Annotated in this window: 108 protein-coding genes and 2 pseudogenes (1 of these 110 running past the window's edge); 44 read left to right on the top strand and 66 right to left on the bottom strand. The window is 67.5% G+C overall.

Annotated elements, in window-relative coordinates; all coding sequences use genetic code 11:
• Positions 1-93: 93 nt before the first annotated feature.
• Both A9Z05_RS03580 and A9Z05_RS03585 read right to left on the bottom strand, forming a co-directional pair.
• Positions 94-1113 carry an ABC transporter substrate-binding protein gene (locus A9Z05_RS03580; RefSeq protein WP_069616897.1) on the bottom strand — a complete coding sequence of 340 codons (1020 nt, stop codon included), beginning with the start codon at positions 1111-1113 and terminating at the stop codon, positions 94-96.
• A gap of 51 nt (positions 1114-1164) precedes the next feature.
• Positions 1165-1509: a DUF3088 domain-containing protein gene (locus tag A9Z05_RS03585; RefSeq protein WP_069616898.1), complete on the bottom strand. Its 345-nt coding sequence runs from the start codon at positions 1507-1509 to the stop codon at positions 1165-1167.
• A gap of 491 nt (positions 1510-2000) precedes the next feature.
• Here A9Z05_RS03585 and A9Z05_RS03590 point away from each other — a divergent pair, with 491 nt between their 5' ends.
• The 4 genes from A9Z05_RS03590 (at position 2001) to A9Z05_RS03605 (ending at position 6346) form a co-directional block, all read left to right on the top strand.
• Positions 2001-3185, top strand: a complete 1185-nt coding sequence (locus A9Z05_RS03590; protein WP_069616899.1) for a porin — start codon at positions 2001-2003, stop codon at positions 3183-3185.
• 120 nt (positions 3186-3305) lie between these two features.
• A complete protein-coding gene (soxC, locus tag A9Z05_RS03595) occupies positions 3306-4562 on the top strand; it encodes a sulfite dehydrogenase (RefSeq protein WP_069617008.1) in 1257 nt (418 codons plus the stop codon).
• A complete protein-coding gene (locus tag A9Z05_RS03600) occupies positions 4555-5079 on the top strand; it encodes a c-type cytochrome (protein WP_069616900.1) in 525 nt (174 codons plus the stop codon). The genes soxC and A9Z05_RS03600 overlap by 8 nt, the downstream gene beginning before the upstream one ends.
• Before the next feature lie 79 nt (positions 5080-5158).
• Complete coding sequence (locus tag A9Z05_RS03605; RefSeq protein ID WP_069616901.1) at positions 5159-6346, top strand: LLM class flavin-dependent oxidoreductase; 1188 nt, start codon at positions 5159-5161, stop codon at positions 6344-6346.
• Positions 6347-6403: 57 nt separating this feature from the next.
• Here the strand turns inward: A9Z05_RS03605 and A9Z05_RS03610 are convergent, their stop codons facing one another.
• The 7 genes from A9Z05_RS03610 to A9Z05_RS03640 all read right to left on the bottom strand — a co-directional run bounded on the left by A9Z05_RS03610 (position 6404) and on the right by A9Z05_RS03640 (position 13276).
• Positions 6404-7621, bottom strand: a complete 1218-nt coding sequence (locus A9Z05_RS03610) for an acyl-CoA dehydrogenase family protein (RefSeq protein ID WP_069616902.1) — start codon at positions 7619-7621, stop codon at positions 6404-6406.
• Positions 7622-7769: 148 nt separating this feature from the next.
• On the bottom strand, positions 7770-8657 hold the full coding sequence (locus tag A9Z05_RS03615) for an ABC transporter permease (RefSeq protein ID WP_069616903.1): 888 nt from the start codon (positions 8655-8657) through the stop codon (positions 7770-7772).
• Positions 8654-9643, bottom strand: coding sequence for an ABC transporter ATP-binding protein (locus A9Z05_RS03620; protein ID WP_069616904.1), 990 nt, complete (start codon positions 9641-9643; stop codon positions 8654-8656). The genes A9Z05_RS03615 and A9Z05_RS03620 overlap by 4 nt, the downstream gene beginning before the upstream one ends.
• 67 nt (positions 9644-9710) lie before the next feature.
• Positions 9711-10742, bottom strand: a complete 1032-nt coding sequence (locus A9Z05_RS03625) for an ABC transporter substrate-binding protein (RefSeq protein ID WP_069616905.1) — start codon at positions 10740-10742, stop codon at positions 9711-9713.
• 48 nt (positions 10743-10790) lie between these two features.
• Positions 10791-11717: a TauD/TfdA family dioxygenase gene (locus A9Z05_RS03630; protein ID WP_069616906.1), complete on the bottom strand. Its 927-nt coding sequence runs from the start codon at positions 11715-11717 to the stop codon at positions 10791-10793.
• Between the two features lie 206 nt (positions 11718-11923).
• Positions 11924-12931 (bottom strand): SDR family oxidoreductase, encoded by a 1008-nt coding sequence (locus tag A9Z05_RS03635; RefSeq protein WP_069616907.1) that lies wholly within the window; start codon positions 12929-12931, stop codon positions 11924-11926.
• Between the two features lie 63 nt (positions 12932-12994).
• Positions 12995-13276 (bottom strand): hypothetical protein, encoded by a 282-nt coding sequence (locus A9Z05_RS03640; protein WP_069616908.1) that lies wholly within the window; start codon positions 13274-13276, stop codon positions 12995-12997.
• Between the two features lie 285 nt (positions 13277-13561).
• Between A9Z05_RS03640 and A9Z05_RS36770 the strand changes: the two genes are divergently transcribed.
• Positions 13562-13717: a hypothetical protein gene (locus tag A9Z05_RS36770; protein ID WP_176730141.1), complete on the top strand. Its 156-nt coding sequence runs from the start codon at positions 13562-13564 to the stop codon at positions 13715-13717.
• Positions 13718-13801: 84 nt separating this feature from the next.
• Here A9Z05_RS36770 and A9Z05_RS03645 read toward each other — a convergent pair whose 3' ends face one another.
• The 4 genes from A9Z05_RS03645 to A9Z05_RS03660 form a co-directional block, all read right to left on the bottom strand.
• Positions 13802-13963: an alpha helical protein gene (locus tag A9Z05_RS03645; protein WP_069616909.1), complete on the bottom strand. Its 162-nt coding sequence runs from the start codon at positions 13961-13963 to the stop codon at positions 13802-13804.
• A gap of 35 nt (positions 13964-13998) precedes the next feature.
• Positions 13999-14268, bottom strand: a complete 270-nt coding sequence (locus tag A9Z05_RS03650; protein ID WP_069616910.1) for a DUF2934 domain-containing protein — start codon at positions 14266-14268, stop codon at positions 13999-14001.
• A 26-nt stretch (positions 14269-14294) separates the two neighbouring features.
• A complete protein-coding gene (locus A9Z05_RS03655; protein ID WP_069616911.1) occupies positions 14295-14720 on the bottom strand; it encodes a CBS domain-containing protein in 426 nt (141 codons plus the stop codon).
• Between the two features lie 72 nt (positions 14721-14792).
• Positions 14793-15503, bottom strand: coding sequence for an MgtC/SapB family protein (locus tag A9Z05_RS03660; RefSeq protein WP_069616912.1), 711 nt, complete (start codon positions 15501-15503; stop codon positions 14793-14795).
• Positions 15504-15997: 494 nt separating this feature from the next.
• Here A9Z05_RS03660 and A9Z05_RS03665 point away from each other — a divergent pair, with 494 nt between their 5' ends.
• Both A9Z05_RS03665 and A9Z05_RS03670 read left to right on the top strand, forming a co-directional pair.
• Complete coding sequence (locus A9Z05_RS03665) at positions 15998-16282, top strand: helix-turn-helix transcriptional regulator (RefSeq protein ID WP_069616913.1); 285 nt, start codon at positions 15998-16000, stop codon at positions 16280-16282.
• Positions 16272-17576 (top strand): HipA domain-containing protein, encoded by a 1305-nt coding sequence (locus A9Z05_RS03670; RefSeq protein WP_069616914.1) that lies wholly within the window; start codon positions 16272-16274, stop codon positions 17574-17576. Before A9Z05_RS03665 ends, A9Z05_RS03670 begins: the two co-directional genes overlap by 11 nt.
• 69 nt (positions 17577-17645) lie before the next feature.
• Here A9Z05_RS03670 and A9Z05_RS03675 read toward each other — a convergent pair whose 3' ends face one another.
• Positions 17646-18611: an SDR family NAD(P)-dependent oxidoreductase gene (locus tag A9Z05_RS03675; RefSeq protein ID WP_069616915.1), complete on the bottom strand. Its 966-nt coding sequence runs from the start codon at positions 18609-18611 to the stop codon at positions 17646-17648.
• Between the two features lie 139 nt (positions 18612-18750).
• Here A9Z05_RS03675 and A9Z05_RS03680 point away from each other — a divergent pair, with 139 nt between their 5' ends.
• Positions 18751-19671 carry an AraC family transcriptional regulator gene (locus tag A9Z05_RS03680; protein WP_069617009.1) on the top strand — a complete coding sequence of 307 codons (921 nt, stop codon included), beginning with the start codon at positions 18751-18753 and terminating at the stop codon, positions 19669-19671.
• Between the two features lie 143 nt (positions 19672-19814).
• On the opposite strand, the gene A9Z05_RS03685 is transcribed toward A9Z05_RS03680, so the two are convergent.
• The 9 genes from A9Z05_RS03685 to A9Z05_RS03725 form a co-directional block, all read right to left on the bottom strand.
• Positions 19815-20345, bottom strand: a complete 531-nt coding sequence (locus A9Z05_RS03685; protein ID WP_069616916.1) for an OsmC family protein — start codon at positions 20343-20345, stop codon at positions 19815-19817.
• 59 nt (positions 20346-20404) lie between these two features.
• A complete protein-coding gene (locus tag A9Z05_RS03690; protein ID WP_069616917.1) occupies positions 20405-21475 on the bottom strand; it encodes a substrate-binding domain-containing protein in 1071 nt (356 codons plus the stop codon).
• 167 nt (positions 21476-21642) lie between these two features.
• On the bottom strand, positions 21643-22701 hold the full coding sequence (locus A9Z05_RS03695; protein ID WP_069616918.1) for an ABC transporter permease: 1059 nt from the start codon (positions 22699-22701) through the stop codon (positions 21643-21645).
• Positions 22698-24266: a sugar ABC transporter ATP-binding protein gene (locus A9Z05_RS03700; RefSeq protein ID WP_084044101.1), complete on the bottom strand. Its 1569-nt coding sequence runs from the start codon at positions 24264-24266 to the stop codon at positions 22698-22700. The genes A9Z05_RS03695 and A9Z05_RS03700 overlap by 4 nt, the downstream gene beginning before the upstream one ends.
• Before the next feature lie 102 nt (positions 24267-24368).
• Positions 24369-25751 carry an LLM class flavin-dependent oxidoreductase gene (locus A9Z05_RS03705; RefSeq protein ID WP_069616919.1) on the bottom strand — a complete coding sequence of 461 codons (1383 nt, stop codon included), beginning with the start codon at positions 25749-25751 and terminating at the stop codon, positions 24369-24371.
• Positions 25752-25776: 25 nt separating this feature from the next.
• Positions 25777-26544, bottom strand: coding sequence for an ABC transporter permease (locus tag A9Z05_RS03710; RefSeq protein WP_069616920.1), 768 nt, complete (start codon positions 26542-26544; stop codon positions 25777-25779).
• On the bottom strand, positions 26541-27275 hold the full coding sequence (locus tag A9Z05_RS03715; RefSeq protein WP_069616921.1) for an ABC transporter permease: 735 nt from the start codon (positions 27273-27275) through the stop codon (positions 26541-26543). The genes A9Z05_RS03710 and A9Z05_RS03715 overlap by 4 nt, the downstream gene beginning before the upstream one ends.
• Positions 27276-27279: 4 nt before the next feature.
• Positions 27280-28083: a transporter substrate-binding domain-containing protein gene (locus A9Z05_RS03720; protein ID WP_069616922.1), complete on the bottom strand. Its 804-nt coding sequence runs from the start codon at positions 28081-28083 to the stop codon at positions 27280-27282.
• Positions 28084-28271: 188 nt separating this feature from the next.
• Entirely contained in the window at positions 28272-29579 is a 1308-nt protein-coding gene (locus tag A9Z05_RS03725) for an NtaA/DmoA family FMN-dependent monooxygenase (protein WP_069616923.1), read from the bottom strand.
• 347 nt (positions 29580-29926) lie between these two features.
• On the opposite strand from A9Z05_RS03725, the gene A9Z05_RS03730 reads away from it, so the two are divergent.
• The 6 genes from A9Z05_RS03730 to A9Z05_RS03755 all read left to right on the top strand — a co-directional run bounded on the left by A9Z05_RS03730 (position 29927) and on the right by A9Z05_RS03755 (position 37007).
• Positions 29927-31090 carry an MsnO8 family LLM class oxidoreductase gene (locus A9Z05_RS03730; RefSeq protein ID WP_069616924.1) on the top strand — a complete coding sequence of 388 codons (1164 nt, stop codon included), beginning with the start codon at positions 29927-29929 and terminating at the stop codon, positions 31088-31090.
• Complete coding sequence (locus tag A9Z05_RS03735; RefSeq protein WP_069616925.1) at positions 31087-31662, top strand: GNAT family N-acetyltransferase; 576 nt, start codon at positions 31087-31089, stop codon at positions 31660-31662. Before A9Z05_RS03730 ends, A9Z05_RS03735 begins: the two co-directional genes overlap by 4 nt.
• A gap of 76 nt (positions 31663-31738) precedes the next feature.
• On the top strand, positions 31739-33379 hold the full coding sequence (locus tag A9Z05_RS03740) for an ABC transporter substrate-binding protein (RefSeq protein ID WP_069616926.1): 1641 nt from the start codon (positions 31739-31741) through the stop codon (positions 33377-33379).
• A 61-nt stretch (positions 33380-33440) separates the two neighbouring features.
• On the top strand, positions 33441-34451 hold the full coding sequence (locus A9Z05_RS03745; protein ID WP_069616927.1) for an ABC transporter permease: 1011 nt from the start codon (positions 33441-33443) through the stop codon (positions 34449-34451).
• A 13-nt stretch (positions 34452-34464) separates the two neighbouring features.
• A complete protein-coding gene (locus A9Z05_RS03750) occupies positions 34465-35334 on the top strand; it encodes an ABC transporter permease (RefSeq protein ID WP_084044102.1) in 870 nt (289 codons plus the stop codon).
• Positions 35331-37007, top strand: coding sequence for an ABC transporter ATP-binding protein (locus A9Z05_RS03755; protein WP_069616928.1), 1677 nt, complete (start codon positions 35331-35333; stop codon positions 37005-37007). The genes A9Z05_RS03750 and A9Z05_RS03755 overlap by 4 nt, the downstream gene beginning before the upstream one ends.
• A 137-nt stretch (positions 37008-37144) precedes the next feature.
• Here the strand turns inward: A9Z05_RS03755 and A9Z05_RS03760 are convergent, their stop codons facing one another.
• On the bottom strand, positions 37145-37357 hold the full coding sequence (locus A9Z05_RS03760; protein ID WP_006489184.1) for a twin transmembrane helix small protein: 213 nt from the start codon (positions 37355-37357) through the stop codon (positions 37145-37147).
• A complete protein-coding gene (locus A9Z05_RS03765; RefSeq protein ID WP_050017815.1) occupies positions 37354-37704 on the bottom strand; it encodes a hypothetical protein in 351 nt (116 codons plus the stop codon). Before A9Z05_RS03765 ends, A9Z05_RS03760 begins: the two co-directional genes overlap by 4 nt.
• 242 nt (positions 37705-37946) lie before the next feature.
• On the opposite strand from A9Z05_RS03765, the gene A9Z05_RS03770 reads away from it, so the two are divergent.
• A complete protein-coding gene (locus A9Z05_RS03770) occupies positions 37947-38705 on the top strand; it encodes a YoaK family protein (RefSeq protein ID WP_069616929.1) in 759 nt (252 codons plus the stop codon).
• A 96-nt stretch (positions 38706-38801) separates the two neighbouring features.
• Positions 38802-38987 (top strand): ribbon-helix-helix protein, CopG family, encoded by a 186-nt coding sequence (locus A9Z05_RS03775; protein WP_006489181.1) that lies wholly within the window; start codon positions 38802-38804, stop codon positions 38985-38987.
• Between the two features lie 63 nt (positions 38988-39050).
• Here A9Z05_RS03775 and A9Z05_RS03780 read toward each other — a convergent pair whose 3' ends face one another.
• Positions 39051-39887, bottom strand: a complete 837-nt coding sequence (locus tag A9Z05_RS03780; RefSeq protein WP_069616930.1) for a spermidine synthase — start codon at positions 39885-39887, stop codon at positions 39051-39053.
• A gap of 81 nt (positions 39888-39968) precedes the next feature.
• The gene (locus tag A9Z05_RS03785) at positions 39969-40322 is read right to left on the bottom strand and encodes a zinc ribbon domain-containing protein YjdM (protein ID WP_006498247.1); all 354 of its coding nucleotides are present in this window, start codon (positions 40320-40322) and stop codon (positions 39969-39971) included.
• Positions 40323-40450: 128 nt separating this feature from the next.
• Between A9Z05_RS03785 and A9Z05_RS37500 the strand changes: the two genes are divergently transcribed.
• From A9Z05_RS37500 to A9Z05_RS03800, 3 genes are all read left to right on the top strand, one after another.
• Complete coding sequence (locus tag A9Z05_RS37500; RefSeq protein WP_249190451.1) at positions 40451-40954, top strand: HPr family phosphocarrier protein; 504 nt, start codon at positions 40451-40453, stop codon at positions 40952-40954.
• 65 nt (positions 40955-41019) lie between these two features.
• A complete protein-coding gene (locus A9Z05_RS03795; RefSeq protein WP_050017811.1) occupies positions 41020-41241 on the top strand; it encodes a hypothetical protein in 222 nt (73 codons plus the stop codon).
• Positions 41242-41568: 327 nt separating this feature from the next.
• Positions 41569-42135, top strand: a complete 567-nt coding sequence (locus A9Z05_RS03800; protein ID WP_069616932.1) for a GNAT family N-acetyltransferase — start codon at positions 41569-41571, stop codon at positions 42133-42135.
• Between the two features lie 22 nt (positions 42136-42157).
• Here the strand turns inward: A9Z05_RS03800 and A9Z05_RS03805 are convergent, their stop codons facing one another.
• Positions 42158-42379, bottom strand: a complete 222-nt coding sequence (locus tag A9Z05_RS03805) for a hypothetical protein (RefSeq protein ID WP_069616933.1) — start codon at positions 42377-42379, stop codon at positions 42158-42160.
• A gap of 23 nt (positions 42380-42402) precedes the next feature.
• Positions 42403-42735 carry a hypothetical protein gene (locus A9Z05_RS03810; protein WP_069616934.1) on the bottom strand — a complete coding sequence of 111 codons (333 nt, stop codon included), beginning with the start codon at positions 42733-42735 and terminating at the stop codon, positions 42403-42405.
• Between the two features lie 590 nt (positions 42736-43325).
• On the opposite strand from A9Z05_RS03810, the gene A9Z05_RS03815 reads away from it, so the two are divergent.
• On the top strand, positions 43326-44036 hold the full coding sequence (locus A9Z05_RS03815) for a response regulator (protein WP_069616935.1): 711 nt from the start codon (positions 43326-43328) through the stop codon (positions 44034-44036).
• Positions 44037-44079: 43 nt separating this feature from the next.
• Here the strand turns inward: A9Z05_RS03815 and A9Z05_RS03820 are convergent, their stop codons facing one another.
• The 3 genes from A9Z05_RS03820 to A9Z05_RS03830 form a co-directional block, all read right to left on the bottom strand.
• The gene (locus tag A9Z05_RS03820; RefSeq protein WP_141723344.1) at positions 44080-45735 is read right to left on the bottom strand and encodes an efflux transporter outer membrane subunit; all 1656 of its coding nucleotides are present in this window, start codon (positions 45733-45735) and stop codon (positions 44080-44082) included.
• Position 45736: 1 nt separating this feature from the next.
• Positions 45737-47329 carry a DHA2 family efflux MFS transporter permease subunit gene (locus A9Z05_RS03825; protein WP_069616936.1) on the bottom strand — a complete coding sequence of 531 codons (1593 nt, stop codon included), beginning with the start codon at positions 47327-47329 and terminating at the stop codon, positions 45737-45739.
• Positions 47330-47414: 85 nt separating this feature from the next.
• On the bottom strand, positions 47415-48815 hold the full coding sequence (locus A9Z05_RS03830) for an HlyD family secretion protein (protein WP_069616937.1): 1401 nt from the start codon (positions 48813-48815) through the stop codon (positions 47415-47417).
• A 159-nt stretch (positions 48816-48974) separates the two neighbouring features.
• Between A9Z05_RS03830 and A9Z05_RS03835 the strand changes: the two genes are divergently transcribed.
• Entirely contained in the window at positions 48975-49175 is a 201-nt protein-coding gene (locus tag A9Z05_RS03835) for a hypothetical protein (RefSeq protein WP_069616938.1), read from the top strand.
• Positions 49176-49378: 203 nt separating this feature from the next.
• Positions 49379-49849, top strand: a complete 471-nt coding sequence (locus A9Z05_RS03840; RefSeq protein WP_069617013.1) for an NUDIX hydrolase — start codon at positions 49379-49381, stop codon at positions 49847-49849.
• On the opposite strand, the gene A9Z05_RS03845 is transcribed toward A9Z05_RS03840, so the two are convergent.
• The 9 genes from A9Z05_RS03845 to A9Z05_RS03885 form a co-directional block, all read right to left on the bottom strand.
• Positions 49827-50306, bottom strand: a complete 480-nt coding sequence (locus tag A9Z05_RS03845) for a hypothetical protein (RefSeq protein ID WP_069616939.1) — start codon at positions 50304-50306, stop codon at positions 49827-49829. The two genes, A9Z05_RS03840 and A9Z05_RS03845, sit on opposite strands and share 23 nt — an antisense overlap.
• Positions 50307-50424: 118 nt before the next feature.
• A complete protein-coding gene (locus tag A9Z05_RS03850; RefSeq protein ID WP_069616940.1) occupies positions 50425-50904 on the bottom strand; it encodes a BON domain-containing protein in 480 nt (159 codons plus the stop codon).
• Positions 50905-51076: 172 nt separating this feature from the next.
• Positions 51077-51583: a low affinity iron permease family protein gene (locus A9Z05_RS03855; protein WP_069616941.1), complete on the bottom strand. Its 507-nt coding sequence runs from the start codon at positions 51581-51583 to the stop codon at positions 51077-51079.
• Between the two features lie 155 nt (positions 51584-51738).
• On the bottom strand, positions 51739-52479 hold the full coding sequence (locus tag A9Z05_RS03860; protein WP_069616942.1) for an FRG domain-containing protein: 741 nt from the start codon (positions 52477-52479) through the stop codon (positions 51739-51741).
• 127 nt (positions 52480-52606) lie between these two features.
• Positions 52607-52990 carry a DUF305 domain-containing protein gene (locus A9Z05_RS03865; RefSeq protein WP_069617014.1) on the bottom strand — a complete coding sequence of 128 codons (384 nt, stop codon included), beginning with the start codon at positions 52988-52990 and terminating at the stop codon, positions 52607-52609.
• A 98-nt stretch (positions 52991-53088) separates the two neighbouring features.
• On the bottom strand, positions 53089-54759 hold the full coding sequence (locus tag A9Z05_RS03870) for a GMC family oxidoreductase (protein WP_069616943.1): 1671 nt from the start codon (positions 54757-54759) through the stop codon (positions 53089-53091).
• Positions 54746-55411 (bottom strand): gluconate 2-dehydrogenase subunit 3 family protein, encoded by a 666-nt coding sequence (locus A9Z05_RS03875; protein ID WP_069616944.1) that lies wholly within the window; start codon positions 55409-55411, stop codon positions 54746-54748. Before A9Z05_RS03875 ends, A9Z05_RS03870 begins: the two co-directional genes overlap by 14 nt.
• Positions 55408-56259 carry a hypothetical protein gene (locus tag A9Z05_RS03880; RefSeq protein WP_069616945.1) on the bottom strand — a complete coding sequence of 284 codons (852 nt, stop codon included), beginning with the start codon at positions 56257-56259 and terminating at the stop codon, positions 55408-55410. Before A9Z05_RS03880 ends, A9Z05_RS03875 begins: the two co-directional genes overlap by 4 nt.
• Before the next feature lie 19 nt (positions 56260-56278).
• Positions 56279-57379 (bottom strand): enolase C-terminal domain-like protein, encoded by a 1101-nt coding sequence (locus A9Z05_RS03885; RefSeq protein WP_069616946.1) that lies wholly within the window; start codon positions 57377-57379, stop codon positions 56279-56281.
• A gap of 131 nt (positions 57380-57510) precedes the next feature.
• On the opposite strand from A9Z05_RS03885, the gene A9Z05_RS03890 reads away from it, so the two are divergent.
• A complete protein-coding gene (locus A9Z05_RS03890; RefSeq protein WP_069616947.1) occupies positions 57511-59346 on the top strand; it encodes a thiamine pyrophosphate-requiring protein in 1836 nt (611 codons plus the stop codon).
• Positions 59347-59377: 31 nt separating this feature from the next.
• On the opposite strand, the gene A9Z05_RS03895 is transcribed toward A9Z05_RS03890, so the two are convergent.
• Together A9Z05_RS03895 and A9Z05_RS03900 are read right to left on the bottom strand one after the other, a co-directional pair.
• On the bottom strand, positions 59378-61156 hold the full coding sequence (locus tag A9Z05_RS03895) for a glycoside hydrolase family 15 protein (RefSeq protein WP_069617015.1): 1779 nt from the start codon (positions 61154-61156) through the stop codon (positions 59378-59380).
• A gap of 5 nt (positions 61157-61161) precedes the next feature.
• Positions 61162-62145 carry an SDR family oxidoreductase gene (locus A9Z05_RS03900; protein ID WP_069617016.1) on the bottom strand — a complete coding sequence of 328 codons (984 nt, stop codon included), beginning with the start codon at positions 62143-62145 and terminating at the stop codon, positions 61162-61164.
• A 272-nt stretch (positions 62146-62417) separates the two neighbouring features.
• On the opposite strand from A9Z05_RS03900, the gene coxB reads away from it, so the two are divergent.
• Genes coxB through A9Z05_RS03920 form a run of 4 tightly spaced genes read left to right on the top strand, consistent with a single transcriptional unit; the run spans position 62418 to position 68104 of the window.
• Entirely contained in the window at positions 62418-63479 is a 1062-nt protein-coding gene (coxB, locus tag A9Z05_RS03905; RefSeq protein ID WP_069616948.1) for a cytochrome c oxidase subunit II, read from the top strand.
• A gap of 13 nt (positions 63480-63492) precedes the next feature.
• On the top strand, positions 63493-66132 hold the full coding sequence (gene ctaD, locus A9Z05_RS03910) for a cytochrome c oxidase subunit I (RefSeq protein ID WP_069616949.1): 2640 nt from the start codon (positions 63493-63495) through the stop codon (positions 66130-66132).
• A complete protein-coding gene (locus A9Z05_RS03915) occupies positions 66129-66530 on the top strand; it encodes a cytochrome C oxidase subunit I (protein WP_069616950.1) in 402 nt (133 codons plus the stop codon). Before ctaD ends, A9Z05_RS03915 begins: the two co-directional genes overlap by 4 nt.
• Positions 66521-68104, top strand: a complete 1584-nt coding sequence (locus A9Z05_RS03920; protein ID WP_069616951.1) for a cytochrome c — start codon at positions 66521-66523, stop codon at positions 68102-68104. Before A9Z05_RS03915 ends, A9Z05_RS03920 begins: the two co-directional genes overlap by 10 nt.
• Positions 68105-68345: 241 nt before the next feature.
• On the opposite strand, the gene A9Z05_RS03925 is transcribed toward A9Z05_RS03920, so the two are convergent.
• Positions 68346-69806 (bottom strand): efflux transporter outer membrane subunit, encoded by a 1461-nt coding sequence (locus tag A9Z05_RS03925; protein WP_069616952.1) that lies wholly within the window; start codon positions 69804-69806, stop codon positions 68346-68348.
• 77 nt (positions 69807-69883) lie between these two features.
• On the opposite strand from A9Z05_RS03925, the gene A9Z05_RS03930 reads away from it, so the two are divergent.
• The 3 genes from A9Z05_RS03930 (at position 69884) to A9Z05_RS03940 (ending at position 74842) form a co-directional block, all read left to right on the top strand.
• Positions 69884-70501: a TetR/AcrR family transcriptional regulator gene (locus A9Z05_RS03930; RefSeq protein WP_069616953.1), complete on the top strand. Its 618-nt coding sequence runs from the start codon at positions 69884-69886 to the stop codon at positions 70499-70501.
• An 82-nt stretch (positions 70502-70583) separates the two neighbouring features.
• On the top strand, positions 70584-71708 hold the full coding sequence (locus A9Z05_RS03935) for an efflux RND transporter periplasmic adaptor subunit (protein ID WP_069616954.1): 1125 nt from the start codon (positions 70584-70586) through the stop codon (positions 71706-71708).
• Positions 71705-74842 carry an efflux RND transporter permease subunit gene (locus A9Z05_RS03940; RefSeq protein ID WP_069616955.1) on the top strand — a complete coding sequence of 1046 codons (3138 nt, stop codon included), beginning with the start codon at positions 71705-71707 and terminating at the stop codon, positions 74840-74842. Before A9Z05_RS03935 ends, A9Z05_RS03940 begins: the two co-directional genes overlap by 4 nt.
• 138 nt (positions 74843-74980) lie before the next feature.
• On the opposite strand, the gene A9Z05_RS03945 is transcribed toward A9Z05_RS03940, so the two are convergent.
• The 9 genes from A9Z05_RS03945 to A9Z05_RS03985 all read right to left on the bottom strand — a co-directional run bounded on the left by A9Z05_RS03945 (position 74981) and on the right by A9Z05_RS03985 (position 83331).
• Positions 74981-75379 carry a RidA family protein gene (locus A9Z05_RS03945; RefSeq protein WP_069616956.1) on the bottom strand — a complete coding sequence of 133 codons (399 nt, stop codon included), beginning with the start codon at positions 75377-75379 and terminating at the stop codon, positions 74981-74983.
• Between the two features lie 85 nt (positions 75380-75464).
• Positions 75465-76241, bottom strand: coding sequence for a benzoate diol dehydrogenase BenD (gene benD / locus A9Z05_RS03950; RefSeq protein WP_069616957.1), 777 nt, complete (start codon positions 76239-76241; stop codon positions 75465-75467).
• Positions 76238-77260, bottom strand: coding sequence for a benzoate 1,2-dioxygenase electron transfer component BenC (gene benC, locus A9Z05_RS03955; protein ID WP_069616958.1), 1023 nt, complete (start codon positions 77258-77260; stop codon positions 76238-76240). The genes benD and benC overlap by 4 nt, the downstream gene beginning before the upstream one ends.
• Positions 77261-77299: 39 nt before the next feature.
• Entirely contained in the window at positions 77300-77788 is a 489-nt protein-coding gene (gene benB / locus A9Z05_RS03960; protein ID WP_069616959.1) for a benzoate 1,2-dioxygenase small subunit, read from the bottom strand.
• Complete coding sequence (locus A9Z05_RS03965; protein ID WP_069616960.1) at positions 77785-79143, bottom strand: Rieske 2Fe-2S domain-containing protein; 1359 nt, start codon at positions 79141-79143, stop codon at positions 77785-77787. Before A9Z05_RS03965 ends, benB begins: the two co-directional genes overlap by 4 nt.
• 116 nt (positions 79144-79259) lie before the next feature.
• A complete protein-coding gene (gene catA, locus A9Z05_RS03970) occupies positions 79260-80210 on the bottom strand; it encodes a catechol 1,2-dioxygenase (protein ID WP_069616961.1) in 951 nt (316 codons plus the stop codon).
• Positions 80211-80284: 74 nt separating this feature from the next.
• Entirely contained in the window at positions 80285-80575 is a 291-nt protein-coding gene (gene catC, locus A9Z05_RS03975; RefSeq protein ID WP_069617017.1) for a muconolactone Delta-isomerase, read from the bottom strand.
• 35 nt (positions 80576-80610) lie between these two features.
• Entirely contained in the window at positions 80611-81747 is a 1137-nt protein-coding gene (locus A9Z05_RS03980; RefSeq protein ID WP_069616962.1) for a muconate/chloromuconate family cycloisomerase, read from the bottom strand.
• A gap of 669 nt (positions 81748-82416) precedes the next feature.
• Positions 82417-83331: a helix-turn-helix domain-containing protein gene (locus tag A9Z05_RS03985; protein WP_069616963.1), complete on the bottom strand. Its 915-nt coding sequence runs from the start codon at positions 83329-83331 to the stop codon at positions 82417-82419.
• Between the two features lie 361 nt (positions 83332-83692).
• Here A9Z05_RS03985 and A9Z05_RS03990 point away from each other — a divergent pair, with 361 nt between their 5' ends.
• The 6 genes from A9Z05_RS03990 (at position 83693) to A9Z05_RS04015 (ending at position 89859) form a co-directional block, all read left to right on the top strand.
• Positions 83693-84748 (top strand): porin, encoded by a 1056-nt coding sequence (locus A9Z05_RS03990; protein WP_069617018.1) that lies wholly within the window; start codon positions 83693-83695, stop codon positions 84746-84748.
• An 85-nt stretch (positions 84749-84833) separates the two neighbouring features.
• Positions 84834-85157, top strand: a complete 324-nt coding sequence (locus A9Z05_RS03995; protein ID WP_069616964.1) for a hypothetical protein — start codon at positions 84834-84836, stop codon at positions 85155-85157.
• Between the two features lie 168 nt (positions 85158-85325).
• A complete protein-coding gene (locus tag A9Z05_RS04000) occupies positions 85326-86573 on the top strand; it encodes an MFS transporter (RefSeq protein ID WP_069616965.1) in 1248 nt (415 codons plus the stop codon).
• Between the two features lie 70 nt (positions 86574-86643).
• Positions 86644-87498: an oxidoreductase gene (locus tag A9Z05_RS04005; RefSeq protein WP_069617019.1), complete on the top strand. Its 855-nt coding sequence runs from the start codon at positions 86644-86646 to the stop codon at positions 87496-87498.
• The gene (locus A9Z05_RS04010) at positions 87491-88525 is read left to right on the top strand and encodes a dihydroorotate dehydrogenase (protein ID WP_084044103.1); all 1035 of its coding nucleotides are present in this window, start codon (positions 87491-87493) and stop codon (positions 88523-88525) included. Before A9Z05_RS04005 ends, A9Z05_RS04010 begins: the two co-directional genes overlap by 8 nt.
• Positions 88526-88635: 110 nt before the next feature.
• Complete coding sequence (locus A9Z05_RS04015; protein WP_249190651.1) at positions 88636-89859, top strand: hydantoinase/carbamoylase family amidase; 1224 nt, start codon at positions 88636-88638, stop codon at positions 89857-89859.
• A 7-nt stretch (positions 89860-89866) separates the two neighbouring features.
• Here A9Z05_RS04015 and A9Z05_RS04020 read toward each other — a convergent pair whose 3' ends face one another.
• Positions 89867-90397: a DNA-binding protein gene (locus A9Z05_RS04020; RefSeq protein ID WP_069616967.1), complete on the bottom strand. Its 531-nt coding sequence runs from the start codon at positions 90395-90397 to the stop codon at positions 89867-89869.
• Positions 90398-90659: 262 nt separating this feature from the next.
• On the opposite strand from A9Z05_RS04020, the gene A9Z05_RS04025 reads away from it, so the two are divergent.
• The 3 genes from A9Z05_RS04025 to A9Z05_RS04035 are packed head-to-tail and all read left to right on the top strand — an operon-like array spanning position 90660 to position 94304.
• Positions 90660-91886 carry an aromatic ring-hydroxylating dioxygenase subunit alpha gene (locus A9Z05_RS04025; RefSeq protein ID WP_069616968.1) on the top strand — a complete coding sequence of 409 codons (1227 nt, stop codon included), beginning with the start codon at positions 90660-90662 and terminating at the stop codon, positions 91884-91886.
• Positions 91887-91934: 48 nt separating this feature from the next.
• A complete protein-coding gene (locus A9Z05_RS04030) occupies positions 91935-93290 on the top strand; it encodes an SLC13 family permease (RefSeq protein WP_069616969.1) in 1356 nt (451 codons plus the stop codon).
• Positions 93291-93332: 42 nt separating this feature from the next.
• Positions 93333-94304, top strand: a complete 972-nt coding sequence (locus A9Z05_RS04035; protein ID WP_069616970.1) for a PDR/VanB family oxidoreductase — start codon at positions 93333-93335, stop codon at positions 94302-94304.
• A gap of 127 nt (positions 94305-94431) precedes the next feature.
• On the opposite strand, the pseudogene A9Z05_RS34020 reads toward A9Z05_RS04035, so the two are convergent.
• Positions 94432-94756, bottom strand: a pseudogene (locus A9Z05_RS34020) (integrase core domain-containing protein); the annotation flags it as partial.
• Between the two features lie 193 nt (positions 94757-94949).
• On the opposite strand from A9Z05_RS34020, the gene A9Z05_RS04040 reads away from it, so the two are divergent.
• The 3 genes from A9Z05_RS04040 to A9Z05_RS04050 all read left to right on the top strand — a co-directional run bounded on the left by A9Z05_RS04040 (position 94950) and on the right by A9Z05_RS04050 (position 98895).
• Positions 94950-96419 carry a benzaldehyde dehydrogenase gene (locus A9Z05_RS04040; RefSeq protein WP_069616971.1) on the top strand — a complete coding sequence of 490 codons (1470 nt, stop codon included), beginning with the start codon at positions 94950-94952 and terminating at the stop codon, positions 96417-96419.
• Positions 96420-96433: 14 nt separating this feature from the next.
• Positions 96434-97561, top strand: a complete 1128-nt coding sequence (locus A9Z05_RS04045) for an NAD(P)-dependent alcohol dehydrogenase (protein ID WP_069616972.1) — start codon at positions 96434-96436, stop codon at positions 97559-97561.
• 170 nt (positions 97562-97731) lie between these two features.
• On the top strand, positions 97732-98895 hold the full coding sequence (locus A9Z05_RS04050) for a helix-turn-helix domain-containing protein (RefSeq protein WP_256121837.1): 1164 nt from the start codon (positions 97732-97734) through the stop codon (positions 98893-98895).
• A 209-nt stretch (positions 98896-99104) separates the two neighbouring features.
• Here the strand turns inward: A9Z05_RS04050 and A9Z05_RS04055 are convergent.
• Positions 99105-100550 (bottom strand): annotated as a pseudogene (locus A9Z05_RS04055) (leucyl aminopeptidase); the annotation flags it as partial.
• Positions 100551-100697: 147 nt separating this feature from the next.
• On the opposite strand from A9Z05_RS04055, the gene A9Z05_RS35865 reads away from it, so the two are divergent.
• Both A9Z05_RS35865 and A9Z05_RS04060 read left to right on the top strand, forming a co-directional pair.
• Positions 100698-101057 (top strand): hypothetical protein, encoded by a 360-nt coding sequence (locus A9Z05_RS35865; RefSeq protein WP_141723345.1) that lies wholly within the window; start codon positions 100698-100700, stop codon positions 101055-101057.
• A 73-nt stretch (positions 101058-101130) separates the two neighbouring features.
• Complete coding sequence (locus A9Z05_RS04060) at positions 101131-101682, top strand: sigma-70 family RNA polymerase sigma factor (RefSeq protein WP_084044105.1); 552 nt, start codon at positions 101131-101133, stop codon at positions 101680-101682.
• A gap of 77 nt (positions 101683-101759) precedes the next feature.
• Here the strand turns inward: A9Z05_RS04060 and A9Z05_RS04065 are convergent, their stop codons facing one another.
• The 10 genes from A9Z05_RS04065 to A9Z05_RS37145 form a co-directional block, all read right to left on the bottom strand.
• Complete coding sequence (locus A9Z05_RS04065; RefSeq protein ID WP_084044110.1) at positions 101760-102188, bottom strand: Fis family transcriptional regulator; 429 nt, start codon at positions 102186-102188, stop codon at positions 101760-101762.
• A gap of 31 nt (positions 102189-102219) precedes the next feature.
• A complete protein-coding gene (gene tldD, locus A9Z05_RS04070) occupies positions 102220-103707 on the bottom strand; it encodes a metalloprotease TldD (protein ID WP_069616976.1) in 1488 nt (495 codons plus the stop codon).
• 51 nt (positions 103708-103758) lie between these two features.
• Positions 103759-105117 carry a metallopeptidase TldD-related protein gene (locus A9Z05_RS04075; protein WP_069616977.1) on the bottom strand — a complete coding sequence of 453 codons (1359 nt, stop codon included), beginning with the start codon at positions 105115-105117 and terminating at the stop codon, positions 103759-103761.
• A gap of 224 nt (positions 105118-105341) precedes the next feature.
• Positions 105342-106562, bottom strand: a complete 1221-nt coding sequence (gene trxA, locus A9Z05_RS04080) for a thioredoxin (protein WP_069616978.1) — start codon at positions 106560-106562, stop codon at positions 105342-105344.
• A gap of 78 nt (positions 106563-106640) precedes the next feature.
• On the bottom strand, positions 106641-108452 hold the full coding sequence (locus tag A9Z05_RS04085) for an ABC transporter ATP-binding protein/permease (RefSeq protein ID WP_069616979.1): 1812 nt from the start codon (positions 108450-108452) through the stop codon (positions 106641-106643).
• Positions 108449-108871, bottom strand: coding sequence for a biopolymer transporter ExbD (locus A9Z05_RS04090; protein ID WP_069616980.1), 423 nt, complete (start codon positions 108869-108871; stop codon positions 108449-108451). Before A9Z05_RS04090 ends, A9Z05_RS04085 begins: the two co-directional genes overlap by 4 nt.
• A gap of 11 nt (positions 108872-108882) precedes the next feature.
• A complete protein-coding gene (locus A9Z05_RS04095; protein WP_027810027.1) occupies positions 108883-109623 on the bottom strand; it encodes a MotA/TolQ/ExbB proton channel family protein in 741 nt (246 codons plus the stop codon).
• Between the two features lie 23 nt (positions 109624-109646).
• A complete protein-coding gene (locus A9Z05_RS04100) occupies positions 109647-110390 on the bottom strand; it encodes an energy transducer TonB (protein WP_256121835.1) in 744 nt (247 codons plus the stop codon).
• Positions 110391-110424: 34 nt separating this feature from the next.
• Positions 110425-112815, bottom strand: coding sequence for a TonB-dependent receptor (locus A9Z05_RS04105; protein WP_084044106.1), 2391 nt, complete (start codon positions 112813-112815; stop codon positions 110425-110427).
• A gap of 95 nt (positions 112816-112910) precedes the next feature.
• Positions 112911-113042 carry the 3' portion of a hypothetical protein gene (locus A9Z05_RS37145; RefSeq protein WP_124503071.1) on the bottom strand. It continues 72 nt past the right edge of the window, so only the last 132 of its 204 coding nucleotides appear in the window; its start codon lies beyond the right edge, outside the window; its stop codon occupies positions 112911-112913.

The raw sequence follows: 113042 nt of genomic DNA on the forward strand, positions 1-113042 counted from the left end.
CCCCCGGGACCGCGCATGTTCCAGGCTCCGGGAGATTCCTTCGTCGACGGTCCGCCGCCAGGCCTATGTCTTCCGACGCAACCTGCTTCGCCCCTAACCGGCAAGCGCTTTCCGCTTCAGCGCATCACTCGCCGCCACCGTCGGATTGAACGACGTATCCCACAACGGCGCGACATGCGCCGGCCCGTCCAGCACACCGATGCGCGCAAACACGTCCGCGACCTGCTGGTGCTGCGCGACCACGTCGGGCGTCACCGGCAGCAGCGCGTAGTCTTCGCTGCGCTGGTCGAACATCGCGACGAGATCGGCAACCGGCACACGCGTCTCATGATTCTGCGCGATAGCGTAGTCGCGAAAATGCCCGTTCGCCCACGCATACGCACGCCGGAACCGCAGCAGCAAATCACCGGTCGCCGCGCGGCGACGCGCATCGTCGAGCGTGCGCGGATTCGCATACACCGGGAAATTGCCCGACAGATAACCCTTTCCCGTCTTGAGCACGCGGGCGCCGTAGCGGTTGCGCGCGAGCTGGCCGTTGTAGCCGTAAATCGCCCATGCGTCGATGTCGCCGCGATCGTACGCGGACAACCCGTCGGTCGGCGACAGGTTGATCGGCTGGATGTCGTCGAAGCTGAGGCCGGCTTCCGCCAGTTGTCGATACAGGAAATAGTGCGACGTCGTCGCGCGCACGTAGCCGACGCGCTTGCCATTCAGATCCGCGATGCTGCGGATCGGCGTGTCCTTGCGCGCGAGCGTGACCTGGTTGTTCAGGTCTTCGCGCACGCGCGAGATGAATCTCACATTGGCTTTCTGGCGCGCGGCGAACACGGCGGGAATTTCGCTTCCCGAACCGATATCGAGTGCATCCGCATTGAGCGCCTCGATGTGCAGCACGCCGTTGTTCAACTCGCGCCAGTCGATCCGGTATGGCGTGTTGTCGAGCCCGGCCGCATGCAGCAGCGCGCGCCAGCCGCCCTTGTAGGTCGCGACGCGCAACGTCGTGCCGGCAAGATCGGCATCGGCGTCGGGCACGGCAAACGCAGCCAATGGATGCGCCGCGACTGCGGCGCCGGCTAGCAGCAGGCGGCGACGTACCGCCGACATTGACGACATCGGATGCTCCTGTCGATCGGATGGAACCGGATGGAAAGCGAAACCGCCGCGTCAATGCAGCGCCGGAAAGCCGTGGCGTTCGGCCAGCAATTCGAGAATGCGGCGCGCGTCGGCGACGAAGCGCACGTCGCCGAGCGTCTGCGCGTCGTCCGGCGCGGGCTGGTCGCGGCCCAGCACGAGCACCGGCAGACCCTGGTGCGCGTCGTCGAGCGCGTCGATCACAGCGGGCCGCGGCCGCTCGAAACCGACGCGCTTCACGTCGATACGCTTGGCGAGATCGGGCGCGCTCGCGAGCAGCCCTTCGATCGGCAGTCCATGCGGGCAGACGAAACGCTGGCCCGGATGCTTCGGATCGGCAAAGCCCGGTGCCAGCAGAAACAGTACATCTCGACTCATGTCAAACGGCTCCTTTCTCGTTGATTGCCACGGTCGGGAAGCGCGCGCACCCGTGCGCCCTGCTGTTCCCGACGCATGCCGGCCAGCGGCCGGATGTCAGACTCTACCGTCGCGCTTTGCCCGGCCCTACCAACGTTTTGCGGAATCGATATGCGAACGCGCATAGCGCATCGGCCCGTCGTCGCCTAGCGGGCCGTTGCGTAAACGCATCGTCATGCGAACGACGCGTACTACGCACATCGAACGATTTCATCGATCGATATGACCGCCTCAACGGGTTTCCGGCGAACGACGTTCGCTGTCCGCACGATGCGTTCGCCGCAGCAGGCGTGCCGGACGCAATCGCAGCACACCTGCCGGGCCGGCGGCAATGCACATTACAAATCGGCCGCTCAGCGATTTACAAACCACGGATCGGCCGTTCATCGGCGCGTCCGTCGTCAATAGCATCGTGATCCTCGCAAACGTACTGATAAAAACAGAGGTTGGTCATGATCAAAAAAACGGTGGTACTGGGTTTGGTTTCGATCGGTTCGGTCGGCGCGCATGCGCAGAGTTCGGTAACGTTGTACGGGGTGGTCGACGCCGGCATCGCGTATACGAACAACCAGGGCGGCGCGAGCAACATCCAGCAGACGAGCGGCAAGCTGAGCGGCAGCCGCTGGGGCCTCAAAGGCGCGGAGGATCTCGGCGGCGGCCTGCAGGCGGTCTTCACGCTGGAAAGCGGGTTCCGGCCGAGCGACGGCGGGCTCGGCCAGGGCGGCCGACTGTTCGGCCGGTCCGCGTACGTGGGCCTCGGCAAGAAAGGGCTCGGCACGTTGACGTTCGGCCGTCAGTACGAGCCGATCACCGATCTCGTCGCGCCGTACTCGGGGGCGGGGTTCTGGTCTCCGGCCACGCACGTGGGCGACAACGACAACCTGAACCAGAGCTTCCGGCTGAACAACGCGGTGAAGTTCCGCAGCGACACGATCGCCGGCTTCACGGCCGACCTGCTCTACGCATTCAGCAACCAGGCCAATGGCGGCGCGGGCACCGGATTCTCGAACAACAACGCGTGGGGCGCATCGGCGAACTACGTGAACGGCCCGCTGTCGATCGGCGGCGGCTATGTGCGGTTCAATCATCCGAATGCGGCGTCGAATACGGGCGGCGCGGTGGGCGGCGCGACCTCGACCACCGGCAACGACTACAGCGGCGCGTTCTTCTACGGGCTGAACGGCGGTGTACTGAAGCAGCAGATCGGCGCGGCAGGCGCGAACTACGTGCTCGGCCGCGCGACGCTCGGCTTCGCGTGGAGCCACACGCAGCTCGATTATCTCGACGGTTCGTCGCGCAAGTTCAACAACTACGACGTGAATGCGCGCTACCAGCTCACGCCGGCGGCGACGCTGATCGGGGTCTATACGTTCACCGACGGGCGCGCGAGCGGCCTGCCGGGCACGAGCGGCCAGACGCTGAAGCCGCGCTGGCATCAGTTCACGCTCGGGTTCGACTATGCGTTGTCGAAGCGCACCGATATCTACGTGTCGGGCATCTACCAGCTCGCGGCCGGCGATGCGAGCACCTCGACGCCGGGCGGCTATCGCAAGATCGCAGCGATCTCGAACATCGGCAGCGCGTCGTCGACGAACCGCCAGCTCGCGTTCGTCAGCGGGCTGCGCGTGAAGTTCTGACGGCACGCACACCGGGCGTCGCGCAACGGGCGCGATAAGCAAAGCGGGAATCGTTGTTTGCCGCGCCGCGCCCGGTTGCCGAGAATGATCGTTTCCCCCGCGCGCGACATGCGTTCGACCATGACCGATTCCCGTTTTCCTGCCCGATCGCCGCGCAGCGGCCGGCGCGCGGCGCTGCGCCAGCTCGCCGGCGGCTGGGCGGCCGCGATGCTGCCCGCCAGCGGCGCGCTCGCGAGCCAGCCGCTCGACGTACCGCCGTGGACGCGCACGCCCGGCGCACCGCTGCTGTCGCCACCGTACGGCCTGCCGGCGGAGCACGAACGCGACGTGATCCGTCGCAGCGCCCGTACCCCTGCGCTACCCGGTTCCGGCTCGTCGATGACGCCGCTCGCCGACCTGTTCGGCGACATCACGCCGAACGGGCTGGTCTACGAGCGTCATCATGCGGGCGTGCCCGACATCGATGCGCAGCGCCATCGCGTCGTCGTGCACGGCCTCGTGCGCGAGCCGCGCGTCTTCACGCTCGACGACCTGCTGCGCTTTCCGTCCGAATCGCGGATCCACTTCCTCGAGTGCTCGGGCAACACCGGCAGCGAATGGAACGGCCCGAGCGGGCTGCCGGTTCAGTTCACGCATGGGTTGCTGTCGTGCTGCGAATGGACGGGCGTCCGGCTGTCGACGCTGCTCGACGAAACCGGCATCGATCCCGATGCACGCTGGCTGCTCGCCGAAGGCGCCGATGGCGCGGCAATGACGCGCAGCCTGCCGCTCGACCGGCTCCTCGAGCGCGCGCTGGTCGTCTATGCACAGAACGGCGAGCGGCTGCGCCCGGAGAACGGTTACCCGGTGCGGCTGATCGTGCCGGGTTTCGAAGGCAACACGAACATCAAGTGGCTGCGGCGGCTGAAGCTGGTGCGTGCGCCGGAGATGACGCGCGAGGAAACGTCGAAATACACGAATCTGCTGCCCGACGGCTGCGCACGCCAGTTCGTGTTCGAGATGGATGCGAAGTCGGTGATCACACGGCCGTCGGCCGGCCACCGGCTCGCCGCGCACGGCTATTACCCGATCAGCGGCTACGCGTGGTCGGGCCGCGGCCGGATTCGCGCCGTCGACGTGTCGACCGACGGCGGCCGCACGTGGCGGCCCGCCCGGCTCGCCGGCGACGTACGCGACCGCGCGCTGACGCGTTTCGAGGCCGACTGGGTATGGCGCGGCGAGCCGGCCGACCTGCAAAGCCGCGCGACCGACGAGACAGGCTACGTGCAGCCGACCCGTGACGCGCTCGTCGCCGCACGCGGCCTGAACTCGCAGTACCACTACAACGGCATCCAGAACTGGCGCGTCGGCGCCGACGGCGAGGTGCGCAATGCGTAAGCCGCTTGCTTGCCTGCTGGCGGCCTGCGCGATGACGACGAGCGCGTTCGGCGCCGGTTTCGACCTGGGACGGCCAATCGATCGCGCGGCGCTCGCCGCGTGGGACATCGACATCGCGCCGGACGGCAGCGGCCTGCCGCCCGGCGCGGGCACGGTCGCACGCGGCGCTCACGTGTTCGCCGAAAAATGCGCGATGTGTCACGGCGCCGGCGGCGAAGGCGGCGTCGGCGATCCGCTCGTCGGCGGCATCGGCTCGCTCGCGAGCACGAAGCCCAGAAAGACCGTCGGCAGCTACTGGCCGTACGCGACGACGCTATTCGACTACATTCGCCGGGCGATGCCGTACAACGCGCCGCAATCGCTGAGCGCGGACGACGTCTATGCGGTCACCGCGTACGTCCTCCACCTGAACGGCATCGTGCCCGGCGACGCCCGGCTCGACGCGCGCACGCTGCCGCGCGTACAGATGCCGAACCGCGACGGCTTCGTGCCCGACCCGAGGCCGGGCAGGCTATGACGCACGCCGCGCCGCTTGCCGCCGCATCGGGCCGCACACCCATGCGCATCGCGTCGCCCCTTTCAGCAAGGACCCCGTAATGAGCGATCCCTCCGTCACCGCCCCGCTTGCGCCGTCGCCGTTCGTCGACGTTCGTTCGCCGGCGGATTTCCCCGACAGCCCCGTATCGCGCACGCTCGCGCAGCCGTTGATGCTCGGGCTGTTCCTGCCGATCCAGGCCGGCGGATGGAGCGCATCGACGCTGCCGCGCTCGACCGACTGGACGTTCGACTACAACGCCGATCTCGTGGCCCGAGCCGAAGCGCTCGGCTTCGATCTCGTGTTCGCGCTGTCGCAGTGGTTGCCGAAAGGCGGCTACGGCGGCGTGTTCGACGGCCACGCACTCGACTCGTTCATGACGCTGGCCGCGCTCACCGCGCGCACCGAGCGGATCATCCTCGTCGCGACGAGCCACGTGCTCTACGGGCCGTGGCATCCGCTGCATTTCGCGAAGTTCACCGCGACGCTCGACCACATCTCGCGCGGGCGCTGGGGCATCAACGTGGTGACCGGCCACCGCGCGATCGAGCACGAGATGTTCGGCTGGAACCGGATCGAACACGACCGGCGCTACGAGATGGCCGCCGAATTCCTCGATGCGGTCCAGCAGTTGTGGGCGCAACCGGATAATTTCAGCTACACGCCCGAACTGTCGAGCTGGCGGCTGGGCGGCGCATTCGTGACGCCGAAGCCGCGCTACGGCCGCCCGCTGCTCATCAACGCGACGGGTTCCGATGCGGGCATCGCATTCGCCGCGCGCTATTCGGACATCGTGTTCGTCACCAGTCCGGCCGGCCCCGACGCCGAACGCGCGATCGATGCGCTGCCCGCGCATACCGCACGCGTGAAGGCGGCCGCCGCCGCGCACGGCCGCACGATCCGTACGCTGCTCAATCCGCTCGTGATCTGCCGCGAGACGGCGACCGAAGCGCGCGCGTACCGCGACGCCATCGTCGCGCATGCGGACGAAGGCAGCTTCCATCGCTTCGACAGCGACGCGCACGCGTGGCGCGGCGGTTTCGAGCAGCGCGCGCAAGCCGCCGCGCGCGCGATCGGCGGCAACATCTCGATCACAGGCTCGCCCGAAGAAGTCGCCGATACCCTCGTGCGGCTGCATCGCGCGGGCATCGACGGCATCCAGTTGAGCTTCTACGACTTCAAGCCCGATCTCGACTTCTTCGGCGAGCGCGTGCTGCCGCTGCTGCGCGAAGCCGGCTTGCGGCGTTGACGTTCGCGGGGCTGCAACCCGGCGCGGCGGCGCAGCAGCCGCGCCCGGCGGCCGTCGTCAGAACACGCGCCCTTCGGCCAGGTGCGTCGTCACGCCGTTCAATGCGTAGTCGCCGATCACGCGCGCCTTGTGCAGCAACGGGTTGTGGCTGAAGATCGTGCGCAGGTTGCGCCAGTGGCGATCGAAGTTGTGCTCGCGCGCCGTCGCCGATGCCCCGCCCACTTCGAACAGCCGCTCGGCCGCATGCAGCGCAAGCTTGCTGACGATCAGCTGCGTGCGCGCGGTCGCGAGCGCGCTGTCGAGCACGAGCGCATCCGCGTCGGCGGCGCCTGCTTCGATCGCGTCGGCGGAGCGGTCGAGCGCGCGTGCGTTTTCTCGTACGAGCGCGTCGATCGCATGGCTATGCGCGGACAGCTCGCCGACGATCTGCTGGATGAAATGATCGTCGCGCGCGGTCGGTGCCGGGCTGTGCAGCGCGGGCCGGCCGTGCGCGAGCACGTAGCGGCGCGCATCGGCCACCACGTTGCGCACGATGCCCGCGCCCGTCGCGACGAGATGAAGCTGCCGCAGCGCGCCGCAATGACGGCCGACGAGCGTCGATCCGTCGCGCGGGACCACTTCGTCCGCGAACACCTGCACGTCGTTCAGCAACAGGCTGCCGCTCGCCGTCATGCGCTGGCCCATCCCGTCCCAGTCGTCGAGCACCTGCAGGCCGTCGCGCGCGACGGGAACGATCACCGCGAGCGCATCGCCCTGCTCGTTCTCCACGTTGATGCGCGCGAAATCGGCGAACGCGGTGCCCGTCGAATAGTATTTGCGGCCCGTCACGCGGTAGTGGTCGCCGTCGCGACGCAGCACGGTCGTGTTCTCGCCCGGGCGCGACGTGCCGCGCTCGGTCGACGCGCCGCCGAAGATCGCACCACTGAGCACGCGCGCGAGCTGCACGTCGTTGAACGCCGTGCGCGGCGACAGCCGCAGCGTCTCGGTCTGGTCGTAGTGGATGCGCAGCGCGTGCGCGAGATTCGAATCGGCGGCCGCCAGCGTCGCGATCGACTCGAACAGGTCGACCAGCGTGCCGCCGAGGCCGCCGCGCTCGACCGGAATCCGCAGCGCGCCCAGTGCCGAGCGCCGGAAGATCGCGAAGCCTTCGAACGGCAGTGCGCGACGCACCTCGCGTTGCGCGGCATCCTGCCCGATGGCAGTCGCGAGATCGGGCAGCGTGGCAAGCGCGTCGCGCAATGCGTCGCGCGGATCGACGGCATCACGGGCAGTCATTCGGCAGGTCCTTGTTCGGGAAGATCGGGGCGTGTCGCGGTAGCGCACGACACGGTGTCCGCAAGTATAGGGACACCCCCGCCACGCGTAAAAAGCCGATTTCAGCTTACGTTATGCCCGCGCCGGGATTGATCGCGCACGGACGCCGTCAGTGCTGAATGCCCCAGCGCCGCACGGTCGCGCGCTCGAGTGTATCGAACACGAGGTTCTCGACCAGCAGCCCGATCACGATGACGGCCGCGAGACCGGCGAACACGCGGTCCGTATACAGCTCGTTGCGGTTCTGGAAGATGTACCAGCCGAGGCCGCCCTGCCCCGCGCTCGCGCCGAACACGAGCTCGGCCGCGATCAGCGTGCGCCACGCGAATGCCCAGCCCACGCGCAGTCCCGACAGGATCGACGGCAGCGCGGCCGGCACGAGAATCAGCGCGATCTGGCGCAGGCCCGTGAGCCCGTAGTTGCGCCCGGCCATCTTCAGCGTGGCGGGCACGCCGACGAAGCCGGTATAGATATTGAGCGCGAGCGGCCACAGCACCGCATGCACGAGCACGAACAGCAGGCTCCCGGTGCCGAGTCCGAACCACAGCAGCGCGATCGGCAGCAACGCGATGGACGGCAGCGGATTGAACATCGACGTGAGCATCGTCAACAGGTCGCGGCCGATGCGCGTGGATACCGCGAGCGACGTCAGCGCGAACGCCAGCAGCACGCCCAGCGCATAGCCGCGCAGCAGCACCGACATCGAGATGCCCGTCTTCACGAGCAGTTCGCCCGACTCGATGCCCTGCACGAACGCGGCCAGCGTCGCGCCGAAGGTCGGGACGAGCAGATCGTTCGCGACGATGCGCGCGACGATCTCCCATGCGGCGATCAGCAGGAGCGCGATGACGCTGCGGCGAAACCATGCGGCACCGGCGATGCGGCGCAGCAGCGGCGCGGGCGCCGCGCGCTCGGCGTAAGGCAGCGTGTCGGGCGTGCGCGTGTATTCGGCCCGCACGGGCGGCAGCGGCGGCACGGCTGGATCGATCGTACTCATGATGCGGCGTCCTCCGTCGTCGGTACGTGCGGTGCGTCGGTGTCGAACAGCAGGCGATGGATCCGTGCGACGTTGTCGCGGAAGTCGCCCGTATCGACGTTGTCGAGCGAATGCTCGTGACTGTTGAGCTCCGCGCGCACGCGGCCCGGGTGCGGCGACAGCAGCAGAATCCGGTTGCCGACCACGAGCGCCTCCTCGATCGAGTGCGTGACGAACAGCAGCGTGAAGCGGAATTCGTCCCACAGCCGCAGCAGTTCCTCCTGCATCTTGCGGCGCGTGAGCGCATCCAGCGCGGCGAACGGCTCGTCCATCAGCAGCACGCGCGGCTGCATCGCCAGCGCCCGTGCAATCGCGACGCGCTGTTTCATGCCGCCCGACAGCGTATGCGGATAGGCGTCGGCGAACGTGCCAAGGCCGACCTTGTCGAGATAGTGCAGCGCGCGCTCGCGTGCTTCGGCGCGCGACAGCTTCGCGGCGACGCGCAACGGAAACGCGACGTTCTCGACGACCGTTTTCCACGGCGGCAACTGATCGAATTCCTGGAACACGACGATGCGGTCGGGCCCCGGCCCGCGCACCGGCCGGCCGTCGAGCGCGATCGAACCCGAGACGGGCTCGATGAAGCCGGCGATCGCCTTCAGCAGCGTCGACTTCCCGCACCCGGACGGGCCGAGCAGCACGAAGCGGTCGCTGCCGTACACGTCGAAGCTCACCTGATGCGTCGCACGAACGATCCGCGCGCCGCTGCGGTATTCGAGGCTGACCTGGTCGATCGCCAGCAGGCGTTCGCTGTGCGTGCCGGCCTGCGCGGCGGTCGCGGCCGGGCGATCGTCGGCACGCGTATCGGCCACGGCCGGCGCGGCTGGCGACGCGCCGCCACGTGCCGCATACGGCGGCAACCAGGTTCGGGGAGAAGTGGCGTTCACGATCGAATCTCTTGCGGGAAAAACATCAACATACGGCCGGGCGCCGCGCGGACCAACCATCGATTGCGCATATCGAAACCGCGCCGACGCATAAGCGTCGATCGCGGCGTCGGAACATCGGCGCCGCTCAGCTGCCGCCCGCCGTCGCCGGATCGTCGAAGAAGTAGTCGCGCCACGACTTCGGTTCGTTGCGGATCGCGCCGGTGCGATGCATGAACTGCGCGAGCGGCAGCGTGTTCTGCGGCGCGGTCTTGAACTGCACCTGCGGATTGCGCAGGATCTTCAGCAGCAGCGCGCGATCGATCTTCGATCCGTTCACGCGAATATAGGTATCGGCCGCGCGCTCCGGATCGGCCGCGATCTGTCGTGCGGCGTCGGCCAGCGCGGCGACGAACGCGCGATAGGTCTTCGGGTTGTCGTCGCGGAATTTCTCGGTCGCGTACAGCACCGTCGCCGAGCTCGGGCCGCCGAGCACGTCATACGAATTCAGCACGATGTGCGCGTTCGGGTTGCCGGCGAGCTCCTGCTCCTGGAACGGCGGATTGCCGAAATGGCCGGTGATCACGTTGCTGTTCGCGAGAATCGCGGCCGTCGCGTCCGGATGCGGAATCGCCTGCGTGAGCGCGTCGAGCTTGTCGAACTGCTTGTCGCCCCACTGCTTCGCGGCCGCGTACTGCAGCACGCGCGACTGCACCGACACGCCGACCGCCGGCACCGCGATACGGTCCTTCGCGCTCAGATCGGCGATCGTCTTCACGTTCGGGTTGCTGCTCACGAGGTAGTACGGAAAATTGCCGAGCGACGCGACGCCCTTCACGTTCTGTCGGCCGCGCGTGCGGTCCCACACGGTCAACAGAGGGCCGACGCCCGCGCCCGCGATGTCGACCGCGCCGGACAGCAGCGCGTCGTTCACGGCCGCGCCGCCTGACAGTCGCACCCAGTCGACCTTGATGTCGAGGCCGGCCTTGCGCCCCTCCTTCTCGATCAGGTGCTGGTCGCGCGCGACGTTCAGCATCAGGTAGACGACGCCGAACTGCTCGGCGATGCGAATGTGACCTTCCGCGTGCGCGGCGTGCGGGATGACCGCGCCCGCGAAGGCGAGCGCGGCGGTGAGCGTGGCCGCCAGCGCGCGACGCGCCGGCAAGAACGAAAACGACATCGGAACTCCGGTCGGGATGGGTCGGAAATGAATGACGCGGCGCGCGGCTCAGAAAGGCGCGTCGCCTTCGATCGTCGTGCGGTACAGCTTGCGGCGCAGGTGGTCGGGCGTGCCGGCGGCGAGATGCATCAGCGAGCGGTTGTCCCAGAACACCAGATCGTGATCGCGCCACGCGTGCCGATACAGGTGCTCGGCGCGCACGCTGTGCGCGAACAGTTCGTCGAGCAGCGCACGGCTTTCGTCGTCGGGCAGCCCGACGATGCGCGTCGTGAAATGCTCGCTGACGAACAGCGCCTTGCGGCCGGTTTCCGGATGCGTGCGCACGACCGGATGCACGACCGCCGCGACCTGCGCGATCTGTTCGGGCGACAGGTTCGGCCGCCACGGGCTGCGCGCCTGCAGTTCCGCGTAGCGCGCGAGATACGTATGCTCGGCGCGCCGCCCTTCGACCGCGCGGCGCAGATGGGCCGGCAGCGTGTCCCACGCGAGATGCATGTTCGCGAACAGCGTGTCGCCGCCTTCCGCCGGCAGTTCCTGCGCGTGCAGCAGCGAGCCGAGGCTCGGTTTTTCCTTGTACGACAGGTCGGAATGCCAGAAATGGCCGGCGTCGCCGAGCCCGACCGGCTTGCCGTTCTCGACGATGTTCGACACGATCAGCACTTCCGGATGGCCGGCCAGTGCGAACTGGTGCAGCACGTGGATCTGCAGCGGTCCGAAGCGGCGGCTGAACGCGATGTGCTCGTCCGGCGTGATGCGCTGGTCGCGAAACACCAGCACGTGGTGATCGAGGTGTGCACGATGGATGCGCGCGAAATCGTCGGCGTCGAGCGGTTGCGACAGGTCCAGGCCGATCACTTCGGCGCCGAGCGGCGCGTCGAACGGCACGATGTCGAAATGCTGCGCCGCGCCGCCCGGCCGCAAGGCGGGATGTCCGGCGGAAAGCGTTGCGGCGTCGCTGAGGGTGGTAGTCGTCACGGCACGGCCCTGATTCGGTCAAAACGCGAATCTACGAGGCCGTGCCGGCGTGCGTCAACGAAGCGATTCGGATACGTTTATCTGCTGCGGTGATAAAGATCGCTGCTCGCGCATACGGCGCCGAGCAGCGGCGGAGTCGTGCAGCCGGTGCCGATGACCGGAGGTGCCGTCCGCATCCAGCCGCCTCGGCCTGGGCCCCGAGCCGGCTAAGGCTGCCCCGCCCCGCCCGACGCCCCATAGATCTGCCCGGTCACGTAGCTCGCGCGCGACGAAAGCAGCTCGACATAGATCGACGCGATCTCGGCCGGTTGTCCCGGCCGCCCCATCGGCACCTGCTCGCCGAATTTCTCGACGTTGTGCGTCGTCTGTCCGCCGCTGACCTGCAACGGTGTCCAGAACGGCCCCGGCGCGACGCCATTGACGCGAATGCCGCGCTGGATCATCTGTTTCGCGAGCCCCTTCGTGAAATTCGCGATCGCCGCTTTCGTCATCGCGTAGTCCAGCAGGTTCGCGGACGGGTCGTACGCATTCACCGACGTCGTATTAACGATCGCCGAGCCGGGCGGCATGTGCGGAATGGCCGCCCGCGTGATCCAGAACATCGCATAAAGATTGGTGCGCAGCGTCCAGTCGAACTGCTCGGTGCTGATGTCGAGGATCGAGTCGTGGCTCTGTTGGCGGGCCGCGTTGTTCACGAGGATGTCGAGCCCGCCGAGCGCGGCGACCGCCCGCTCGACGAGCCCGTTGCACGCGCCTTCGCTGCGGATGTCGACCGGCAGCGGCACCGCCTTGCGGCCTGCGCTGCGGATCAGGTCGACGACTTCGCGCGCATCGGGCTCCTCGTCGGGCAGATAGACGATCGCGACGTCCGCGCCCTCTCGTGCACAGGCGATCGCCACCGCACGGCCGATGCCCGAATCGCCGCCGGTGATCAGCGCCTTGCGACCATCGAGCCGGCCGCTGCCGCGATAGCTGCGCTCGCCGTGATCGGGGCGCGGCGTCATGCGGCCCGCAAGCCCGGGCCACGGCTGGTGCTGCTGCGGAAACGGCGCGTGCGGATAGAGCGTGCGCGGATCGCGCGGCGCCGTATCGCCGGCATCGGGCGCGCCGCCGCCCGTCTGCGCGATCGTCGGCAGGGCGACGCTGGCGACCAGTCCGGCCGTCGTGCCCTGTACCCATTTGCGACGGGATTCGGAAACTTCGTCTGATGACATGTTGGACTCCGGTGCGTGGTTGTCGGAACGCAGCAGGCCGCGACGATTCGGCCGACGCGCGCGCTACAGCGGCCGCGGCCGCTCGCCCGAATCGTCGGGCGCATCGTGCTCGCCGGGCCACGGCTGGCCGGCCGGATCGCGTACCTCGGTCTGGCGCGGGTCGTCCGGCACGACCTTGCGCGCCTGATCGTCCGGGATCGTGTCGAGTTCGCCGCCGCCGGGCGCATGGCCGGGGCGCGCGGTCGATTCGCCGCCGGGTGTCGAGCGGCGCCGGCCCTGCGCGTCGGCTGCGTCGCTTGCCGCGTCGGGCGACGCGGTGTCCTGCCGTTGACTGTCACGGGTCATGAGCTTCTCCCTGTGCGGATGCTGAATGCGTTGCGCCGCACCGCGCCGCGATGGGTGGTGCGGCGGCCCGCAACGCTTCCAGCAAGCGACATGCCGTCGTCGGACTGCCCCGTCGCACCGCGAGCGGATGAATCCGCTAAAGAAATTACAAGCGGCGCGTCATCCGGCACAGCCTCCGCAACACGCGCGGCAGCGCCGATGCGACACGCAACGCGGCACGCGCGATGCTCGGAAGCGACATGCCGGCTGCGTGCCGGCGCCCTTTCGACGCAGCCGAGGACGATCATGAGCGCGATGCACGCGACAAACGCAACAAACCCGACACCGAACGACGACGACATGACCGACACGCCGGATATTCCGCCGCCGGAGCCCGACGACGGGCGCCACGACGACCTGCCCGACTTGCCGGACCCGACCGAAGTGGGCGAGGACGGTTAGCCATCGCGTCGCGGCAGTGTGCGTAGGTGCTCCGTCGCGCGCTTGGCGGCGTGCGATGCGAAGTGCGCCGGCCGCGCGCCCTGCCTACTTGTTGCCCGGCTCGCGCGTGCGCTCGCCGTACGTGCCGTTGCCGCAGTGCGGGCATTTCGGAATCGGGTGTCCCGCCTGCACGTGCGTCGACCGGTGGCATTTCTCGCATCGAAAGTCACCGGTTTTTTCCGCTTTCTCTCCTGCGTGCGCCGTCATCTTCGTTCTCCTTCCGGCTTGCGATTACCCGCGCTTCACCGCGTGCGTCGCCTTTCGTGCGCGACCTCGCTGCTCGGCACCGCGTCGACGTCCTGCAGCGGCTCGCCCGGAATGCGGCGCTTCGCGGACTGATCGACCGGCAAATCCGCCGCCTGTTCGCCGCGCCCGTCCGCGCTGCCGCCCTCGGCATCGAGCTGCTGTTCGGCCCGCCGCCAGTATTCGTCGGCCCTGCCGTCGGGCGCGCCGTCCGCCTGCCACAGGCGGTACGCTCGCTCCCGGATCTGCGTTTCTCTCTCTTCGTTCATGTCGTTCTCCGTGTCTGCGATGGCGATCACCGGTCCGGGCGCGACGGCGCCGATACCGCACCGAGCGTCGACGACATCCCTCCGTCGGCGTCGGTCGCCAGATCGCCCAGCGCGACGATGCCGACCAGCCGCTTCTGCCGGTCGACCACCGGCACGCGGCGAATCTGCGCGTCCTCCATCTTCTTTTGCACCACTGAAATGTCGTCGTCCTCGTAACACCAGTTCGCGGGCCCGCTGACGACGCCTTCGACCGCTTCGTCCGGCGGCACGCCCATCGACACCGCGCGCACCACGATGTCCCGGTCCGTCAGCATGCCGATCAGCCGCGTGCCGTCGCATACGGGCAGCGCGCCGACATTCAGGTCGCTCATCAGCCTGGCCGCCTCGCGCAGGCTCTGCGTCGGACCGATGGTCGCCGCGTCGCGTGTCATCACTTCCGATACACATGTCATGTTTCGCTCCTTGGTAAGCCGCCTGTCGCGGCCTGCTGCACGAGCATCGCGCGTTCCGGCGGCCGCCGCGCGTCAGTTTTCCGTCGAACAGCGGACCGACGTCAGGCCGGCCGATTCGACGATCCGTATCAGTTGCTTCAGCATCACGTCGGCGCCGGCCGCTTCGCGCCACTGCACGAACAGTTCCTCGTCGCGCACCCCGCGTGCGGCCGTTTCGCAAAAGCTTTTTGTCCGGCACGTGAATCCCGCGTCGCGCAGCTTCGCGGCCAGTTGTTCGCGGGCAGCCGAGCCCAGCGGATACTCGACCGTGACCAGCGCGGTCCTGACGCGCCGCAAGCGCTGCTCGACCAGCCGCAGCGGCCAGACGACGAGCAGCGCGAGCACGAGCCCGACCGCACCGAGCGACAACTGGCCGCCGCCGATGCACAGCCCGATGACCGTCACGAACCACAGCGTCGCGGCCGTGGTGACGCCGGACACCAGGCCGTCGCGATGAAGAATCGCGCCGCCGCCGATGAAGCCCATCCCGGTCAGGATGCCGAGCGGCAGCCGCATCAGGTCGAGTACCGAGAACGCGCCCTCCGGTTTGCCCGCCTGCAGCAGCAGCGCATTGACCTGCAGCATCGACAGGCACGCGGCGAGGCAGACGAGGATCGTCGTGCGCAGTCCGGCCGTCTTGCCGGATTCGCTGCGATCGACGCCGATCAGCCCGCCCGCGACGAGCGCCAGCGCGATCCTGACCAGCACGTCGTGCCACTGCAGTACGACCGGCATCGCTTCCATGCGCCCTCCCGTGCAAATCGTCGTGCGTCGGGACGCGAACGCCGCCGACGAGGCTGGGGCGGTCGCAAGGATCGGGCCTGCTTTCGGAGGATGGCGGCGCGTGTAGTGCGTCGGATGGAATTGTAGAAAGGGCGTGCCGCGAGCAGCGTACGTCAGTGGCGAAGGTGCCGGAGCGGTGTGCGGAATGATCGCATGCTGCCGCTCGGCGCGCCGGAGGCGGCGGACGGACTGCCGGCACGGACATTCAGCGGCGCCCTCCGCGGCGTGCCCGTCGAACGCGCGTGCACAGGCGCCGACACCCTCTTACTCCGTATCCGATCAGATACGAAACTCGCCTCCGTGATCCTTTCTCGGCATTTCGTTCCCGACCGGGAACGAAACGATGTCGCCGCTATCGGAATCCACCCTTCGTTCCCGTACGAATACGAACCGCTGCCCGATCCGGCGAGTTATGCAATACTGTTCCCGATCAGATACGAAGCACGGAGAACGTCATGTCGGAGTCCCAATCCGTCGACACGATCGGCGCGCTCGCCCACTTCATTCGCGCGGCGCGAATCCAGCAGGGGTTCACGCGGGACGAACTCGCGAACGCGACCGGGCTGTCGCCGAAATTCATCAGCCAGGTCGAAGCCGGCAAGCCGACCGCGCAAATCGGCAAGGTCATGCTGCTGCTGAGCGAGCTCGGCGTGCGGCTGTACGCCGAGTCGTCGATCGAGATCTCCGAAGCCACCGCGCGGAAGGCCGCGCAGCGCCGCAGGAGCAGCCATGGCGGCTAGAATGCTGATCGCATCCGCGAACGGCGTGCGCATGGGCACGCTGACCGACGACAAGGGGATCTGGTCGTTCGCGTACGACCCGCAATGGCTTGCGTCGTCGGCCGCGTATCCGCTGTCGCCCGCGTTTCCGCTGCGCGCAGGCGTGTTCACCGACACGTCGACCGATCGCCCGGTCCAGTGGTTCTTCGACAACCTGCTGCCCGAGGAAGGCATGCGCACGTCGCTCGCGCGCGAGGCGAAGGTCGATGCGGCCGACGCGTGGGGCCTGCTCGCGTACTTCGGCCGCGAGTCGGCCGGCGCGCTGACGCTGCTGGCCGACGGCGAGCAGGAAACGCCCGGCGGCCTGCAGCCACTGCCGCTCGACGAGCTCGAGCGCCGGATCCAGGCGATGCCCGAGCGCGCGCTGACGGCCACCGCGCCCAAGCGCATGTCGGCGGCCGGCGCGCAGCAGAAGCTGCTGCTGGTGCTGCGCGGCGACGCGCCCGACTACGCGCTGTTCGAGCCCGTCGGCAGCGAACCGTCGATGCACCTGCTCAAACCCGACATGCGCGCGGCCGGCTATCCGCATTCGGCGATCAACGAGTTCTTCTGCATGCAGCTCGCAAAGAAGATGGGGCTCGACGTGCCCGACGTGCATTTCCTGCGCGCGCCGTCCGCCTGCTACGTAATCGACCGGTTCGACCGCGACGTCGCGTCCGAACCGGCCGGGCGCGTGCATACGATCGACGCGATGCAGTTGCTCAACTACGACCGCGGTTTCAAGTACCAGCGGGCCAATGCACAGGAGCTCGCCCGCGCGATCGACCGCACCAGCACACGTGCGCTGACACGCCTGTCGGTGTTCCGCTGGACCGTGTTCAACGTGGTGGTCGGCAATGCCGACGCGCACCTGAAGAACCTGTCGTTCTTCGTCGACGCGCGCGGCTACCGGCTCGCGCCGTTCTACGACATCGTCAGCACCGTCGTGTATCACACGCCGACGCACCGGCCCGACCATCGCGGCGATCACTGGCCGCACTGCGAGCTGACGATGCCGCTCGGGCATGCGACACGGTTCGCCGATATCGACGCGAATGCACTGGTCGAATTCGGCCAGGCGCTCGGGCTCAGGGAGAAAGCAGCCGCCAGCGAACTGCAGCGCTTTCTCGAACCGCTCGATCGTCAAGTCGATCAGACGCTCGATGAAGTGCGAAACATCGCGCATCCGGACGCCGGGGAAATGCGATTGCTGAATTCGATCGTCGCGATGCCGATCGCGGAAATGGGGCGCGCGCTGCGGCCGGCGCGCGCATAGGTTGCCGCGCGTGGGTGTCGTGCCGCCGCCGATACCCGCGCACCGCCCCGCCCGGCGAATGCATGGGCGTCAGCGGCGCACGGCAAAGGCATCGACGCCCGTCGCCGCCGCGGACCACGCCCACAGCCGCGCCGCATCCTCCGGATCGATCGCATGCGGCCGCACGCCCGATTCCTCGTTGCCGCGCGTCACCGTGGCGACGTCGCAATCCTCGCAATAGACGCCGCCGAGATCGGCAATGCGCGGCGACGTCGCCGCCCATACCTGGGTGGCCGCGCCCTGCGCAGGCGTCTTGAAGGTCGGATCGATCGGCACGCCGTGTTCGTCGACCCAGCCCTGCGCCATCATTTCCTCGCGCGTCAAATGACGTTGCAGCGGCGTCGCGATCTTGCCGGGATGCAGCGAATACGCGCGAACGCCGAACGGCGCGCCGAGCCCGTCGAGCTGCACCGCGAACAACGCGTTGGCGGTTTTCGACTGCCCGTACGCGAGCCATTTGTCGTAACCGCGCGCGAAATCGATATCGTCCCAGCGGATCGGCGACAGCCGGTGCCCGAGCGAGGACACCGCGACCACGCGCGCGCCGTCGCCGTGCGCGAGCGCAGGCCACAGCCGGTTGACGAGCGCGTAGTGACCGAGGTGGTTGACGGCCATCTGCGCTTCGCGACCGTCGCCGACGCGGGTCTCGGGGCACGCCATGATGCCCGCGCTGTTGATGACGACATGCACGTCGCGACGCGCGTCGACGAACCGCGCGGCGAATGCGGCCACGCTCGCGGGGTCCGCCAGATCGAGCGTCGCGATCTCCACGCCTGCGATGCCGCGCATCGCTTCGCGCGCGGCCACGGCGCTGCGTGCGCCGACGACGACGTGCGCACCGGCGTGCGCCAGTGCGCGCGTGGTTTCGAGCCCGAGACCCGAATGGCCACCCGTGACGATGGCGGTCTTGCCGTGCAGGTCAAGGCCGGCCAGTACGTCGGTCGCCGTCGATCCAGCGTCGAATCCGGAATGAAGGGGGTGCTGCCTGCTCGTCATTGAAAGCTCCTGGAATGATGCTCGACGCGCGCGGCCGCCCGTCGGCCGCGTCGCTGCACGAGATCATTCTCCGGCCGCGCGTCCGGACTGTGAATGCAATAGAATCCGGTTTTTCGTCGAGATCGTCCGGGGATTGCGCGTGGACCCGCTATCGGAAGTACTGTCGCTGCTGGAAACGCGCGACTCGTTTTTCACCGGCCTGCGGGCCGGCGGCCCGTGGGCAGTCGACCTTCCGCCGCCCGACGGGATCAAGTTCAACGCGGTGGTCGAAGGCAGTTGCTGGCTGACCGTCGACGGTGCGGGGCCGCCCGTCCGGCTGCGCGCGGGGGACTGCTTCCTGCTCGCCGCGCCGCGCGCATTTTCGCTGGCGAGCGATCCGTCGGTCGCGCCGGTGCCGGCCGCCGACGTGTACCGGCATCTCGAACGCGGTATCGCGCACTACGGGCAACCGGCCGACTGCTTTCTGATCGGCGGCCGCTTCACGTACGAGGAACGCATGCCGCTGCTGCTCGGCAGCCTGCCGCCCGTGGTCGTCGTGAGTGGCGATTCCGAACCGGCGGCGGTACTCCGCTGGTCGCTGCAGCAGCTCGCACGGGAGTTCGGCGCGTCGTCGCCGGGTGGGTCGCTGATGGTCCGGCATCTCGGACACATGATGCTGGTGCAGATCCTGCGGCGCTATGTGGACGCCGGCGCGAACGGCGATGCCGGATGGCTGGCCGGGTTCGCGGATGCGCGGGTCAGCGCGGCGCTGGCCGCGATTCACGCCGCGCCCGAGCGACGCTGGACCGTCGACGCGCTGGCGGCCTGCTGCCACGTGTCGCGTTCGACGTTCGCGCTGCATTTCAAGCGGCGGCTCGGGTTCGGGCCGCTCGAATACGTGCTGCGCTGGCGGATCCAGCTGGCGATGCGGGAACTGCGCAGATCGAACGCATCGATCTCGGCGATCGCGCAGCGGCTCGGCTACGACTCGGATAGCGCGTTCGGCCATGCGTTCAAACGCATCGTGGGCTGCTCGCCGCGCGCCTATCGTCACGACGTGACGAAGGAACCGGGCAACTAGCGTCTTGACCGCCTTCGTCGGGCGCGTGATGTTGCGATTCCGCCGACGTCATGCATTCACATTACGACCATCGGGATAAGTATTCTTATCACAATATGCCGATTTAATTTCCGAACTCGACCGTGCAGCAATGCGTCAGCGCATCACGCGCTGGTATGCCGCAATTTCCCGTCGATGTGCTGCGGCAGCCTCAGCAGGTTGAAGATCGGGCACACCGCTTCGACCGCCTGATGCAACGCGCGGATGGCCTCCGGCGGCTCCGGCGACACGATGTCCAGCGTATAGCGGATGTTGTGCGGAAAGACCGGCACATGTTCGAACCCGGGTTGCTGCGCGAGCGGATGCTGGTCGCCGGTGACTTCGACTTCGATCGCGTCGATCTTCAACCCCTGCTCCGCGGCCTGGATCAACGTGATGTGCGTGAGGCAACTGCCGAGCACCCCAAGCTGCAGTTCCGGCGATGCGGGCCCGAGGTTGTAGCCCGCGAAATCGGGCGGGCTGTCGCTGATCACCTGGAAATCGCGAATCCGGATCTCGCGCACGCCGCTGCGGCCGAGCGCGCGCACGGTCGCCTTCAGCGGCGTCGCCTTGAAATCGGGATCGTTGCGGGCGGCCTGCTGCTTCGCGTGCCACGCAGCGCGCTTTTGCGCGAGATAGTCGTTCAGGGTCGTCATGGTCAAGTCATGGGTAGCGGCACGCACGCGACGGATCGGTTCGCTGCGCGCCGAAGCGATCAGTCGATCGCCGGAATCCACGCGGCCGTCGCCGCGTCGCTCGCGCGGAACGCCGGAAACTTCGCGCCGAGTTCGGCCACGGTATGAATGTCGTTTTTCACGAGGTCGTCGCGCGTGATCAGCGTCGGCTTGACCGCGATGCGCGCGCCCGGGTTTTGCCCGGCGACCAGCAGCGCCGCGGCCCGCACCGACACCGCGCCGACGACCGCCGGATTGGTCGCGGCCGTCGCGACCCATGCGCTGTTCGGCGCGCGGATGGCCTCGATGTCGGCCGTCGACACGTCCGCGCTGTAGATGCGCAGCTTCGACGACAGCCGGGCCTCGTCGGCCGCAAGCTTCGCGCCGCGCGCGAATTCGTCGTACGGCGCGAACACGACACGGATGTCCGGATTCGCGCGATACACGGCCGCCGCCTGGTTCGCGACCGACTGCGCGATCGGATTGTCGACGGTACCCCAGCGCGCCTTTTCCCGAACCTTCGGATGCGCGCGCTTGAAGTCGCGCCACGCGGCATCGCGGCGGTCCAGCGGCGCGAATCCGGCCACGTACACGTACCCTGCCGCGAATGCGTCGCCGTTGTCCTTCACGGCCTGATCGAGCAGCAGGTTCGCGAGGTCGCGATCGTTCTGCTCGATCTGCGGCACCTTCGGGTTGGCGAGATCGACGTCGAACGCGACGACCTTGATGCCTTTGTCCAGCGCCCGCTGCACGACGTCCTTCAGCGATTCCGGCAAGCCGTGATTGACGATGATCGCGGACACGCCGATGCTGATCGCCTGCTGAATCTGCTCACGCTGCTCGGCCGCATCCTGCCGGCCTTCGTAGATGCGCAGATCGACGCCGAGCGCGCGTGCCTGCTTCTGCGCGCCGGCTTCGTAGGCCTGGAAGAAATCGCCGGTCGACAGGTAGTTGACGAGCGCGATCTTCACTCCGCCCTTGTCGAACGGCGCGGGCGCGCCCTTGAGCGGGCCGGCATGTGCCGCGGGCACACCGAGCACGAGCGCGGCGCCCAGTACGAGTGCAGCGAGTTTCGGTTCGAGGCGCGACTTTCGGCGAAGCAACGAGCGCATGGCGTGTCTGTCTCCGTACAGGACGATATCGGCCCAATCTATCAGCACGGCACGCGAACTCAAACCGACCGATTCGGCAATCGATATTACTTTGGATAACAAACAGTCCCGCCCGCCAATCCTTCGAACCCGTTCGTGACCGAGCCGCGTCTCGGCAACCTCACGCATCACGCCCGGGCATCCGCCCGGCGCCCGATGCCGAACGTAAACGCGAGGGCCAGCACGAGCAGCACGCCCTTGATGAAATCCTGCATATAGTAGGGTGCGTTCAGCATCGTCAGCCCGTTGAGCAGTACGCCGACGAACACCGCGCCGACGACCGTGCCGAACACGTTGGGCCGCTTCGCGCCCCACACCGCGTAACCGATCAGCGCGGCCGCCACCGCGTCGAGCAGCAGCGAGTGCCCCGCGCTCACGTCGCCGCGGCCGACCCGCGCAGCGATCAGCACGCCGCCCAGCGAGGCGATCGCACCCGACACGACATACGCGGCGACGCGGTACCGTGCGGCCGGCGCGCCGGCCAGCCGCGCGGCCGTTTCGTTGCCGCCGATCGCATAGATCACGCGGCCCCAGCGCGTCGCTTCCATCGTGATGCAGCCCAGCACCGTCACCGCCGCGAGCACCAGTACCGGCAACGGTACGACATCGAACACGCGCAGCCGGCCGAGCGCGAGGAACGCGTCGGGGAACACGCCCGTGGCGTCCGTGCCGTCCGGCAGCACGGAGCCGGTCGCGAGCGAACGGCCGCCGGTCGGGATCAACTGCAGGCCGGCCAGCAGGAACAACGTGCCGAGCGTCGCGAGCTGGTCGGGCACACGCAGCCGCGTAATCAGCACGCCGTTGAACAAGCCGGCGGCCACGCCAAGCGCGACGCAGGCGATCACGGCCCCCCATGCGCTGCCGTGCCAGACGACCAGCACGTAGCTCGCGGCCATCTGCGCGGTCGCGGCCACGCTGCCGACCGACAGGTCGAAGCCGCCGGCCGCGAGCGTGACCGTCACGCCGACACCGAGCAACGCGACGATCGACACCGCCTGCAGGATGCTGAACAGATTGTCGACGTTCAGGAACGCAGGCTCCTTGAGCGCGAACACGACCACGAGGACGGCCAGCACGAGCAGGATGCCGGTTCGTTCGAGCGCATCGCGGATACGCGCGGGCACGGGGCGCGACGACCGTTCGACGGGAGCGGCATGACGCACGGCGGAAGAAGTCGCGGGTTTCATGAGCAGGCACGCACGATGGAAGAAGTCGGAGGCAGGCAATCGAGCGTGGCGCGATCGAACCGCACGATACGATCGGCGATCTCGGCGGCTTCCTCGAGATCGCTGACGAACACGATCGTCGCACGCTCATGCGCATGACGCCGCAGCGTATCGACGATATCGGCGCGCGCGCCCGCATCGATGCCCTGAAACGGCTCGTCGAGCAGCAACAGCCGCGCCGGTTCGGCGTGCCAGCGCGCGAGCACGACCTTCTGCTGATTGCCGCCGGACAGATGCGCGACGCGATCGTCCGGCCCGTCGCAGCGAATGCCGAATCGCGAGATCGCCGCCTCGGCCGCCGTGCGTTCGCGCGTTCGGCGCACCGCGCCGCTGGCGAACCAGCGCGACAGGAACGGAAAACCGATCGTGCCAGCGATCGATGCGAACGGGACGCTGTCGGGAAACAACGACGTGCGCCATCGGTCCTCGCCGGCCAGGAATACGCCGGCGCGAATCGCGTCCGCCGGCGAACGTGGCCGCCACGGCCGGCCGTCGAGCGTCATCTCGCCGGCCGCCGCATGCACCGCGCCGAAGATCGTCCGCGCGAAGCGCGACTTGCCGCCGCCGACCGGGCCCGCGATCGCGACGATCTCGCCGCGCCGGGCATCGAGGTCGAACGGCGTGCTGGTCGGCGTCAGCCGGATCTGCCGCGCGCTGAAGCCCGAATCGCCCCGGGCCGCGGATCCGGCCAGCCCGGCACGTTCCGGCGCTGCGGCACGCGCACGCGGCAACGGCCGGCCGATCATCGTTTCCACCGCGGCGTCGAAATCGATCGGCGCGGCCAGATCGGCGACGATCCGGCCGTCGCGGACGATCGCCGCGCGATCGGCGATGCGGCGCAAATCGCCGAGCCGATGCGACACCAGCAGGATCGCGACGCCATCGCGGCGCAGCGCATCCACCCGTTCGAACAGCCGCTCGGCCTCCGCCGCGGACAAGCTGGCGGTCGGTTCGTCGAGAATCAGCAACGACGGCTGTCCGGCGAGCGCACGCGCCAGGGTCACGCGCTGCTGATCGGCCAGCGACAGCGATGCGAGCGGCGCCGCCAGATCGACGTCGAGCCCGACCCGCGCGGCGAGCGGTTGCGCCGCAGCGCGGCGCGCGGCCGGCGGCACGCGCCATGGCGAGGCCGGGTCGCACAGTCGGTCGAGCAGCAGGTTGTCGGCAATCGACAGCGTCGGCACGACGGCGTCGGCCACCGACTGGTGCACGGTCGCGACGCCGAGCCGCTTGGCCGCGTGCGGCGATGCCGGCCGATAAGGCTCGCCGCGCAATGCGAGCGTGCCGCCGTCCGCTTGCAGCGCGCCGCTCAGGATCTTGACGAAGGTCGACTTGCCCGCGCCGTTCGCGCCCATCAGCGCGACGACTTCCCCCGCGCCGATCGACAGGTCGAGCGCCGCCAGCGCGACGGTCGCGTCGAAGCGTTTCGCGATGCCCGTGGCGCTCAGGACCGGTGGCGACGCCGATCGAGGGGGCCGCGCTTCGCCCCGCGTCGCGTCCATGGTTTCATTCGTCGCGCTCTTCATGCCGGAAGGTTCCGGTCGGCACGATGCGGCTGCAGCAGGAACAGTACGTCATCGGTCATGTCATGCAACTCCGCTGAGGGTCCTCCGGTATCGAGCGGCTGATCAGCCGGCTTCAGCCACGGGAAACCGGAACGAAGCACCATAGGCCGTGTCCGGCAGGCGGTCCCGCCCGCTCAGCCGTGAACGGAAGGTGCCGCTCGCCGGCGTCGTCCGGTACAGGCCGCGCTTTTTCAGTTCCGGCACGATCAGTTCGGCGAAATCGTCGAGCGTACCCGGGCTGACCAGCGGATTGAGCATGTAGCCGCTCGTCGTCGACTGCCGTGCATGCTCGGCAAGCTGGTCCGCGACTTCGTCCGGCGAGCCGACGAGGATCAGGTCGGTGCCGCGCGTGACGCTCGCGAACTTGCGCCGCACGTCGCCGGCGGTGAGCGGCTTGCCGCTGCCGTCCGGCCGCACCACGTAGGACGTCAGCCCTTCCGTCTGCGTCGTCAGCGGTTCGTCGTCCGCATAGCGGTCGATGTCGATGCCGGTGTCGCCCGCATAGCTGACGAGTTGCGCCTGCTGGTGATAGTGCTGCTGCAGCGCGTGATATTTCTCCTTCGCGTCGCTCGACGAGCGCGCGGTCACGATCCGCAGCACCGTCAGCGACTTCACGTCGTCCGTCGCGCGACCGCGCTCGGCCGCGAGCCGTCGAATTTCGTCGAGGCCCGCGCGAATCTCGTGGGGATTCGACTTCGCGACGAACACGACCTCCGCGTGCTTCGCCGCGAATTCGCGCCCGCGCCCCGACCATCCGGCCTGGATCAGCACGGGCGAGCGCTGCGGCGACGGCGCGCAGACGTGCGGCCCATGCACGCGGTAATGCGTGCCTTCGTGCACGATCGGCCGCACGCGGTCGCCACGCGCATAGCGCGGCGCGTGCTTGTCGGCAACGACCGCGTCGTCCGCCCAGCTCCCTTCCCACAATTTGTATACGACGTCGAGAAATTCCTCCGCGCGCGCGTAGCGCTCGTCGTGGCCGATCATCCGGTCGAGCCCGAAGTTGCGCGCCGCGCTCGTCAGGTAAGACGTCACGATGTTCCAGCCGATCCGGCCGTTGCTCAGATGATCGAGCGTGCTGAATCGGCGCGCGAGCGCGAACGGGTGCTCGTAGGTCGTGCTCGCGGTCACGCCGAATGCGAGCCGCTCGGTCTGCGCGACGAGCGCCGGAATCAGCATCATCGGATCGTTCGCGGGCGCCTCGACCGCCCACTGCAGCGCCGCGTCGGCCGACCCGCCGTAGACGTCGTACAGGCCGAGCACGTCCGCGAAGAACAGCATGTCGAGATCGGCCTGCTCGGCCGTGCGCGCGAGGTTCGACCAGAATGCGAGCGTATTCGCGCGCAACCGTTCGTCGGCGGGATGGGCCCACAGGCTCGGCGCGCCGCCGCAGCCGACGCTGGCTTGTTCATACAGGGAAAACAGCAAGGGGCGAGGATCGGACATCGTCGAAATCGGTACCAGGCGGAAATCAGTTGGGGGCTGCCCACGCGCCCGACGACGCGCGGCGGCGCCGTACGGGCATGCGGTCGTCGGTCACGCGCGTCAGATAGCGATTGACGCGCTTCTCGAGACGGGCGGCAGGAATGGTCAGCAGTGCGACCAGCACGACATAGACGATCGCCGCACCGGCCAGCGGTTCATATACGCGCAACGTCTCGAAGCGCAATGTATTGGCCGTGCCCATCACGTCGAACACGGTCACGGTCGATGCGAGGACGGTCGATTTCAGCAGCAGGATCGCCTCGCCGACGAGCGCGGGCAGCGCAAGCCGCCAAGCACGCGGGCCGACGATGCTGCGCAGCACCTGCACGCGCGTCATCCCGTATGCGTGGCCGGCCTCGATCTCGCCGGCCGGTACCCCGGCGACCGCGCCGCGCAGGATCGTCGCGACGTACGCGCTCTCGTTCACGCTCAATGCGACGATCGCGTACCAGAATGCGTCGCGCAGCAGCGGCGACGCCCAGCTGTCGCGCATCCATTCGCGCGGAACGATCTGCCCGAATCCGTAGTACAACAGATAGAGCTGAACGAGTAGCGGCGTGCCGCGAATCAGCATGAGCCAGCTGCGCGCGGACCAGCGCAGCGGCGTATGGCGCGCACCGGCGGCGAGCGCGAGCGGCACGCCCAGCAGCACGCTGGCCGCGCCCGACACAAGCGTCAGCGCGAGCGTGGTCGGCACCGCGGCGAGCAGCTTCGGCATCACCGTATCGAGCAGGAAAGGTAGCGAGAAGATCATGTCGTCGCGCGCCTCGTGCCGCGATTCGCATGCCGCTCCAGCACCGCGAAGAGGCCGGTCGACGTGATGCTCAGCAGCAGGAACAGTGCGGCCGTGACGAGGTAGAAGAACACGTAGTGCCGCGTCGCGCCGGCCGCGAGCTGGCTCGCCTTCAGCAAATCCGTGAACGAACCGAGCACGCTGATGAACGACGCGTCCTTGGTGGCGTTCAGCCACACGTTGCCGACGCCCGGCAGCGCGAGCCGCGCGGCGGCCGGGAGCCGGATGCGCGCGAACGTCTGCCATGGCGTCATCCCGTACGCGTGCGCGGCTTCGATCTGGCCGATCGGGACGTTGACGAGCGCCGCGCGGAAGATGTCGGTGAGATACGCACCCTGGATGAAACCCAGCGACAGTACGGCGACGACGAACGGGTCGAACGCGAAGTCGCCGGATACGATGCCGCTGCCGCGCAGCGCGTTCTCGATGGCCGGTGCGACCGCATAGAACGCGAGCAGCAGGCACAACAGTTCGGGCAGTGCACGCACGAGCGTCGTGTAGAGCCACGCCAGCCACACGAGCGCCGGGTATCGCGACAGCTTGCCGAGCGCGCCGGCGATGCCGAGCAGCACGCCGGTGCAGAACGACGCCGCCGCGACGCCGAACGTCAGCGCGAACGCGCTCGCGAACACGCGGCCGTAACCGCCGTCGCCGAATGCGAGCAGCGCGAGCAGCGAATCGTCCGCGGCCATGGGGTCAGCGGCCCTTCTCGATCGTGCCTTTCAGGTTCGGATAGCGGGCGGTGATCGCATCCCACGTGCCGTCCTGCTGCAGCTGCGCGATCGCGGTCGACAGCTTGCCGCGCAGTGCATCGCCGTGCCGCACGCCCGCGCCGATGCCGAGGCCCAGCACCGGATTGTCCGCGCACGTGGCCTTGACCTCGAAATCCTTGCCGTCGCGCGACGCGAGGAACGCCGTGAACAGCCCCTTGCCTTCCTGCACGTAGTCGACGCGGCCGGACACCAGATCGGCGAGCGCGTTGTCGAACTTGTCGAACGCCTTGATCTGCGCGTCCTGCTTGAAGCGGGCATCGAGGAACGCCGAGAAGTTGGTGCCGGCCTCGACGCCGATCACGCGACCCTTGAAGGTCGCGGGCGCCGCGCAGTCGACGCGGCGCCGGTCGCTTTTCGCGCCGACGAACACCGTCGGCGATTCGTAATACGCGCGGCTGAAATCGATGGCTTTCTGCCGTTCGCCGGTGATCGTCATCGACGACCAGATCACGTCGATCTTGCGATTCTGCAATGCCGGAATCAGGCCGTCCCATGCGATGTCGGTGAGCTCGCACCGTACGTTCAGCTTGCCGCACGCGGCATCGAGCACGTCGACTTCCCAGCCCTTCCACTTGCCGGAAGCATCCTTCGAAAAGAACGGCGGGTACGACTCGGCGTCGATGCCGACGCGCAACGTCGGCTGGGCCGCATGGGAAACCGGCGCGAGGCCTAGCACGAACAGCGCGGCCGCGACACGGCGGGCCCTGGAATGCATCAAACGATTCATGTGGCGCGTTTCTGAAATAACGTCGGAACGACCGGCGTTGCAGCCGGCAGGAGGCGAGACTGTAATGCGCGCCGAAGCGTGTACCAAATGGTTATTTTTTCGATGGATATCTGATCGCGCGATATGCACGATATGCGCGCAACCGCGTACCGTCCGACGTGCAGCGCGGTACGCGGTTCATCGGTCGTTCAAGCCGCCACGGCCTCGCGCCGCAACGCCGGCAGTTCCAGATTCGCGCGGAAATCGCCGCCCACATAGTCGGTGTCGAGCAGATCGCGTCGACGCAACTCGGGCAGCAAGCCGTTGAGCAGCAAGTCTTCCTGGTCCGGCTGGCCGAGCCCATGCAGCGACAGCACGTCGACGAGCCCCGCGCGATAGCGCGTCTCGATCGCATCGGCGAGCTGCTCCGGCGTGCCGGCGACGAACCAGTGGCCCGTCTCCTGCGCGCGGATGATCAGCTCGCGCAGCGTCAGTCGCTGGCGCGCATAGCCGACGAAGATCGCCACGCGTCCGCGCCGGCGGTGCACGCTGTCGATCGCCGGCAGCAGCGACGCCGGCAACGGCTGGTCGAGCGGCAGGCCGCGCAGGTCCACGTTGCCGCCCAGCATGTCGGCAAGTTTCAGCCTGCCTTGTTCGTAATCGATGCGTTCATGCTTGTCGCGCAATCGCCGCGCGACGTCCGCATCGGATTCGCCGATCACCGAATGAAACGAGTTCATCACGAGCGGCGGCCGGTCGCCGCGGCCGAATGCGGCCGCCTGCCGGTGCAGTTCTGCGACGAACAGGCGTGCATCGTCGAGGGACGGCTGCGACGTGTAGACGACTTCCGCATACCGCGCGCCGAGCGCCACGCCGCTCGCCGACTGCCCCGCCTGGAACAGCACGGGCCGCCGTTGCGGCGAAGGCGGCACGTTCAGCGGCCCCTGCACCTGGAAATGCGCGCCGCGATAGTCGATCGCGCCGAGCTTCATCGGATCGACCGAGATGCCGCCGCCCGGCCCGCGCCGCGTCGCGCGCGGATCGTTCGCGTCGAACAGCGCGTTGACGACTTCGACGAATTCGGCCGCGCGCGCATAACGCTGCTCCGGGCCGGGCAGCGCCGCGTCGCCGAAATTCTCCTCGCCGACCGACGACGTCACTGCATTCCATGCCGCGCGGCCGCCGCTCACGTGATCGAGCGTGCCGATCAGCCGCGCGAGGTTGTACGGATGGTGATACGTCGTCGAAACGGTCGCGACGAGCCCGATCGCCGATGTCGCCTGGCTCAGCGCCGCCAGCGCGACGATCGGCTCCTGGCTGCCGGTGGTCCCGGCGAGGCCGGCCGCATCGGCCTGCAGCAGGTCGGCGGTAAAGAGGCCGGTGATCTTCTCGGCTTCCGCGCGGCGCGCAAGCGCCGCCGCGCGCCGCACGCCCTGCGCGACATCCGCATCGCCGGGTGCATACAGCACGCTCGCCGCGCCGACGAGCGTCTTCAGCCGTCTGCGTGCGCCGCTCATGACGCAGCTCCGGTCGTCGCGCGATGGCACGCAGTGAGGGCCGGACGTCGTTCGCGTTGCTCGTTCATTCGTATTCCTCGTGATTCCGTTCGGTCGGAGAATCGGAGCATGCCTGCGGGCATCGCGACCGCGAGCGTACTCGCGCCGGCTCGTCGGGCAGGCTCCACGCACGCGCCGCGAGGCGCGCAGCCAACGACCATAACGCAAGCCCCCTGGTCGGCCGGAACGAATATTTTCGGCTTTGGATATTCTTGTTGATTGTTTGACCGTGCGACCGTCGACGCAAAATAATTCGGCATGCCAAATCCGTTGATCAGGCCGTTTCGACCCGCGCCGATCGCTTCATCATGACGTTCGACGCCCTCCGCTCCGACTTCGATTTTTCCGCTTTGTCCGCATGGCCGTTCCGCTTGAGCGTGCTCGACAAGAGCCCCATTGCACCGGGAGAAACCGCCGCCGACGCGCTGGCGCGCAGCGTATCGCTCGCGCGCTTCGCCGATGCGGCCGGCTATCACCGTTACTGGCTCGCCGAACATCACAACACCGCCGCGCTCGCGTGCCCGTCGCCGGAAATTTTGATCGCACACGTACTCGCGCAGACGCGACGCATTCGGGTCGGATCGGGCGGCGTCATGCTGCAACATTACAGTCCGTACAAGATCGCGGAGAATTTCAACCTGCTCGCGTCGCTCGCGCCCGGCCGCGTCGATCTCGGCATCGGCAAGGCGCCGGGCGGCCTGCCGCTGTCGACGCGTGCGCTGCAGGCCGGCTACGATCCGGCGCGGCGCGCGTCCTTCGCCGATCTGGCCGACGAATTGAATCGCTATCTCAATGGTGAGGATGCGACAGCCGATGCGGCCGGTCAGGGTGCCGCGACGCTGCACGCGACGCCGCACCCGCCGGTGCCCGCGCAACCATTCCTGCTCGGCGCCAGCGCGGAGAGCGCCATGCTCGCCGCGCGGCTCGGCTGGGCGTTCGTCTACGCGTCGCATCTGAATGCCTCCGCGACGGATCTCGAACGAACGTTCGACGCCTATCGCGAGGCGTCGGATGGCCGTACGCCGCTGCTGGCCGTCTCCGCGATCGTGGCCGACAGTCGCGACGCGGCGGCGCGACTCGCGAGCGGACATCAGGGCTTTCGCGTGCAGGTCGGCGACACGCCCGCCGTCAACGTCGGCAACCTGGAACAGGCGCACGCATACATCCGCCAGGCCGGCGGCGGCCCGCACCGGATCGACCCGCGCGAAACGCGGATCGTGCACGGCACGCGCGACGACGTGCTGCGCGAGTTAGACACGTTGCATCGTCGCTACGGGATTGCGGAATTCGTCGTCGACACGCCGCTCGCCGATGCCGTACCGCGGATTGCGTCGCTGCGGTTGCTGGCCGGGGCGGCTGCCGACGACGATCACGACACGATGGTGGCGCACGACGAAGCGAACGCGAACGCGCGAGACGCCAGCGCGCGCACGGCCACGCGTCAACCGCACTTCGAGGGCACCGCGCCATGACCGATACGATCCGCATCGCCGGCACGGACGACGTGCCGGCCGTCTACGCGTTGCTGCAGGACGCTTACGCGCCGCTCGCGGCGCAGGGCGTGCACTTCACGATCACGCGCTCGCCGATCGAACGCGTCGCGCAGACCGTAGCGCGCGAAACGACGTTCGTGCTCGAGCACGCGACACCCGACGGCCGCACGGCGCTCGCGGCTACGTTGACCGTGCGGTTTCCATGGGTATCCGGCGAACTCAATCGCACGCCCTATCCGTTCCTGCATTGGTTCGCGGTCACCCCCGCGTTCAAGCGACAGGGATTCGGAAGCGCACTGATCGCGCACGTCGAGACCCAGTTCCTGGCGTCGCAAATCAAGGCGCCCGCGACGTATCTCGCGACCGCGACCAACCATCCGTGGTTGCAGTCGTATTACGAGCGCGGCGGCTACCAGCCGTTCGACCGCTCGACGAACGCGCTCGGCACGCCGCTCGTCTGGCTGAGAAAAATCTTGATCCCGGATCTCTACGCTGATCCTGCGGCGGACGATCCCGCCCGAAACCCGTTGCGCATCCACGCGAACGCATGAAGTGACGTACCGCGCGGGCCCACGCAGCGACGCGAACCGCATCCACCGCTACCCACCTCGTAAAAGGCTTTCTCGCATGACATTCGCATTTCCGGATTCCGCGCTGCGCGCGTCGCGCCGCACCGCATCGGCTGCACTGCTGCTCGCACTCGCGCTGCCGCATGCGGCGTTCGCACAGGGCGCGCCCGTCGCCGGCGGCACGCTGACCTGGGGCGTCGAAACCGAGCCCCGCACGCTGAACCCGCAACTGAACGGCCAGGACAAGGTCGAGCTGCTGCTGCGCAACGCATACGAAAGCCTGCTTGCGCAGAAGCCCGACGGCAGCTACGTGCTGTGGCTCGCGACCGGCTACAAGGTCTCCGCCGACGGCAAGACCTATACGTTCACGCTGCGCGACGGCGTGAAGTTCACCGACGGCGCGCCGTTCGACGCGAAGGCCGTCGCTCGCAATTTCCTGAACGCACGCGAACTGTCGTATGCGGCCGGCAGCCAGCTCGCGCGGCTGATCTCGCACGTCGCCGACGTCAAGACGCCGGACGCGCACACGGTCGTCATCACGCTCGACGCGCCGTATGCGCCGTTCCTGACGTTCGCCGGCCGGCTGCCGCTGCTGTCGCCGAACGCGTTCGACCGGCCCGGCCTGAAGTCGGGCGGCCCCGACATCGCGGGCACCGGCCCGTTCATCCTGCGCCGCTACGTGAAGGGCCAGGAAATCGAGTTCGCGAAAAATCCCGACTATCGCTGGGCGCCGCCGACGGCCGGCCACCAGGGCCCCGCGTACCTCGACCGCATCGTCTACCGGTTCCTGCCCGAATCATCGGTCCGCACCGGCGCGCTGCTGTCCGGCCAGGTCGACGTGATCGAGGGCGTGTCGGGCAACGACGCCGCGCTGATCCGCAACAACGCCGATTTCACCTACCGCCACGCGCTCAACACCGGCACGCCGTACTCGCTGTTCCTGAACGTCGGCTACGGCCCGACGCAGGACGTGAAGGTGCGCCGCGCGCTGCTCGAAGGGCTCGACACGACCGGCATCGTGCAGTCGATCTACCGCGGCGAGCGCACGCGCGCATGGGGCATCACGTCGCCGATCGATCCGTTCTACGACGCGTCGATCGAAAAGACCTACGGCAACAACCCGAAGCTCGCGAATCAACTGCTGGATGAGGCCGGCTGGAGCGCGCGCGACAGCGGCGGCTACCGCACGAAGAACGGCGAACGGCTGACGATCGCGGTGGTCCAGGCGCAGGCGACCGTGCGCGACCAGCGCGACGTGCTGCTGCAGGCGCTACAGGCGCAGGCGCGGCAACGGCTCGGCGTGGACCTGAAGATCCAGTACGTCGACGACGGCACGTACGTCGAGGCGCGCAAGAGCGGCAAGTTCGGCTCGATCGCGAACTCGAACACGCCGCCGGACGGCATCGACATCGAAGGCCACTACCTGCCCGTCGATCGCGGCGGCGCGCTGAACTACAGCCGCGCGGCGGCGCCCGAGCTGACGCGCTGGCTGCAGGCGGCCGCGCGCACGCAGAACGTCGCCGAGCGCAAGAAGCTGTACGGCGAGCTGCAGCGCTTCGCGATCAACGAGCAGGCGTACGCGCTGCCGCTGTACGAGCCGGAAGACCAGATCGCGGCCGCGAAGGCGGTCCAGGGGCTGCGCTTCCGCTCGTTCGCGCAGATGCCCGAGAACCCGTACGACGTGTGGGTGAAGAAGTAGGCCGGCGCGGGCCGGCCCGCGTCGCATCGCCCATCGCGCCACCCCGACAGGAGAATCGACCATGAACCGTCCGTCGTCCGCTTTCGTCTCCGTCCCGGACGCGGCGCCTGCCACGGCGACGCCGCCCGCATGGCGCCGCTGGCTGCGTTCGCCGATCGCGACGCGGCTCGCCACCGGCGTGCTCGTGCTGTGGGCCGCGGTCACGCTGTCGTTCATCGCCATCCATCTCGCACCGGGCGATATCGTCGGCATCCTGATCGGCGAGCAGTTGAGCACGCCGGAGATCGAAGCCGCGATCCGCCGGGAATGGGGGCTCGACGAGCCGCTCGCGCTGCAATACACGCATTACCTGTGGCGCGTGCTGCACGGCGAATTCGGCCGCTCGTACATCCTGAACACCGACGTCGCGCCGCTCGTGCTCGGCCAGCTTTGGCCGACGCTGAAACTGACGGGCGCGGCGCTGGTGGTGACGATCGTGTTCGCCGTCGGCCTCGCGGTGCTCACGGCCGGCCGCCGCTGGGCCGGGCGCGCGGCATCGGGCGTCGAGCTGCTGCTCGCGTCGACGCCGTCGTTCTGGCTCGGCATCATGCTGCTGTTCGTGTTCAGCTTCACGCTCAAGCTGTTCCCGGTGGCCGGCGATCGAGGCTTCGCGTCGCTCGTGCTGCCCGCGCTGTCGCTCGGGCTCGCGCAGGGCGCGGTGATCGGCCGCGTGCTGCGGCAAGGCATCGAGCGCGCGCTCGACGAACCGTACGCGCTGACGGTGCGTTCGTGGGGCATCGGCGGGCTTGCGCTGCGCGTGCGCCATGCGCTGCGCCATGCGGCGCTGCCGGCCGTCACGCTCGCCGGCTGGCTCGTCGGCGGCCTGCTGAGCGGCGCGGTGATCACCGAGCAGGTGTTCGGCCGGCCCGGCCTCGGCAAGGTGACGGTCGACGCGGTGCTGTCGAAGGACATGCCGGTGATCCTCGCGATCGCGATCCTGTCGGCGGCCATCTACGTCGCGCTCAGCACGGCCGTCGACCTGCTGTACCTGCTGATCGATCCCCGCCTGCGCGACCGCCGCGCACCGCGTTGAACCGGAGACTTCGTTGTCCACGCCCATCGACTTCACGTTGCGCACGCCCGCAACATTCGCCGCCGCCGGCTGGCTGCGCCGCCATCCAGGCCTCGCGCTCGCCGCCGTCTATCTGCTGCTGAACGTGGTCGCGGTCGTCGCACCCGGCTGGCTCGCGCACTACGACCCGCTGGCGGCCGATCCGCTGTCCGCGCAACTCGGCAGCAGCGCCGAGCACTGGCTCGGCACCGATCAGCTCGGCCGCGACATCTTCTCGCGGGTCGTGTACGGCGCCCGCTACTCGCTGTCGATCAGCGCGGCCGCGATCGGCGTCGCGACGCTGTTCGGCACCGCGCTCGGGCTGTTCGCCGGGCTCGCGCGCGGCTGGCTCGACGAGCTGATCACGCGCGTGCTCGACGTCGTGTCCGCGTTCCCCGACCTGCTGCTCGCACTGATGCTGATCTCGTTCACCGGCCCCGGCGCGGTCAACCTCGTGTTCGCGCTCGGCGTCGCGTCGGTGCCGCGCTTCGCACGCGTGGTGCGCGCGCAGACCTTCGTCGTCGCGGCGTCCGGCTATGTCGAGCACGCGCGCACGCTCGGCCTCGCGCCGGCGGTACTGGTGTGGCGACACGTGCTGCCGCACGCGATCGCGCAGGTGCCGGTGCTGGCGACGATCGGGCTGGGCACCACGATCATCGGCACCTCGGGACTGAGCTTTCTGGGAATGGGACCGCAGCCGCCCGCCGCGGAATGGGGATTGATGCTCGCCGAAGGCCGCAACTATCTGTACAACGCGTGGTGGATCGCGGTATGGCCCGGCCTCGCGATCACCGCAGCCGTGATCGCCGTGAATGCGCTCGGCGGCTACTGGCAGGCGCGTTTCGAACACCGGGAGGCAGCATGAGCACGCCTGATACCGTTGCGCGCGCAACGACTTCCACCGCCGCGCCGCTGGCCCGCGTCGAGCGCCTGACGATCGCGTTTCGCGGGCCGCGAGGCACACGGGCCGTCGTCGGCCCGCTCGACCTTGCCGTGCATGCCGGCGAATGCGTCGCGCTCGTCGGCGAGTCGGGCTCCGGCAAGTCGGTCACCGCACGCAGTCTGGTCGGGCTGAACGGCCCGCACGCGGTGATCGACGCTGCCCGGTTCGAGATCGCCGGCGCCGATGCGCGCGGCCATCGCGAGCGCGACTGGCGCGCGATACGGGGCCGCCGGATCGGCTACGTGCTGCAGGATGCGCTGGTGTCGCTCGACCCGCTATGGCGCGTGCGCGACCTCGTCGCGGAGGCGTTGCACGATACGCGTCGGCGCGACGTCGCCGCGCGCAGCGCCGACCTGCTGCGCTCGGTCGGCATCGACGATCCCGAGCGACGGCTGCCGCAGTATCCGCATCAGTTGTCGGGCGGCTTGCGGCAGCGCGTGCTGATCGGCACCGCGATCGCGGGCGGCGCGTCGCTGCTGATTGCCGACGAGCCGACCACGGCGCTGGACATGACCGTACAACGCCAGATCTTGTCGCTGCTGCGTGCGCGGCGGGACGCCGGCGACGCGATCCTGCTGATCAGCCACGACCTCGCGGTCGTCGCGGATCTGGCCGATCGCGTGCTCGTGATGCGCGCGGGTCAGGTCGTCGAACAGGGGCCGGCACGCGACGTGCTGAGCGCACCGGCGCATCCGTACACGCGTGCGTTGCTCGCGGCGATTCCGACCGCCGCGTCACGCGGGTTCCGGCTCGCGAGCGCCGAGCGCGTTCCGCTGCCGCCGAAGCGCATCGACGCGCAGGCCCCGGTGCTGGCCGTCGACGCGCTGACGAAACGCTATGGCGGGCGCGATGCGCCGGCCGCCGTCGACGGCGTGTCGTTCTCCCTCGCGCGCGGCGAGACGCTCGGCATCGTCGGTGAATCCGGCTCAGGAAAATCGACGGTCGCGCGAATCGTGCTCGGGCTCGTCGAACCCGACGCCGGTACCGTCACGCTCGACGGCCAGCCGTGGAACGGCGTGCCGGAAGCCGCGCGGCGCGCCCGCCGCGCACGGCTGCAACTGATCGCGCAGGACCCGTACAGTTCGTTCGATCCACGCTATTCGGTCGGCCGGATCATCGGCGAAGGGCTCGACGCGGTCGGTATTCACGGCGAGGCGCGCCGTCGCCGCGTGCTGCAACTGCTCGACGAAGTGCAGCTCGGGGCCGCATGCTTCGATCGGTATCCGCGTGAATTGTCCGGCGGCCAGCGGCAGCGCGTCGCGATCGCCCGCGCGTTCGCGTCCAATCCGGCGCTGCTCGTCGCGGACGAACCGGTCAGCGCGCTCGACGTGTCGATCCAGGCGCAAGTGCTCGACCTGCTCGCCGATCTGCAGGCCGAACACGGCACCGCGATGCTGTTCATCTCGCACGATCTGGGCGTGGTGCATCACGTGGCCGACCGGATTCTCGTGATGCGGCGCGGCCGCGTGGTCGAAAGCGGCCCGGTCGCGCAGGTATTCGACGCACCGTCGCACCCGTATACCGCGTCGCTTCTGGACGCACTGCCGACGCTGCCCGGCGCGGCCGCCGCACCGACGCTCGCCGCGCTCGCATGACGGCTGCCCGCCCTCGTCGAACCGCCGTATTGCGCTGATCGACCGCCGGTTCTCGCCGTCAGGTCCATCTCGGCGCGATCACGCGGAGCGATATCGCACGGGATCGAACCGCCCGCCGCCCGCGCGCCAACCGCGCGTCATCGCCCGATCGGCAACCCGGTCGGTTCGATCCAGCCGAGCTTGTACGCGATCAGCAACGACAGAAACAACGTGACCGACAATCCCACGCGCGCGGCGAGCGACCACGCCATCCGCTTGGATTTGCCGCGATCGTGATTCATGAAGTACAGCGCGAAGATCAGGCTCGCGATGATCATCGCGAATGCCACAGAAACCAGCAGGGTTTTCATTGCCGTTGCCTTTGAAGATCCGAATCGGCCTGAATCAGTTCGGCCAGTTTTTGCCGCTCGTCGGCGACGCCGCCGACACCCGATGCCGGCCAGTCCAGCGCGACGCCGTTGCCGAGCGAATCGCGCACGAGCGCCTGGTAGCGCCGGTCGTTGATCGTGCCGTGCTCCATCGTGTCCGAGATCTCGCGTCGAAACGGCAGCGGGAAACTTGCATACCCCCGCGACAGCGCCGCATATTGTCTCGCATCGATTTCTTTCGACGAGGGTATGACGGTCCAGATCACCACGGCGACGATGGCCGTGAACGGGATCGCCGTGTAGCGAAGGATGAACTTGATCGGGGTCATGAAGCGGTGAGCAGAAGGGAATCGCGAGCGAGCGCCGCTCGGCGGCGAAACAGCCAGCCGGCGGCGCATCGCATCATTGTACTGAAAGCACCATCCTGCCAACAGAGTATGATAATGACATTATCATGTTCATCACATGATTCGACAGCCCCGGGATCCGGCGCAAGCAGCGTGCCCGTCACGCCATCCGCACCGGTTTTCCGGCTGTACCCGCGAATCCGCGACGATCGAGCGAAGCCCTTATGCCAGCGCAGTACTTTCGAAACCTGACGGGAAAACACCGCAGCGCGACCGCGAACCGCCAGCTCGGGTTTTCGCTCGCGTTCGTCGCCGGCGCGGCCAATGCCGGCGGCTTTCTCGCGGTCAAGCAATACACGTCGCACATGAGCGGCATCGTGTCGGCGATCGCCGACCAGACGGCGCTCGGCGACGTGCGGCTCGCGCTCGCCGGCATCAGCTCGCTGGGGTCGTTCCTGATCGGCGCCAGTTGCTCGGCGATCCTCGTCAACTGGGGGCGCCGCCGCGGGCTGCACAGCCAGTTCATGCTGCCGCTGCTGGTCGAAGCCGCGCTGCTGTTGCTGTTCGGGCTGCTCGGCAGCCACCTCGCGCTGTGGGAAACGTTCTTCGTGCCGGTAACCGTGACGTTGCTGTGCTTCATCATGGGGCTGCAGAACGCGACGATCACGAAGCTGTCCGGTGCGGAAATCCGCACGACGCACATAACGGGCATCGTGACCGATCTCGGCATCGAGCTCGGGAAGCTGTTCTACTGGAATCGGTCGGCCATCGACGTCGACGCGCACGCGGTAATCGCCAACCGTTCGAAACTGAGGATACACGCGACGATGCTCGCGTCGTTCTTCATCGGCGGCCTGGCCGGCGCCATCGGCTTCAAGCATGTGGGCTACGTATCGACCGTGCCGCTCGCCGCGGTGCTCGTCACGCTCGCGATCGTGCCGGTGCTCGACGACCTGTTCGCGCTGCTGCGCAGCAAGCGCTGATCGTTCGCCACGCGCGGCGCTTGCTGCGCTTCCAGTGTCGAGCCGAAAGCGCATCGATTATAATTTGATTAACATACTGATCACTCTCGCCTCGTCATGGAAACGAAAACCGCCCGCCTGACCGTCCTGATCGATCCCGCGAAGAAAGAAGCCTTCGAGATGCTCTGCGCGGAGCAGGATCTTACGCCGTCGCAAGTCGTGCGGCAGTTGATCCGCGAATATCTCGACCGGCACGGCGTCACGTACAAGACCCGCAGCGCGATCGGCAAGCGCGTGAAGTAAGCGCGGCCGCAAAGGCGCGCGGCGCCGGCGCGGTAGCCACGGCGCCCCAGCCCCCCGCCACCGTTACGCGCCGATCTCCCAACGTTCGTGCGACTGCGCACGCCACACCAGCCGCCGCGGATCGATGCTCTCGCCGTGCTTCATCCGCCTCGCGGTGGCGGCCAGCTTGAGTTCCCCGGCCAGCGGGCACGCGAGCGCCCGCTCCAGCAGGATACGCAACGACGGCAGCCGGCTGCCGTCCTTCCATGCGAATGCAACGAAGTTGTTGTCGTCGCCGCACGGCACCAGCGCATACGACGAGCCGAATACCGATCGCAACTGCTCGAGGTGCTGCGGCAATGCCGGATCATCATCCATGAAGTTGATCGCGAGCACGCCGGCTTCGCTCAGGCGCGCGCGGCACGCATCGAGGAACGTGCCGCCCGTACAGCGGCCGCGCATGCCGTCGGCGACGAATGCATCGTGCAGGATCACGTCCGTGCACACATCCGCCCGTTCCAGATGATCGGCGCCGTCGGCGCAGATCACGCGAAAGCGTGCGTCATCGGCAGGAATCTTGAACACGTCGCGCAGCGCGATCACGTCCGGATTGATCTCGACCGCGTCGATCGACGTGCGGGGCAGGTGGCGGTAGCAGTACTTCGCGAGCGACCCGCCGCCGAGCCCGAGCATGCAGATGTGTGCGGGCTCGGCCTGCAGCAGCAGAAAACCCATCATCACGCGCGTATAGCCGAGCGCGAGCCGCACCGGATCGCGCAGCGACATGAAGCTCTGGGTACCGAGATGATCGAAGTGCAGCGAGACCGCGTGCTGCGTCTCCAGCACGAAGGGCCGGCCGTCGTTCAGCGGCGTCGCCAGGAACCTGACGAACGCGTCGTAGGAAATTCGATCCTCGGCCATGTGCGGGTAATCGGCTGACGAGCAGCGGCTGGAAAAACAGCGGATGAAAACGCGGATGCAACGGTCGCCTGGACCGTGCGCTCAGACCTTCTTCAGATAGCACGCCTTCAGCATGAAGCCGCCCATGTCGGTCTTGCAGTCGACTTCGTGATCGCCGCCGACGAGCCGGATGCTCTTGACCTTGGTGCCCATCTTCAGCGTGATCGACGAACCCTTCACGCGCAAGTCCTTGATCAGCACGACCGAATCGCCGTCCGACAGCACGTTGCCGTTCGCGTCCTTGACAACGTCGCCTGCCGGTTCGTCGCCGGCCTCGGCGCCGGCGTCGGCCGACCATTCATGGCCGCAGTCCGCGCACACGGTCAGCGCGCCGTCCGGGTAAGTGTTTTCCATCGCGCATTGCGGGCAGGCAGGGGCGTTCATTGCAGCTTCCATTCGGAGAGGGTTCGGGTCGATCGACGATGCCGGGCGAGCACATTGCGCGCCCGGAGGCGCGGCCGCTCGCCCCCGCCGGCAGTGCCACGGGCCGGCATCGGCGCACACGGCATTATAATACAATTCACATGATCTGGCCGATGCATTATAATCGTTCACTTCCGACAATCCGCGAACTTGAATGCGCCTTCGCAGCGGATGTCGGCACGTTCGCGCCGAATGGCGCGCGCAATCCGCCCGGCCGGCGCCCCGCGACCCTGCGGGAAATCGTGACACGCCGGCCGCCCGATGTCCGCAACACGTGCGCAACCGTGCACCGTGCATGTCGTGCACCGCCCCGCCCACCCGTCCGGAGGCTTTCCAGCATCGTGGCAACCGTTGTGTACGTTGAAATCGGCCCCGCATGGAACCGCAATCGCGGCCGTGCCGCGCGCGACGCGGCGGTCGACGCGGCACGCCGTTTCGACAGCGACATCCAGCTGATCGCGAACGGGCACCGCAGCAACGCAAAAGACAGCGGCGCGATCGCGTCGCTGCAGGTTCACGGCGGCACGTCGGCGCAGGTGCTCGCCACCGGCCCCGACGAGGAAGCGGCGCTGCACGCGCTGCTGCCGTTGCTGCAAGCAAGCTGACGCATGCGCCGACGATCCCGCGGCCACGCGCCGTCCATCCCGAAACGCCATTTCCCGAGGAAGCGATGAACGAGACTCTCACGCCCAACACCCCCAACCTGTCGGCCTCCGCGATCTGGGCGCTCGAACGCCTCGCCGATGTTCGCTACGGCCGCGACGCGCCGGCGCTCGGCTGGTCGATTGCGCGGGAGCTCGTCAACGCCGGGTTCGTCAGCCATCCCGCGCACGGGCGCTCCGGCGCGTCGATCACGGCCGAAGGGCGCTCCTTTCTGAAAAGCCGCAAGTAACCCCTGCCGGCGCCGGCGCGATCCCGCGTGGTGCGCGACTGCCGCCAGGCAGCGGGCCGCCCGCTCGCCGCAGCCGATGTTCGCGAAGGCGGTCACGACACGCATTCGCCACACGGCCGCGCACGGCCCGCATGCGTCCAGCGCCCCGCGTGACGCGCCAGCCCGCGACATCGTCACGCGAGCCGGTCCATGCGGGCACCGCCGAACCGCGGCCGGCCGCGCGATGCGCACGCCACCCCGATGCGGGCGGGGAATTGCGTCCGCATCGCCGTTTACGCGGTATCGTACGGGACCCAAGCGCGGCGCCCTGCGTCGCCGTCCTTCCTCATGGAACGCCCGATGACAATCAGTGCCGTGCCACCCGTCTCGTCCCCGCCCGTTCTCGACACGCCACGCCTGATCCTCGAAGGCCACCCGCTCGGCGACTTCGACGCACTCGCCGCGATGTGGGCGGAGCCCGGCGTCGTCGCGCACATCTTCAACGGCACGCCTTCCACGCCGCGCGACTCGTGGATGCGCATGCTCGCGTATCGCGGGCTGTGGCCGCTGCTCGGCTATGGGTACTGGGCGATTCGGGAAAAGGCGTCGGGCCGGTATGTCGGCGATCTCGGCTTCGCGGATTTCCACCGCAACATCGAGCCGTCGATTCGCGGCGTGCCGGAGGCCGGCTGGGCGCTGGCGACGTGGGCGCAAGGCAATGGCTATGCGACCGAGGCGCTCGCGACCGCGCTCGCATGGCTCGACGCGCAGCAGCGATTCGAGCGCAGCGTGTGCCTGATCGCGCCGACCAACGTCGCGTCGATCCGGGTCGCGGAGAAAGCCGGTTACGGCGCGCCGCAGCGCATCCGCTTCAACGACGCGGAGTCGCTGATGTTTTCGCGCAAGAGTCGATAGGTTTGGCGAACCGGCGGGCGAGTCAGTCGGCGGCCGGTTCGTAGCAATGCACGAAGAGGCCGTCGTCCATCGGCCAGCAGTTACCGCATTCGTCGCGCAGGATCCAGTCGCCCGGCTTCACCGAACGCCAGCCTTCCGGCGTCGCGACCGCCCACCCGCCGTGACGGCGCTCCACCCGTTCATGGTCGCCGTCGGCGAACCACCGCGTTGCATCGACGCGACCGGTGCGTTTCTTGAATTTCATTCCACCACCGAAGGAAACGAATCTTAGTGTCGCGTGGCCGCGGCGCCGACATCGGGCAACCGCTGCTGCGCCCTCAGTGCGTTCGTTGCCAAGCGGGTTTCGTGCAATGCTTTCCAGCCCTCCGCGATCAGCGCCTCCAGCGTGTCGCGCGCGACCGTGGAGATCCGAACGTCCATCTCCTGCACCTTCATCAGCGCCGACACGACCGCGGCCGGTTGATTGGGTGCAAGCGCAACGATGAACGCCGAACGCATCTCGGCGGCCCGGACGGCCTCGTTCCAGTCGGCACGCACCACCGCGGCTTCGATGGCGTGCGTGAATGCATCGAGACGCTGGACGACTTGCAACGGCGTCATGTCGTTTCCCCGTGAATGTTTCGTACTGTCCGCTTGCGGGCACCGTCCGGAGCCGGCGCGGCGTCGATTCGACCCACGCGCATCCGGTTCCGCACGCGAGCAGCATGACGCGACGTGCCATCGAAGCAGCCAATCGATGCGAGCGGGAAACAGATGCAATCGCAGTATGCGACGCGCGTCAGTCAGGTTCGGGAATTGTAGTGAGCAGGATGCCCGGACGTCGGTAATATTTTGTAATGATATGTCGACTAACCTTGTCTGGCCTGGGTTCGGCCGGGACGAGCGAGGTGCGCGGACGCCGGACCGACGCAAACGTTTTCGTCTGAAGGATGCCTGCTCGCGCATCGTCGCGAGCGCCGCGCCGGATCTCGCATCGACCCGTTTCGGCCGCACGCGCGGCCCCGCCTCGCTCACCCCGCGCGTTCCGCCCGGCGGCGGCGATCCCCCCATAGCTAAGCTCACCGAACGATCCAGAATTCACCACATTCCGCTGGAATGTTGCGCAGTATCATCCACGTCGCTTCGGCTACGACGCGTTCGGACTGGGCCTGACCGCTCGCCACCTTCCCGTTTTGCCCCTTCGTTTAGCGATGCCCATCCGAATCCGGCTCGTCGAAGACGACGTCCCACTGTCCGCGCTGATCGCCGATTATCTGCGCAAGCATCATTACCTGGTGGAAACGCTGTTCGACGGCGCCGGCGCGGTGCCGGCGATCGTCGCGAGCCGCCCCGACCTCGTGCTGCTCGACGTCAACCTGCCGGGCAAGGACGGCTTCGAGATCTGCCGCGAAGCGCGCATGCACTACGACGGCATCGTGATCATGGTGACCGGCCGCGACGAGCCGTTCGACGAATTGCTCGGCCTGGAACTCGGCGCGGACGACTTTCTCCGCAAGCCGGTCGAGCCGCGCCTGCTGCTCGCGCGGATCAAGGCGCAGTTGCGGCGCACACGCGTGCCGACGGGCGACCCCGTGCCCGATTCTCCGCAGCGATACGTATTCGGCAAATTTTCGATCGACCGGACCGACCGCCGCGTGCATCTTCCGGACGGCAGCATGCCGCGCCTGACGTCGACCGAATTCGACCTGCTGTGGGCCCTCGCGTGCCGCGCGGGCGAGGTGGTCAGCCGGGAAGACCTGACGCTGCTGCTGCGCGGCATCGCGTTCGACGGCCTCGATCGTTCGATCGACGGCCGCATCTCGAAGCTGCGCCGCAAGCTGCGCGACGACGCGAACGAACCGAAACGGATCAAGACCATCCGCTCGAAGGGCTATCAGTTCAGCAAGCACGCGTGGGATTGAGACCGCGCGAGCGCGACCCGGGAGGTCCGGCCCGCGCTCGCGGCTATCGCGCGCGGGCCGCATCCGTACGCGTACCCGCGTCCGTATCCGTGCCCGGGCCCGCCTGCCATCCGCCGCCGAGCGCCTTGTACAGCGCGACGAGATCGGTGGTCGTCTGCAACGCGCCCTGCTCGGCCTGCTGCCGGCCCTCCGACCATTGCCGCTCGGCGTCCAGCACGTCGAGGAACGGCGACAACCCCTTCCGGTACCGATCGCGCGCGAGGTCCAGCGCGCCCTGTTCGGCCCGCACCGCATCGTCGAGCGCGGCCGCGCGAGCCTGGTCGGTGCGGTACACGGCCAGCGCATTGTCGACGTCGCGCAGCGCGACGAGCACGGCCTGCCGGTAGGCAAGCGCCGCTTCGGCCTGGCGCGCCTGCGACAGCCGCAGGTTCGACACGAGCGCGCCGCCGGAAAAAATCGGCAGCGATACGGCCGGCCCGAACGCATAGAACAGGTGCGACCAGTGCGCGAGCTCGCGCACGTGCGACGCGCGCAGGCCGACCTGCCCCGTCAGGGAAATGTCCGGATAGAACTGCGCGACCGCGACGCCGACGTCGGCGGTGGCCGCATGCAGCTCGGCCTCCGCGCGGCGGATGTCGGGGCGCCGGCGCGCGAGCGTCGACGGCAGGCCGACCGGCACGGTCGGCGGCACGTCCGGCAACGCGCGCGGCGCGGCAAGCCAGTCGTCGAGCGCGCCCGGCGCGCCGCCGACCAGATACGCGAGACCGTTGCGCAACAGCACGATCTGCTGGTCGAACTGCGGCAGTTGCGCGCGGATCTGCGCGAGCCGCGCGTCGGCGCTGCGCACGTCGAGATCGCTCGCGAGACCGTGCGCGGCCTGCTCACGCGTCAGGTCGAGCAGTTCGCGCTGCGCGCGTTGCAGATCGTCGGCCAGCGCGCGCTGTGCTTGCGCGCCGCGCAGTTGCAGATAGGTTTGCGCGACTTCGGCCTCGAGCGACAGCAGCGCATCGTCGCGGCTCGCGACCGCCGCGCTCGTCTGCGCGCCGGCTGCTTCGACCGAGCGGCGCACGCGGCCGAACAGATCCAGCTCCCACGATGCGTCGAACCCGGCCTGCCACAGGTTGACCGGCGATTCGAGCGCATCGAGCGCGCCGCGCGCGCCCTGCTGCACGCGTGCGCCGGTGCCCGGCCCGAACCGGTCGAGCGGCGAGCCCGGCGCGCCGAGACGATCGACGCGCTGGTCGATGCCCTGCTCCTCGACGATGCCTTTCAGGCCGAGCTGCTCGCGCTGGTAGCTCGCATTCGCACGCACGTCCGGCAAGCCCTGTGCGGCGGCCGCGCGGACCTGCGCGCGCGCCTGCGCGATGCGCAGTACGGCCGCCTGCACGTCGAGGTTGTCGTGCGCCGCGCGCTCGACGAGCTGGTCGAGCAGCGGATCGCCGAACGCGCGCCACCAGCGCGGATCCGGATCGGCATCGACCGTCGGCGACGACCGTGCGGCCACGCCGGACGCGGGGGCCGCCGCCTGCCCGTCCGCCCGCATCGCATGCCAGGTGTCCGGGACGTCCGCTTTCGGCGGCTTGTAGTCGGGGCCGACGGTGCAGCCCGCGACGATGGCGCATCCCGCGAATAACGTCACCGCGCGGCACACGATGGGGTGAATCAGGCGGCGGCTACGATTGTCCCGATGCATGCGCATGTCAATGCCCTCCCGCGCCGCCCGCGGCCTTCGCCGGCGAAAACAGGAACGTCAGCGGAATGCTGAACGCGCAGAACACCGCGAGAATCGCGAACACGTCGATATACGCGAGGATCGTCGCCTGCGCGATGAACGTCTCGTACAGCCGCCCGGTGGCCGTCTGCAGCGCGGACGACGGCGGCGCGCCCGTCAGCGCGCCCACCGTGCGCGCGTTCTGCTGCAGCGCATCCTGGAAGTTCTGCGACAGCGTCGACATGTGCGTGGACAGATGCGCCATGCGCGCCTGCGTGCGCTCGCGGATCAGCGCGGTCGACACCGAGATGCCGATCGAACCCGCGACGTTGCGGAACATCGTGAACAGCGCGGACGCGTCGTCGTTGAGCCGCTGCGGCACGGTCAGGTAGGCGAGCGTCGTGATCGGCACGAACATGAAGCCGATCGCGAGCGACTGCGCGCACCGGATCATCATCAGGTGCGTGTAGTCGATGTCCGGCACCAGCGTGCGCGAATAGATCAGCGAACCGCACAGCAGCACGAAGCCGAACCCGACCAGATAGCGCGTCTGCACGTGCGGCATCAGCCGGCTCACGAGCGGAATCTCGAGCGTGATCAGCAGCGCGCCGGGCGACAGCACGAGCCCCGCGAGCGTCGCCGTGTAGCCGAGACGCTGCTGCGCGAGCTGCGGCACGATCACCGCGCTGCCGTACAGCACGGCCGCGAAGGTCGCGATCGTCACGCAGCCGAGCGCGAAATTGCGGTCGCGCAGGCACGACAGGTCGACCACCGGCTTCTTCGTGCGCAGCAGCCACAGCGTCGCGCCGATCAGCCCGAGCGCGGACAGCACGGCGAAGACGCGGATGAAGTTCGAGCCGAACCAGTCTTCATCCTCGCCGCGATCGAGCATCACCTGCAGGCAGCCGAGCCCGATCGCGATCAGCCCGATGCCGATGTAGTCGATGGAAATCCCGCGTTCGGCGCCGCGCCGCCACGGCGGATCTTCGACGAGCTGCATCACCGCGAGCACGGTGAGCGCGCCGATCGGCACGTTGAGCAGGAACACCCAGCGCCACGAGAAATGGTCGGTGATCCAGCCGCCGAGCGTCGGCCCGAGCACCGGCGCGACGACGATCGCGATCGCCGAGATCGAGAACGCGCGGTTGCGCTGCGCGGGCGGGAACGTATCGAGGATGATCGACTGCTGGTTCGGCTGCAGCCCGCCGCCGAACAGCCCCTGCAGCACGCGGAATACGATCAGTTCGCCGAGGTTGGTCGCGACGCCGCACAGGAACGAGCACACGGTGAACGCGGCGATGCACAGCAGGAAGTAGCGCTTGCGGCCGAGCAGGCGCCCGAGGAACCCCGAGATCGGCAGCACGATGCCGTTCGCGACAAGATACGACGTGAGCGTCCAGGTCGCCTCGTCGTAGCTCGCCGACATCGTGCCGGCGATGTGCGGCAGCGCGACGTTGACGATCGTCGTGTCGAGCACTTCCATGAACGCGGCGAGCGTGACGACGATCGCGATGAGCCACGGGTTCGCGGCGGGACGCCACGCGCCATCGGATGCGCCGCTGCGGTCGGGCGGCCGGTTCATCGGCGGGCCTCGCGATGCAAGAACGGCATGCGGGTATCGGGCATCGGATCGCTCCGGTCGAAACCGGCCGCGGCACGGCGGCCGGTCATTTCAGGTGGACGGTCGGCACGGCCGACAGGCCGAGACCGAGCGGCGGACGGTTCGGCAGCGGGCCGTCGAGCACGATCTTCACCGGCACGCGCTGCACGATCTTCACGAAATTGCCGGTCGCGTTCTCGGTCGGGAATGCGGAGAAGCGCGAGCCGCTGCCGAGCTGGATGCTGTCGACGTGGCCGTGCAGATCGAGATCGGGATACGCGTCGACCGACACGTCGACGCGGTCGCCGACGCGCATCCGCTCGAGCTGCGACTCCTTGAAATTCGCGGTGATCCACACGCGCGGCGTGACGATCGAGAAGATCGACGTGCCCGCTTGCAGGAACGAGCCCAGTTGTACGTTGCGCCGCGTGACCCAGCCGTCGGACGGCGCGCGCATCTCGCAATACGACAGGTTCAGGTTGGCCGTCTCGAGCTGCGCGCGCGCCTGCAGCACCTGCTGGCGGCGTTCCTCGACGGCCGTCTCGGCCTGCCGGATCTGCTGCGGCACGAGGCTCGCGGTGCGCGCCTGCGCCTGGGCCATCGCGACGTTCGCGTCGGCGGTCGCGCGCTGCGCGTCGGCCGCGTCGATCGCCTGCTGCGAGGTTGCGCGCGCATCGACCGCCCGCTGCCGCGCCTGCGCGGCGAGCGCCTGTCGATACGCGGCTTCCGCCGATTCGATCTGCGCGCGCGCCTGCCGGTACTGGGCCGGATACTGCACGCGTGCGATATCGAGCTGCACGCGCGCCGCGTCGAGCTGCGCCTGCGCGAGGCCGAGCTGCGCCTGCGCCGCGTCGACCTGTGCGCGGTAGTCGCGCGGATCGATCTCGACGAGCACGTCGCCGCGCCGCACGAACGTGTTGTCGTCGACCGCCAGCCGCGTCACGTAGCCGGACACGTGCGGCGCAACCGCGACCGCGTTGCCGTCGGTGTATGCATCGTCGGTGCTCTCCTGGTTGCGCGTCGCGAACCACCATACGAGCCCGCCGACGAGCAGCACGAACACCACCGCCCCGAGGATGATCAGCGGCTTCTTGCCCGGCCGCTTGTGTTCGCCTTCGCCGTTGTCGCCGTCTCCGTCGCCGCCGGTGCGGCCGCCGCGATCGTCGTGCGGATGGTGATCGCCGCCACCGCCGCCCGGCGCGTCGGTCGGCCGCTCGCCGTTGCCGTCCGGCGTGGCGCCCGAGCCGCCGGCGCCGGACTGGCCGTCGCCTGCCCGCGCGACGGCGGGCGGCCGGCGCTCGAACGCCGGCCAGGGCACGCGCAGCGGCGTCGACGGTACGACGCCGGCCATCGCCGGCGCAAGCGCGTCCGGCGCGCCGGCGCCGTACCGACCGGACGTCAACGCGCGCCGGAACACGACGCCGAATCGCTTACGAACGGATAACGGGCACAAGATCGCATCGGGCATGAAACGGGGCTCCAGGCGGCGGGCGCGGGCGTCATTGCCCGCGCCGGCCTCAAGCGCGCGGTCAAGCAAACAGCGGGCCCGGCCACGTGCTTCGTTCGACCGCGGCACGCCCGATGCGTGATGCGTACGCATCCACCGCCCCGACAGGACGCCCGAACCATGACACGCTCGACCTCACTCGACACCGATACACGCGACGAGGATCGCGGCGACAGCACGCCCGGCCCCGAGGGCAAGCGCCGCGGCACGACCACGCCGCCGCCGCGCAGTGCGCACGACCCCGCCGAAGGCAAGCCGGTCGGGACGGAAAACGGGACGCCGCCGCGTCGCGCGCCGTCCGGCGAACACGGCGACGCGTGATCGCCGCGCGTCGCGCTGTCCGTCCGCCCTGCTGAAGCGGCCGCACGGAACGGCGGCAGAAATGACAAGCCGTTGAAAATTCGCGGACGGCGATCGACGAGTTCGCCCGAATCGTTCACACGCCGTCCTGCGTGAGCACGACACAGGAACGCACATTGCGGCACAGGCGGATGGATCTTTCAATCACCGGCCGCCTGCCCTGCATGACGCTACCCGACCCGTCCGATTTCCCTGTTCGCGCGGTGCCGCTCGCGCCGCTGGCGAAGGAACGCGCCACGATCGTTTGCCTGCGCAACCGGCGCGTGCTGCTGGTTGCCCGCGGGCGATCGTCGCGCTGGACGCTGCCTGGCGGCGTGATCCGGCGCGGCGAATCGGCGCTCGACGCCGCGCATCGCGAACTGCGGGAGGAAACGGGGCTCGCCGATCTCGAACTCGCATATTTCTTCTACGTGGACGGCAGCGTGAAGCGCCATCACGTGTTCGTCGCGAACCTGCCGCGCGGCGCGCATGCGTGCCCGGGCCGCGAAATCGCGCTGTGCCGCTGGGTCGGCATCGACGCGGTGTCGCACTGGCCGGCAAGCGCGCCGACGCAGCGCATCATCCGTCAGTTCGCGGGCCTGTGCACCGCCAGCGGCTTGCAACCTGACGCGCTCACGCGTCCTTCGTCTCGTTGAGCCCGGCGACCGGCGGCTGAGGATCGCGCGCGAGCCCTTGCGCGAACACCTTCAACCCTTCGAGCAGCGGCGTCAGCGCATCCCACAGCGCCTCGTCGTGCAGCAGCCGATAGACGCCGCGCACGCCGGGCGCGACATGCTCGTGCTGCGCCGGCTGCCACGCGCCCACGTGATGGAGCGCGTCGGCCGCCGCGAATGCGGCGCGACCGAACTGTTCCGGCGGAATGCGCGACAGCGCCGTCACGAGCATCGCGAGATTCTGCATGCCGCTCTGCATGCCGGGCTTGTCGAGCGCGGCGACGAACGTGTCGGCGAGCCGCGCGTTCGCGCTGACGACCTCGTTCGCGAAGCGCAGGAAGCCGTGCCGATGCAGGCTGCCGAGCAGGTGTTCGAGCGCGTCGTGCGCGCCGGGCTCCGGCTGCGGCGGCATCGTATCGGGGGGCGGGCGTTCGGTCATGGGCTTGCTCCGGTTGAGGCGCCACGCCAGACGGCCGTCGTACCGGCAGCCGCGGTGCGCCGAATGCGTGTCGTACGCGTTCGCCGGCCCCCCGCCGGGGCGGGCAGCCGCGGCCGCGTCAGTGCGAATGACCGTGCGGCGGCGCCTTGTATTCGCTGCGCGCGCCCATCGCGTCCTCGACGTGATGCACGCCATGCAGCGCGGCGACGCCGTCGATCAGCGCCTGCCGTTCGGCCTCCTCGACCTGTCCGGTCAGGCACACGTTACCGTGCTCGACGCTCACGTCGATGTCGCGCGGGCGGCCGACCAGGTGGCCGAGCGCCGCACGCACGCGCTCGGCGACCTGCACGTCGTCCGCATCGCCCGCGAGCCAGTCGGCCCGCAGGCCGGCGATCGCGCCGCGCGCATGGTCGGCCGCCCGCTTCACCTGCGTATTCGCATAGTCGGCCACGCCGTGCCGGCCTGCGACCGCCTTGTCGCGCAGATAGGCGCGACGACGCCGGCCGGACGACGGATCGAGGAAGTACATCGCGGCCGCCCCGCAGGCGACGGCCACCGCGAGATTCAACAATGGATTCGAAGGCGTTCTGGCGTTCATGGTGGCACCCTAGGCAATACCCGGGACGACCGGGCTTCGTTTCGACGTGCAGCACGTGCCGTTCCCCGCTGCGAGCGCCGCGTACACGCGGTCGCGCCGCGATGCGGCGCCGGAAACGACAAGCGTTTGAAAAATCATCGGGCGCGCATCGCTCGATCGGCCCTTCAGGCGATCACGATTCGGGCGGCGTGTCGGCCGTTTCCGCGCGCTTCCCGCCCGGCTCGTCGTCGCCGCGCTCGGCCGCGCGCTGCGCCATTTCGACGTAGGTCTGCGCCAACGCGCGCAACTCTTCTTCCGACGCATCCTCGATCCCGATCAGCCGGTCGCTCGCCGCGCGCGTGACCGCGAGCAGTTCGTCGAGCTTCAGGTGCAACGCCACGCTGTCGCGATTCTGGTTGCGCTGCAGCAGGAACACCATCAGGAACGTGATGATCGTGGTGCCGGTATTGATGACGAGCTGCCACGCGTCGGAGTAATGAAACACGGGCCCGCTCGCGAGCCACAGCACGGTGATGGCGACCGCGCTGCCGAATGCCACCGGCGAGCCTGCCCAGGTCGTCACACCCGATGCAAAACGTTCGAACGCGCGGGTGACGGCGTGTCCGGCCGGCCGGGAACCGGCGCCGGGCTCGCACGTCGTGTCGCGACGATCGCTCGGTGGTTCGTTGGGTTCGCGCATGAATGCCTCCGGATTCGATGGTCTGTCTGAATACACGCATGAACCGCCGCAGCGCCCGCCACGAGTCGGTCGCAAGCCGGCGGCTTGGGGGTCGGTCCCGTGCGCGCCGTCGACACAAGCATCACGCGTGCCCGGCCCGAACGCCCGTGCGCGCCTTACCGGGGCGCGTGCGTGTCCTCGTCGTCCGGGAAATAGCGCGTGTCGGTCAGTTGCGCGATGCCGTCGAGATCCGGAAAGATCGTCGCGATGCTCACGCCGACGCCCGCGAGCTCCTGCCGGATCGTCGCGAACCGCGCGCCCGGCACGACGATCCGAATGAGGCGACCGGCGAGGTCCGCATGCTCGTCGAGCGGCACGAAGCGCTCGGCGCCGGCGTCGTAGCAGTGGATCGTGAACCAGCCATCCTGCGCGGTGATCCTCGGCATCACGTGGCGCGGCCGGAACACCTTCGTGCGCGTGACCTGCAGCGGCGCGCGCCGTTCGGCGGCGGTCGCGATGTCGTCGGCGTCGTGCGACAGGCACCACACCACGCCGTCTCCGCCCGATTCGCTCGCGCGCCTGACCGCGAACCACAGCGCGGCCAGCGCGTTGCCGGACCAGTCGAGCAGACGCGTGCGCATCCCGTGCTGCTGCGCGAGCGCGAGCCAGTCGCACGCATCGAGGTTCTGCCCGGGTTCGAGATGCGGCAGCGCGCGCCGCGTGAATTCGTCGAGCATCCGCGCTTCGACGTCGGGCGACGCGCGCTGCCGCGCGATACCCGGCACGAGCGGCCAGCCCGCGTTGCACTGGCCGCGAAAAAGCCGCAGCGCCATCGTCTGCCGCTGCGCGCCGATCACGGCCATGTAGTCGGCCACGCTGTCGATCGAGCGATCTTCGGCCACACGCTTATCGTCCATGCATCGTGCCTCCTGCCGCGGCTGCCCGGGCTCGCGGCCATCGCGTCGGCGCGGGTCCGGGAGCGCCGCTTGCCGGATGCCGAACCGCCGGACCAGCCGGCTGCGTATCGACGTATCGCATCGCGGTTCACGGCGCCTTGCCGCGCTCCTTCTGCCAGCGCTCCATCAACGCGATCTCGTCGCGCTGCGCGGCGACGATCCGGCTTGCGAGCTGCCGCAGCGTCGGGTCCTTGCCATATTTGAGTTCGACCTGCGCCATGTCGATCGCGCCCTGGTGATGCGGCGCCATGTGCGCGACGAAATCGCGGTCGGCGTCGCCGGTGTACGGCGCGCTCTCCATCGCTTCCATCATCTTTCGATCGGCGCGCTTGAACGCCTGCGTGGACGTGTCGGGCACGCTGGCGGGGTTCGGCGGGCGCAACTGTGCCGCCGCCGACAGCGCCGACGCGCACGCGGCCAGCAGCGCGCAGGCCGCACAGCGGCGTATGAATGAACGGTTGAATGCAGGCATGAGACGATTCCTCGACAAGAAGGTGAATGGATCGCGTGCGGCATCGTCGCTCGTACGCACGCGCCGTATCGGCCGCCGGCGCGGCCGCGCCGCGCGCTTCACCGCCATCGCGCACGCGCATGCGCGTCGCCGCGTGCGACCAGCGTCCGGATGCGGTCGGCGGTGCGGCACGCGATCGCCTGGATCGTCAGCGACGGATTCACGCCGCCGACCGTCGGAAACACCGAGCCGTCGCACACCCACAGGTTCGGGATGTCCCAGCTTCGGCAGTCGGCGTCGACGACGCTCGTCGCCGGGTCGTCGCCCATCCGCACGGTGCCGGCGAGATGGCACGTGTCGTCTTCCTCGTGCCAGATGTCACGCGCGCCGGCCGCTTCCAGCGAACGCCCCATCTGCGCGAGCGCATGGCGGATCATCCGGCGGTCGTTGTCGTCGTACGAATAGGTGACGCGCGCGACCGGCAGCCCGAACGCGTCGCGCTCGTCGGCGAGCGTCACGCGGTTGTTCGCGCGCGGCAGCGTCTCGCCGACGATCTTCAGGCCGGCCTGGAAGTTGTAGCGCGCCATCTCGCGCTTCAGCGCATCGCCCCACAGCCCGCGCGCGGCAACCTTGCGCGCCCATTCGATCGGCAGCGGCCCCTGGCTCATCCAGCAATAGCCGCCGAAGAAATCCTTGCCTTCGTCCGCGTAGTTCCAGTGCTCGGTGATCGACAGCGACGGCGGCCCCTTGTACCAGCGCACTTCGTCGTCCATCGTCCCCCACGACGCCTGGTTGAGCTGCGCCATCAGGTAGCGGCCGACGAGGCCCGAACTATTCGCGAGCCCCTGCGGATGCCGCCCGTTCGCGGACAGCAGCAACAGGCGCGGCGTCTCGATCGCATAACCGGCGACGACGACGTTGCGTGCGCGCTGGAACCGGGTGCGGCCGTCGCGCCGGTAGTGCACGCCGGTCACGCGGTCGCCTTCGGCGTCGATCCGCAGCGCCATCGCGAGATCGCGCACTTCGGCGCCGGCCGCGACCGCCCGCGGTATCCACGTGACGAGCGCGCTCTGTTTCGCGTTGGTCGCGCAGCCGGCGATGCAGAAGCCGCGATACACGCACGGATGCGCGCGGCCGCGCGGCGCGGACAGCGTCGCGAGCGGCGTCGGCGTCCAGTCGATGCCCATCGCCTCGGCGCCGCGCGCGAGCACGAGCGCGGCCGCATTCAGTTCGTGGGCGCGATACGGATAGCGCGGCCGCGGCGGGCCCCACGGGTAGTTCACCGGCCCGCTGATCTTCAACGCCTGTTCGACCTCGCGGTAGTAGCGCCACATCTCGCGCCAGTCGAGCGGCCAGTCGACGCCGTAGCCGAGCGCGCTACGCGAGCGAAACCACTCGGGCCGGAAGCGCAGCGACACCATCGCGAAATGCACGGTGCTGCCGCCGATCGCCCGGCCGCTGTTGTTGGTGCCGAGCGTCAGCGGATCGGCGCCGTCGCAGATCCGCTCGTCGGTCCAGAACAGCTTGTGCTGATGCGTCTCGTCCGACGCGAATTCCTCCAGCGGCCGCCACCAGGCGCCCGCATCCAGCGCGACGACCGAGAAACCGTATTCGGCGAGCTTGCACGCGAGCGTGCCGCCGCCGGCGCCGGTGCCGACGATCACGAAGTCGACCGCGTCGTGGTCGCGGAACATCCGCATCGGCGACCACCCGCCGACCCGCAACGGATCGGGCGCACGACCGTCCCGGCCGCGCGGTGTCGGAGCGGACAGCGGTTCATCGGCGGCCATCGCGATCGCCCTCCTCCGTGCGCATTTCCGCTTCCCATGGGTCGCGGCGGTTGAAGTCCATTCGCACGTAGCCTCGCGGGCTCGCGGGGCCGCCGAAGCCGATTTCGTTCCATGCGAACGGATGCCCGTAATACGCGCCGCAGATATCCGTCAGCACGCGCTTCATGAAGAACGTGTGCGGGTCCATGCCGGCCCAGGCCGGCGCCGCCTGCGGATCGACGTCGCCTTTCTGGACCGCGTGCAGCAACGCATCGGCGTCGCGCGGGCCAAGCGCCGCGAACGGGCAGCCATGCGCGTGCCGCGCCATCGCGTCGAGTGCGGCGAGGCCCGTCTGCCAGGCGGCGCGCAGCGGCGGCAGGCGTGCATCGCGATAGCCGTCGCCGTCGTCGGCCGCGAGCCGCGCGTCGACCAACGCGGCGGTCGGGATCGCGCCCGCGCCGCCCGGTTGCTGCGGCACGATGCGCGCGCACAACGCCGCGAGCGTCGCAAATCGTTCGGAATCCAGATAGCGCGGCGCATTGGCCGCGATGCGCAGACGTGCATCGATCGCACGCCGCGTCGCATCGTTCCACGACGGCGAGTCGCGCTTGGCGAGCACGTCGTAGCCCGGATAGCGCGGCAACGCAACCGGCTTGCGGCGTGCATCGCTCATGACGCCTCCCGTTCGGCGAGCGCGGTCGCGGCGAGCCCCGCGATCGCGAGCGCGGTGAAGCTCGGCGGCGCCGGCAGCGGCGGGCCCGATAGCAGGTTCTGCGACCAGTTGCGCCAGCCGCCCATCTGCCGCGCGATGCCGCGCGCATGGAACGCGACGCCGACGAACCCGAGCACGGCCGTCGCGCGCAGCCACCCGCGGCAGAAGCGCCGCTCGGCGCGCGGACGCGACAGCGCCAGTTGCGCGGTCGCCAGCGCGGCCACCGGCGGCACCACGACCGGCGCGAACATCGCGCGATGCTGGAACGCGCCGCGAAAATGCAGCAGCGCCACTTCGCCGAGCGTGCCGACGAGGCCCGCCGTGACCAGCCCGGCCAGCGCGCGCCCGGCCGGCAGTCCGGCGAGCCGCGGCGCGCCGGCCGGGCTCTCGCGCAGCCGCTCGCCCGCCGCGCCCAGCACGCCGGACAGCACAAGCGCGAACGGTGCGCCGAGCGGTGCGCCGTAGAACAGGTTGTGCCAACTGAAACCGCCCGGCCGCTTCGTCACGTTGTACAGGTGGAACGCAGAGCCGGCGACGCCCACCGCGGCCGACGCGACGTGCACCGCGTCGCGCAGCCGGTGGCGCGCGGGCGTGTCGTCCGCATGGCCGTGCACGCTGGCGATCACCGACAGTGTCGACATCGCGAGCGGCGCAAGCATCGCGCGATTGTGAAAGGCGCCGCGATAATGCTCGACGCCGCTGTCGGCGAGCACCGAGCCCGCCAGCAGCAGCGCGCTGCGGTTCAACAACCGTGCGGCGTCGGCCAGCAACCGGTCACGCTCGGTGGCGCGATGTCGGGGGTGTCGCATCGTTTCTCCTCGTCGGTATTCAGCGCGCGAAATCCCGCAGATCGGCGGCGCGCAATTCCAGGCCGAGCCCGGCGCGCGTCGCATCGATTTCCAGTGCGCCGTCGACGAGCGTCGGCGCGCCGTCGAACAGCATCCGCTCGACGCGGACATGATCGTGAAACCATTCGACGTGGCGCAGGCGCGGCGCCGCGCAGCCGACGTGCCGGTGCAGCGCGGGCGCGCAGTGCGCGGACAGGTCGACGTGATACGCATCGGCCAGCGCCGCGGCCGCGAGAAAACCGCTGACGCCGCCGCAGCGTGTCGCGTCGGCCTGCAGCACGTCCACCGCGCGACATTCCAGCAAGCGGCGGAAATCGTCGGGCGTATACGCGTACTCGCCGGCCGCGACGTCAACCCCCGGGCCGACGTGCTCGCGCACGAATCGCAGCCCCGCGACGTCGTCGCTGCTGACGGGCTCCTCGAACCAGCGAATGTCGCAATCGGCGGCGGCCTGCGCGAACGCGAGCGCGGTACGCGGCGTATACGCGCCGTTCGCATCGACGAACAGGTCGACGCCTGGCCCGAGCGCGTCCCGTGCCGCGCGCACGCGCGACGGATCGCGCGCATCTTCCACACCGATCTTGATCTTGCACGCGCGCACGTGCTCGGCGCGCCAGCCGTCGAGTTGCGCGGCGAGCGTCGGCGCAGCGTAGGTCGTGAAGCCGCCGCTGCCGTACACCGGCACGCGTTCGCGCAGGCGGCCCAGCAGCACGGCGAGCGGCACGTCGGCGAGCTTCGCCTTGGCGTCCCACAGCGCGACGTCGAGCGCCGAAATCGCGGTCGCCGCGATCCCGCCGCGGCCGACGTTGCGCACCGCGCGCCACAGCGCGTCGACCGCGGCCGGGATGTCCACCACCGGCCGCTTGCGCAACACACTGGCCAGCATCGACGTCACGAGCGGCACGGCACTCGCGTCCGTGTACGTATAGCCGAGCCCCGTCACGGGCCCCGCGTCGATCTCGACGACGACGACCGTCGTCGCGGTCCACGCGTAGGTGCCGTCGGCTTCGGGCCGGTCGGTCGGCACGCGGTACGCGCGGGCGCGCACGTCGTCGATCGCCGGCGCGGCGGAAAGTGCCATCGTTGCGCTCCGGTCAGCTTGCTATTGGCTTGCCAGCATCGCGTGCAACCGATGTGCCCGACGCCACGCGAGGCGGCACGTGCCTTGCGCGGCCCCTCGCATCGGCTCATCCCGAACCAAGGAGAAACGGCATGGCGACAGTGGCGGATTTCATCGTCGAGCGGCTGTACGACTGGGGCGTGCGCCGCATCTACGGCTACCCCGGCGACGGCATCAACGGCTTTTTCGGCGCGCTGAACCGCGCGGACGGCAAGATCGAGTTCGTCCAGGCTCGCCACGAGGAGATGGCGGCCTTCATGGCGTCCGCGCATGCAAAATTTACAGGCGAGCTGGGCGTGTGCGTCGCGACGTCTGGCCCCGGCGCCGCGCACCTCGTGACGGGCCTCTACGACGCGCGGCTCGACCACATGCCGGTGCTCGCGATCGTCGGCCAGCAGGCGCGCGCGGCGCTCGGCGGCCACTACCAGCAGGAGGTGGACCTTCCGGCGCTTTTCAAGGACGTTGCAGGCGCATTCGTTCAGCTTGCGACGGTGCCGGGCCAGGTGCGCCATCTGGTGGACCGCGCGGTGCGCACCGCGCTCGGTGCGCGCACGGTCACCGCGCTCGTGCTGCCGAACGATCTGCAGGAACTCGACTACGCGCCGCCGAAGCGCGCGCACGGCACGGTGCATTCGGGGGTCGGCTATACCGCGCCGAAAGTCGTGCCGTATGCGGACGACCTGCGACGCGCGGCCGACGTGCTCAACGCGGGGTCGAAAGTCGCGCTGCTGGTCGGCGCCGGCGCGCTGAAGGCGACCGACGAGGTCATCGCGGTGGCCGACCGGCTCGGCGCTGGCGCCGCGAAAGCGCTGCTCGGCAAGGCCGCGCTGCCGGACGATCTGCCGTGGGTCACCGGCTCGATCGGGCTGCTCGGCACCAAGCCGAGCTACGAGCTGATGACCGAATGCGACACGCTGCTGGTCGTCGGCTCCGGTTTTCCGTATTCGGAATTCCTGCCGAAGGAAGGCCAGGCGCGCGGCGTGCAGATCGACCTGAAGGCCGACATGCTGAGCCTGCGCTACCCGATGGAAGTCAATCTGGTCGGCGACAGCGCCGAGACGCTGCGCGCGCTGCTGCCGCTCCTGAACGAGCGTCGCGACACCGCATGGCGCGACCGGATCGCGAAATGGAACCACGACTGGCACGACACGCTCGCGGCGCGCGCGGCCGCGAAGGCCAGCGCGGGGCGCGGCGTGAACCCGCAGCGCGCGTTTACCGAACTGTCGCCGCGCCTGCCCGACGACGTGATCCTGACGAGCGATTCGGGCTCCTGCGCGAACTGGTATGCGCGCGACCTGATGATGCGGCGCGGGATGATGGGCTCGCTGTCCGGCGGGCTCGCGTCGATGGGCGCCGCGGTCCCCTACGCGATCGCCGCGAAGTTCGCGCATCCGGTGCGCCCGGTGATCGCGATGGTCGGCGACGGCGCGATGCAGATGAACAACATGGCCGAGCTGATCACCGTCGCGAAATACTGGCGCCAGTGGCCCGACCCGCGCTGGATCTGCATGGTGCTGAACAACGAGGACCTGAACCAGGTCACGTGGGAGCAGCGCGTGATGGAAGGCGACCCGAAGTTCGACGCATCGCAGCAGATCCCGAACGTGCCGTACTACCGCTTCGCGACGCTGCTCGGCCTCAAGGGCATCTACGTCGACGATCCGGACCAGCTCGGCGCCGCGTGGGACGAAGCGCTCGCGTCCGACCGGCCGGTCGTACTCGAGGTGAAGAGCGACCCCGAGGTGCCGCCGCTGCCGCCGCACGTGACGCTGCAGCAGGCGAAGCATTTCGCCGAAACCCTGGTGAAAGGCGATCCGCGCGAGGGCAACGTGATCGTCGAGACCGCGCGGCAGGTGTTGTCGGCCGTGCTGCCCGGCAATGGCGAACACGGCGACAAGCGCGGCAAGGGAGGGAAAAGCGAATCGTAAGCAAGCGGCGCGTGCGGGACGGCGCGACACCCTAGCCGATGTCGACGTCGTCGCGCCCGTCGCCCTGCAGCGCGAGCGCCGCGTTCACGAGCCCGACCTGCGCGAGCGTGAACGGAAAATTTCCGCACATCCGCCGCGCCTTCACGTCATATTCCTCGGCCAGCAGCCCGACGTCGTTGCGCAGGCCGAGCAGCCGCTCGAACAGCGCGTGCGCGTCGTCGTCGCGCCCTTGCATCCGGTACACCTGCACGAGCCAGAAGCCGGCCGCGACAAACGCGCCTTCGTCGCCTTCGCAGCCGTCCTCGAAACGCGGCGGCCGATAGCGGAATGGCAAGCCGTCGTCCATCAGCTCGCGCTCGATCGCGGCGACCGTCGCGGCGACGCGCGGGTCGGACGCATCGAGCATCCCCGTCAACGGAATCAGCAACAGGCTGACGTCGATGCCGTCGCCGTCGAAGCGATCGACGAAGCGGCCGAGTGTGGCGTGATAGCCGCGCTCGAGCACCTCCGCACGCACCGCGTCGGCCCAGCGCCGCCACACGTCGAGCGGCGCGTGGTGGCCGAAGGCGCGCGCGGAGCGGTACGCGCTTTCGACCGCGGCCCACACCATTACCTTCGACGACGTGAACGGATGCCGGCCGCTGCGCACTTCCCAGATGCCTTCGTCCGGCTCGCGCCAGATCGTCGCCAGATGTTCGAGCAGGCGCCGCTCCAGCACCCACGCGTCGTCGTCGGGCGGCAGCCCATGCCGGCGCGCGTGGTACAGCGCGCCGAGCACCTCGCCGTACACGTCGAGTTGCAACTGGTCGGCTGCGGCGTTGCCGAAGCGCACCGGCCGCGCACCTTCGTAGCCGGCCAGATGCACGGCGTCCCACTCGGCCGCGCGCCGGCCGCCGTCGGCTGCATACAGCACCTGCAGTTGCGACGGATGATCGGCGATCGCACGCACGAGCCAGTCGCGCCAGCGCGCGGCTTCGTCGCGATAGCCGCAGCGCACCAGCGCGCGCAACGTGAAACTCGCATCGCGCAGCCAGCAGAACCGGTAGTCCCAGTTGCGCGCGCCGCCGAAGCGCTCGGGCAACGAACTGGTCGGCGCCGCGACGATGCCGCCGGTGCGCACGCTCGACAGCAGCTTCACCGTGATCAGTGCGCGCTCGATCGCGTCGCGATACGGGCCTTCGGCGGCGTTGCAATCCGACCAGCCGCGCCAGAACACCTGCGTATCGTGCAACGATGCGTATGCACCGGGCACGGCCGGCGCCGGGTCGAACGAGCGCGCATAACTGATGCAGAAATCCACCCGCTCGCCCGCCGCGATCCGTCGTGTGCCGACCAGCCGGTCGCTCTGCACGTCGAGCCGCGCATCGGTGTCGAGCCACATCGCATCGCCGCCCGTCATCATCCGCCAGCGGCGGCCGAAAGGCCGGCACCACGGCAGCGCGTTGCCGTAATCGAAGCGCACGCCGAGATCGACATCGACATCGACCGTCCCGCGCTCGCCGCTCACGCTGCGGATCAGGCACGGATCGCGCGCGTTCCAGCTCATCCAGTCGGTAATCGAGATGCAGCCCGACGACGTTTCGAACGTCGTTTCGAGGATCGCGGTGCGCGGCAGATAGCGGCGTGTCGTGCGGGCATCCTGCTCGCGCGGCGCAATCCGGAACCGGCCGTTGTCCGGCGTACCGACGAGCGCGGCGAAACACGGCGGCGAATCGAAATCCGGCCAGCACAGCCAGTCGATGCTGCCGTCCCGCGCGACGAGCGCCGCGCTGCGGCCGTCGCCGACGAGCGCGTAATCCTCGATCCGCATCGCGTTCACCGGCTCCGTTTGCGCACGGCGGCAAACGCGCCGGCGAGCAGCGCGACGGCCGCGCCGAACGCGAGCGCGCGCGACGCGCCGAGCCCGGCCTCGGCACCCGTGCGGCGCGCTTCGTCGGTGAACGCGCCGCGCGTCGCGTGCCGGCCCGGCACGGGGGCCCACAGATTCGACACGCGCGGGCCGGCCGGCGCCGCGCGCTGCTGGCCGCGCACGGCGGTGCGCGCGAGATAGCGATCGAAGCAGCCGGGCGCGAGGCCGTTCGCGACGATCGCCGCGAGCGACGACCAACCGACCCAGCGCTCGCGGCACGGATGCCGGACGGCGTGCACGATCGCATCGGCCGCCACTTCCGGCGCATAGACCGGCGCGACCGGACGCGGTGCGTGCGGCAGCACCGATTCGGCCCAGTCGAACTGCGGCGTGTCGATCGCGGGCAGTTGCACCATCGTCACGCGCACGCGGCTGCGCGCATGCAGCAGCTCGCAGCGCAGCGCGTCGGTGAAGCCGCGGATCGCGTGTTTCGCGCCGCAGTACGGCGTCTGTAGCGGAATCGACCGGTACGCGAGCGCCGAGCCGACCTGCACGATCGTGCCGCGGTTGCGCGGGACCATTCGCGCGAGCGCGGCCCGCGTGCCGTACACGTAACCGAGGTAGGTGACGGCCGTTACGCGCGCATAGTCTTCCGGCGAGATTTCGTCGAACGGCGCGAACACGGTGACCATCGCGTTGTTGACCCACACGTCGAGCGGCCCGAGTTCGTGTTCGATCCGCTCGGCCGCCGCGTCGAGCGCGGCCGCGTCGCTGACGTCGACGGCGATCGGCAGCGCCCGGACGCCATACGCGCGCACCTCGCTCGCGGTGTCGTCCAGCGCGCGAGGATCGCGAGCGAGCAGCGCGACGTTCGCGCCGAGCCGCGCAAACGCGTGGGCGCTCGCGCGGCCGACGCCGGCGCTCGCGCCGGTGATCGCGACGGTCTTCACGGTCGGTTCCTCCCATTTTGCGATGAGGGCGGCACGCCGCGGCGTGCCGGAACACGATCGGCGCAGCAAACGGTATGCCGTCGTCCAGGCGGGCCGCATCGCTGCGGCAATGGTCGTGAACGGCCGCCCAATTTACAAGCCGGCTGTAACGCAACGGCCGTTGCGCGCGCAGTTTCGCCCCCTCCAGGCTGCCCAGGAGCGAGCCCGGCGCGCACGAAACTTGCTCGGCCGCGAACGGTTGTCGTCGCCGCCGAACGCGGCAAGGAGTCGCGTTGCTCGTCCCGTCGTCCAGGAAAACGTGTCGTATCGCATGCATCGCGCCGTTCGCTTGGGCGGTCGGGCCGATGGTCGCGCGCGCGGCCACCGAGCGTGCCGCCCCCGGCGATCCGGCCGCGCCGCTACCGCTCGCGTACGTGATCCACGCGGCGGGCCCCGCCGCGCAGCCGGTCTTCGTGCTCGGGTGGGCATTGCTCGCGCTGTGCACGTTCGTCTGCGTCGCGATCGCGGTGCTGCTGCTGATCGCGCTGTTTCGCCGTCGCGCGCACGCGGGCGGCGGCTACGGCAGCGGGCTGACGATCGTGACCGTCGGCACCGCGATCTCGATCCTGCTGCTGTTCGGCGCGCTCGTGTACATGCTGCGCGTGCTGGGCGCGATCGCGGCGCCGCCGCGTCCGCCCGCACTGACGATCACCGTGACCGCGCAAGACTGGTGGTGGGCCGTTCGTTATCCGGACGAGGCAGGCGGCCCGGGCTTCGTCACGGCGAACGAGATCCATATTCCGGTGGGCGAGCCGGTCGCGATCGAGCTGAAGAGCGCCGACGTGATCCATGCGTTCTGGGTGCCGCAACTCGCCGGCAAGACGCAGACGATTCCCGGCCAGACGAACCGCCAATGGCTGCAGGCCGACCGGCCCGGCGTCTACCGCGGCCAATGCTCGCAATACTGCGGCGCGCAGCATGCGCACATGGCGTTCGAAGTCGTCGCCGAGCCGCCCGACGCGTTTCGTGCGTGGCTCGCCGCGCAGCGGCAACCGGCCCCAGCACCCGCGGCGGGCGCCGGCGCCGAGCGCCGCGGCCAGCGCGTGTTCGCCGCGCGCTGCGCGGGCTGCCACGCGGTGCGCGGCACCGACGCGACGGGCGATGCCGGCCCCGATCTCACGCACGTCGGCACGCGCCGGCTGCTCGCGGCCGGCACGCTCGACAACACGCCCGACAACCTGCGCCGCTGGATCGCGCATGCGCAGCAAATCAAACCGCAATCGCTGATGCCGTCGATCGCGCTCGCGCCGCGCGACGCCGACGATCTCGCCGCGTATCTCGCGACGCTGCACTGAACCGAGGATGCCGATGGCCATTGCCCGCGACACGCCCGCCCCGCTCAGCCGCGTACCCGATCTCGGCGAAGCGCCGCCCGGCTCCCCGCACGAACGCGCGCTGGCCGAGCTGTGGGAATCGGAACCCGGCTGGCGCGGCTGGCTCGGCACCGTCGATCACAAGCGCATCGGGCTGCGCTACATCGTCACCGCGTTCGCGTTCCTGCTGCTCGGCGGCGTCGAGGCGCTCGTGATGCGCATCCAGCTCGCGCGGCCGAACGCGACGCTGCTCACGCCCGCGCAATACGATTCGCTGTTCACGATGCACGGCGTCACGATGATCTTCCTGTACGCGCTACCCGTGCTGTCCGGCTTCGCGAACTATCTGTGGCCGCTGATGCTCGGCTCGCGCGACATGGCTTTCCCGCGGCTGAACGCGTTCTCGTACTGGTCGTTCCTGTTCGCCGGGCTGTTCCTGTACGCGAGCTTTCCGCTCGGCGCGGTGCCGGACGGCGGCTGGTTCAATTACGTGCCGCTCACGTCGCTCGACTACAGCGCCGGCGCGAACATCGACATCTACGCGCTCGGGATGATCCTGCTCGGCATCTCGACGACCGGCGGCGCCGCGAACTTCGTCGTCACGCTGCTGCGGATGCGCGCGCACGGCATGTCGATCGATCGCGTGCCGATCATCGTGTGGGGCACGCTGACCGCGTCAGTCGCCAACCTGGTCGCGGTGCCGTCGGTGAGCCTCGCGTTCCTGCTGCTGTGGCTCGACCGCAATGCCGGCACGCATTTCTTCGACGTCGCGCACGGCGGCCGTCCGCTGTTGTGGCAGCACCTGTTCTGGATGTTCGCGCATCCGTGGGTCTACGTGGTCGTGCTGCCGGCGATGGGGATCGTGTCGGACGCGCTGCCGACCTTCTGCCGGCGTCCGCTCGTCGCATACGAGGCCGTCGCCGTGTCGACGGTGGCGACGATGCTGATCGGCTTCGAGGTGTGGGTCCACCATATGTTCGCGACGGGCATCGCGCCGCTCGCGCTCGCGTTCTTCGGCGCCGCGAGCATGCTGATTTCGATTCCGAGCGCGGTCGCGGTGTTCGCGTGGATCGCGACGATCTGGACCGGCCGCCCCGTGTTCCGCACGCCGTTCCTGTATTTCGCTGGCTTCGTGCTGATGTTCGTGATCGGCGGCGTGTCCGGCGTGATGACCGCGGCCGTGCCGCTCGACTGGCAGCTCACCGATACGTACTTCGTCGTCGCGCACCTGCACTACGTGCTGCTCGGCATCAACGTGTTTCCGGTGCTCGGCGGCGTCGCGTACTGGTTCCCGAAATTCACCGGGCGGATGATGAACGAACGGTTCGGCCGCTGGACCTTCTGGGTCGTGCTGATCGGCTTCAACCTCGGCTTCTTCCCGATGCATATTTCCGGGCTGCTCGGGATGCCGCGCCGCATCTATACCTATCCATCGGGAATGGGTTGGGACACGTCGAACCTGCTGACGACGATCGGCTCGTTCGTGTTCGGGATCGGCATCGCGATGTTCGTCGTCAACGCGCTGGTGAGCGCGCGGCGCGGCGTGCGCGCCAGCGAGAATCCGTGGGGCGCGGCCGGCCTCGAGTGGTCGGTCGCGTCGCCGACGCCCGTGTACAACTTCGCGGTGCTGCCGCTCGTCGCGTCGCGGCATCCGCTGTGGGAAACGCGCGACGATCCGGCGCGCACCAGCCTGCGAGTCGGCTACCGGCTCGCGGACGGGCGCGAGGCGCTCGCGGTCACGCCGCTCGCCGCCGCGCCGAGCGCGATCCTGAAGATGCCCGAAGACAGTTGCGTGCCGTTCGTGCTCGCGCTGCTCGCGACCGCCGTGTTCGCGGCGATGCTCGCGCGCTCGCCGACGCTCGTCTGCGTGGCCGTCGCCGGTTGCGCGATCGCCACCGCCGCGTGGCTGTGGCCGCGCCGCGAACTCGGACAACGCGTGCGCCTGCCGGCCCGCGCCGACACGCAGGCGCCCGCCGCGGCCGCCGGGCTTCATCCGGACGAACCGCCGTCCGCGACGGCGCCGGCAGCCGCGCCGGCCGCGTGCATCGAGCCGCTGCCGGTCGGCAGTTGCGGCGAACGTGCAGGCGGCTGGTGGGGCGTGCTCACGCTGATCGTGACCGAGGCCGGGCTGTTCGGCTACCTGCTGTTCTGCTACTTCTACCTGCAGTCGCAGTGGTCCGCGCCGTGGCCGCCCGAAGGAATGCCGAAGATCGGGCTCGCGGCCGTCAACACGGTCGTGTTGCTGTCGAGCAGCGTGTTCGTATGGCTCGCCGAGCGGGCGGTGCGGGCCGGCCGGCAGGCGCGCGCGGTCGCGCTGCTCGTCGTCGCGCTGGCGCTCGGCACCGCGTTCGCGCTGGTTCAGCTGCACGAATGGCGCGATCACCCGTACGGCCCGACCGCGCATCTGTACGGCAGCCTCTACTTCACGATCACCGGGTTCCACCTCGCGCACGTCGTGGCCGGTCTCGCGATCCTCGCACTGCTCGCCGCGTGGACGGCCGCCGGGTTCTTCGGCCGCGAGCGACGCGTCGCGCTGACGGTCGGCGGGCTCTACTGGCACTTCGTCGACATCGTGTGGCTGTTCATCTTCACTGCGCTGTACGTATCGCCGTTCTGGCTGAGGAGCACCGGATGAACGACGCCCGACGCGCGTGGACGCCGCTGCTCGCGATCGCGGCCGGCCTCGTCGGCGCGCCCGCGCTGTGGTTCGCGCAGATGCTGGTGTCGGAGACGCTCGCGTCCACGGCGTGCTATCCGCTCGGTGTCGCGCAGGCCGCGCCGCGCTGGGCGCACGTCGGCGCGTGGCTCGCGCTGATCGCCGCGGGCGCGTTCGCGCTGGCCGCGGCCTGCGCGACCTGGCTCGCACGCGTGTGGCGGCGCCGGCACGATGCCGATGCGCGTGCCGTGACGCGCGACGGCAGTACGCGCTTTCTCGCGCGCTGCGGCATGCTCGCGGCGCTCGGTTTCGTGATCGGTCTGGTGTTTACGGGGATCGTCACCGCTTTCGTGGGGCCTTGCAGTCCATGGCGCTGATCCCGTTCGCTTCGTTCCCGTTCCGCGTTCCGGGCCGCCGCGCGGGAGGCGCGTTCGCGGTATGCGTCGCGCTCTGCGCGTGCGACGGGCGGCAGGACGACAACGCGGCCGCGGGCAGCGGCACGGCCGGCGCCGCGTCGGCGGCTGAAGCGCCCGAGCCCGCGTCGGGCTGGCGGTTCGTGCGGATTCGCGCGTCGGCGGCCGATGCCGGCGCGTCGATGTCCGCGCGCGTGCAGAACGACCGTCGGCTGTCACGCGACCGGGATGCATCGGTGGCGGATGCGACATCGTCCGCGGCATCCACCCCGCCGCCCGACGCCGCTTCCGCTTCGACCGCCCGCCGCCCGGTCATCGCGGCGGCGGCCGCGAGCGCCGACGCCGCGACGATCGCGCGCGGCCGCTATCTCGCGCTCGCCGGCGATTGCGCCGCGTGCCACGACGCGGCCGACCATACGCCGTACGCGGGCGGGCAGCCGGTGAATTCGCCGTTCGGGCCGATCTATGCGCCGAACATCACACCGGACCCGACGCACGGCATAGGCAACTACACGCTACGGCAATTCGACGATGCCATGCGGCGCGGCGTGCGCGCGGACGGCAGCCGGCTGTATCCGGCAATGCCGTACCCGTCGTTCGCGCACCTGAGCGACGACGACGTGCGCGCGCTGTATGCGTATTTCATGCGCGGCGTCGCGCCGTCCGCGAATGCGGCGAAACTCACGCAACTGCCGTTTCCGTTCAACCAGCGCTGGGCGCTCGGGCTGTGGAGCCTCGTGTTCGCGAACCGCGACCGGTTCACGCCGCAGCCGTCGCAATCGGCGGAATGGAATCGCGGCGCGTATCTCGTGCAGGGGCTCGGCCATTGCGGCGCATGCCATACGCCACGCGGCCCGGCCTACAACGAACGCGGCTACGACGAGCGCAGCCCCGCGTTCCTGACCGGCGGCATCAACGACCACTGGTTCGCGCCGAACCTGACCGGCGCAGCGCCGGACGGCCTCGGCCGCTGGTCGGCCGACGACATCGCCGCGTTCCTGCGCAGCGGCCATGCGGCGCGCGGCGCGGTATTCGGCGCGATGGCGCCGGTCGTCGGCGAAAGCACGGCGCTGCTGACGGATGCCGATCGCCACGCGATCGCCGTGTACCTGAAATCGTTGCCCGCGCAACCGACTGCCGCAACGAATCCGCTCGGTGTCGGTGTCCCGCGGCTGACCGTTGCCGGCCCGCGTCCGGAAGGCGGCCAGCAGGCGCCGGGGGCCGGCGTGTATGCGGGGTTCTGTGCACGCTGCCATGGCGCCGACGGTAAAGGCGTACCTGATCACGGGCCGGCGCTCGCGGGCAGTTCGATCGTCGCGGCGGCCGATCCGACGAGCACGATCCGGATCGTGGTCGAAGGTGTGCAGCCCACGCCCGGCAAACCGGGGCCGGTGCAGCGGATGCCGGCGATGCGCGGCGCGCTGACGAGCGGCGAGATCGCGGCGGTGGTCAGCTACGTGCGCGGTGCGTGGGGGAATCGGGCGGCGCCTGTGTCGGAGCAGGATGTGCGGCGGTTGCGGGGGGCGATCAAGCGGTAGCCGCGTGTCGCGCGGGGGCACCGCGCGATGCCGGCGGGATCCATACGGGCGGGCCCGGCGCGAAAGTTTCAGCCGGGCCTGACGACATCACCCGTGGGCCGCCGCACGTGCGGGCGAACGCGTGCGCGACGTCGGCTCCGGTGCGGGTGCCGCTTCGGTGGCCTGCGTGGACGGCGCAACGGTCGGATGCAATCCCAACGCGGCGACGACCTTCATGATCGTTGCAGTTTCGACGCCACCGCTACCGGCTCGCAACAGCCTGCGCTTCCGGCGCCTGCCACCCGCCGCCGAGCGCCTTGAACGCGGCGACCGCCGCGCGCGCCGCTTCCGTTCGCGCCTGCACGCGTTCGTCCGATGCGCGCAGCAGGCTTTCGTCGGCCTGCAACACTTCGATCAGGCTGACCACCCCTTTCTGGTAAGCCGCAAACGATGCGGTCCGCGCGCGGCCGAGCGAATTCACGCCGTCGCCGAGAATGGCCGCCTGCTCGTCACGCTTGACGAGCGCCGAGAACGCATTTTCGACGTCCTCGGTCGCGTGCAGTGCCGCGAGCCGATACGCGGCCAGCATTTCGGCATCCTGCCCTTTCGCTTGCGCGATCTGTGCATTGATCCGGCCGAAGTCGAACAGGCGCCAGCGCAGGCCGAGCACGCCCGCCGCTTGGTTCGCGCCGCCGGCAAACAGGTTGCCCGCGCCCATCGTCGTCGCGCTGCCGAGCAGTCCGCCCAGCGAGAACTTCGGGTAATACTCGGCGATGGCCACGCCGATGCGCGCGTTCGACGCCGCCACGCGCCGCTCGGCGACAATCAGGTCGGGCCGGCGCCGCAGCAGTTCGCCGGGCGTGCCCGTGGCCGCGATCCGCGGCGCGACCGGTACGTCGCCGCCGGCAAGCAATGCCGCGCGATGCGTGCCGGGCTGCGCGCCGAGCATCACGTCGAGCGCATTCATCGCCGCGTCCAGCGCCGCTTCGAGCACCGGCACCGTCGCGCGAACCTGGGCAAGCGCGCCTTCGGCCTGCCTCACCTGAAGCTCCGCCGCGAGACCCTTCCCGTAGAGCAGGTTGAGCGTCGACAGCAGATCCTGCTCGGTCCGCACCTGGCGCCGCGCGACGTCGAGGCGGCCCTGCAACCCGCGAATCGTGATGTAGGTATCCGCGGTTTGCGCGGCGACGGCGAGCCGCGTCGCGACCGCCGCCGCTTCGGATGCCTGATAGTCGGCGAGCGCCGCTTCGCGGCCGCGGCGTAATCCGCCGAATACGTCCAGCTCCCAGCTTGCGTTGAGATCGGCCTCGTAGTCGTTGCCATGACGGTCGAAACCGGGCGTCGCATTCAACACCTGCCCCAACGGCGTTTCGACCGACTGATAGACGCGCGCGGCCTGGCCGCTCACATTGCCGGACGGCAGCAGCGCCGCATTCGCCGCACCGAGCCCCGCGTGCGCCTGCGCGACGCGCGCCGCGGCCTGCGCAAGATCGAGGTTCTGGGCGAGCGCCAGCGTGATGTATCGCGTCAGTTGCGGATCGCCGAAGCCCGTCCACCATGTCGCGAGATCGGCGTCGGCCGCCGCGTGGCGCTGGCCCACGGCGCGCTGCCCGTGGAACTGCTCCGGCATCGCCACGTCCGGCCGCACATAGTCGGGACCGACGGCGCATCCCGCCGACAAGATGGCGGCGAGCGCCGCGGCAACGATGGGTTTGGGTAGCATGTGGGCGTTAGCAAGAATCCGGTGGTGACTATAATACCAAATAGTCACTCGTTGCACATTCCTGTCCGTCGCAGCCCATGAAAAAAATCGACTCTTCCCCGGCGCCCGCACGCGGCCCGGCCGACCACGACGTCCGCGACCAGATCGTGGCCGCCGCCACCGAGCACTTCAGCCGGTACGGCTACGAAAAGACGACCGTGTCGGACCTCGCGAAGGCGATCGGCTTCTCGAAGGCCTATATCTACAAGTTCTTCGAGTCGAAACAGGCGATCGGCGAGATGATTTGCGCGAACTGCCTGCGCGAGATCGAAACGGACGTGCGCGCGGCCGTGGCCGCGGCCGAACTACCCACCGAAAAGCTGCGGCGGATGTTCAAGGTCTTTACCGAAGCGAGCCTGCGGCTGTTCTTCCGCGACCGCAAGCTGTACGACATCGCGGCATCGGCCGCGACCGGGAACTGGCAGTCGGTGCAGGCCTACGAGGCGCGCGTGCAGAAACTGCTGCAGGACGTCCTCCAGGAAGGCCGGCAAAACGGCGAGTTCGAGCGCAAGACCCCGCTGGACGAAACCGCCACGGCGATCTACCTCGTGATGCGGCCGTACCTGAACCCGCTGCTGCTGCAGTACAACCTCGACACGACCGACGCCGCGCCCGCCCAACTGTCCAGCCTTGTCCTCCGAAGCCTCGCGCCGTGATGCGTCACCGTTTGTGACTATTGACTATATTAGTCACTAGATACACAATGAAAGCCCCGCTCACTTCGTCACTGGGTCTTTCATGGTTCGGCGTCGCCTCGCTTTCCTCGCAGTCGCTTCCGCACTGCCCGTCGCGCTAGCCGCCTGCAGCGGAAAAGCGCCGTCCGACCCGCGCACGGAGGCGCCTCTCGTGCGCACCGCCGTCGTGCAGGCGGCCGCTCCCGCGTCCCGCTCGTTCACTGGAACCGTCGCCGCGCGCGTGCAGAGCGATCTCGGCTTCCGCGTAGCCGGCAAGGTGCTGGAGCGGCTCGTCGATACCGGGCAAACCGTGCGGCGCGGCCAGCCGCTGATGCGACTCGACCCGGTCGACCTGAAGCTCGCGGCGCGCGCCCGCGACGAGGCGGTCGCCGCCGCACGGGCCCGCGCGCGGCAGACCGCCGAGGACGAAGCCCGCTACCGCGACCTGCGCGGCACCGGCGCGATATCGGCATCCGCGTACGACCAGGCCAAGGCGGCGGCCGATGCCGCGAAAGCGCAACTGAGCGCCGCCGAGGCCGACGCCGACGTCGCGCGCAATGCGACCGGCTATGCGCAACTCGTCGCGGACGGCGACGGCGTGGTGATGGAAACGCTCGCGGAACCGGGCCAGGTCGTCGGCGCGGGACAACCGGTGGTGCGGCTCGCGCACGCCGGCAGCCGCGAGGCCGTGATCCAGTTGCCCGAAACCCTGCGCCCGGCGATCGGGTCGGCGGCACAGGCCGGACTGTTCGGCAAGCCGGACGTCGGCGTCCCCGCGACGCTGCGCCAGCTTTCCGATACCGCGGACGCGAGAACGCGTACTTTCGAAGCGCGCTACGTGCTGCAGGGCGTGCTGGCCAATGCACCGCTGGGCGCGACCGTCACGATCCGCATCGCGGACGACGCGCGCACGGCTTCGCCGCGCGGCATGCAGGTGCCGATCGGCGCGCTGCTGGACGCGGGCAACGGGCCCGGCGTGTGGGTCGTCGCCGGCGAACCGGCCAAGGTGACGTGGCGGCCGGTCAAGGTCGAGCATCTCGACGACGACAGCGCACGCGTGTCCGGCGACGGCACGCTCAAACCGGGCGAGCGCGTCGTCGCGCTCGGCGCCCCGCTGCTGCACGAAGGCGAAGCGGTCCGCGTCGCCGCGCAGGCCGCGACGATCGCGAGCGAAGGAGCACGGCCGTGAGCGAACGCCGCTTCAACCTGTCCGCGCTAGCCGTGCGTGAGCGCGCGATCACGCTGTTCCTGATCTGCCTGATTTCGCTGGCTGGCCTCGTGTCGTTCTTCAAGCTGGGCCGCGCGGAAGACCCCGCGTTCACGATCAAGGTGATGACCATCATCACCGCATGGCCGGGCGCCACCGCGCAGGAAATGCACGACCAGGTCGCCGAAAAGATCGAAAAGCGCATGCAGGAGCTGCGCTGGTACGACCGCACCGAAACCTATACGCGCCCGGGCCTCGCGATCACGACGCTGACGCTGCTCGACAGCACGCCGCCGTCGGAAGTGCAGGAACAGTTCTACCAGGCACGGAAAAAGATCGGCGACGAGGCGACCACCCTTCCTGCCGGCGTGATCGGCCCGATGGTCAACGACGAATACGCGGACGTCACGTTCGCGCTGTTTGCGCTGAAGGCCAGGGGCGAACCGCAGCGCCTGCTGGTGCGCGACGCCGAAGCGTTGCGCCAGCGGCTGCTGCACGTGGCGGGCGTGAAGAAGGTCGACATCATCGGCGAGCAGGCCGAGCGTATCTACGTGCAGTTGTCGCACGACCGGCTCGCGACGCTCGGCGTGAGCCCGCAGGACGTGTTCGCCGCACTCAACGGCCAGAACGTGCTGACGGCGGCCGGCTCCGTCGAGACGCGCGGGCCGGAGATCTTCATTCGCGTGGACGGCGCGTTCGACAAGCTGCAGAAGATCCGCGACACGCCGATCGTCTCGCAGGGCCGCACGCTGAAGCTGTCGGACATCGCGACCGTCGAGCGCGGCTACGAAGATCCGTCGACGTTCTTGATCCGCAACAACGGCGAACCCGCGCTGATGCTGGGCATCGTGATGCGCGACGGCTGGAACGGGCTCGACCTCGGCCGCGCGCTGGACCGCGAAGTCGGCGCGATCAATGCGGAGCTGCCTCTCGGCATGAGCGTGACCAAGGTCACCGACCAATCCGTGAACATCAGCTCGGCCGTCGACGAGTTCATGGTCAAGTTCTTCGCCGCGCTGCTCGTCGTCATGCTGGTGAGCTTCGTCAGCATGGGCTGGCGCGTGGGGCTCGTCGTCGCCGCGGCCGTCCCGCTGACGCTGGCCGTGGTGTTCGTCGTGATGGCCGCCACCGGCAAGAACTTCGACCGCATCACGCTGGGTTCGCTGATTCTCGCGCTCGGGCTGCTCGTCGACGACGCGATCATCGCGATCGAAATGATGGTCGTGAAGATGGAGGAAGGCTACGGGCGCGTGGCCGCTTCGGCCTACGCGTGGAGCCATACGGCCGCGCCGATGCTGGCCGGCACGCTCGTGACCGCGGTCGGCTTCATGCCGAACGGCTTCGCGCGCTCCACGGCCGGCGAATACACGAGCAACATGTTCTGGATCGTCGGGATCGCGCTGATCGCGTCGTGGGTCGTGGCGGTGGCGTTCACGCCGTACCTCGGCGTGAAGATGCTGCCCGAGTTCAGGAAGATCGAAGGCGGCCACGACGCGATCTACGACACGCCCCGCTACAACCGCTTCCGCCAGATGCTGACGCGCGTGATCGCGCGCAAATGGCTGGTCGCGGGGTCCGTCGTCGGCCTGTTTGCACTCGCCATTCTCGGCATGGCGGTCGTGAAGAAACAGTTCTTCCCGATTTCCGATCGCCCCGAGGTGCTCGTCGAGGTACAGATGCCGTACGGCACGTCGATTTCGCAAACGAGCGCCGCCGCGTCGAAAGTCGAAGCATGGCTCGCGAAGCAGAAGGAAGCGCGAATCGTCACCGCGTACGTCGGCCAGGGCGCGCCGCGCTTCTATCTGGCGATGGGACCGGAGTTGCCCGATCCGTCGTTCGCGAAGATCGTCGTGCGCACCGATAGCCAGGACGAACGCGACGCGTTGAAGGCACGGCTACGCCGCGCCGTCGCCGACGGCCTCGCGCCGGAAGCGCGCGTGCGCGTCACGCAACTCGTGTTCGGCCCGTATTCGCCGTTCCCGGTCGCGTACCGGATCACGGGCCCCGATCCGGACACGCTGCGCGGCATCGCGTCCGCAGTCGGGCACGTGATGAACGGCAGCCCGATGATGCGCACGGTCAATGCCGACTGGGGCACGCGCGCGCCGACGCTGCATTTCACGTTGCAGCAGGATCGCCTGCAGGCGGTCGGGCTGACGTCCAGCGCGGTCGCGCAGCAGTTGCAGTTCCTGCTGACCGGCGTGCCGGTCACCGCGGTGCGCGAGGATATCCGGACCGTGCAGGTCGTCGCGCGTTCGGGCGGCGATGCGCGGCTCGACCCGGCGCGGCTCGACGACTTCACGCTCGCCGGCGCGAACGGGCAGCGCATTCCGCTGTCGCAGGTCGGCAAGGTCGACGTGCGGATGGAGGAGCCGATCATGCGCTGGCGCGATCGCGTGCCGACGATCACGGTGCGCGGCGATATCGCCGACGGTTTGCAGCCGCCGGACGTATCGGCCGCGATCACGAAGCAGCTACAGTCGATCGTCGCGCGGTTGCCGAGCGGCTACAAGATCGAAGAAGCAGGCTCCATCGAGGAATCGGGCAAGGCGACCACGGCGATGCTGCCGCTGTTCCCGATCATGCTCGCGATCACGCTGGTCATCATCATCTTCCAGGTGCGCTCGATCTCGGCGATGGTGATGGTATTCATGACGAGCCCGCTCGGGCTGATCGGCGTGGTGCCGACGCTGATCCTGTTCCGGCAGCCGTTCGGCATCAATGCGCTGGTCGGGCTCATTGCGCTGTCGGGGATCCTGATGCGCAACACGCTGATCCTGATCGGGCAGATCCATCAGAACGAACAGGCCGGGCTCGATCCGTTCCATGCAGTCGTCGAGGCGACCGTGCAGCGCGCGCGGCCGGTGATCCTCACCGCGATGGCGGCTGTGCTCGCGTTCATTCCGCTCACGCATTCGGTGTTCTGGGGCACGCTCGCGTACACGCTGATCGGCGGCACGTTCGCCGGCACGATCCTCACGCTGGTATTCCTCCCCGCGATGTACGCGATCTGGTTCAGGATCGGGCCCGGCCGTGCCGCCGGCTCGCATCGCGGCCTGCAACCGGCATCGCCGGGCGAGATCGCGCTTCAGCCCGCGCTCGACGCGCGCGATTGATCCGTCCGCCATTCATCGTGTCGAAGGAAACCGTCATGGCGAATTCAGCCGTTGTCGTCGTGCCCGGCGTGTCGTCAAGGCGTCGGGCGCGCGGCCCTGTCGGCGGCAGCCGGATTCCCGCGCAACGATAGCCGTCGATCATCGCCGCAGCATCGCCACCGCCTTGATTTCGACGATGTACCCCGGCCCGCCGCCGAGCATGTGGGCACCGACGGCCGTCCACGCCGGCCGCGGATGCGCATGAAAATAGCGGTCGCGCACCTGCATGAACAACGGCAGGTCGCGCATGTCGGTGTGAAAGGTCGTGAGGTCGACCACGTCGTCAAGCGTCGCACCGCCCGCCTCCAGCACGCGCTTCAGGTTCTCGAACGCCTGCACGATCTGTGCTTCGCGATCCTCGACCAGTTGCATCGCCGCGTCGCGGCCGATCTGCCCGGATACGTAAAGCGTATCGCCGACCCTCAATCCCGGCGCATAGCCGATCTTCTCGTACACCGCTTCCATTCCCATCGGAACGACGGCTTTGCGTTCATGCATGATTGTCTCCGTGGCCGGTGGCGTCGCACCGGTCGTCTGGTTGTCGATGAAGGCGGTCGATGAATCAAGGCAACCGGTACGCCGCTCAACCCGTATCCCCACCCGCGACCGGCAACACCGTGCCGGTGATATAGCTCGCCTCGTCCGACGCGAGGAACAGGATCGGCGCGATCTGTTCGTCGAGGCTGCCGTAGCGCTTGAAGTACGTCGATTCGGTCACCTGCCTCACGGCCTCGGCCATCCACGCCTGTTCCCGCCCGGTATCGCCGGCCGCATTGCGCGGCACGCGGCGCGGCGGCGCGCTGGTGCCGCCCGGCGCGGTGGCGACGACGCGGATGTTGTGTTCCGCATACTCCATCGCGAGCGCCGACGTCAGCGCGTTCACGCCGCCCTTCGCGGCCGAGTACGGCACGCGGCGGATGCCGCGCGTCGCATTCGACGAGATGTTGACGATCGTGCCACCGCCGCGCGCAATCAGGTGCGGCAGCACGGCGTGACACGCATAGAGCGTCGGCATCAGCGAACGGCGGATCTCCGCGTCGATCTGCGCCGGTTCGAACTCGGCGAACGGCCGCATCCGAATCGCGCCGCCGACGCCGTTGATCAGGATGTCGATGCCGCCGAACGTCTGCGCCGCGCACGCGATCGCCGCATGCGCGCCTTCATAGGTTTCGAGATCGGCAACGAAGCATGCCGCCTCGCCACCGGTCGCTTCGGCCGCGACGTCGGCGACGAAATCCGCGCGATCGACGAACAGCACCTTGCCGCCCTCGGCCGCCGCGCGCAGCGCGACACCACGGCCGATGCCCTGCGCCGCGCCCGTGACGACGACGACCTTGCCGGAGAATCGTTGCATGGTCATGCCGCCTTTGCCGTGACGTTGGGGGTGAACTTCTCGTAGTGGAAGCTGTTCGGCTTCACGCCTGCGTCGTCGAAGTACTGACGCACCGCATCGACCATCGGCGGCGGGCCGCACAGATACACGTCGACGTCGCCGTCGTTCAGCGCGTCGGCCGGGATATGCTGCGTGACCCAGCCCTTGCGCGGATGGCTCGATGCGGCATCCGCGACGACCGTCGCGAAGCTGAAGTTCGGCAGCTTCGCCGCCAGCGCTTCGATCGCGTCGACCAGCACGAGATCGAGATCGCGCGTGACGCCGTAGATCAGGTGCACCTTCTGCCGCGAACCGCTGCGCGCGAGCACGTCGAGCATCGACAGGAACGGCGCGAGGCCCGTGCCGCCGGCGAGGAACAGCAGCGGCCGCTGCACGTCGCGCAGATAGAAGCTGCCGAGCGGACCGTGCAGTTCGAGCGCGTCGCCGGGCTGCGCGGATGCGAGCCACGTGCTCATCACGCCGCCGGGAATCTTCTTGATCAGGAAGCTCACCTTCGCGTCGCCCGGCGCGGACGAGAACGAATACGAGCGATGCTGGCCGCTCGCGGGCACGTCGATGTTCACGTACTGGCCCGGCAGGAACGCCGGCGCGCTCGCGCCGACGTCGAGTTCGAGCACGACGGCCGCATCGTTGTGCGGCTCGACCTTCGTGACCGTGGCGGCAAAGCTGCTCTGCCCCGTCTTGCACGCGACCGACGACGTCGGCACCGCGATCACGCAATCGCTATGCGGCACCATCTGGCACGTCAGCACGAGGCCGCCGTCCTTTTCGTCCTCGGTGAGCGCGTCGTCGATGTAATCGTCGCCGAGATCGTAGCGGCCGCTTTCCGCGCGGCACTTGCACGTGCCGCACACGCCGTCGGAGCAATCCATCGGCAGGTTGATCTTCGCGCGGAAGGCCGCGTCGAGCACCTTCTCGCCGGCCTTGCAGTCGATGAAGCGGGTCACCCCGTCCTCGAAATTCAATGCAATCTTGTAGCTGGACATCGCGTCACCTCCACTTCCTTTCATGGCAAACCAACGGCGTCAGACGTGATACACGTCGAGCACCTGCCGGATGTAGTCGTTCTTCAGCACGATCTTCTTGCGTGAAATCAGCAGCGCGTCGCCCGCACGGCGCAACGTGACGAACATCGTGCCGAAGAAGTGATCGGTCACGCGGTAACGGTGGTTCAGCGTGTGGAAGTTGTAGCGCACGTCGACCTCGTCGTCGCGTTCGGCCAGCACCTCGACGTTCGTCACGTTGTGGCTGGTGCGCGGCTCCGGCGTCGATGCGCCGCTGCGCTCGGTCTTGATCCGGAACACGCGATCCTCGAGGCCGCCGCGGTCCGCGTAATACATCAGCGAGATCTGGCGCTGCGGATCGTCGGTCGGCCGATCGTCGTCGTCCCACGCTGGCATCCAGTACGTGACGTCCTCCGTGTAGCAGGTCAGCCACGCGTCCCACTCGCGATCGTCGAGCAGGCGCGCCTCGCGATACAGCGCCGCGCAAATCGTCCGGTAATCGAAGCTCATGCCGCCACCTCCCCGCGCTCCTTCTTCAGCGCATCGCGCATCACGTGCACCCAGTGTTCGTGCTGACACACGAACAGCCCTTCGTCCTCGCTGCGCTCGCCTGAAATGCGCGGGTTCAGCCCCATCTTTTTCGCGTTCTCGTCCGGCCCGTCGATCCACAGCGGCGCGCCGCGCGACAAGTCGTTCCACATCGCCGTGATGCCCGCATAGCCGGCCTGGCACGCACGAAACTCCTCGAGATCGTCGGCCGTGCCCATGCCGGTCACGTTGAAGAAATCCTCGTACTGGCGGATGCGCGTCGTGCGATCGGCTTCGCTCTCGCCCTTCGGCGCGAAGCAGAAGATCGTGACCTCGGTTTTGTCGACGCCTAGCGGCCGCACCACGCGGATCTGCGTGCTGAACTGGTCCATCAGGAACACGTTCGGGTACACGCACAGGTTGCGCGTCTGGTTCACGATGAAATCGGCCTGCACGTCGCCGACGCGCGCACGGATCTCGTCGCGGTGCTGGTACACGGGCCGCACTTCCGGGTTCATCGTCTTGGTCCACAGCAGGATGTGGCCGTGGTCGAAGCCGTACACGCCCGCGACCGACTTGCTCCAGCTGTTCGCATCGACCGCCTTGGTGCCGTCCTCCTTGCGGCGGCTCATCGTCGCCGCATAGTTCCAGTGCACGGTGCTGACGTGGTAGCCGTCGCAGCCGTTTTCCATCTGCATCTTCCAGTTTCCCTCGTAGATGTAGGACGAGTTGCCGCGCAGCACTTCGAGCCCGTTCGGCGCCTGGTCGACGATCTGGTCGATGATCACGCGCGCTTCGCCGAGGTAGTCCTCGAGTGGCAGCACGTCGGCGTTGAGGCTACCGAACAGGAAGCCGCGATAGTTCGCGAAGCGCGCGACCTTCTTCAGGTCGTGCGAGCCGTGCGTGTTGAACTGCACCGGGTACTCGGTCGTCTTCTCGTCCTTCACCTTCAGCAGCTTGCCGGTGTTCGAGAAGGTCCAGCCGTGGAACGGGCACGTGAAGCTGCCCTTGTTGCCGTGCTTGCGGCGGCACAGCATCGCCCCCTTGTGCGCACATGCATTGATGACCGCATGCAGCTCGCCGGTCTTGTCGCGCGTGATGACGATCGGCTGGCGGCCGATCCACGTCGTGTAGTAATCGTTGTTGTCGGGAATCTGGCTTTCGTGCGCGAGGTACACCCAGTTGCCCTCGAAGATGTGCTTCATCTCGAGTTCGTACAGCTCCGCGTTTGTGAAGATGTCGCGGCGGCAGCGGAAGATGCCGGCCTCCTTGTCATCCTGCACGGCGGTGTCGAGCAGGTGATCCAGTTCGTTCGCAGGGTCGATCGTGACGGACATGATGGCTCCTCCCATGCGCGTGCCGCGTCCTGCAAGCACGCTCGCATCGGTATCGGTTGAATCTCGGGGGACCGGCCGGCAGCGGCGGCGCACGCGCGCCGCCGTGCCGCCGGCGGTCATGCGGCGGCGGACGCGCGCAGGCGGTCGACGATCTGGTTGTCCTTGCCCTGAACGCGCGGCGTCAGCACGAAGTCGAACGCGATGTCCTGGTACGCGTCCGCTTTCATGCCGAGTGCCGTGCCGCCGGTCTTTTCGGTCACGGGCGGAATCAGCTCCTCGCGCGTCGCATATGCGAAGTCGTCCCAGATCAGCGGATCGCCGTCGATGTTGAACTGCGTCGTCAGCTTGCGGTGGTCGGGGCTGTCGACGAAGAAGTGCACGTGCGCCGGGCGGTTGCCGTGGCGGCCGAGACGGTTCAGCAGTTGCTGCGTCGCGCCCTGCGGCGGGCAGCCATAGCCGACCGGCATCAGCGTGCGGAATTCGTATTGGCCGTCGGCGCCCGTCTTCACCGCGCCGCGCAGGTTGAAGTCGCTCTGCTTGCCGGTCGGATCGAAGTGCGAATAGAAGCCGTGCGAATTCGCATGCCAGCATTCGACCAGCGCGCCGGCCACCGGCTTGCCGTCGAGATCCTTCACCGTGCCGTGGATCACGAGCGGGCCCGCGCCGTCGTCCGCGTCGAGATCGATCTTTGCGACGCCGTCGCGCACCGGAGCGCCCGCCACGTACAGCGGCCCCTCGATCGTGCGCGGCGTGCCGCCGTCGAGGCCGATCGCCTTGTCCTCGGCATCCATCCGGATGTCGAGATACTTCTCGAGACCGAGGCCGGCCGCGAGCAGCGCCGCTTCGCCATCCTGACCAAGTTTGTTCAGGTAGTTCACGCCGGCCCACACTTCATCGGGCGTGATGTCGAGATCGTCGATCGCCTTGAACAGATCGCCGAGCAGGCGCAGCACGATCTGCTGCGTGCGTGCGTCGCCTTTCGTGCCATTTCCGTCGCTCCCGCCCGCGTTCGATGCGGCCTTCAGCAGGTCCTGCACTTCCTTGGTTTCGAATACCTTGACGCTCATGATGGTGTCTCCACGTGTATTAGGGGAATAGTGACCCGGCGTGCTCGCTGTCCGAGAAGCGGCAACTCCGTGGTTCAAACGTCGTCGTCGCGGATCGACGACGGATGGCGACACAACGGCGTCACCGAAATCTTCATGTACGGGAACAGCGGCAGGCCGGTCAGGATCTCGTGCAGCTCGGCGTTGCCGGAGACGTCGAACACGCTGTAGTTCGCGTATTCGCCGGCGATGCGCCAGATGTGGCGCCACTTGCCGCTGCGCTGCAACGCCTGCGAGTACGCCTTCTCGCGGGTCTTGATTTCGTCGGCCACGCCGGCCGGCATGTCGGCCGGGAGGTTGACGTCCATGCGTACGTGGAAAAGCATCGTGATGTCCTGATACGTCATCGCGTTAGCGCGGGTTAGCGGGAGACTTTCGTCAGCCCGTCGCGGGTGAAGCGCGCGACCTTCGCTTCGTCGAGTTCGATGCCGAGGCCCGGGCCGGTCGGCACGGTCAGTTCGAAATCGCTGTAGTCGAGCGGGGTCGTGAGAATTTCTTCGGTGATCAGTAGCGGCCCGAACAATTCCGTTCCCCACTGCAGGTTCGCGAAGCTCGCGAACAGATGTGCGGACGCGACCGTGCTGACCGCGCCTTCGAGCATCGTGCCGCCGTACAGCTCGATGCCGGCCGCATCCGCGATCGCCGCGACGCGTTGCGCGGCGAAGAGGCCGCCGCTCTGCTCGATCTTGATCGCGAACACGTCCGCGCCGTGCTGCTTCGCGATCTCGAACGCGCTGTCCGGCCCCTGCAGGATTTCATCGGCCATCAGCGCAACCGGGAAGCGGCGCATCAGACGCGCGAGCGCCGCGGCCGATGCCACCGGCTGCTCGACCAGCTCGCAGCCGGCATCGGCGAGCGCCGGAATCGCGCGCGCGGCCTGCGTTTCGCTCCATGCCATGTTCACGTCGACCCGCACCGATGCGCGCTCGCCCACTGCCCGCTTGATCTCGGCCACGTGCTGGAGGTCCGCGTCGAGCGCCTTCGCGCCGATCTTCAGCTTGAACACGTTGTGACGGCGCTCATCGAGCATCCGTTCCGCTTCGGCTATATCGGTGGCCGTGTTTCCCGATGCGAGCGTCCAGGCAACCGGCAGGCGATCGCGGCGGCGGCCGCCGAGCAGTTCGCTGATCGGCACGCCGAGCCGCTTGCCGTGCGCGTCGAGCAACGCGGTTTCGAGCGCGCTCTTCGCGAAGTGATTGACCTTCGCGAGCTTGCCGAGGAAGGCCATCAGCGTCTGGACGCGGGTCGCGTCGCGACCGATGAGCGCCGGCGCGAGGTAGGCGTCGATCGCGAGCTTCATCGCTTCGGGGCTTTCCGGGCCGTAGGCCATCCCGGCGATCGTCGTGCCTTCGCCGACGCCGGTCACGCCGTCGCTGCACAGCACTTTCACCAGCATCAGCGTCTGGCCTTGCATCGTGGCGACCGACAGCTTGTGCGGACGGATCGTCGGCAGGTCGATGAGGCGGGTTTCAATACGTTCGACGGTGACTTGGGACATGGGGCACGCTGCGTGGGGAGTTCATGGGACGGATTTATACGCGGCCGGGATTTGGAGCGTCCAATACTTTTGGACGGGCTTTTTGATACCTGACGGGTATTGAAATGCAGGTCGGGATGCGGATATTGCGCTGCGCCATACCTTTTTTGGCTAGGTGTACGGGCCGAAAGGCTTGCTGGAGCGGGGTCGTGCGAGTTCGGGGCATCGCTTTGGCGGGAGTGCAATGCAGTTGCTTTCGGCAGCAGGAAAACCAGCCGAAACCGGCGGCCGGCGTGAGCCGATCAGGGTTTTCCTGAGGGAAAAACGGTGCGGCTGGCCGTCGGGACTTCGGCTTCGGCGTCGGTTTGTGCAAACGTCCAGAAGGAAGTCGGTATGCGGATATCGACGTTCGCCCCGCTCCATCAGAAGCTGACGGCAGCGATCGACTGCGGATTCAACCCGCCGGCCAGGCATGCGCTCGCGGCCTGGTTTTGGTGGGACGGCGGTGTTGCTATGGTGGACTGACTCGAGCGAAACTTCGGGCGAAATGGCCGGAAGGATCAGCGTGGCCGCTGCGAATCCTATTGCGCCGACACCACCGAATACCCGGACGAGCAACTGGCTCCACCGAGCCCTATTCGTCAGGATCAGCGGCTCTCGCGCAAGGGTCGATGCCCCGCATTGCGCCGGTCAGGCGCGATCAAGCACGCTCTTCAGCAAATCGGCGCCTTCCTTTCCTTTGGCCGCATCGGTCCAGAGACGGTCGATCATCTTGCGGTACATGGTCACCGCGTCAGGCGCCGTCGTGATGGTCGCGATACCGGTGCGGATATTTGGCAACTCGCCGAGACGAAACGGCGAGGTCGCGACATACGTCTCCTCTTGGTCCGCGAAGATCTGGAAGGTTTCGCTCGGCATGTTGTCGCTGACAATGCCGATATGAATGCCGTCGACATCGCGATCGAGCATCTCGACGATGCGCATGACTTCACGGCGCGCGGCCAGTTTCCGTTCGAGCTGCACGCCCGGAGGCAGACCGAGGCGGCCCACCATCCCGTGATGCAGGAACTGTTCGATCTGACGCAAGCCGATCAGACTCGTCACATGGGGACGTGCCTGGCTGAATGCTGCCTTGCGTTCGGCGAGGATGGCTGTGACGCGGGCCAGCAACTGTTGCCACGACACGTCGTTCAGCGATGCCGGAATGCTTTCATGGAGCATCTGCGTGAGCCAGCCGTCGTATTCGTCGGAAGTCAGCAGGAACGAGAAAGGGTCGAAATGGGCGACGATGCGCGCCGAGCGGCTTTCCAGTTGACGCATCCGCTCGAAGTAGCTGACCGCCGAGTCGTGATATTCCACTTCCACGCCCAGCAGATTGGCAAGCGATACGCCGAACAGCGCCGCGAGGCGCTCGAGTGTGTCGACCTTGACGATCTCGCCGCGTTCAAGCTTGTACACGGCGGCGCGCGAGATGTTCAGCCGATCGGCGACATCTTCGCTGCGCAGCTCGGCCGCCATCCGGTAAGCACGTAGACGTTCGCCGATGCTTTGATAATCGAAGCGTGCCCCGTGCGGGCGTTTTTTCCGTGTGCTGGAGGATGTCACTCTGAAGGCCTCTGACGTTTGCGCAAGGAAATGCGGGGCGGCCACGCGGCCCCGGCGTCCCGGCTATAGACAATGAATTATTTTGTCTATTTTTTTGGATCGTGTATTTTAGCTCGAAAGGCATCGCGTGAGGAAGCGCGACGCAGATTTCACGGCATCACCGCATGCAGTGCGTCCTTGGCAATGGGGGTCACACACGGCCGATCTGTCTAAATAAATAGACAGATCGGCCGTGCGGGGCTGCACCTCGATGCCGTCGGACACGTCGGCCGCGCAGACGACGAAATGCCGTCGGCTGCGCGACCGCTCCAGCGACACGGGTTATGACACCAGCCATCAACGGCCGGAAAAGGACAAAGTGATGAATTTCAAACGCAAGCATTGGGCGGCGCTGACCGCTGCCGGCCTCACCGTCAATATGCCGGTGTCCCATGCGCAATCGAACGTGACGCTGTACGGTATGGCGGACGTGTTCGTGGGCTCCGTGAAAAACCCCGGTGGCCGGGCAGCCGTGGTCAATCAGGGCGGCGGGATGTCGACCTCGTTCTGGGGCCTGAGCGGCAAGGAGGATCTGGGCGGCGGCAATTCGGCGTTCTTCGTGCTGGAGAGCTATTTTCAGCCGCAAAACGGCGCTTACGGCCGCTATACGGGCGACAGTTTCTTTTCCCGTAACGCATTCGTCGGCTTGTCGACGAAGTTCGGCCAGTTGCGCGCCGGCCGCATTACAACGCCGCTGTATCTCGCGACGATCCAGTTCAACCCGTTGTTCAACTCATACACGTTCTCGCCGATGATTTTCCAGACTTTCAAAGGTCTGGGCACCGAAGGCGTGGTCGGCGACTCCGCATGGAACAACGCGGTGAGCTACACGAGCCCGACGTTGGGCGGCTTCAATGCGGGCGTGCTCTACGCGCTCGGCAATACGGCGGGCGAGAACGGCGCGAAGAAATGGAGCGTCAACGCCAACTTCGTGCGTGGCGCGTTCGCCGCCGCGGCGGTTTACCAGTACGTGAATTTCAACGCGACACCCGGCGATCTAGGCAAGACGCTCACCGGTGTGCCGGGACTCTACAGTCAGAGCACGGCTCAACTGAACGTTTCGTACGACTTCGGGTTCGTCAAGCTTTACGCGCAATACATGAACGTCGAAGACCGTTCACGGACCGGCAATTTCCACGGCAATACCGGGCAGGCCGGCGTGAGCGTGCCGATCGGCGTCGGTGCGTTACTGGCCAGCTACGCCTACACCCGATCGAGCGGCGGCGCCACGGACGGCCAGCATCGCAGCACCGGCGCACTCGGTTACGACTATCCGCTTTCGAAGCGCACCGACCTGTACACCGCGATCAAGCTCGATCATTTCGACAACGAGTCGACCGGCGTGACTTATGGCGCCGGCATGCGCACCCGTTTCTGATGCCATCGCACATTCGTCGCTCAATCAATGCTTGCATTCTCTGATTTGCACTAGTAGTCTAAATATTTAGACAAGGAGAAATTAAATGAATCTCTCAATCGCCAACGCATGGCTCGCTCAGGACATGGTCGGTTTTTCGGACATCCACCGCTTTGCGGAACGTTGCAGGGACGCTTCGTCGTCCGGCGGGCATGAAGCGGCTGCACTGGTCCTGCTCGCGCAGGCCGCGGCGACGTTCGCCGAGCGTCAGGAGGGTATCGCCGTCGATCAGGCGACGGTGCGGACGTTTCTGGTGAATTTACGCGCCGATGTGCAGCGTTTGAGCGACGCGAGCGGAGAATCCGACGCGGCGCTCCTGGCCGCGCTGAACCACTTCGCCGCAGGCATTTCGCAAGTCCTCGTCGTGTGACGGTGCGGAGCCCACCGAATGGCGCAGCCACTGCAAGCGTCCCGTCGGCGGCGGCCGATCAAGCTGCGCCCGTCCCCGCCGTCGATAAAAAACGACAATGAACGGCACGCAGAAACCGAATCGCCTGTCGCGTCGTAGAAAGCCAACCACTCACGCATACGGATAATCATGGAAGCAAATCTTCAATCGTCGGCGGCCATCCCGGCGCCGCAGTCGCCGGAACGGGTGTCGCGTTACGCGTGGAAAGTGCTGGCCGGCTCGGCAATCGGCTACGCGATGGACGGCTTCGACCTGCTGATTCTCGGCTTCATGCTGCCGGCCATTTCGGCGGGGCTTCATCTCAGCGGCCAGCAGGCCGGCGCATTGGTGACGTGGACGCTGATCGGCGCGGTGGCGGGCGGTGTGATCTTCGGTGCGTTGAGCGACCGCTTCGGCCGCATTCGCGTGCTGACCTGGACGATTCTGCTGTTCGCGATCTTCACGGGCTTATGCGCGTTCGCCCAAGGTTTCTGGGATCTGCTCGCGTACCGCACGATTGCGGGCATTGGGCTGGGCGGCGAGTTCGGCATCGGCATGGCGCTCGCCGCCGAAGCATGGCCCGCGAGCAAACGGGCGCGGGTGTCGTCCTACGTGGCGATGGGCTGGCAAAGCGGCGTGCTGCTCGCGGCGCTGCTGACGCCGCTTCTGCTTCAGCACATCGGCTGGCGCGGCATATTCGCGGTCGGCGTGCTGCCGGCGCTGGTAGCCTGGATCTTGCGCAACAAGCTGCATGAACCCGAAGTGTTCGTGAAGGGCAGCAAGCCGGCGCGCACGACCCAGCGCTTTCGTCTGCTGGTGGCCGACAGCCGCACCGCGCGCACGAGTCTCGGCATCATCATCCTGTGTTCGGTGCAGAACTTCGGCTACTACGGAATCATGATCTGGATGCCTACATTCCTGTCGAAGCAGATGGGCTTCTCGCTGACGAAGTCGGGGCTGTGGACGGCGGTGACGGTGATCGGAATGATGAGCGGCGTGTGGCTGTTCGGGCAATTGGCCGACCGGATCGGCCGCAAGCGGACCTTCCTGTTGTATCAGTTCGGCGCCGTGGTCATGGTAATCGCGTATTCGCGCCTGACCGATGCGGTCACGATGTTGTGGGCCGGCGCGCTGATGGGCATGTTCGTCAACGGCATGGTGGGAGGCTACGGCACGCTGATGTCCGAAGCCTATCCGACCCGTGTGCGCGCCACCGCGCAAAACGTTCTGTGGAACGTGGGCCGCGCGATCGGTGGACTCGGGCCGTTGGTGGTCGGCGCGCTTGCGGCGCAGTACTCGTTTCAGATCGCGATTGCGCTGCTTGCCGCGCTATACGTGCTCGACATGGTGGCGACGCTCGTGCTGATTCCCGAATTGAAAGGCGTGCCGCTCGAGTAAATCGTCCGGCGCAGTAGAAATGGGCGACCGTTTTCGCGGCCGTTATGCCAACAATCAACGGGAGGACGTCATGCGTGACGATCCGTGTTCCTGCGGCGCTTCATGGGCCGCGAGCGTGAGCTCGCACGATTGTGAAATCGTCGAGCATCGCGCAGTCAACAGCCGCTACCGCTATCTGCGTGTACGGGCGCAAGCACCGCTCGCCCACACGACGCAAGCCGGCCAGTTCTATCAGTTGACGTGTCCGGTGACAGCGCAGCATCAGCCGTTCCTGTTGCGGCCCATGAGCGTCTACGGCATGGGACCCGGCGCGGGAGAGATCGAATTTCTCTACAACGTAACGGGCGTCGGCACGCGCGCGCTTGCGCAGTCCGTGAACGGCGCGCGCATCTCGATCGTCGGCCCGCTTGGACAGCCGTTCCATCTTCCGCCCGCGGCGCGCCGGCTGTTGCTGGTGGCGCGTGGCGTGGGTCTCGCGACAATGGCGCCACTGGTGCGACGCGCGGCACACGCCGGCATCGCCCTGACCATTGTGATGTCGGCGCGCAAACCGGGCGACTTGATGCGCGAGGCGTTTCTACGCGGTGCAGACGCCGAGGTCCATTGCGTATTCGACAGCGACGGCTCGTCGGACCCGCAACGAATGGAGCCGCTGCTGCGTGCGTTGCTTGCGCGTGAACGGCTGGATGCGGTCTACACCTGCGGCTCGCAGCGTGTGCTGGCGTTGCTGCAGCGCCTGCTTGTCGAGCATCCGCGAATTCACGGCGAAGTGGCCCTGGAGCAGCGCATGGCGTGCGGCATGGGCGTGTGCCTGTCTTGCGTGCGGATGTTCGATGACGGCGAAACGCGCAGCTTTCAGCGCGTCTGTCGCGAAGGTCCGGTATTTGCCATTCGCGACGTCGTGGCGGAGGTGGATTTTGCCTGATCTCTCAGTCAATCTCGGCGCGCTGCGTCTGCGCAATCCGGTGATGCCCGCATCGGGCTGCTTCGCGATCGAGTACGGCGAGGCGCTCGATCTCGAGCAACTCGGCGCGCTGGTCGTCAAAAGCGTGTCGCCGGTGAGCCGTCCCGGCAACCCGACGCCGCGTGTGGCGGAAACCGTTCACGGCATGCTCAACTCGATCGGTATCCCGAGCCGCGGAATCGACCACTACCGCGATCACGTGCTGCCCGCATATACCCGCTACGGCACGCCCGTGGTGGTGTCGGTGTCGGCGGATACGGCCGACAGTTTCGCACAAGCCTGTGAAGCACTCTCGCTGCCCGAGGTGGCCGCGATCGAGGCCAACATCTCGTGCCCCAATCTCGAGGCGGACGGCATGGCCTTCGGCATGGACGCGCAGACCACGTGGCAGGTCGTCGACGCGGTCAGGCGGCGCACACGCCATCCGCTGTGGGTCAAGCTCACGCCGAACGCGGGCAACATCGCGCGGATCGCGCGCGCGGCCGAAGAGGCCGGCGCCGACGCAGTCGTCATGGGCAATACCGTGCTGGGCATGTCGATCGACGTGCGCACGCGCAAGCCCTCGCTCGGCAACGTGATGGGCGGACTGTCGGGACCGTCGATCAAGCCAGTCGCGCTGCGGCTGGTGCACCAGTGCTATCGCGCGATTTCGATTCCCGTGATCGGCTGCGGCGGCATCCAGAATGCCGACGATGCCGTCGAGTTCATGCTCGCGGGCGCGAGCGCGGTGCAGGTCGGGACGGCGTCGTTCCGCGATCCTGGTGTGATGCAGACAATCATCGACGGACTCGCGGCGTATTGCGTCGAGCAGCGTATCGACGCCATCGCGGAGTTGACCGGCCGCGTCGAACTCGACGCGCAGTTGAACGAACGCTGGGCGCGATTCTGCGCGACGGCCCATGCACGGGCTCCTGCAAACGGAGCCGAGCCGGCGCTCAAAAGCGAGCACGACCATCATCACGACCGCAATGTGGTCGGCATGCCATGAATGCAAATACTGAAGTCCTGAACAGCCTGCGCGAACCGGCGTATTCGCCGGAAGTGACGCCTGCGCCGCCGGCTCCGCCGATCCCGCTTGAAGAACTGACGCCGCTCGCGATGCAGTGGTTCGACGAAACCCGTGCGTTGTCGTTCGACGGTGTCGGCATCACGCGTGAGAGCTATGGCGAAAGCGAATCGGCCGCCGCCCGCCTGCTCACGCAGTACGCCGAGCAGGAGGGCTTGCACGTCACCGCCGATCACGCGGCCAATCTGATCTTCAGCCTGCCCGACAGCGACGACCGTACACCCGCCATCTGGGTCGGCTCGCATCTCGACTCCGTGCCGCACGGCGGCAATTACGACGGCCTGGCCGGCATCGTCGCCGGTCTGCTCTGCCTGGTCGATCAGCGGCGCAATGGACGTCCTTCGCGGCATCAGTTGAAAGTGATTGCCTTGCGCGGTGAAGAGAGCGCCTGGTTCGGCAAAGCGTATATCGGATCCAGCGCTCTATTCGGCAAACTGCAGCCCGACGATCTGCTGATGAAGCATCGCAGCACCGGGCGCACGCTGGCCGAATGCATGGCGTCGGCGGGCGTCGACGTGGACGCCGTGAGAGCCCGGAAGCCTTGCTTCGACCTGCGTGGCGCGCATGCGTATCTGGAGTTGCATATCGAGCAGGGTCCGGTCATGGTGGCGCGCGATCTGCCGGTAGCGGTGGTGTCGGGCATTCGCGGCAATATCCGCCACAACTCGATTAGCTGCATCGGCGAAGCGGGTCATTCCGGCGCCGTGCCGCGTGGTTTGCGGCATGATGCGATTTTCGCGGTGGCCGAGCTGATCACGCGGCTCGACGATCACTGGCGCTCGCTGCTGGAGCGCGATATCGACCTGGTGGTGACAACCGGCATGGTGTCGACCGATCAGGAGGAGCATTCGATCTCGCGGATTCCCGGCCAGGTGCATTTCAGTTTCGAGGCGCGCAGCGAAAGCACCGACACGCTCAACGTCTTCCACGAACTGTTGATGGCCGAGTGCAACTCGATTGCGCGCGAACGCGGCGTGAGATTCGAATTCGACCGCCGCTTGACGAGCGCGCCCGCGCGCATGGACCCACGCCTGCGCGAGGCGCTGACGCAAGCGTGCAACCGCCTCGCTATTCCCGTCGCGACCCTGGCGAGCGGCGCGGGCCACGACGCCGCGCTGTTCGCGAACGCCGGCGTGCCGAGCGGCATGCTGTTCGTGCGCAATGCGCACGGCTCGCACAACCCTCACGAAGCGATGGACATCGCAGACTTCATGAAGGGCGTGGGCGTGCTCGCGGAAACGATCCGGTGTCTTTGAATGCGCGCTATTGCGCCGGTGCGGTATGACAGCGGATAAACGCGAACACTTCGTCCAGCTCGGAGACGATACGCGTGCCGTCCGGCACGCCTTCAAACGCGCTTGCGGGACCGATGCACATCAACGGCTTGGCGAAGCGCGTGGCGAGGCGTATCTCGTCGAGCGTGCCCTTGCTGCCCGGCAATGCGATCACCACGTCGCTCGTCAGCACGTTCACGTAATTGCGACTGAGCGCGGAATCCGGCGCGCCGGCTTCCTTGCGCGGCAGCGGCGTGAGAATCGGCAGATCGACAAACGGGTTCGGATAGCCGGCGATCGGAATGAAGCCGAATAGCGGATGCGTCTCGCTCGGCACGATGCCGATCGAGCGCCCTGCGCGCTCGCGCACGGTGGCGAATGCCCGCGCAGTGGACAGCATCACGCCCCGTCCCGCGCCGGTCAGCAGGTCGAAGCCATGACAGGCGATCCATGTGCCGAGCGGTTCCGCCAGTTCCGGCCATTCGCTGCTGCCAGAGCCCATCACGCCAATAATTGCCATCTTCCCCCTCCTGTTTCGCAGACAAGCCCAGAAGTCGTCAGCATGCCCGCTCGTCTTTTTAATTATACACAGAGATGTCGCCATGACTGCCCGGACCACTAAATCCGCGCGAAAATTGCGAATTTTTGCGCTTGCATTTCTTCTTGAGTTTGTTTAGTCTAAAAAAATAGATTTCAAATCGACTGAAGGCGATGGCCGTCGCCTTCGGCATAGAAACGTTCCGGGTTTAAACGCCCGCTATTACCTGAGAGAGATGAGAACCATGCTTGACCACGCAACCAACGAATTGCTCACGCGCGTCGGACCCAATACACCGTGCGGCGATTTGCTGCGGCGCTACTGGCATCCGGTGGGATATTCGTCGGAACTGGCCGAGCCCGGCCAGACGAAGCAGGTGCGGGTTCTCGGCGAGGATCTCGTGCTGGCGCGCACCGAGGGTGGCGACGTGCTACTGGTGCAGGAACGTTGTCCGCATCGCGGTGCCTCGCTGCTGTACGGCTTCGTGGAGGGCGAAAAGATTCGTTGCGCCTATCACGGCTGGCTCTACAACGCGGCGGGAGAATGCGTCGAGCGTCCGTTCGAATCGGCGAAAGCCAGCCGCGTCTGCAAGAAGATGATCGACAGCTACGCGACTCACGAATGCGGCGGCCTGATCTTCGCTTACATGGGACCGGCCGAGCACAAGCCCGCGTTTCCGAACTGGGACATTCTGGTGAGAAATGATGGCGTCCGTCACTTCGAAGTGCAGGACGACCTGGCCTGCAATTGGTTCCAAGTGCAGGAAAATGCCGTCGACGTCACGCATACGTTCTACACGCACTCGAAGTATTTCGAACATCTCGGCATGACCGACCGTTCCGGTTTCGGCAAGCCGTTCAAGCGCTTCGGCTTCCAGCGTTTCGACTGGGGCATCGTGAAGAGTTGGGAGTACGCGTCGGCGGGACGTGGCTGGGGCAACCTGATGGTGTTCCCGAACATGCTGCGCATCATGACCGAAATGCATTGGCGCGTGCCGGTCGACGACACGACCACGCGCATCGTCTGGGTCTCGTTTAAGCCTTCCGCCGACGGCGCCGCCGTGACCGCCAGCGAAGCGCCGAAAATCGTACAGCAACCGAAGCGCACCGACGTCGCCGGTCGTTACCTGATGGACACGTTCATGAGTCAGGACGCCATGGCGGTCGAAACACAGGGCCCGATCCTGGACCGCTCGCGCGAGAATCTCGGCGCCTCCGATCGCGGCATCGTGATGTTCCGGCAGATGCTGCAGGAGCAGATCGAAGCCGTGGCGCGCGGCGAGCGGCCGGTAGCGAACGTCTACGGCGCCGCGCCTGAAGTGACCGATCTGCGTCAGTGGATGGGCGGCTATCTGCCGATGAGTTGCGAACCCGATCCCACGTTCCGGCAAAGCCGCGAATTCTCCGACATTTTCGACGACTCGCACATCGAGTACGAAATTCCGGCGACGTCACCCGCGATGCGTGGTTGAGCGACGCTCCCGGCCATTCATCCACACGAATCACGCGAGGCAAAACGCTTGAGCACGAGAAACAGGATTGCGCCGGCGCTGCTGGTGTTGGGGCTGGCGGCCATCGTGCTGCTGGGTTGGCGGGGGCTGCTGTCAGCGCAGGATACCCGGATCGTCGCCATCGTCTTTACGTGCATCGTATTGTGGGCGACGTCGATGATCGGCGGTCTGCTGGTGTCGCTGCTGTTCTTCCTTCTTGCCGCGACGCTGACCTCGGTACCGACCCAGGAGATTTTCTCCGGCTTTGCGTCGAGCGCATTCTGGCTGGTGTTCAGCGGTTCCGCGATCGGCTTCGCGCTGAAGGAAAGCGGTTTGAGCGAGCGCATCGGCATGGCGCTCGCGCGGCGCATCGGCGGCTCGTATCTGAAAGCCCTGCTCGCCTTCGCGGTGCTGAGCTTTCTGCTGTCGCTGGTGATGCCCTCCACGTTCGGCCGCGTCGCGATCCTGATTCCGATCGCCATCGGCTATTGCGACGTGGTGCGCCTGGGCGAATCCGCCAAAGGACGACGCGGTATTCTGCTGCTCGTGATCGTCGGCTCGTATGAACTGGCCGCGGCGGTGCTGCCGGCAAATCTGCCGAACGTGATCATGGCGGGGATTCTCGAACAGACGCACGGTATGCATCTGCGTTTCTCGGAATATCTGCTGTACTTCTTTCCGGCCGGCGTGCTTGTGCGCGGCGCGATTCTCGTGTGTGTGTCGCACTGGCTGTTCGCGGACAAAGTCGACGAAGTGGCGATACCGGCGGCGAGCGCGCGCATGAGCGCGCGCGAACTGCATGCCATCGTGCTGCTCATGATCACGCTGCTATTCTGGTTCACCGATTCGATTCACCACATTGCGCCGGGCTGGGTCGGACTCGGCTTCACACTCGCGTACTTCCTGACCTCGCCCGCGGAGCAACTCACGCGCTTCACCGCCACGGTCAAGATGGATCTGCTGTGGTTTATCGCCGCGATCATCGGCTTGACCGCGCTCGTCAATCATCTCGGCGTACGCATTCCGGACGATCTCGCGCTGGCCTCGTTGCGCGAGAGCCCGTTCGGCGCGTATCTGGTGCTGAGCGCGATGTCGATCGTACTGTGCTTCGCGGTGACCTCCAACGCCGAGCCCGCGCTGTTCGTGCCGGTCGTCTCGCGGATGCTCGCGCAAGCGGCGCATCTTAAGGTGGGACTGCTGTCGCAGGTGATGGGCTACGGCACCACGTTTCTCCCGTATCAGTCGCCGCCGATTGTCTTCGGCAACGAACTGGCGCGGCTCGACCGGCGCGCGGCCATCCAGTATTGCCTGGTGACGGCCGTGCTCGGCGTGCTGTTGGTGATCCCGATCAATGCGTTGTGGTGGCGGCTCATCGGGCTGCTGTAACCGCAGTCATGCAATACCTGCGAACTCATTCGATACTCAATCATGGAACACGATCTGATCGCCGTGCGCGTGGCCGCGCGCGAGCGTGCCGCTTCCGATGTGATCTCGCTTCGGCTGGTGAGTGACGACGCCGACGTGCCGCTTCCTTCGTTCGCGGCGGGCGCCCATATCGACCTGCATCTGCGCGACGGGCTGACCCGCAAGTATTCGCTGTGCAATGCGCCCGCCGAGCGCGGCTTCTATGAAATCGCCGTGAAACGCGAAGCCGCCTCGCGCGGCGGCTCGGCGCACGTGCATGACGCGCTCCGGGTCGGCGACGTGCTGCGCGTCGGCGTGCCGCTCAACTATTTTTCGTTGGCCGACGACGACAGTCCGAGCGTGCTGCTGGCCGCCGGCATCGGCATTACCCCATTGCTGGCGATGATGCACGATCTGACGCGCGCGAAGCGGCCGTTTGCGTTGCATTACTTTATTCGCTCGATGGACAGCGCTGCTTACGTGGAGACCGTGCAACGGCAATTCGCCAGTGTGTCGAATCTCCACGTCGGCCTGACGCCTTCGGCGACGACCGCGAAAATCGGCGAGATCGTCGCCGAGATGGACGTGCGCTCGCATCTCTACTTTTGCGGTCCGGCCCCGTTCATGGACGCGGTGAACGCAATCGCGGCTTCGCGCCTGCCTGCTGCCCACGTTCACTACGAACATTTCTCCGCGCCGGTTTGCACGGACGCGGCCGAAGGCGGAGAGCGGGAATTCATCATCGAGCTGGCGCGCTCGAAGCGCGTGCTTTCCGTCCCAGCCGACCAATCCATCACCGATGTGCTCTATGAACACGGGATCGAGGTCGAGACTTCGTGCGAGGCAGGTATTTGCGGCGCGTGCCGTACCGCGGTTCTCGGCGGTACGCCCGATCACAGGGACGCGTTTTTGAGTCCGGCGGACAAGGCGCGCAACGATTGCGTGATGCCGTGCGTGTCGCGCTGCCGAGGTGAGCGTCTGGTGCTCGATATCTGAGCTTGCCTCCCAATCATGTTACGTTCTTGCAAAAAACTTACCTCATCCCCGACCCTGGCTCACAAAACTGTCCCGTTTGAAACCGGAAAATGCCGGCATTGAGGTCGGCCCGATTGCCGTCCTGGCCTTAATTGGAAAATTCCGGCTCTTCGGGGCAGGCCGAACCGGCCCGATAGGAGCACTGGCGGGCGAATTCCGCCGGTGTCATCCACTGCAGCGCAGAGTGAGGGCGCCTCGTCATAGTGCTCGCACCAGACTTCGATTTTGCGTCCGGCGTCCTCGAGCGACACGAACCCATGGGCGCTGAGGCATTCCTTTCGAAAGCGTCCGTTGCACGATTCATTCTTCGCATTGACGGTCGGCTTGCGTGGACGCGAGAAGTCGATTTCCACGTCATTCTCGTACGCCCATTGGTCGAGCGCCCTCGCAATGAATTCGCCGCCATCCTCTGACGTGCCGCAAGAATCCGTGCAATGACTGTTCAGTTTCCGCACACATCAACGCAAACCCCCGCCGACCCACGCGGCCCCGACGGATGGGAAGAAACCCGGATAGCCCCGCTTCTCCACCCCCGCCTACCCTCGCGCGCATGCCGGTCGACGCCCAAGCAACGATCCGGCCGATCCGAATTCCCCAGGAGCGCACATGGATAGCACCCACCCCGTACTGTTCGACACCGACATCTGGCGCGGCAAGATCTTCACCGGCCGCTGGCACGCAAGCCCGCACGCGGCCGACGTGATCGAGCCGGCGACCGGCAACACGCTCGGCCGCATCGGTCTCGCCGACGGCGCAGCCATCGCCGAAGCATCGGCCGTCGCACACCGCACCCAACCTGGATGGTTCGCCCTGCCCTACGACGCGCGCGCGGCGGTCCTGCGCCGCGCGGCGACCGTCGCCGAAACGCACTTCGATTCGATCGTCGACTGGCTCGTGCGCGAAAGCGGCTCGACGCGCGCGAAGGCGGCGTTCGAAACGTCCGTCACGATCAAGGCGCTGCACGAAGCGGCCGGGCTGCCGTCGCGCGCGGCCGGCGAAGTGCTGCCATCGGCGGCCGGCCGGTTGTCGCTCGCGCGCCGCCGCCCGCGCGGCGTGGTCGGCGTGATCTCGCCGTTCAATTTCCCGCTGTACCTCGCGATACGCGCGGTCGCGCCGGCGCTCGCGCTCGGCAACGCGGTCGTGCTGAAGCCCGATCCGCGCACCGCCGTGTGCGGCGGCGTCGCGATCGCCCGCGTGTTCGAGCTCGCCGGCTTGCCCGAGGGCGTGCTGCACGTGCTGCCCGGCGACGGCGCGGCCGGCGCGGCGCTGGTCGCCGATCCGCACGTCGCGATGATCCAGTTCACCGGCTCCACCGCGGCCGGGCGCAAGGTCGGCGAAGCGGCGGGCCGCCACCTGAAGAAGGTATCGCTCGAACTCGGCGGCAAGAACTCGCTGATCGTGCTCGACGATGCCGATCTCGACCGCGCGGTCGCGAACACCGCGTGGGGCGCGTATCTGCACCAAGGCCAGATCTGCATGGCGACCGGCCGCGTGCTCGTGCAGCGCGCGATTCACGACCGCTTCGTCGCGAAGCTCGTCGAGAAGGCGAGAAGCCTGCACGTCGGCGACCCGGCCACCGGCGACGTCGGTCTCGGCCCGCTGATCAACGCCGCGCAACGCGACCATGCGGCGAGCGTGGTCGACGCGGCCCGCCGCGCGGGCGCACGGGTCGAAACGGGCGGCAATCATCGCGGCCTGTTTTTCGAGCCGACCGTGCTGAGCGGCGTCGCGCCGGGCAATCCGGCATTCGACGAGGAGATTTTCGGGCCGGTGGCGATCGTCGTGCCGTTCGATACCGACGAAGACGCGATCGCACTCGCGAACCGGACCGAATACGGGCTGTCGATGGCGATCCTGTCCGCCGACGTCGGCCGCGCGCTGAGGATCGGCGAGCGGTTGAACACGGGGTTGCTGCACATCAACGACCAGACGGTCAACGATGAAGTGATCAATCCGTTCGGCGGCGTCGGCGCATCGGGCAATGGCACGAGTATCGGCGGTGCGGCAAACTGGGAGGAATTCACGCAGTGGCAGTGGCTGACGATCAAGGGCGAAGCGCCGCTGTATCCGATTTGACGAGGAGACCGACCATGTACACCGACAACGATACACGCGCCGTCACCGCGGCCGTCGCACGCGCCGCCGGTGCACCCTTCTCGATCGAAGCGGCCCGCATCCGCGCGCCGCGCGGCGACGAGGTACTGGTGCGCGTCGTCGCGACCGGCTTGTGCCATACCGACCTGATCGTGCGCGACCAGTACTATCCGGTGCCGCTGCCGGCCGTGCTCGGTCACGAAGGCGCCGGCGTGATCGAGGCGGTCGGCCCGAACGTGAAGACGCTCGCCGCCGGCGATCACGTCGTGCTGACCTACGGCGCGTGCGGCCATTGCGCGTCCTGCGTCGGCGGTCACGGCGCGTATTGCCGGCAGTTCTTCGCGCTGAATTTCGGCGGCGCCGACACCGACGGGCAGATGGCCATCCGCGACGAAGCCGGACAACCGCTGCACGATCATTTCTTCGCGCAGTCGTCGTTCGCGAGCTACGCGCTTGCGCGCGAGAACAACGCGATCCGGGTGCCGAAGGAAGCGCCGCTCGAACTGCTCGGCCCGCTCGGCTGCGGGATCCAGACCGGCGCGGGCGCGGTAATCCACTCGCTCGCGGTGCGCCCGGGCAGCAGCTTCGCGAGCTTCGGTGCGGGGGCGGTCGGCATGAGCGCCGTGATGGCCGCGCGCATCGCGGGCGCGACGACGATCATCGCGGTCGACATCGTGCCGTCGCGGCTCGCGCTGGCGCTGGAGCTCGGCGCGACGCACGCGATCAACAGCCGGGAAGTCGACGTGGTCGACGCGATCCGCGAGATCACCGGCGGCGGCGTCGACTACGCGCTCGAATCGACCGGGCTGCCGGCCGTGCTGTCGCAAGGGATCGACGCGCTCGGCTCGCGCGGCACGATGGGCGTGGTCGGCGCGCCGAAGCTCGGTACGAAAGCCGAATTCGACGTAAACAGCCTGCTGCTCGGCGGCCATACGATCCGCGGCATCGTCGAAGGCGACAGCGTGCCGCAGACGTTCATTCCGCAGCTCGTGCAGCTGTATCTGCAAGGGCGGTTTCCGTTCGACCGGCTGGTGAAGTTCTATCCGCTCGACCAGATCAACCAGGCGGCGGAAGACAGCGGCAAGGGGATCACGCTCAAGCCGATCCTGCGGTTGCCGCACTGAGCGCGCGCGGGCGCCGTGCGTGCCGCCGACGCCTCGCGGCGGCACGCGACGACGCCCTCGGGGGAGGAAAATGCCGCATTCCGGGCGCCGAGCTATATTACGCATTCGCTCGACACGCCGGCGCGGCACGCGCGCCCGGACCTTCGACCCACATGGAGCGCAGCGTGAACATGGCCCCCGAATCCCCTGCACGGCCGGTCGATCTCGACCGGCTCCGCGCCCGCTTCGCCGCGGGCGAGCCGCTGCCGGAAACGGCGTTGCCGGCCAGCGTCGCGCGCTCATGGCTGCGCTCGCGCGACGCCGGGCTCCGGCCGTGGCAAACCGCCCGCTATGAAATGCAGCGCGAGCGCGACGAATCCCGCGCGGACCGACGGCTCCATCGCTGCGTCGCGCAGGAAATCGAGCCGCTGTGGGCCGCATTCGGCGGCAGGGAATGGGCGATCATGTGCGTCAATCCGCACGGCACGATCGTCCATGCGCGGCGCAGCCCGCAATGCGACGACGCGCTGCTGACGCCGATCGTCGCCGGGCGCCGGATCGTCGAGCCGAACATCGGCACGACCGCGCCGAGCTGCGTGATTCACGACGGCGCCGAGGCCGTCGTCGCGGGCGCGCAGCATTATCTCCACGAGTTCTCGCGGGTGTTCTGTCTCGCGGTGCCGCTGGTCGGCTTCGACGGCGAAGTGATCGGCGCACTCGATATCACCGGCATCGGCCGGCGCAATGTCACGCAATTGCACGAACCGTTCCGGCACGCGTCGTTGTCCGCCGAACAGCGCCTCTATGCGATGCTGCGCGACTGCCATCTGTTGCAGGTGCAATTCGATCCGCGCTGGCTCGACACGCCGCTCGCCGGCGTCATTGCGCTCGACGAAGCGGGCCGCGTGCGCGCTGTGAGCCGCCTGGCGCGCCAGATGCTCGGCCTCGCGCCTGCCGGGCCGGTGGCGCCGCATGATCTGCGGCAGCTGTTTCCCGGCGCGACGCCCGCGCAGCGGCGTCGTTTGCTGACACCGGCGCGCACGCCGCAACGGATCGCGCGCGACGATGGTAGCCACGTATGGGTGCGCGCCGTGCGCGCGCCGCTCGATCACGCCGCCGCAACGCGCCACGCCGACGTGCTCGAAGACGCCGCCGACGTGTGCCGCGCGGCGCCGGCCGCCGGCCCCCAGGCGAGCCTGCACGAACAGTCGCTCGATGCGATCCGGCGCGCGCTCGACGAGCACGACGGCAACGTGTCGGCAGCCGCGCGGCAACTCGGCATTTCACGCACGACGCTGTACGCGAAATTGCGGCAGCGCGATGCGGCGGGGATCGGGCACGACGGATCGCATTGACGATGCGGAGTGAAGCAGGTCGCGTGGCAATGGCGCTTAGGGCTTGTTCACGCTGCTAACAGGCTTGCGCCGCCCCCCAAAGGCCAATACATGTTTGGGTCTCATCCGTTAGTCTCGTGTAGTCGCAGCCAGTCATTCGCAAAGGTGCGCGCCGGTTCACCGTCGCGCATCGCACAGGACTCGAGCCAGGCGGCGTGCGGCACGTGAATTCACGCCTGCGCGCGACTCGCGAGAAACTCCACGAGCAATGCGACCGGCCGGCCGGTCGCGCCTTTCGTCGCGCCGCTTCGCCACGCGGTACCTGCGATGTCGAGATGCGCCCACGGATATGCCTGCGCAAAACGTGACAGAAAACAGGCCGCCGTAATACTGCCCGCTGCGCGTCCGCCGATATTCGCCAGATCGGCGAAATTCGATTTCAGTTGCTCGCCGTACGCGTCGTCGACGGGCATACGCCATATCGCGTCCGACGCGGCTTCAGACGCATGCAGCAACGCGTCGGCAAGCGCATCGTCATTTGCGAACAGGCCGCTGCGATGATGGCCGAGCGCGACGACGCACGCTCCCGTGAGCGTGGCCACGTCGATCACGGCGGCGGGCCGGAAGCGCTCCGCATACGTGAGGGCATCGCACAGAATGAGTCGCCCCTCCGCGTCGGTGTTGAGCACCTCGATCGTGAGGCCCTTCATGCTCGTGACGATGTCGCCCGGCTTGTTCGCATCGCCGCCGGGCATGTTCTCGCAAGCCGGAATGATCGTGACGACATTCAACCGCAGCCCCATCTCGGCGACAGCCCGCATCGCACCCAGCACCGCGGCCGCCCCGCACATGTCGTATTTCATCTCGTCCATGGCTTCGGCAGGCTTGAGCGAAATGCCGCCCGAATCGAACGTGATACCTTTGCCGACGAGCACGACCGGCGCCGTGCGCGCGCCGGCGCCGCGATACTGGAGGACGATCAGTTGCGCCGGCTGTGCCGAACCGCGCGCGACGCTCAGGAATGCGCCCATTTTCAACGCGGTGATACGTTGGGGTCCCAACACGTCCACCTTCATGTCCCGGCCACGGGCAATCTTTCTTGCCGTATTCCCCAGCCATGCGGGCGTGCAAACGTTGCCCGGCATATTGCCGAGATCGCGTGCGAGATCGATGCCGTTTGCCAGCGCCACGGCGTGCCGGATGGCGCGCTTCGCGGCTTTCATCGCATCGGCGTCGACAGCGAACACCGCCGCGGTCAATGAGCCAGGAACATCCTCTTTCTCGCTTTTCATGTCGACGAAGCGATAACGCTCGTCGCGCAATTCAAGCACCGCAGCGCGCACGCGGGCGGCTGCGTCGAGGTCGATCACCGGCGCGAGTGTCAGCGCGATATTCACCTTCGTGAACCGGGTGGCGAGTACGGCGCGCCAGGCAGCACGCAGTGCCTGCCCGTAGCGTCGACGGTCGAGCGCTTCCGATGTGCCGAGCCCGACCAGCAAGATGCGCGACGCGCCCATGTGTTGCACTTCGTGCAACCAGTATGTCGAACCGACCTTTCCGTCGATATCGCCTGCCTTCCACGAACGGTCGATGCGTGCCGTGACCGCGCGATCGGGAATCGCCCACGTCGCGGACGGTTTCTGGTTTTCGAACAAACCGATCACGAGGCAATCGGCATCGGAGGCGTAGCCTTCGGCAGGCGTGCAGAGCAGAAAATTCATGGATCGAGCACAACTCGGAAGTAAGGGGAAACGTCACGGCGGGCGGTTCCCGGCCCTGCCCCGACACTGCCGAGATCGTACGCGTCACGACGCAAACGACTTTTGCGAATTAAATCGCCGGTCGGCCGAAATGAAGGACGTTTTTCCGCTGCGGCGGTGCTCGGCGGAATGCATTTTCCGCGCAGGTTGCGACGCCGCGAATTAGCCGTCCTCGTTCCGATCGTCGCGTCATCCCGATTCGACGATTCCCTGGTTCCGTCGATGATGCTGTATCCGTATCGTTCACGTATTCGTCAGACTTATCGGCCGATGACGGCGTGGTCCTTCGACGGCGAAACGACGGCACAAAATATTGCGTTGGTTTCAAACCACTTTGAGTCCGGCGGTTTTTGCAATGGCATACTCAAGCCTGGGCGCTGCGCAGAGACGTTGTCACTTCCAGAGGCGTGGCGGCGCAAATAATGTGCGCTTCTCACGTGCCGTTTTCGTGCACGCTTGCGAGCCTTGACGCCACGGGTCCAGGAATCCGTTTCATATGAATTACAGTTCACCGATCAGCGGCTCCCCCACGAGATGCGATGTCGACGACGAGCGCACGCGTTCGCGCGCGGCATGGTTGACGAGTGAATTCCGCGCGAGCTACGCGTGGCTGAAGTCGAAACTGCAAAGGCGCGTCGGCTCGCCGGCCGACGCGGAAGATCTGGCGGCGTCGTCGTTCGCCGAACTGGCGGATGTGCAGGACCTGACAGCCGTGCGCGATGCGCGCGCCTTTCTCACGGTCATCGCACAGCGCCTCACCTACGAGATGTGGCGCCGCCGCGATCTGGAACGCGCGTACCTGGACACGCTCGTCCATCGGGAAGAAGCCGTCATGCCGTCGGCGGAAAGCATGGCGGAAGTGACGCAGGCGCTCTTGCTCGTGGATCAGGCGTTGAACGGCCTGTCACCCAACGCGAAAAGCGCGTTCGTGATGAGTCAGATCGACGGCCTCACGCACGCTGAAATCGCCGAGCAGCTCGGGGTGTCGGTGAGCATGGTGCGCAAATATATCGCGCAGGCGCTGACGCAGTGCTATCTGATGGCATGAGCCGGCTGCGCCCGCGTCGGTGCTCGGCTGCCGGCTGACCTCCTCCCGTGCCGTTCATGGTCGCGAACGTGCCGCTTTCACTGCGCCGCACCGGGTCGCTCCAGTTGCCGTGCGACGATGTCGATCGCCCGCACGGGCGCTGCCTCCAGTTGCGAGTCATGATCCGTCACGAGCGCCGCGAACACGAGAAAGGCGGCCGGATCGAATCCGTAGCGGCCTTCCTCTCCCGATTCATAGGCATCGCCGGCGATGCGCTCGTATTCGTCGGACGCATGCAGGTGTTGCCCGCCGTAGCCGAGCTCGCGCAGCATCGCGGCGGCCATCGCCACGCGCAACAGGATGCGCAGCGCGATCAGCGAGCCTGCCCCGGCGCGCAGCGCTTCGAGCTGAAGGTGATACTCCAGTGAAAGCGCATCGCGAATGGCCTTCGGTAAAGGCAGAAGTTCCGTCTTGTCCAGCCGCGACCGGACTCTCGACTGGTCGAGACGCTGCGTCCATCCTCTCATCTTCGGTTCGCCATCCATCCGCACCCATTCGTCATGCCGTTCCGCCCACCGTCATGTCGTCCACGCGAACGGTAGGCTGCCCCACGCTCACCGGCACCGACTGGCCTGCCTTGCCGCACACGGCGCGGCCCGTGTCGAGTTCGAGGTTGTTGCCGACCATGCTGATTTTCTGGATCGTGTCCAGCCCGTTGCCGGTGATCGTCGCGCCTTTCACGGGTGCGCAGAGCCTGCCGTTTTCGATCAGGAATGCTTCCGACGCCTCGAACACGAACTGCCCGCTCGTGATGTCGACCTGCCCGCCCTCGAGCCCCGCCACGTATATCCCGCGCTTCACCGACGCAATGATCTCCTCGTGTTCGCGATCGCCGTTGAGCATGAACGTGTTGGTCATGCGGGGCATCGGCAACACCGCATAGCCCTCGCGGCGGCCATTGCCCGTCGGCCGCATGTTCATCAGGCGCGCATTGAGCGAGTCCTGCATGCAGCCGCGCAACACGCCGTCCTCGATCAATACCGTGCGTTGCGTCGGACAGCCTTCGTCGTCGATATTGAGCGAACCGCGGCGGCCTTCGAGCGTGCCGTCGTCGACGATGGTGACGTGACGCGCCGCCACGCGCTCGCCGATGCGGCCCGCGAACACCGAGGTCTTGCGCCGTATGCCGTCGGCCTCGAGACCATGGCCCACGGCTTCGTGCAACAGCACGCCGTTCCAGCCCGGCCCGACGACGACCGTCATCGTTCCCGCCGGCGCGGGTCGTGCATCCAGTTTCGTCAGCGCGGCTTCGACGCGGTCGTACACCAGCGTGCGGAGGTCGTCGTCCGACCACGAAGCGAGCCCGTAGCGACCGCCGATCCCGCCGCTCGCGCTTTCGATCCGGTCGCCCGATTTGACCCGAACGTTGATCGCCAACCGCAGCATGGGTCGCACGTCGCCGACGCCGAGTCCGTCGCAACGCGCGATCCACACTGTCTCGTGCGTCGCAGCGAGCATGGCGTTGACCTCGATCACGCGCCGATCCTTCGAACGTGCCAGTTCGTCCACACGCTTGAGCAGCGCAAGTTTCCGCTCAGCGCCGATCGCGCTAAGCGAGGCGCGCGGAAGATAGATCGATCGCGCCGCCGCGGAGCCGGCTGGTTCGCCGCGCGGCGTTACGCGGGACAGAACCTCCGGTCCCGAACGAATCTGCCGCGCGATCGTGCGCAACGCGTCCGCCCCGATTCGTTGCGAACTTGCGAACGTCGTCTCCTCACCGTTCAGCACGCGAATGCCGAATCCCGAATCGCACTGCCAGGCGCCGCCCCGCACGGCGCCGCCTTCTAGTGACCACGATTCGGCGATCGATTCCTTCAGATAGATGTCGGCAAAGTCGCCGGACTGCCCGAGCGCGCTGTTCAGCGCGGCGAACAAGTGCGTTTCGTCGATGCCGTGTTTGTCGAGCAGCCCTGCATACGCCGCGCGACGCATGTCGTGGAGCGAGGGGTCGCGGGTGTCAGTCAGGGTTTCGTGCGTGTCCAGCATGGTGTCGTACCGGTATGTGACAGGAAAGGATGGCCGCGCGTACCGCGCGCGTCAGCTGCCGCCGATTCTCATTTCATCGATCAGCCACGAACCCGTGCGGAAGCTTCCTCTGGTCACGGTGTCGGCCCCCACGGCGAGCAGGCCGGAAAACATCGCATTCAGATTCGACGCGATCGTGATGCCGGTGACCGGAAAACGGATCTGGCCGTTCTCCACCCAGAACCCCTTCGCGGCACGCGAGAAATCGCCGGTCAGCCGATTCACGCCGCCGCCCGCCATCTCGGTGACGAACAGGCCGCGATCGAGCCTTTCCAGCATCACGTCGATCCCGTCCGAGTTCGCGGTTTTCGCACTGCGCACTTCGAGGTTGTGCGGACCCCAGCCGTTGCCGGTCGGCGCCATGCCGAGACGCCGGGCCGCGTACAAGCCAAGAAAGTAGCCGCGCAACACGCCTGCGTCGACGACCGATCGCCGGGACACGGCCACGCCGTCGGCGTCGAAACATCGGCTCGCCATGCCTCTCGGGACGAACGGATCTTCGTGCAACTGAATGTGATCGGCAAAGATGCGAGTACCGAGACGGTGGGTCAGGTACGAGCCCGTCCGATAAAGCGCATCGCCGGATGCCGCGTTGACGAACTCGCCGAGCAGCGACATCGCGGCCGTCGGCTCGAACAACACGGGGCAACGCTGCGTTTCAATCTGCGTGCCGCCCAGCAGCGCGAGCGCGCGCGTTGCGGCTTGCGTGCCGATCCGTTCGGGTGCGTCGAGATCGGCATAGGCGCGCGCGCCGTCGCTCCAGAATCCCATTTGTTTCTCGCCGCTGCCTGCGGCGACGGGCATGCACGACACGAAATGCGCGGACCACGGCACGCTGTGCCCAAACCCCTGGCTGGTCGCGAGCAACGACAACCCCGCGGAAGTCCCGATGCTGGCGCCGTTGGTCGTCACGATGGCGGGGCTCGTGGAAAATGCGGCCTCTTCCGCACGACGGGCATCGTCGAGCATGTCATCGAGCGACAGATCGAGCGGATGATACAAGTCCAGATCGATGAAGTCCTTGGCCAGCAAGTCCGCCTGAGCCAGGCCAGCGGCGGCATCGACGTCCGTGACCGACGCGATGTCGATGGCGGCTGCCACCGCACCGGCGAGGCCGTCGGCGGACAAATCGGACGAGGTCGTCGCGCCACGTCGGCCATTGCGATAGACCACGAGCGAGACCGATGAAGACAGTCGAAGGCTCCGCTCGGTCGGCATCCGGTTGCGCACGGTCGCCGTTCGCGATTCGACATGATCGATCTCCACACGAACGCCGTCGGCCCCTGCGCGTCGTGCGAGATCGAGTGCACATTCGGCCGCTGCCTCGAGGCTGGATTTCACGTCGCGCCACTGCGTACCGCCGTCATGCATGGAAATTGCTCCGAGTGTTGGAATGCCGTGTGCCCGATGAGTCCGCTCATCTGCCGAGACGTTTTCGCGTCATATCGAGCGGGAGCACATTGGAAACAGTCTATCGATCGCGATCGAAATTTTTTTACGAAAGAAATCGCCGTCTCGCGGATTCGTGGAATCGTTTTGCGCGCACGTCGGCGTATCCGGAATTCACGTTCGACGCGCACTTTTTCTGCGATGACTCACGTGCAGCGCTTCGTCAGCCCGATCAAACGATCGCCGATGCTCGTGCCGACCTTTTTCATGGCCTGCGTGCCATCGCCGTAGTGGGATCGAAATCGCGCGATGAGTGAGGAATCCACCAACTCGATCCGCTCGAGGGTCTTGTCGCCTTGTGAAGCTTCTTCGCCGCGCTCCACCGCGCGCTTCGACGTTTCTTCCGCGAGCTGCATGAAGCGTCGGTCGTCATCGGGCGTCCAGTTGCAGGCCGCGCGCAACAATTCCCAGTGCGCGCCCGCAAGGCCGAATATGAAATCGGTGACGACCGCGGCATCGCCGAGCGGTTGAGCGACCAACACGAGAAGCCGTGTCGCCAACGCGTGTGCGGCGCCGGCCGGGGTGGTACCGGCTTTCGCGAGCGCCTGCTTGATCGCGGCCAGTTCCAGGTCCAGGGGCCCTTCCGCCCGAGCGGGGTCATGCTGCGCGGCCAGCCGGTCGCGAATCGACAGCAGCGCCGCATCGTCGCCGATCAACTCGGTCATCTCGCCGCCGGACAGCAGATCCGTGACCAGCATTCGCGGCAGCCGCGAGAGATTCGCACCCACCGGCACGGCGTCAAGCCACTGCGCGACGAACTCCGCGCCGTTCAGATGGGTGCGGCGATAGCTCGTCAGCGATTCCACCACGGCCAGCACGTTGGCCGGAATACCCAGCGTTCTTGCGCAATCGTCCACGTCCGCGGTGTTGCAGACGAACTGAATGGCGCTGCCGATTTCGCCGTCCCACATCGCTTCGGAAGGCGCGGCCCGCTTGCGGTCCAGCCACGCGCGCAATGCGGCAAGGCGCTCCGCCTTGAGCTGCGCGTCGCCGGCGAACGCGTTCGGTGCAACGGCGATCGCCGCCGGCAACGGCGTCACGGAGCCGAGGTGATTGTCGATGAAGCCGGCCAGTTGCGTGGCGGAGCGATTGCCGACCACGCGGCCGAGCTCCTTGCCGCCGCGCAGCAGGATCAGCGTCGGAATACCGCGGACACCGAATCGTTCGCGCACGCCTGCATTCTCGTCCACGTCGATCTTCACGAACGCCACGTTGCCCTGAAACTGCTCGCTCACTTTCGACAGCGTCGGCGCGAGCGCCTTGCACGGACCGCACCAGGGCGCCCAGAAGTCGACCAGTACGGGCAGCGGGTTGTTGATCACGTCGGCTTCGATGGTTTCCAGCGTCACTGCTTTCAGATTGCTCATGGATCGACCTTGTCCTGTTTCACTTGTTGGCGCGCCGTACATTTTTCAAATGCATGTCGCCGGTTGAGATCGTGGTGCTCAGCACAGCTGCGTTCCCACGTATGCGCGGCCGCCGGGGTGTGCACCCTGCGCTTCGTCGGCGGCGTGCTGTCGTGCTTCCGGTGCCGACGGTGCGGGGAAATCGAGCGTCGTGTCGTGAAACGCCAGCAGTTCCTTGCGATGCGCGACGCTGACGACCGTGGCCTGAGGCAAACGCTCGATCAACAGACCGTAGAGTTCCTTCTCGCTCTGGCTATCGAGCGCGGACGTGCATTCGTCGAGGAACACCGTGGACGGTTTGGCGAGCAGCACGCGCGCAAACGCCACGCGCTGCTGCTCGCCACCGGAAAGCCGTGTGCTCCAGCGGTCCTCGACATGGAGCAAGCGCGCATAGGCCGACAATCCGCATGCGTGCAGCAGTGCCTCGCATTCGCTGTCCGGGTACGCCGACGCGTCGCGCGGATAGGTCACGGCCGCCTTCAGCGAGCCCGGCGGGATATAGCTGCGTTGCGGCAAGAAGAACGTGCCGGCTGCCGGACGCACGATCGTGCCTTCACCGTAGGGCCATAGGCCGGCCAACGCGCGCAGCAACGTGCTTTTCCCGCACCCCGAGCGACCGCGCACGAGGCACCGCCGGCCGGCTGGGAGCACGAAATCGGGCACGCGCGACAGTATGTCGCCGGACGCGTCGCGCAAGACGAGCCCGCTCGCGGCGACCGCTCCAGTGTGGCTTTCGTCCAGCGCGATTTCCTGCCGCGGCTCATGCTCGCTCACGTGCAGGAATTCGCGCAGACGGTTGGCCTCCGCACGCCACGACGTAAATCCCGGATAGGCTTGCCAAAAAAATGCCAGCGACCCCGTGACGGAATTGAATGCGCTGTTCGATTTCATCAGCCCGCCGAGCGTTAGCCCACCCGACATCAGCTGCGGCAGCATCAGCAAGGTCGGAATGATTGGAACGACCGAACTGAACTGACCGACGACATTGGTGAAGAACGAGAGGCGCGTATTCACCCACAGCGTCGCGTAGAGATTCGATACCACGAAGCGAAACGATGCCTGCAGACGCCCATGCTCGGACGTTTGCCCCTGAAAGAACGCGATCTGTTCCGCGAATTCACGCACGCCCACCATAAGCACGCGAAAATCGCCCTCGACACGATGCTGTCTGGCCGTCAGCGTGATGAGCCTGCGGCCCAGATAATGCGTCGCCGCGAAAATGACGCCGGTGTAGGCAAATGCGGCGAACACCAGATAACCGTGCAATACGTACGACGATCCGCCGACATGCATCTGCAACGGGCCGCCCATGCGCCACAGCACGACGCTGAACGATACGATGCTGACCGGCACTGAAAGAAACCCGAGACCCAGCAGCAGCGTGTCGTTGACGAACAGCTTCACGTCCTCCGCGATACGCTGATCGACGTTCTCGAGTTCCCGGTCGCGTTCGATCCGATAATAGTTGTTGCGGGCGAGCCATTTGTCGGCGAGCCACGTCGTGAGCCACCGGCGCCAGCGAATCTGCACGATTTGCTGCAGCACTGCCCCGGTAATATGCACGACCGCGCCGGCCATCGCCACGAGCAGGAAACGCACGAGCAGCTCCGGCAGCACGTTGAATCGGGAAGCGCCGATCGCATCGTAGAACGTGCCGGTCCAGTTGTTGTTCCACAGCATCACGTACGTCGTGGCCCAACTCGACCCGAGCACGAGCATCAGCAATATCAGCGAGAAAACGCCTTCGCGCGTACGCCAGTAAGGGAACAGCAGTCGCCATACCGACGGAAAATGGCGGCGCGCTTCAGCGTCTTCCGCGCGGTCCATTGGAGAAGCACCGTTCACCGTCATGGGCGCGCCTCGGGCGGTTGCATCACGAAGTTGATCTTGTTGAGGCCGCCGCCCTGAAGCGCCGCGAGAATGGTCGCGACCTTGCCGTACTCGACGTGCTGATCCGCGTTGATGTTGACCGCTGGCGGCTCGCCCTTCGCCGCGGCCTCGGCCACGCGCGCCTTCAACGCCGCCTCGTCGACCGGTTGCTTGTTCCACAGCACCGTCTTGTCGGCGGTGATCGACAGGTCGATGTCCTGCGTTCTCGACACGGCCGGCTGCGCGGCCGCCTGCGGAAGATCGACCTTCACCGCCTTGTTGATGACGGGCAGCGTCACGATGAAGATGATCAGCAACACCAGCATCACGTCGATCAGCGGCGTCATGTTGATGTCGTTCATGACGCCTTCGTCGCCGCCGCCATCGGTAATCATTGACATGACGGGCTCCTTCAGGCGGCCAGATTGGGCGTCGCGCGCTTGGTCGCGGCCGGTGCGCCGACCGGCCGGCTGGCGTCGGCGCGGGCCTTCGCGCCGGTGACGAAATACACGTGCAGCTCATGCGCGAAGCGGTTCAGCCGATGGCTCACGCGCTTGTTGCCGCGGTTCACGTAGTTGAAGCCGAGCACCGCCGGAATGGCGACGAACAACCCGATCGCCGTCATCACGAGCGACTCGCCCACCGGGCCGGCAACGTGATCGAGGCTGGCCTGCCCCGACATGCCGATCGCCATGAGCGCGTGATAGATGCCCCAGACGGTGCCGAACAGCCCCACGAACGGCGCGGTGCTGCCGATCGAGCCCAGCACGGCCAGGCCGTTCTGCAGGCGTGCGACTTCGTCGTCGAATGCGTTGCGCAGCCCGCGCGCCACCCATTCGCTCGCGCTCAGGCTGCCCTGCATCGACGGTTCGTTGCCCGCATGCTGTTCATTCGCTTCGCGCCCGGCAAGCACCAGCGCACGATAAGGATTGTCACCGCGCTCGCCCAGCGCCGCGATGCCGTCGCTGATCGACGCACTGGACCAGAAACCCGTTTGCGCGCGCTTGCCGAGCGATTCGAGACGCCGATTGGAAAATCCTTTCGTCAGTATCACGAACCACGAGACGACCGACATGCCGATCAGGAAAACGAAGATGAAGCGGGTAACGAAGTCACCCTGTTGCCAGACGTTGGCGATGCCATACTGTTCCATGTGTTGCTCCGATTGGTGCGGGTTCAGTCGTTCAGGTTGAATGCGATGGGTTGGGAAGCTTCGACCGAGCGCGCGATGCCCGCGGTCTCGTACGGATGACAGCGGCCGGCACGGATCGCCGCGACGGCGGCCGCGTCGAGCAGCGGCGAACCGCTGCTCTGCGCCACGCGCGCGGACGTCACCGCGCCGTCGGTGCCGATGCTCAGATGCACGACCACGGTGCCCTCCTGTTGCAGCCGCCGCGCTTTCGCCGGGTAGTCGGGTCGCGGCATCTGGCATCCCAACTGCTTCAACTCGCCCGCACTGATTTGCTTCGGCGCGTCCAGCAGGTTCGGCCCCGGCGCGGGTTGCGCGACAGGTTGGGCCGGCGCCGCTTCAGGTGCGGGATGCGGCTCGGGCGCCGGCGCGACCGGCCGCGTTTCGGCGGGTTTCGGCGCCTCCAGGGGCGCCGCCTCCACCGTGCGCGGGCTCGGCGCGTGCGACGCCAGCACATGCGCCTTTTCCGGCTTCGCCGGCGCCACGGGTTTCGGTGGCTCGGTGCGCGGCTTGGGCGGCGCAGGCGGTGTCGGCACGGGCCGCGGCGCCGGCACGGCGACCAGTTGCACCTGCACCGTGCCGCGCGCGGGACGCCCCGCCTCAAGCCTGAGCGTCACCGCGCTTTGGTGGACCGCGACGTACAGCCCCAGCGCATGGGCGAGCAGCACCCCTGTGGCACACGCGATGCGGCGTGTGCGCGCATAAGGCGCCTGGGACGTGTTCTCGCGCACGGCGATGTCGTCCCAGGGGCGGCCGGGCAAGGAATCAGAAGTCATAGGTTCCGGTCAGCATGACCGTCCGCTCCGGACCCATCGGAATCATGGCGGCCGACGTGCTGCTGTAGTAAAGCTTGCGGTTGAACACGTTCTTGATCGAAAGATTCAAGCCGTACCCCTTCTTCCGATAGAACACGCCGAGATCCGTCTCCACCTGACTGGGGATGCGGTACGCCGAGCCCGAGCCGATGTACTGCCCGCTCGCGAAGAAGAGCCCCGCGCCGACTCCGAAACCCTGGAGCTTTTCGGTCTGGAAGTTGTAGGTCGCCCACAGGCTGGCACTGTTCTTGGGCAGGTTCACCGCCAGCTTGGAGTTCGGGGGCTGCACGAAGTCGTTGTACGTATAGCTGCCCACCACATTGACGCCGGGCAGCGGCTGCCCGGTAATCTCCGCTTCGAATCCGCGGCTCACGGCGCCGCCGGCAGGAAGAGAGAAGCCGCGATGGGCCGGGTCGGCAACGTTGTAATTGCTGAACGAGGTCCGGTAAGCCGAGGTCGTGATGGCCAGCTTGTCGTCCAGCAGGTTGAACTTCATGCCCACTTCGACTTGCTGGCTGATTTGCGGGGGGAGCACACCGCCACCGAATTGAAGCGCCGTGCCCGGCTGGAAGCCGCGGTTGTAGCTCGCGTAGGCCGCAACCTCGGAGGTCAGTTCGTAGAGCAGGCCGAGGCTCGGGCTATAGGCGTTCTGATGGCTTCCCGGTGGCGGGGTACCGGCGTAGGTCGCATGTGTCAGATAGGTATCCCGGCGCACGGACGCGAGCGCATGGAAATTCTTATAGGAAAACTGATCTTGTAGATATAAGCCGGTTTGAGTGAAGTAGGTAGTGCCATTCGGCATCACGTTTCCCGTGTCGGAAGACGGAAGAGTAAATGAGCCGAAGACATTCGGAATGGAAATGAATTTCGATGTCGTGGTGTCAAACTGATGCTGGCTGTAGCGAAGAACGTCCCAGCCCGCAATCACCGTATTTTTCGCAGCGCCGATATCGAACTTGGCTCGCAGGTAATTCTGGAAGCTCCAACTGTAGAAATCCGAGACCGAATCGAAGTTGTGGAACAACGTGCCGTTGGTCGCCGAGAGCGGCGTCGCCGTTGTCCAGGCTTGCTGCGTTTGTTGGGTCCGCGTATAGGAACCCTTGCTCACGAAGGTCAGCGCCGTGCCGAGCTTTTGTTCGAGGTGAACGAAAATATTGTCCGTTTGCGCGCCGAAATGGTCGGACGGCGTGCCCAGCGGCCTGTCGATATAGTTTCGATAGATGTCGCCCTTGGCATAGCCGACGGTGAATGGGGGAACCGGCTCGCGATTGACGGTGCGCTCATAGCCCACCGTCAGATCCGTGGTCGAATCCTTCCATTCCAGGGTCGGGGCAAAGTAGAAATTTCTCTCGCCGTCATATCCCATCGAATTCTGGCCGACCCGTTCACCCGAGATGATGAAGCGATACCGAAGCTTCTTGTCGGCGGTGATGGCGCCCGTGCTGTCCAGCGCGATCTGCTCGCTGCCGTAGGAACCGTAGCCCACCTGGATTTCGTGGAATGGATCGGCCTGAGGCGTCTTCTTGACGATATTGATGGCACCCCCCGGCGGGCTGTTGCCGTTCACGATCGCCGACGGGCCCTTGACCACTTCGACGCTCGAGATGGCGATCGTCGGCGTGACGTTGGGGGCCGCCCCGACAGTCGCCAATCCGTCCGATGTGAGGTTTTGCGCTACAAACCCGCGAATCGTGTAACTCGGCACACCAAGCGGCCCCGGCCGCGTGACGACACCGGAAGCGTTCCTCAGCACATCGGAGAGCGACTGGGCGGCCTGGCTCTGGATCACCGCCGCGTTGATGACGCTGACCGATTTCGGCGTCTGGCTCAGCGGCACGTCCGAGCGCGCATAGGTAGACGACGATTCCGCGACGAAGCCGGTACCGCCGGAGTCCCGGCTGGCCGCCACGCTGATGAGCGGAAGCGTGGTATCGACAGGCCCCACGGAGGCTGCCGCCGCTGCCGCCGACGCCGCAACGGGCGCAGCCGGCTTCGCAACCGCCTTCTGGATGGTCAGGCCGCCGCTACCCGTCGCGACGAGGTCGAGGCCGGTGCCTCGGAGCGCTTGTCGAATCGCGGCCTCGGCGGTGTAGTTCCCCTCCACGGGCGACGATTTCAGCGATTGCACGAGGCCCGCGTCGTAGCTCAACCTCACGTTGGCCGCCTGCGCGATTTCGACCAGCGTACGGTCCAACGGACCGCTCGCGAGATGCCATGACTGCCGGGCAGTCTGTTGTGCATGCACCGACGCCGCCATGAAAACCTGTGCAACGGCGACCGCGATGGCAACCCCTGATGCCTGGCTCGAGATAGCCCGGCGTGTTCTGATGTTGAGCTTCACGTTTGAACCACTCCCTTGTCGAATGTATTGGCTCTTCGTCCGTTCTGTCAGTATTCCTACGCGTAATCGCGTCATCATCGTGTCGCAAAGTACCGTCATGCTTCCAATCGGGCTTCGGTCGGCCTCTTGCCCGAACGCGTCATCGATGAAACAAGTCTATCGTCCGGGCCTGGAATGTTTTTTTGAAACAATTCGCTTGCGCTGCCCGTTTTGGAATTCCATTCCGC

Source organism: Burkholderia sp. A2, assembly GCF_001729305.1.
Classification (GTDB): Bacteria; Pseudomonadota; Gammaproteobacteria; order Burkholderiales; family Burkholderiaceae; genus Burkholderia; species Burkholderia sola.

Bases quoted from the DNA above. Each gene is read 5' to 3' on its own strand.
- A9Z05_RS03580 (WP_069616897.1), bottom strand. From the start codon at position 1,113: ATGTCGTCAATGTCGGCGGTACGTCGCCGCCTGCTGCTAGCCGGCGCC.
- A9Z05_RS03585 (WP_069616898.1), bottom strand. From the start codon at position 1,509: ATGAGTCGAGATGTACTGTTTCTGCTGGCACCGGGCTTTGCCGATCCG.
- A9Z05_RS03590 (WP_069616899.1), top strand. From the start codon at position 2,001: ATGATCAAAAAAACGGTGGTACTGGGTTTGGTTTCGATCGGTTCGGTC.
- soxC (WP_069617008.1), top strand. From the start codon at position 3,306: ATGACCGATTCCCGTTTTCCTGCCCGATCGCCGCGCAGCGGCCGGCGC.
- A9Z05_RS03600 (WP_069616900.1), top strand. From the start codon at position 4,555: ATGCGTAAGCCGCTTGCTTGCCTGCTGGCGGCCTGCGCGATGACGACG.
- A9Z05_RS03605 (WP_069616901.1), top strand. From the start codon at position 5,159: ATGAGCGATCCCTCCGTCACCGCCCCGCTTGCGCCGTCGCCGTTCGTC.
- A9Z05_RS03610 (WP_069616902.1), bottom strand. From the start codon at position 7,621: ATGACTGCCCGTGATGCCGTCGATCCGCGCGACGCATTGCGCGACGCG.
- A9Z05_RS03615 (WP_069616903.1), bottom strand. From the start codon at position 8,657: ATGAGTACGATCGATCCAGCCGTGCCGCCGCTGCCGCCCGTGCGGGCC.
- A9Z05_RS03620 (WP_069616904.1), bottom strand. From the start codon at position 9,643: ATGGTTGGTCCGCGCGGCGCCCGGCCGTATGTTGATGTTTTTCCCGCA.
- A9Z05_RS03625 (WP_069616905.1), bottom strand. From the start codon at position 10,742: ATGTCGTTTTCGTTCTTGCCGGCGCGTCGCGCGCTGGCGGCCACGCTC.
- A9Z05_RS03635 (WP_069616907.1), bottom strand. From the start codon at position 12,931: ATGTCATCAGACGAAGTTTCCGAATCCCGTCGCAAATGGGTACAGGGC.
- A9Z05_RS03640 (WP_069616908.1), bottom strand. From the start codon at position 13,276: ATGACCCGTGACAGTCAACGGCAGGACACCGCGTCGCCCGACGCGGCA.
- A9Z05_RS36770 (WP_176730141.1), top strand. From the start codon at position 13,562: ATGAGCGCGATGCACGCGACAAACGCAACAAACCCGACACCGAACGAC.
- A9Z05_RS03645 (WP_069616909.1), bottom strand. From the start codon at position 13,963: ATGACGGCGCACGCAGGAGAGAAAGCGGAAAAAACCGGTGACTTTCGA.
- A9Z05_RS03650 (WP_069616910.1), bottom strand. From the start codon at position 14,268: ATGAACGAAGAGAGAGAAACGCAGATCCGGGAGCGAGCGTACCGCCTG.
- A9Z05_RS03655 (WP_069616911.1), bottom strand. From the start codon at position 14,720: ATGACATGTGTATCGGAAGTGATGACACGCGACGCGGCGACCATCGGT.
- A9Z05_RS03660 (WP_069616912.1), bottom strand. From the start codon at position 15,503: ATGGAAGCGATGCCGGTCGTACTGCAGTGGCACGACGTGCTGGTCAGG.
- A9Z05_RS03665 (WP_069616913.1), top strand. From the start codon at position 15,998: ATGTCGGAGTCCCAATCCGTCGACACGATCGGCGCGCTCGCCCACTTC.
- A9Z05_RS03670 (WP_069616914.1), top strand. From the start codon at position 16,272: ATGGCGGCTAGAATGCTGATCGCATCCGCGAACGGCGTGCGCATGGGC.
- A9Z05_RS03675 (WP_069616915.1), bottom strand. From the start codon at position 18,611: ATGACGAGCAGGCAGCACCCCCTTCATTCCGGATTCGACGCTGGATCG.
- A9Z05_RS03685 (WP_069616916.1), bottom strand. From the start codon at position 20,345: ATGACGACCCTGAACGACTATCTCGCGCAAAAGCGCGCTGCGTGGCAC.
- A9Z05_RS03690 (WP_069616917.1), bottom strand. From the start codon at position 21,475: ATGCGCTCGTTGCTTCGCCGAAAGTCGCGCCTCGAACCGAAACTCGCT.
- A9Z05_RS03695 (WP_069616918.1), bottom strand. From the start codon at position 22,701: ATGAAACCCGCGACTTCTTCCGCCGTGCGTCATGCCGCTCCCGTCGAA.
- A9Z05_RS03700 (WP_084044101.1), bottom strand. From the start codon at position 24,266: ATGAAGAGCGCGACGAATGAAACCATGGACGCGACGCGGGGCGAAGCG.
- A9Z05_RS03705 (WP_069616919.1), bottom strand. From the start codon at position 25,751: ATGTCCGATCCTCGCCCCTTGCTGTTTTCCCTGTATGAACAAGCCAGC.
- A9Z05_RS03710 (WP_069616920.1), bottom strand. From the start codon at position 26,544: ATGATCTTCTCGCTACCTTTCCTGCTCGATACGGTGATGCCGAAGCTG.
- A9Z05_RS03715 (WP_069616921.1), bottom strand. From the start codon at position 27,275: ATGGCCGCGGACGATTCGCTGCTCGCGCTGCTCGCATTCGGCGACGGC.
- A9Z05_RS03720 (WP_069616922.1), bottom strand. From the start codon at position 28,083: ATGAATCGTTTGATGCATTCCAGGGCCCGCCGTGTCGCGGCCGCGCTG.
- A9Z05_RS03725 (WP_069616923.1), bottom strand. From the start codon at position 29,579: ATGAGCGGCGCACGCAGACGGCTGAAGACGCTCGTCGGCGCGGCGAGC.
- A9Z05_RS03730 (WP_069616924.1), top strand. From the start codon at position 29,927: ATGACGTTCGACGCCCTCCGCTCCGACTTCGATTTTTCCGCTTTGTCC.
- A9Z05_RS03735 (WP_069616925.1), top strand. From the start codon at position 31,087: ATGACCGATACGATCCGCATCGCCGGCACGGACGACGTGCCGGCCGTC.
- A9Z05_RS03740 (WP_069616926.1), top strand. From the start codon at position 31,739: ATGACATTCGCATTTCCGGATTCCGCGCTGCGCGCGTCGCGCCGCACC.
- A9Z05_RS03745 (WP_069616927.1), top strand. From the start codon at position 33,441: ATGAACCGTCCGTCGTCCGCTTTCGTCTCCGTCCCGGACGCGGCGCCT.
- A9Z05_RS03755 (WP_069616928.1), top strand. From the start codon at position 35,331: ATGAGCACGCCTGATACCGTTGCGCGCGCAACGACTTCCACCGCCGCG.
- A9Z05_RS03760 (WP_006489184.1), bottom strand. From the start codon at position 37,357: ATGAAAACCCTGCTGGTTTCTGTGGCATTCGCGATGATCATCGCGAGC.
- A9Z05_RS03765 (WP_050017815.1), bottom strand. From the start codon at position 37,704: ATGACCCCGATCAAGTTCATCCTTCGCTACACGGCGATCCCGTTCACG.
- A9Z05_RS03770 (WP_069616929.1), top strand. From the start codon at position 37,947: ATGCCAGCGCAGTACTTTCGAAACCTGACGGGAAAACACCGCAGCGCG.
- A9Z05_RS03775 (WP_006489181.1), top strand. From the start codon at position 38,802: ATGGAAACGAAAACCGCCCGCCTGACCGTCCTGATCGATCCCGCGAAG.
- A9Z05_RS03780 (WP_069616930.1), bottom strand. From the start codon at position 39,887: ATGGCCGAGGATCGAATTTCCTACGACGCGTTCGTCAGGTTCCTGGCG.
- A9Z05_RS03785 (WP_006498247.1), bottom strand. From the start codon at position 40,322: ATGGAAGCTGCAATGAACGCCCCTGCCTGCCCGCAATGCGCGATGGAA.
- A9Z05_RS37500 (WP_249190451.1), top strand. From the start codon at position 40,451: ATGATCTGGCCGATGCATTATAATCGTTCACTTCCGACAATCCGCGAA.
- A9Z05_RS03795 (WP_050017811.1), top strand. From the start codon at position 41,020: ATGAACGAGACTCTCACGCCCAACACCCCCAACCTGTCGGCCTCCGCG.
- A9Z05_RS03800 (WP_069616932.1), top strand. From the start codon at position 41,569: ATGGAACGCCCGATGACAATCAGTGCCGTGCCACCCGTCTCGTCCCCG.
- A9Z05_RS03805 (WP_069616933.1), bottom strand. From the start codon at position 42,379: ATGAAATTCAAGAAACGCACCGGTCGCGTCGATGCAACGCGGTGGTTC.
- A9Z05_RS03810 (WP_069616934.1), bottom strand. From the start codon at position 42,735: ATGACGCCGTTGCAAGTCGTCCAGCGTCTCGATGCATTCACGCACGCC.
- A9Z05_RS03815 (WP_069616935.1), top strand. From the start codon at position 43,326: ATGCCCATCCGAATCCGGCTCGTCGAAGACGACGTCCCACTGTCCGCG.
- A9Z05_RS03820 (WP_141723344.1), bottom strand. From the start codon at position 45,735: ATGCGCATGCATCGGGACAATCGTAGCCGCCGCCTGATTCACCCCATC.
- A9Z05_RS03825 (WP_069616936.1), bottom strand. From the start codon at position 47,329: ATGAACCGGCCGCCCGACCGCAGCGGCGCATCCGATGGCGCGTGGCGT.
- A9Z05_RS03830 (WP_069616937.1), bottom strand. From the start codon at position 48,815: ATGCCCGATGCGATCTTGTGCCCGTTATCCGTTCGTAAGCGATTCGGC.
- A9Z05_RS03835 (WP_069616938.1), top strand. From the start codon at position 48,975: ATGACACGCTCGACCTCACTCGACACCGATACACGCGACGAGGATCGC.
- A9Z05_RS03840 (WP_069617013.1), top strand. From the start codon at position 49,379: ATGACGCTACCCGACCCGTCCGATTTCCCTGTTCGCGCGGTGCCGCTC.
- A9Z05_RS03845 (WP_069616939.1), bottom strand. From the start codon at position 50,306: ATGACCGAACGCCCGCCCCCCGATACGATGCCGCCGCAGCCGGAGCCC.
- A9Z05_RS03850 (WP_069616940.1), bottom strand. From the start codon at position 50,904: ATGAACGCCAGAACGCCTTCGAATCCATTGTTGAATCTCGCGGTGGCC.
- A9Z05_RS03855 (WP_069616941.1), bottom strand. From the start codon at position 51,583: ATGCGCGAACCCAACGAACCACCGAGCGATCGTCGCGACACGACGTGC.
- A9Z05_RS03860 (WP_069616942.1), bottom strand. From the start codon at position 52,479: ATGGACGATAAGCGTGTGGCCGAAGATCGCTCGATCGACAGCGTGGCC.
- A9Z05_RS03865 (WP_069617014.1), bottom strand. From the start codon at position 52,990: ATGCCTGCATTCAACCGTTCATTCATACGCCGCTGTGCGGCCTGCGCG.
- A9Z05_RS03870 (WP_069616943.1), bottom strand. From the start codon at position 54,759: ATGGCCGCCGATGAACCGCTGTCCGCTCCGACACCGCGCGGCCGGGAC.
- A9Z05_RS03875 (WP_069616944.1), bottom strand. From the start codon at position 55,411: ATGAGCGATGCACGCCGCAAGCCGGTTGCGTTGCCGCGCTATCCGGGC.
- A9Z05_RS03880 (WP_069616945.1), bottom strand. From the start codon at position 56,259: ATGCGACACCCCCGACATCGCGCCACCGAGCGTGACCGGTTGCTGGCC.
- A9Z05_RS03885 (WP_069616946.1), bottom strand. From the start codon at position 57,379: ATGGCACTTTCCGCCGCGCCGGCGATCGACGACGTGCGCGCCCGCGCG.
- A9Z05_RS03890 (WP_069616947.1), top strand. From the start codon at position 57,511: ATGGCGACAGTGGCGGATTTCATCGTCGAGCGGCTGTACGACTGGGGC.
- A9Z05_RS03895 (WP_069617015.1), bottom strand. From the start codon at position 61,156: ATGCGGATCGAGGATTACGCGCTCGTCGGCGACGGCCGCAGCGCGGCG.
- ctaD (WP_069616949.1), top strand. From the start codon at position 63,493: ATGGCCATTGCCCGCGACACGCCCGCCCCGCTCAGCCGCGTACCCGAT.
- A9Z05_RS03915 (WP_069616950.1), top strand. From the start codon at position 66,129: ATGAACGACGCCCGACGCGCGTGGACGCCGCTGCTCGCGATCGCGGCC.
- A9Z05_RS03920 (WP_069616951.1), top strand. From the start codon at position 66,521: ATGGCGCTGATCCCGTTCGCTTCGTTCCCGTTCCGCGTTCCGGGCCGC.
- A9Z05_RS03925 (WP_069616952.1), bottom strand. From the start codon at position 69,806: ATGCTACCCAAACCCATCGTTGCCGCGGCGCTCGCCGCCATCTTGTCG.
- A9Z05_RS03930 (WP_069616953.1), top strand. From the start codon at position 69,884: ATGAAAAAAATCGACTCTTCCCCGGCGCCCGCACGCGGCCCGGCCGAC.
- A9Z05_RS03935 (WP_069616954.1), top strand. From the start codon at position 70,584: ATGGTTCGGCGTCGCCTCGCTTTCCTCGCAGTCGCTTCCGCACTGCCC.
- A9Z05_RS03945 (WP_069616956.1), bottom strand. From the start codon at position 75,379: ATGCATGAACGCAAAGCCGTCGTTCCGATGGGAATGGAAGCGGTGTAC.
- benD (WP_069616957.1), bottom strand. From the start codon at position 76,241: ATGACCATGCAACGATTCTCCGGCAAGGTCGTCGTCGTCACGGGCGCG.
- benC (WP_069616958.1), bottom strand. From the start codon at position 77,260: ATGTCCAGCTACAAGATTGCATTGAATTTCGAGGACGGGGTGACCCGC.
- benB (WP_069616959.1), bottom strand. From the start codon at position 77,788: ATGAGCTTCGATTACCGGACGATTTGCGCGGCGCTGTATCGCGAGGCG.
- A9Z05_RS03965 (WP_069616960.1), bottom strand. From the start codon at position 79,143: ATGTCCGTCACGATCGACCCTGCGAACGAACTGGATCACCTGCTCGAC.
- catA (WP_069616961.1), bottom strand. From the start codon at position 80,210: ATGAGCGTCAAGGTATTCGAAACCAAGGAAGTGCAGGACCTGCTGAAG.
- catC (WP_069617017.1), bottom strand. From the start codon at position 80,575: ATGCTTTTCCACGTACGCATGGACGTCAACCTCCCGGCCGACATGCCG.
- A9Z05_RS03980 (WP_069616962.1), bottom strand. From the start codon at position 81,747: ATGTCCCAAGTCACCGTCGAACGTATTGAAACCCGCCTCATCGACCTG.
- A9Z05_RS03990 (WP_069617018.1), top strand. From the start codon at position 83,693: ATGAATTTCAAACGCAAGCATTGGGCGGCGCTGACCGCTGCCGGCCTC.
- A9Z05_RS03995 (WP_069616964.1), top strand. From the start codon at position 84,834: ATGAATCTCTCAATCGCCAACGCATGGCTCGCTCAGGACATGGTCGGT.
- A9Z05_RS04000 (WP_069616965.1), top strand. From the start codon at position 85,326: ATGGAAGCAAATCTTCAATCGTCGGCGGCCATCCCGGCGCCGCAGTCG.
- A9Z05_RS04005 (WP_069617019.1), top strand. From the start codon at position 86,644: ATGCGTGACGATCCGTGTTCCTGCGGCGCTTCATGGGCCGCGAGCGTG.
- A9Z05_RS04015 (WP_249190651.1), top strand. From the start codon at position 88,636: ATGCAGTGGTTCGACGAAACCCGTGCGTTGTCGTTCGACGGTGTCGGC.
- A9Z05_RS04020 (WP_069616967.1), bottom strand. From the start codon at position 90,397: ATGGCAATTATTGGCGTGATGGGCTCTGGCAGCAGCGAATGGCCGGAA.
- A9Z05_RS04025 (WP_069616968.1), top strand. From the start codon at position 90,660: ATGCTTGACCACGCAACCAACGAATTGCTCACGCGCGTCGGACCCAAT.
- A9Z05_RS04035 (WP_069616970.1), top strand. From the start codon at position 93,333: ATGGAACACGATCTGATCGCCGTGCGCGTGGCCGCGCGCGAGCGTGCC.
- A9Z05_RS04040 (WP_069616971.1), top strand. From the start codon at position 94,950: ATGGATAGCACCCACCCCGTACTGTTCGACACCGACATCTGGCGCGGC.
- A9Z05_RS04045 (WP_069616972.1), top strand. From the start codon at position 96,434: ATGTACACCGACAACGATACACGCGCCGTCACCGCGGCCGTCGCACGC.
- A9Z05_RS04050 (WP_256121837.1), top strand. From the start codon at position 97,732: ATGGCCCCCGAATCCCCTGCACGGCCGGTCGATCTCGACCGGCTCCGC.
- A9Z05_RS04060 (WP_084044105.1), top strand. From the start codon at position 101,131: ATGAATTACAGTTCACCGATCAGCGGCTCCCCCACGAGATGCGATGTC.
- A9Z05_RS04065 (WP_084044110.1), bottom strand. From the start codon at position 102,188: ATGAGAGGATGGACGCAGCGTCTCGACCAGTCGAGAGTCCGGTCGCGG.
- tldD (WP_069616976.1), bottom strand. From the start codon at position 103,707: ATGCTGGACACGCACGAAACCCTGACTGACACCCGCGACCCCTCGCTC.
- A9Z05_RS04075 (WP_069616977.1), bottom strand. From the start codon at position 105,117: ATGCATGACGGCGGTACGCAGTGGCGCGACGTGAAATCCAGCCTCGAG.
- trxA (WP_069616978.1), bottom strand. From the start codon at position 106,562: ATGAGCAATCTGAAAGCAGTGACGCTGGAAACCATCGAAGCCGACGTG.
- A9Z05_RS04085 (WP_069616979.1), bottom strand. From the start codon at position 108,452: ATGACGGTGAACGGTGCTTCTCCAATGGACCGCGCGGAAGACGCTGAA.
- A9Z05_RS04090 (WP_069616980.1), bottom strand. From the start codon at position 108,871: ATGTCAATGATTACCGATGGCGGCGGCGACGAAGGCGTCATGAACGAC.
- A9Z05_RS04095 (WP_027810027.1), bottom strand. From the start codon at position 109,623: ATGGAACAGTATGGCATCGCCAACGTCTGGCAACAGGGTGACTTCGTT.